The organism is Acetobacter lovaniensis, assembly GCF_014207635.1.
Lineage (GTDB): Bacteria > Pseudomonadota > Alphaproteobacteria > Acetobacterales > Acetobacteraceae > Acetobacter > Acetobacter lovaniensis.
In genome coordinates this window covers 1-114968 of sequence record NZ_JACHIE010000001.1, presented here as the reverse complement: position 1 = coordinate 114968, position 114968 = coordinate 1, and the positions used below count along the sequence as shown (strand labels likewise).

The window sequence follows — 114968 nt, the reverse complement described above, 5'->3', positions numbered from 1 at the left end:
GCCGCGGCGGATTTGATGACGACAATTATATGTCGATGCCTTCTTTCGGTGAGCGCCCCGCTTATGGTGGTGGCGGCGGTGACCGTGGTGGGTTTGCTCCGCGTCGTCCCGCTGGTGGCCCGCAGGTTATCGCTTCCGGCCCGGAAGTGGGTGCATCCGTCAAGTGGTTCAATGGCGAAAAAGGCTTCGGCTTTGTCGAACTCGCTGATGGATCGGGCGATGTGTTCCTGCACGCCAACGCGCTGTCTCAGGCTGGTGTTCAGGGTGTAAACCCCGGCGCTACGCTGGTTGTGCGCATTGGTCAGGGCCCCAAGGGTCGCCAGGTTGCCGAAGTCATCTCTGTTGATGAAAGCACGGCTCAGCCGGAGCGTCCGCGTAGCCCCGCTGGTGGTCGTCCGGGTTTTGGTGCGCGCCCTGCTGCTCGCCCCGCTCCTGACCTGTCTGATGCTGAAGATACGCGTGGTACCGTTAAGTGGTACAACGCTGTTAAAGGCTTTGGCTTCATCACGCCTGAAGGCGGTGGCAAGGACATCTTCATCCACGCATCTGCTCTGGAACGTTCCGGTCTGCCGGGCCTGAATGAAGGTCAGGGTGTGAACGTTAAAGTTGTTCAGGGCCAGAAGGGTCCGGAAGCTGCTGAAGTGACCTCTGCCTGAGGCACTGCTTTTTAGCGGTAAGTAACAAAAAAGCCCCGGTTTATAACCGGGGCTTTTTTTTATAGTCGTTTGTTTCTGCCAAAGTTGCGTAGAACTGTGCGTATGTAATGGCTGGAACGGGGGTTAGTAGTCGCCCTTCCCCTTGTTGCGGATCAGGCGGGCCTTGTCGCGCTGCCAGTCCCGGTCTGCTACGGTCTGGCGCTTGTCCACACTCTTTTTACCGAGGCCCAGACCAAGGGTTACCTTGGCTAGTCCGCGGTCGTTGAAGTGAATATCCAGCGGAACAAGGGTTGCCCCCTGCTTGGCAATGGCGCCCATAAACTTCTGGGCCTGCTTGCGGTGCATAAGCAGCTTGCGGGGGGCGCGCGAATCAAAGCGGGATAGCACTCCGCCCTGATATTCAGGGATGTAGCTGTTAAACAGCCAGAGTTCACCATTACGCTCGCCCGCAAAGGCTTCGCCAATTGTTGCGCGACCCAGGCGCAGGCTTTTTACTTCCGGCCCTTTAAGCACAAGCCCGGCCTCAACCGTTTCCTTGATGGTGTAGTTAAAGCGGGCCTTGCGGTTCTGTGCGACCATGCCGTGGGAGATCATGGTGCTTTTGCTGGATTTTGTGGACATGTTCAGCCCAGCAATCCGACATCAACCAGAGCCTGCCGGACTTTGTGGCGTGATTCATCGCTCAGGGGAGCCAGCGGCAGGCGGCAGGTTTCCCCCGCAAGGCCCAGCAGACTTGCGGCATATTTGGCCGGTGCGGGATTGCTCTCGCAGAACAGGGTGTCATGCAATGGGGTCAGCCGGTCCTGAATAGCAATGGCTTCCTGCGTCTTCCCTGCTTTCCATGCGCTCTGCACGGCGGCACACAGGGCGGGCGCAATGTTGGATGTCACGCTAATGCATCCATCCCCACCGGCTGCCAGAAAAGCGACGGCTGTGCCATCTTCGCCCGAGAGCTGGTTAAAGGGTTTGTCCACGGCCCGGCGCACCTGCAGGGGGCGGAACAGGTTTGCTGTTGCATCCTTTACCCCAACAATATTGCCGTGCTTTGCCAGACGGGCCGTTGTTTCCACGTTGATGTCAATAATGGAGCGGCCGGGAATGTTGTACAAAATCACCGGGATGGAAACAGCATCTGCCACGGCCATAAAGTGCCGGTACAGACCTTCCTGCGTAGGCTTGTTGTAATACGGAGCCACAACAAGGGCGGCGGCTGCCCCGGCCTGCTCTGCATGGCGTGCCAGATCAACCGCTTCGGATGTGCTGTTGGAACCCGCCCCGGCAATAACCGGCACGCGACCATTGGCAACTTTTATGGTGCGTTCGACAACAGCGTGGTGTTCCGTGTGTGACAGGGTTGGACTTTCCCCCGTTGTGCCTACGGCACACAGGCCTGCCGTGCCTTCCTTGATCTGCCAGTCCACCAGTTTTTCAAACGAAACAAAGTCCAGGCTTCCGTCCCGGTTCATGGGGGTGATGAGTGCAGTAATGGAGCCGGAGAAGAATGTATGAGGCATGGAGCGGTCACTTATCCTGTAATGGCATCTGCTGGAGCGGAACGCGGGATGTCCTGCCCTTGGGTGGAAGCCTGGTGCCTGAACGGCGATTGTTGATAGACGCCTAGAATTGTGGCGTTTTTGGAAAAAAATTCAAGTTCCGCCAAGGCTTTGCCTAGGCGGGAATCGCCGGGGTGGCCCTCTACATCCATCAAAAAACGTGTAGCGGCAAACGTTTCGCCCGACATGTAGCTTTCCAGCCGGGTCATGTTGACGCCATTGGTGGCAAAGCCCCCAAGCACCTTATACAGGGCACCGGGGCTGTTTTGCACACTAAAGAGCAGTGTGGTCATGACATGGGGTGTCTGTGGTGTGGGCACCTGCGGTGTGCGCGCGGTAATATAGAACCGTGTCGTATTGTGGGAGGCGTCTTCTACGTTCCGTTGCAGGATTTCTAGCCCATACAGTTCCGCAGCAAGGGCGGAGGCTACGGCGGCCTCTTCAGGTTTTTGCCAGAGTGCGACCAGTTCTGCAGCACCTGCCGTATCAAACTCGGTTACGGGCGTGAGATTATTGTTTTTGAGCAGATTGCGGATCTGGGCCATGGCTACAGGGTGCGTATGCACGCGGCGGATCTGCTCCATGCGGGTGCCGGGCACCACCAGCAGGCAGTGTTCAACACGCTGGAAGTGCTCACCAATAATATGCAGTCCCGCAGCGGGCAGAAGCGAATGAATGTCGGGCACACGACCTGCCAGACTGTTTTCGCATGCCAGCATGGCCTGCTCGGCCTTGCCTGCATGTACTGCGTCTATGGCATCTGCAAAGCTATGGCATGGCAGGGTGGTCCAGCCGGGTCGCGCTGCGCGGCAGGCCATGTCGGAATACGCACCGTGCATGCCCTGAAAGGCTATAACCTTGTCCATCATGGCCTTTAAGCTCCAAGCAGGCGGCGTGCCCGTTCCAGATCCTGTGGTGTATCAACCCCAAAGGGCGCGATTGCAAGACGCGCGCAGCCAATACGCATACCATCTTCCAGTGCCCGGAGCTGTTCCAGACTTTCACGCTGTTCCAGACCAGATGGAGGAAGCTGGACAAAGCGGGCCAGAGCGGCCCGCCGCCATGCGTAAATCCCAACATGGTGCCATAGAGGCCCCGGCCCTGCGGGAATGGGCTGTCGGGAAAAATAGAGGGCGACCGCATGGGGCGTGGCCTGCTTGAAGTGGCATGCAACCTTGACAACAGAAGGGGCTGTTGCCTCTGCTTCCGTGCTAACGGGGGCAACAAGTGTTCCAATATCAAACGCAGGATGATCCAGAACCCCGCACACCGTATGCAGGGCATCTGGTGCCAGTGTGGGCAGGTCCCCTTGCAGGTTGATAATGGTGGAGTACTGCCCCTGCGGGTCCAGCGTCTGCACGGCCTGCCAGACCCGGTCCGAGCCGGATGGCAGGTCGGGATTGGTCAGTATGGCTGTCCCGCCCGCGTTAGTAACAACATCACAGATTTCGGGGTCGGCGGCTGCAACCACAACCGGACCAATTTCGGCCTTGAGTGCGGCATTCAGCACATGCACGATCATGGGCTGCCCGGCAATATCCGCCAGGGGCTTGCCGGGCAGCCTTGTTGAGGCAAGTCTGGCGGGTATGACAACAAGGGGCGGCATGATCAGCTTGCTCCAGAATACAGCGCGGCTTATAGGCGTGGAAAAGCGCCGCGCAGTCTAGAAAAGCTGCAATGCAAACGCAACCAGTGATCAGCAGGGGCAGAAGTGCGGATGGATGGCAGGTTCCTGAACAGGGTGGCGGTTTCGGCGTTGATAAGTGTGGTGGCTATAGGCGGTGCTCTTGTGGCGGCACGCTCCATTGTGCCGGACACGGCCCCTGTGGCCCCGGTTTTTCGTCTGCCGGACCTGCGGGCGGTTTCTATTGAGTCTTACATGCCGCGCGCCAGTCTGGCCCATGGCACTGTGCTGGCGGGGCGTATTTGTGCCCAGTGCCATGGTTTTGCCCTTGGAAGCGAAGGCAATGCTGGCCCGGTTCTGGCAGGTGTTGTGGGGCGGAATATCGCTACCCTTCCCGGTTACGCCTATTCCGCTGCGTTGCGCCAGCATGCAGCGCAGATATGGGACGATCAGAAATTATCTGACTGGCTTATGGCTCCGGCCAGATACGCACCCGGTACACACATGTCTTTTGCAGGTCTGCACGACCCGCAGGACAGGGCGGATGTGATCAGCTATTTGCACACACTGCATACCCCTGCCCCCACCCCAATAACAGGAGCACCCCGATGACCCCGCAGAGAACAGACCAGTTTGTGGATGTGGCAACCATGCTGGCGGATACCGCGCGGAGCGTTGTCCGACCATGGTTCAGGCGCGGTGTAGGGGTGGAGAGCAAAAAGGATGCAAGCCCGGTTACGGTCGCGGACAGGACGGCAGAACGGGTCATGCGGGCTATTCTGGCCGAACGTCTGCCAGACCATGGTGTGTTTGGTGAGGAATTCGGGCAGGACAACGCTCAGGCGGATTACCAGTGGCTGCTGGACCCGGTGGATGGCACGCGGGCGTTTGTAACCGGGCGCCCGCTCTTTGGCACCCTGATTGCCCTTTTTTACAAAGGAGAGCCTGTGCTGGGTATTCTGGACCAGCCGGTTCTGGGCGAGCGCTGGGTTGGGGTAAAGGGGCGCGCAACCGTGTTTACTTCCTCCCTGGGGGGGCAGGCCCATACCCGGCAGAATGTAGCGCTTGGCGAGGCGGAAATGTCGTGCACATCGCCCGAAATGCTGGAACTGGCCCCGCATGACCGCTGGAAAATGCTCAAGCGGCAGGCCCGCCGCATGACATGGGGGGGGGATTGTTATGCCTATGGGCTGCTTGCTCTGGGCCAGATTGACCTGATTACCGAATGCGACATGAACCCCTGGGACTGGGGAGCGCTTGTGCCCATTGTGCAGGGTGCTGGCGGGGTTATGAGCGCATGGGATGGGACCCCCCTGCGGATGGATGGAGATCGCACGGTTCTGGCCGCCGGTTCCCCTGCCCTGCACCGTGAGGCAGTGCGCATTCTGCGGGCGGATTAACAAGATTTATTGGTGGGAATAGTGCCAAATCTGGCGGGCCAGACTATGCACTGCCCCTGTTTTGCGATAGGTCTGCGCTTCGGTACAACAGCGATGGTCAGTCCAATATGAGCACGAGCACGCACCTGTCCCTCTCCAAGGACAAGATCCGTATTCTTCTGCTGGAGGGTATCCACGATAGTGCCGTCGCCCTCCTCAAGGCCTGTGGTTACGAGAATGTCGTACGCCACAAAGGCGCGCTTGAGGGCGATGCGCTCAAAAAAGCGCTGGAAGGCGTGCATATTGTTGGTATCCGCTCGCGTACGCAGCTGACCAAGGAAGTGCTTGAAGGTGCTGATCGCCTGATGGCCATTGGCTGCTTTTGCATTGGCACCAATCAGGTTGATCTTGAAACCACACGCCTGAGCGGGATTCCGGTTTTTAACGCACCGTACAGCAACACGCGCTCCGTGGCCGAACTGGTCATGGGGGAAATTGTTATGCTGATGCGTCGGATTTTTCCTCGCTCGGTTGAGTGCCATAAAGGCGAGTGGACCAAATCTGCCGCCAATAGCTGGGAAGTGCGTGGCAAAACCCTTGGGATTGTGGGTTATGGCTCCATTGGCTCACAGCTTTCCGTTCTGGCGGAAGCCTTTGGCATGCGGGTTGTTTATTACGATGTGATGGATAAACTCGGCCACGGTAACGCTCTGCCGGTTGACACACTGGACGACCTGCTGGCCCAGAGTGATGTGGTGAGCCTGCACGTCCCCCAGTTGCCCACTACGGCGAACCTGATGGGTGCGGAACAGATCAGCAAGATGAAGAAGGGGTCCTTCCTCATCAACAATGCCCGTGGCAATGTTGTTGATCTGGATGCACTGGCCAAGGCGCTGGAAAGCGAGCACCTGCTTGGTGCCGCCATTGACGTGTATCCCAAAGAGCCCAAAGGCCCGGGTGATCTGCTGTCCACCCCGATCATGGGGCTGGATAACGTGATTCTCACCCCTCATATTGGCGGTTCCACGGCGGAAGCTCAGGAACGGATTGGCGTGGAAGTAGCGCGCAAGCTGGTGGAATACTCGGACGTGGGTTCCACGTTCGGTGCGGTTAACTTCCCCGGTGTCCAGCTGCCGCAAAGCCCGCGTGGCACGCGCTTCATGCACGTGCATCATAACATGCCCGGTGTTATGATGAAGCTGAATGAAATCTTCCTGCGCGAAACCTGCAACGTTACCGCCCAGTTCCTCCAGACCGATGGAGAAATCGGTTATGTGGTGATCGAGGCCGATACGGGTGGGGATACGGATCTGGATGATCGTCTGCTCAAGGCCCTGCGTGAACTTGATGGCACGGTCCGTGCCCGCCTGATTTACAAGGGCCGTTAAGCATGGGCTACGGAGCGCGGGAATGATCTATTCCCGCATCCGCAGTTTTGCTTTTTCGGGTATCGAGGCCAGACCCGTATGGGTTGAAGTGCAGATATCCTCTGGTTTACCTGCATTTCTGGTTGTCGGTCTGCCAGACAAGGCGGTGGGTGAAGCGCGCGAGCGCGTTCGGGCCGCCTTGACGGCCATAGGGTTAGCGCTTCCCGCAAAGCGTATTCTTGTTAATCTTGTTCCTGCGGACCTCCCCAAGGAAGGCTCGCATTTTGACCTGCCCATCGCGCTGGCCCTGCTGGCTACCATGGGGGTGATCTCCGCAGAGGAAGTGGGCCGTTATGCGGCTCTTGGCGAACTCTCGCTTGATGGACGGCTTAACCCTGTTTCAGGCGTGCTTTCGGCCTCTCTGGAGGCGGCCTCCATGGGACTGGGGCTTGTGTGTCCCGCATCACAGGGGGAGGAAGCCTTATGTGGTGGTGATATTGCCATTCTCGCGGCTCCTGACCTTCTGGCGTTAATCAACCATTTTGCTGGTCTGCAAATCCTCAGCACACCTGTTTTTTCCCGCTCGGAGCCTCTTTCTACAGATGTTGAGCCTGACCTTGCGGACATCAGGGGGATGGAAACAGGGCGCAGGGCGTTGGAAATTGCGGCCGCCGGGGGGCATTCCCTGCTGCTTTCCGGCCCGCCCGGCGCGGGTAAATCCATGTTGGCGGCCCGGTTGCGTGGGTTGTTGCCGGATCTGTTGCCATCGGAAAGTCTGGCGGTTTCACGTATCTACAGTGCGGCCGGGCTGTTGCCCGATGGCAGGCCCATACGCCGCCCGCCTGTCAGGGACCCGCACCATTCCGCGAGCCTGCCTGCACTCGTGGGTGGTGGCGCGCGCGCCAGACCGGGGGAAATCAGTCTGGCGCATCATGGTGTGCTGTTTTTGGATGAACTGCCCGAGTTTTCGCGCGCAGCACTTGAGGCGTTGCGCCAGCCGCTGGAAACCGGTCAGGTCAGCATTGCGCGCGCAGCCGTGCATATTACCTACCCTGCCCGCTTCCAGCTTATAGCCGCCATGAACCCCTGCCGTTGTGGCTATCTGGGGGATGCAACGCGCGAATGTAGCAAAGCGCCCCGTTGTGGCGCGGACTATCTGGCGCGTCTGTCTGGCCCACTTATGGATCGTATTGATCTGCATGTAGCCATGCAGCCGTATGAACCTCTTGGTTACATGACACAGGCGGGTGGAGAAAATACGGCAACAGTCGCCGTACGCGTGGCTCAGGCCAGAATGCGCCAGACAGAGCGGCAGGGCGTACAAAAAAATGCCGAGGCGGCGCTGAATGTGCTCTCACTTACCGGGAGTGCTCAGGAACTGGCGCAGGCTGTGGCGGAGCGGTACCGTTTTTCCGCGAGGGGGTACACCCGTCTGTTACGGGTTGCCAGAACCATTGCTGATCTGGTGGCTGCGCCGGATGTAGAGCCACAGCATATTGCCGAGGCTGCTACATTCCGTGTCCGTTCTGCGTTGTAAGATTCAGGCTGCGTGGTGCAGGGCGTTAAAAGCCTGATCCAGATCATCAATAAGGTCCTGCGCGTTTTCCAGACCGATCTGAAGCCTGAAAGCGGGAGATTCTGGCTGCTCTGCGCCAAAGTTCCGCGTTATGCCTCCCGTGGTCGGGAGCACCAGACTTTCATACCCCCCCCATGACGCACCAATACCAAACAGACGCATGGCGTTAATCATGCGTTCCATGCTCTGGCAGGTGTATGGAGCGTTTAGAACCACGCCAAACAGGCTACCAGCCCCTGTAAAATCGCGTTTCCAAAAGTTATGGCCCGGGCAGTCTGGCAGCGCGGGGTGCAGGACCTGCGCCACTTCGGGGCGCTGTTTGAGCCATGTGGCAACCTGCAGGGCGGTGCGGGCCTGCTGCGCCATACGAACCCCCATTGTGCGCAGGCCACGCAGGGTAAGCCAGCACTCGTCCGGTCCGGCAACCTGACCAAGCTGGATGGAGGCGTCCCGCAGGATATGCCAGCTTGCCGGATCCGCTACAGTGATGGCTCCGGCAATCACATCGGAGTGGCCGGAAGGGTATTTGGTCAGGGCCTGAATGGAGACATCCACGCCATGTTCAAACGGGGCAAAAATGCCGAACCCCCATGTGTTGTCCAGAAAAAGACGCGCACCATGCTGGTGGGCAACTTCCGCCAGCATGGGAATATCCTGCACTTCAAACGTATGGCTGCCCGGACTCTCGGTAAAAATGATGCGGGTGTTGGACTGGACGTATTCTTCCACTTCGGGCCGGGTAGCACAGGGCGGAAAGTAGGAAATATCCACCCCAAAGCGCCGGAGCATGTTTTCAGCAAAGCGGCGGGTCGGGCCATAAACGCTGTCGGCCAGCAGGCAGTGATCACCTGCCTTTAAAAAAGCCAGTAACGGCGTGGTGCATGCTGCCAGACCGGAGCTGACAATCTGACAGTCCGTACCACCTTCTATGCGTGCAATCAGTTTTTCCAGTTCATGCTGGGTGGGTGAACCCATAGCCCCATAGATGCTGGAGTGATCATAACGCTCCTGCCCTTTGCGGTTCATGCTCTTGAGGGAGGGAAAGAGCACGGTGGAGCCACGCTCCAGCGGCGGATTGACGTATGTCCCCATCTCGGGAGGGGTCGCCCTACCTGTATGGGTCAGGGATGTGCCAAGTTTCTGCCACCCGGCATCTACACTGTTGCGCTCTGTCATGGATTTTGGCCGTTTGTAACTGGCGTGCCGGGTGTGCTGCCCCACTCGGCCCAGGAACCATCATAAAGAGCGTTGGAAGGAAAGCCCGCCAGTTCCAGCGCAACGTTCAGAACCGCGGCGGTCATGCCGGAGCCACAGGTGGTAATGGGGTGCGTTGTGGCAGAAACCCCCGCCTGTAAAAACAGGGCCTGCAGTTGTGCGGCGGGAAGGAAAAAGCCATTTTCGTCCAGCACGGTTTTATAGGGAATGTTACGCGCGCCGGGCATGTGCCCGGACTTTACACCCGCGCGTGGTTCGGGGTCTGTGCCATAAAAACGTGCAGCACTCCGGGCGTCCAGTATGGGGCGGTTTTGCAGCCGAACATGTCCAAGCATATCCCCAAGACCGGCCAGACGGGAATATTCAGTTCTGGGATGATAGACCTGTGGGGCATGCGAAGCGCTCTCCCCCTGTTCCACCGGCAGGTGCTGCTGTCGCCAGGCATTGAGGCCACCCTGGATGATCTGGGTTTTTTCATGCCCGAACAGTCTGGTCATCCACCAGGCCCGGCAGGCAGAGGCCACATTGCCCTGATCGTAAAAAACAACATGGGTCTGAGGCGTAATGCCCATCTGGCCAAACAGATGGGCAAAGCGTGCGGCGGATGGCACGGTATTTGGCAGGGTGCTCTGCGGGTCAGAAAAAACAGAGATGTCAAAATACTGGCTACCCGGAATATGGCAGGCCTTAAATGCAGCCTGCGGGTCAAATGTCTCTCCGGGCAACAGGGTGGTGGCATCCAGAAAACGGATTGTAGTGTCCTTGGCGAGCGCTGGCAGGAAACTGCCGGGAATGAGAGGAGACATGACCAGAGACCTCATGTTTTTTTAACAGGACAATACGATCACATAGTCCTTCCAAACTGGCAAATGAGTTATGATATGTGAAGAGGCTGTACTAAAGCCTCTATCCGAACCGGCTGGAAACTCAGTGCGGAATGCGCCATACCATACAACTGATATGCCATGTTCCTGTCAGTTAGACACAAAAGTAAGGCGTTCGGTGGTTTGTTGCGCGCATGACAGATAGTCACACATTGACGGCTGAACGTATTCTCCGGTTTTTATTGCTGGCAGGCATTGCCTATGGATGCATTGCCGTGCTGGTTCCTTTTTCCTCTGCCCTGCTCTGGGCGGGGGTGCTGACCTACACCACATGGCCTTTTTTCCAGTATTTGCGGCGGAGTATGGGGGCCAATGCGGCCAGCCTGATCATGACGGTCCTGTGTGCTGTGTGTGTGGTGTTTCCACTCGCGCTTCTGGCATCGGCCTGTGTGGCGTCTGGCCCGCGCTGGGCCTTGCAGCTGACAACCCTGTTCGGGCAGGTCAACCAGTTGCCTCCCCTGCCGAGATGGCTGGACAACCTGCCTGTTTTTGGACCGGATATTCATCATCGCTGGGCGTTGTGGAGCCGTAACCTCGGGCTTGCCGCGGCTGAATTGCGCCCCTATGCGGGAAGCATTATCCAGTCTGTTCTTGGTGTGCTCATGCAAATGGCCAATGGAGCATTGCATCTTGTAACGGCTTTGTTCATTTCCTTCTTTTTCTGGATCAGCGGCTCCATTCTGTGGGACACGCTACAGGCTGTTATCCTGCGGATTGCCGGACCCCAGGCCGGGCGGCACCTGTCCATTATTGCCAGTACAGTGCGCGGCACCGTGTATGGCATTCTTGGCACCGCCATTATTCAGGGTATTCTGACCGGGCTCGGGTTGTGGTTCTTTGGCGTGGCCGAGCCGGTTATTCTAGGCGGAATTGCAGCCTTTCTGGCGGTATTCCCCGTTGGTGCGCCTTTGGTGTGGATCCCGGCTGCGGTATGGCTGTTTGTAACCCATCACCAGCTCAAGGGGATTTTGCTTATCATATATGGCGTGGCGTTTATTTCTGGTGCGGATCATCTTATCCGTCCGCTGTTTATCGCACGAGGGTCCAAGCTGCCTTACCTGCTTACCGTGCTGGGGGTCATAGGTGGATTGCTGGCTTTTGGAGGGGTGGGTATTTTTCTCGGCCCGGTCCTGCTTGCTACCGGCTTTACGCTGACCATGGAATTTGCGCAGGGCGGGCCCGCGCGACCACCACTGGATGATACAAGGAATATCGCATCATGAAGAGCCGTCTGGCCCGTTTTGTTGAGCTTGCATCCAAAGGGCGGCGCAGGCATGTGGCTGCCAATGACACACCTGGGGTCCGCATTATCAGCTGGAACCTGCTCCGTCGCACAGGGGCGACAGTGCATGATGTGGCCGCCCTTATAGAGGCCGAACAGCCGGATATTCTGCTCATGCAGGAAGCCACGGTGGAAATAGACGTGCTGCCTGATGTGATTGGTGGCCACTATGCACGCTCCCCCCTGCCGGGGCGTATTCACGGTGTGGCGTGCTGGAGCCGCATGCCTTTTGCGCGGCCGCCACGGGCATGCACCATTCCGTCTGGACCAATAGTTAAACGACACGCCCAGATCATAGATTACCCTCAGTTTTCTCTGGCTAATGTTCATCTTTCACATGGGCAGATGCTTAACCGCAGGCAGTTGCGGCGGATTGCATCCCTGCTTTCTGCGCCATGCGCTATTCTGGGAGATTTTAATCTGGTGGGGCCAACCCTTGTTCCGGGATTTGCCGATGTGGGGCCAAAAGCTCCGACACACCGTATGATTGACCTGCTGCCCATTCGTCTGGACCGTTGTCTGGTGGAGGGCATGGTCTGCTCGGACGCGCAGGTGCTGCCCGTTTTTGCCTCGGATCATCGGCCCATAGCGGTCACACTCCAGCCAGAAATTGGTCGGCGTACACTGGCGAGTGCTTACAGGTAAGGCATGAACAGTCTGGCAAAGGAATCCCGTATGCGGGTTGGGTAGTTCCGTTTGTCCAGATCATAATGTGTTAGTCGCTGGTTGCGGTGCTGGCATATGAATTCATCCATGATTTCCGCCATGGTGACGTCATATGTCTCCATATTGATTTCAAAGTTCAGACGCAGGCTGCGAATATCAAGGTTGGAACTGCCGACAAAAGACCATGCTTTGTCCACAACCATCAGTTTGGAATGGTTAAAGGGGGGATTGGCGTGCCAGACGCGTGCTCCTGTATCCAGCAGAGGGGATATATTGGCGGCACAGGCCCAGTCCAGTGGGCGATGGTTGCTGCGGAGTGGAATAATAATATCTACCTGTACGCCGCGTAAGGCTGCCAGCCCGAGTTCGGACAAAAAGCGGGCTCCCGGTAAAAAATAGGGTGTCATCAGCCGTATGCTTTTGCGCGAAAGCGTAATGGCCTGAAGCATGGTATATTCAATTTTTTCCAGATCGGTGTCCGGGCCCGCTGTAACAATCCGGGCAAGAGAACTCCCTTTACTGGTATGTTCCTGTAAAAAGAGATCCCGGTGCAGCTGTTCCCCGGTTGTAAAATACCAGTCCCATGCGGCAACCTGTGCCAGCTGATGCACAACTGGCCCTTCAATCCGGAAATGCGTGTCAGATACAGGATGCCGGGGCTTGCGCGCGACCAGATTGTTGTCGGCAATGTTGAGCCCTCCCATAAACCCGATGCGACCATCCACAACCAGAATTTTGCGGTGGTTCCGTAAATTAAGGAACGGCATCCGCCAGGGGAGGAGTGAATGCATGAAGCGTGCGCAGGGAACCCCTTCCCTTTTCAGATAACGGTAGATGGGAGATAAAAAATATCCGCTGCCAATACCGTCCACCAGCACACGGACATTGACCCCTCTTTTATGCGCGGCAATCAGCTTGTCTGCGAATAATTGCCCGCTGGCGTCATGCCGGAAAATATACGAACAAAGCAGAATGCTTCTGGTCGCTGTTTCTATGGCGTCCAGCATATGCGGGTAAGCGCCATCGCCATCATGCAGGCAGGTGATGCTGTTATTGCCAACAACGGGGCGGGTTGTCAGCTTGCCCACCATTAATGCCAGAGGTGCAAACTGGCCATCAAGCTCCCTGTTCCATGCGGACAGGTCTGCCCCATCCGGCCTGTGTGCCGTTCGGTCCCCCACCAGCTTTTTGGCTAGTCGGGTCACACGGTTGATCCCGAACATGAGGTAGAGAACTGTTCCCAGAAACGGCATAAGAACACATATGCCAATCCACCCGATGGCGGATGACGTATTCCGTTTTGTAAGCAGAATATGCAAACTCACGCCGGTAACCAGACACAGGCGCACACACGCAACAATCAGGACTGTTGTGGAAAACTGGAGATCAAAAAGCATGGTGGAGAGAAGGCTTACACAACAGGCGGCTGACGTCCACAACATAGCGAATAAGTGTTCTGCACAACAGCTTCCAGTCTCTGCCGCAAAGCGGGCGAGAGGTTACGCATCCTACCACAATGGTCTGGCGGCGGAGGAGGCTGTTTGTCAGAAATTGCGGGGTTCAGGGTGGAACATTCTGCTCCAAAGGGCAAAAACCCGCCGGGGCGAAATTGATATTGTTGCACAAAATGGCGCAACAATCTGTTTTATTGAAGTCAAACAGCGCCAGACATTGCGTGGAGCTGCGGAATGTCTTTCCGCAGCGCAGTCCCGAAGAGTATACAGGGCTGCGGAGTGTCTGCTACAAAGCCACCCGCAGTGGCAGTATGAAAACCTGCGGTTTGACCTGTTTATGCTGGACGCAAAAGGTCAGATGGCATGGCTGGAAGATATTATCCGTCAGATGTAAGGCAGGGACAGATTAAGGACTACCCTGCCCCGAAACGTGGCCCGTTCAAACCAGACGGCATTCAGGTACGGCGGTGGGGCTTGCTGCTGTGTACCGCTGCTGTATGTGCGCTGGGATGGTAGCTCACCAGATGCACCATTTTACCATGCTGGGCAGAGGCCAGTACGACTTTGTGCGGTGCATGGCTTGCTGTTGCCGTATGGTGCACAATATGGCGAACATGCACAACAGGCGGTGGTGCGGTCAGGGAGGCAAAGGTTAATTTACTGGCTTCCAGATCGGAAAGAACACGTTCCGCATGCACAGAAGAACTGGTGGCTATTACGCTCAGACCAATACCGGCCAGAGCAAAAAGCCCGCGTACAAACGGCACTCGCGTCATTAACCTTAGCCCCCTGATCTTATGTCTGCCTGAAACTATACAAAGCAATTACAGGCTGACAACCCATAATTCAGGCGGATGCGTTGCAGGCGATGTTTTTTTCCTGCAGCAGTTTTTGCAGTTCACCGGTCTGGTACATTTCGGTCACAATGTCGCACCCACCAACAAACTCGCCTTTGACGTAAAGCTGGGGAATGGTGGGCCAGTTGGAATAGTCCTTAATGCCCTGACGCAGCGCGGAATCTGCCAGAACATTGGCGGCTTTGAACGGTACGCCAATCTGCTGCAGAATCTGCACTACGCGGGCAGAAAAGCCACACTGTGGGAAATCGGCATCCCCCTTCATGAAAAGCATGACAGGGTTTGAATCAATATCCTGCTGGATGGTCTGTTTGATGGAATCAGTCATCTGTCTGTTATCCTTGCTCGTGTAGAATCCGGGCTCTGGTCAGGGAGCGGAGGTACGGAGAGCCAGCGCATGCAGCTTGCCCCCCATATGTCCTTCAAGCGCATTATAAACGAGTTGATGCTGCCTTACACGCGGAACATCACGAAACGCCTCGCTTACAATTGAACAGGAATAGTGATCCCCATCTCCTGCCAGATCATCAATCTTGATCTGGGCATCGGGGAACGCCTTCAGAATATAAGCTTCAAGTTCTGTGGCGGACATGGCCATGGTGCTGTCTCTCCCCTATTGGTCCATCAGCGCAGGAAAAAAGGTTTCATGCGCGGATTTAAGGCGTGCGGCAGATATGGTGACGCCGCTGGGAAGAATCAATTCATTTCCCCCGGAGCGACCCATCAGGCGTGCAGGCACTCCGGCCTGAGCGGCTTTGGCGCAAAAAGACTTGGCATCGGCAACGCATACAAGGTAGCGGGCCTGATCCTCACCAAACCAGAAGGCTTCTGGCCGGATGCCGGAATCCGGGCTTTCCAGTTCGCAACCCGTGCCTGACGCCATGACCATTTCGGCCGCGGCAACCAGAATACCGCCATCGGCAATGTCATGGCATGCGCTAATCTGGCCTGCCTGAATTTCGGCCCGGACAAAATCCCCGTTCCGCTTTTCTGCTGCCAGATCAACTGCGGGTGGTGCGCCTTCTTCGCGTCCCAGAATCTCGCGCAGCCATATGGACTGGCCAAGTTCACCCTTGGTCGCGCCAATCAGCACCAGATCGCTGTCGGGCTGCATGCCAAGACCCACGGCAGTGGACACATCATCCAGCACACCAAGCCCACCAATGGCGGGAGTTGGCAGAATGGCCTGAGTTGTGCCGTCGGGCATACGGGTTTCGTTATACAGGGAGACGTTACCACTCACGATGGGGAAGTCGAGAACCTTGCACGCCTCTCCCATGCCCTCGAGGGCTGCAATGAACTGGCCCATGATCTCCGGCTTTTCAGGGTTGCCGAAGTTCAGGTTGTCCGTCACCGCCAGAGGGCGCGCACCGGTTGCCGTAATGTTGCGCCATGCTTCAGCCACAGCCTGTGCGCCACCTGTGCGCGGGTCGGCCTGACAGTAGCGTGGCGTGCAATCCGTGGTCAATGCAAGACCGAGCTGCGTATCTTCCACCTTAACAATAGCGGCATCCGCAGCGCCGGGGCGGCGGATGGTCTGGCCCCCTACGGTGCTGTCATACTGGTTCCAGACCCATGCGCGCGACGCCAGATCGGGCGAGGCCACAAGCTGGAGCAGCATGGCATCAAGCGAGAGCGGTGCGTGAACACTGCCCAGCTCTGCGGGTTTCTGCGGGGCGATGGAAGGACGGTCATAAACCGGGGCTTCATCCGCCAGAGGTTCAAGCGGAATGTCAGCCTCAAGCTGGCCTTTGTGCTTGATGACAATATGGCCGGTTTCGGTCAGGTGACCGATAATGGCAAAATCCAGTTCCCATTTTTCAAAAATCTGGCGTGCCAGTTCTGTCCGGTCAGGGCGCAGGACCATGAGCATGCGTTCCTGACTTTCAGAAAGCATCATCTCATATGCGGTCATGTTGGGTTCGCGCTGGGGCACGGCATCGAGGTCAAGCTCGATGCCCACGCCACCTTTACCAGCCATTTCCACGGCGGAAGAGGTCAGGCCCGCTGCACCCATGTCCTGAATGGCAACAATGGCATCTGTTGCCATCAGTTCCAGACAGGCTTCGATCAGCAGTTTTTCAATGAAGGGGTCGCCAACCTGCACGGTCGGGCGCTTGGAAAGCGCGTCTTCATCAAACTCGGCGGAGGACATGGTGGCGCCATGGATCCCGTCCCGTCCTGTGCGTGAACCAACATAGACAACAGGGTTGCCAACACCGGCTGCGGCAGACAGGAAAATACGGTCCTGCCGGGCAATGCCCACAGTCATGGCGTTAACAAGCGGGTTACCGTCATATGCCGGGTGGAAGTTGATTTCCCCCCCGACTGTCGGCACACCCACGCAGTTGCCATAGCCGCCAATCCCGCGCACCACGCCATCCACAATCCGGCGGGTAATGGGGTTTTCAGGGCTGCCAAAACGCAGGGCGTTCAGGTTGGCAATGGGGCGCGCACCCATGGTGAACACGTCACGCAGAATGCCGCCAACGCCTGTAGCTGCACCCTGATAGGGTTCGATAAAGGACGGGTGGTTATGGCTTTCCATCTTGAAGATGGCGGCATACCCCTGCCCGATATCCACAACACCTGCGTTTTCACCCGGTCCATGGATAACCCAGGGGGCCTTGGTGGGCAGGCCACGCAGCCATTTGCGGGAGGATTTGTAGGAGCAGTGCTCCGACCACATGACGGAAAAAACACCCAGTTCCGTCAGGCTGGGCGTGCGGCCCATGATAGACAGAACACGGCCGTATTCCTCGCCCGTCAGGCCGAATTCACGCGCCAGGGATTCATCAACGGTTACAGGCTTATTCACCGGACCAGAGCCTCCACCAGACCTTCAAACAGCGGCAGACCATCCTCGCCCCCCATCAGCGGATCAACCAGATCCTCGGGGTGGGGCATCATGCCACAGATACGTTTGTTTTCGCTCAGAACACCGGCAATGCTGTTCACGCTGCCGTTGGGGTTGCTTGTTCTGTCATCCGCACACACACGGCCCTTGGCATCGGCGTAGCGGAATGCAACGCGGCCTTCGCCTTCAAGCACGGCAAGGGTCTGGGCGTCGGCTGTGTAGTTGCCATCCCCATGTGCCAGCGGCGTGCGGAAGATGTCGCCTTTTTTCCAGCGCCGGGTAAAGGGAGTGCCTTCAACCTCCACGCGCAGATGGCAGTCTTGCGAGAGGAACCGCAGGTCCGCATTCCGCAGGAGTGCGCCGGGGAGCAGGTTGCTCTCGGTCAGGATCTGGAATCCGTTGCACACGCCCAGAATATGCCCGCCTTTGGCGGCAAAGTCGCGCACGGCCCTCATGATGGGGGAATGCGCGGCCATTGCGCCACAACGCAGGTAGTCACCATAGCTGAAGCCACCGGGCAGCACGACCAGATCCACACCGCTCAGATCTGTCTCATGGTGCCAGATCATGCGAGGGGCCTGCCCGGTTACGCGCCGCAGGGCAATGGCCATATCTCGTTCCCGGTTCGTGCCGGGAAATACGACAATCGCTGCTTTCATTTTTTCACGTCACACGGATAAGAGTCATGCAGGGCAGTAAAAACGCTCTCGCCCACTGGTTTGCCCAGAGAGTCGGCATGCGCTTTCAGCCAGGTGAGCACCTTGGCGCGGATGGCGGCAATATCTTCGCTTGCTGGCACACAAAAGCCTGTGGGGGCGGAGGCATCACCCGTATTGTGTGCGTTGATCTGGGCAAGGGTCACGCCATCGGTCAGACCGCTCAGATAGGCATCGCATGCGGTGCGTGTGGCCGAACTGGAGCACATCTTGCCAAGTGCGCCTGCCTTCATGGGGGCCAGCCGCTGGGCATGTGCCAGAGTGGGGGCCGCCAGCACACCGGCAAGGGCGATCAGGGCGAGGCGCTTCATGCCACAACCTCTACCGAGTAGTCCTCGATGACCAGGTTGGCGAGCAGGTTGCGGGCCATTTCGCCCGCTTTTTCATGCGCTTCTTCTGCTTTCACACCATGCAGTTCCAGCTCTATGACCTTGCCAACGCGCACATCCTGCACGCCTTCAAAGCCCAGTGTGTGCAGTGCGTGACCAATGGCCTTTCCCTGCGGGTCCAGAACGCCGTCCTTAAGCATGACGGTTACACGTACTTTCATTCTCAAACTCCCAAAGTACCCGTAGGGGTTACTGAACTGTTTCTGGGCCTTTCATGTCACCCCCGGCGCCGTTTTCCGGCAGGATGCCCATGCGGCGTGCAACTTCCTGATACGCTTCCTTCACGTTGCCCAGATCGCGGCGGAAGCGGTCCTTGTCGAGCTTTTCGTTTGTGTGAAGGTCCCACAGGCGGCAGTTATCAGGCGAAATTTCGTCAGCAAGAACAATACGCATGTCCTCACCTTCCCAGCACCGGCCGAACTCGAGCTTGAAGTCCACGAGCTGGATGCCAATGCCGCTGAACAGGCCGCAGAGGAAGTCGTTCACGCGCATGGACATGCCCGTAATATCTTCCAGATCGTGCGGGCAGGCCCAGCCGAATGCGATAATGTGATCTTCCGATACCAGCGGGTCACCGAGCTCGTCGTTCTTGTAATAGAACTCAACAATCGGGCGTGGCAGGCGCTGGCCTTCGGGGATGTTGAAGCGCTTGGAAATGCTGCCAGCGGCAACATTGCGGATGACCACCTCAAGCGGGATGATCTCCACTTCCTTTACCAGTTGCTCACGCATGTTGATGCGGCGGATAAAGTGGGTGGGGATGCCGATTTCCTGCAAACGCAGCATCAGGTGTTCGCTAATGCGGTTGTTGAGCACACCTTTGCCGGTAATCACACCGCTTTTGGCACCATTGCCAGCCGTGGCATCGTCCTTGAAGTATTGCACAAGGGTCCCCGGTTCCGGACCTTCAAAGAGGATTTTGGCTTTACCTTCATAAAGCTGGCGGCGACGGGCCATAATGATCCTTACCTGTCGAAATGTGTGCGGGCGGTTGGGTGACCGCCCCAAAAAACGGGGGAACCAGACTGGTGGTTCACCCCTTTATTGCTCCCGTGTTCATAGCAGGCTTCCCGCGTGGAGGATACAGCCTGTGCAAACCGGGCTGGCGGTTACTGTTTGGGGCCAGTTTCGCCGAAGATTTTTTCAAACTGGAAGTCCAGTGCCTTCAGGTGCTGGCGGCTGTCCATGGCGGCATCCAGCACGTCGGCGGGAATACGGCCCGAAATTTCGGCATCATCAGCCAGATTTTCGCGGAACGTTTTGCCTTCGGGCGTACCCAGCTTTGTCCATGTTGCCATCGCGTTGCGCTGGACAATACGGTAGGCATCTTCGCGTGACAGGCCTGCTTTTGCCAGTGCCAGCAGAACCTCGCCCGAATGGACCACGCCGCCAAGGCTTTCGATATTCGCAGCCATACGGTCGGGGTACACCACAAGCTTGGAGATCATGCCGGACAGGCGGGCCAGAGCAAAGTCCAGCCCGATGGTGGCATCGGGGCAGATGTTGCGCTCGACCGAGGAGTGGCTGATGTCACGCTCGTGCCACAGAGCCACGTTTTCCAGTGCCGGAATAACCGCTGCACGCACCAGACGGGCAAGGCCGGTCAGGTTTTCGGTCAGCACGGGGTTGCGCTTGTGCGGCATGGCGGAAGAGCCCTTCTGCCCCGGATGGAAGAATTCCTCCGCTTCGCGCACTTCGGAGCGTTGCAGGTGGCGGACTTCCGTTGCAAGCCGCTCAATGCCGCTGGCAATAACGCCAAGAGCGCAGAAAAATGCAGCATGGCGGTCACGCGGGATAACCTGGGTGGAAACCGCTTCGGCCTGCAGGCCAAGGCGTTCGGCCACGTAAGCTTCCACACGCGGGTCAAGATGGGCGTATGTGCCCACAGCGCCGGAAATGGCACAGGTGGCAATTTCGGCCCGTGCGGTTTCAAGGCGGGTTCTGTTCCGGGCGAACTCGGCGTAATGGCCAGCAATCTTGAGGCCGAAAGACGTGGGCTCGGCATGAATGCCGTGGCTGCGGCCAATGGTCAGGGTGTGTTTGTGTTCAAACGCACGTGCCTTGAGGGCGGCCAGAGTTTCGTCCAGATCCTTGAGCAGCAGGTCGGTGGCCTGCACAAGCTGCACGGCAAGGCAGGTGTCCAGCACGTCCGAAGAGGTCATGCCCAGATGGACAAATCGGCTTTCGGGGCCAACCTTTTCTGCCAGCCATGTCAGGAACGCAATGACGTCATGCCGTGTTTCGGCTTCGATCTCGTCAATCCGGGCGAGGTCCGCATCGCAAAAAGCAGCCATGGCGGCGTTGCCTTTTTCGCGGACCACTTTGGCGGCTTCCTTGGGGACCGTCCCGTATTCTGCCATGGCTTCACAGGCCAGAGCTTCGATCTCGAACCAGATTCGATAGCGGTTTTCAGGAGACCAGATTGCGGCCATGACGGGGCGGGTATAACGCGGCACCATAACGCGAATTCCTTAACCAGAACAGTTTAAACGTCAGACAGGTGGCGCCTCTCTAGCGGATTTCGCGCATGTCGTCTGCCCGCAATGCGGAAAACTTTGACATTTTCTGCCGCGTGCCAGAAATACACGCCATTCAATGCATGTTCCGGAATCGGAGTTATTGTGGCCAACCTATTTGATTCTGCCAGTTTTCCGGCAGTTGCCGCCCTCTTGCAGGTTGTGCTGATTGATGTGACCCTGGCCGGGGACAACGCAGTTGTCATTGGTATGGCCGTACGTTCCCTTGGCGGGGCACAGCGGCGCAAGGCCATTTGGGCCGGTGTGGGGCTGGCTGCGGTCATCCGGGTGCTGCTCGCACTTGTGGCGGTCAAGCTACTGAGCATTGTCGGCCTGACACTGGCTGGCGGGCTGCTTCTGCTATGGGTCTGCTGGCGCATGTACCGCGAAATGCAGCACGGCAACGCTGCCGATGAGGGTGCGGGCAACGCACCGGGCAGCCTGCGTTCGGCCATCATTAAAATCCTGATCGCTGATTTATCCATGAGTCTGGATAACGTGCTGGCCGTGGCCGGGGCTGCACGTGAACACCCCGGTATTCTGGTTATGGGGCTGGCCCTGTCTGTTGTGCTTATGGCGCTTGCGGCCTCCCTGATTGCGCGGCTGCTTGAGCGTTATAAGTGGATTTCGTGGGTGGGGTTGCTGGTTGTGCTGGCCGTTGCCGTGGAACTGATAGTCAGTGGCGGCGGAGAGGTCTGGGGCCACCTGTCCTGAGCCTGACGCAGGTGTGTCAGGCAGGCTGCCGCTGCCTGACATAAAGAACTTGCTAAATTGCAAAAAAACCGTTGAATTTCGGGTATGACCCGTTCTTATCCTTCATGGCGGCGGCAGCTTGTTGCCGCAGTATCTCTGGTCGGGTTTTCCCTGACCGCCTGCTCCGGTCCATCTGCCCAGCCGGTGTCTACTCCCGAGGTGAGCGCGGGCGCAGAGGATGCCGTCTTCCCTGCCCGCAGTACCATGCAGACTGGCAACCTGAACGACCGGCTGGAGACATGGCTCCGTCTTGTCGGGCCAGCACATGCAAGTGCTCAGGATTATGCCGATTTTTTACAATCTGGCAGTGGGTGGCCCCGCTGGTCGGTACTGGTCCTGCGTATGCAGCAGGCTTTGGCAAGCGAGACAGATACACAAACGCTGGCCCGCTTGTGCCACACCCAGAAACTGACTTACGCCCCGGCACTGGTGCAGTGCGCTACGCAACTGCCAGATGATAAACCCCTTCAGCAGCAGCTTGTGGCCGAGGCCATAACCGCATGGACCGATGGGAGCGACACACCAGCCGCAGCAACTGCACTGGCGGGCGCATTCGGGGCAAGCCTTACTCCCCAGAGTTCATGGTTACGTTTTGACCGGCAGGAACGTGCAGGGCTGATCAATGCGGCCCAGCAGACCCTGCCCTATCTTTCCGCCAGCAGGCAGCCTCTGGCGCAGGCCCGGCTGGCGTTAAGAAACAATGATGCCGCGGCGCAATCCCAGTTTGATGCCCTGCCCTCTTCTTCGCGCACGGACCCATGGCTTGTGCTGGATCTGGCCCGCTGGCTGCGTAAGCAGCAACGCTATGACGAAGCCGTTGCCCTATGGAAAGCCGGAGCCGTTGAGGCTGAACGAACAACCCGCTCCAAACTGTTCTGGCGTGAGCGGGACGGGCTGGCCCGTGATCTGATCCAGCAGAATCGGGCCGGGGATGCCTTTGCTGTGGCGAACGACACGACTGCTCAGGATGAGAGCCGTCTGGAGGCCGTGTTCCTGAGTGGGTGGATAGCTCTGCGCCTGCAGCATGATGCCGCGACCGCAGAGGATTTTTTTCGCCAGCTTACTGAGTCTTCCTCACTTATTACACGCAGCCGCGGATTTTACTGGCTTGGCCGCGCCCGCGCCGCTGCGGGCAATATGGTTGCGGCGCAGGCGGACTGGACGCGCGCCACAGCCTACCCAGGCACCTATTACGGTCAAATGGCGGCCGCTACTCTGGCAGGGCAGACCAATGCTCTGCTAGAGCCGGGACAGGTGCCTGCACTGATCGTGCAAAATCTCAGGAAGGCGGATAACGCACTCCCCTCTACCTCTGAGGACGCATTGCCAACGGATAACGATCTGCTTCTGGCGGCTCTCAGGCTGGCGTCCATGGGGGATAAAGACCACACGCGCGATTTTTTGAACCTGTTTGAAAAACAGGTCACACAAACCTCGCAGCGTCTGGCGCTTTCATCTCTGGCGTTGCGTCTGGGTGTGCCCGATATTGCGGTGACCATAGCTCGCCATGCCGGGCGCGATGGTGTGTTTATGCTGCGTTCAGGCTGGCCCCTGCCGTACACACCGCCCCAGAGTTCTCTGCCCAAGGATTTTGTCATGGGTCTCATACGGCAGGAAAGCAGCTTTAACCCTGATGCCGTCAGCCCCTCCAATGCCATAGGTCTTATGCAGATCAAGCCATCCACTGCGGCGGATATGGTGCGGGCTGCCGGGGTGGCGCCATCTGCCGCTACGGCTCTGGGGCTGCGGGATGCACAGAATAACATGCAACTGGGCACAGCCTACCTGCTCCACCTGCAGGACCGGTTTGGCCCCATAGTACCCTATATGGCTGCAGCTTATAACGGTGGCCCCACCCGTTTGGCCAAATGGCTGACCACGGCAGGCGATCCCGCCCATAATGGAGGGGAAATGGAGCAGATGGTCGACTGGGTGGAAAACATTCCTTACGCTGAAACACGTAATTACGTGCAACGCGTATGGGAAAACATGATTGTTTACAAAGCGTTGGAAACTCAGGAATGACCCCTGCCCGTCTGATCGCAACGTTTGGAGGCTGTGGCCTGTCCCCCCGTGCGCCCGGCACCGTTGGCTCCTTTGCTGCCCTGCTGGTTGGGCTGCCTTTGCTAAAGCGGCCCCGTACGCTGGCTTGTGCTGCTGTAGCGGCAACCGTCATGGGCTGGTGGGCCACAGCACGTGCGGGCAAAGGGGAAGATCACAGCTGGATTGTGATTGATGAAGTGGCGGGTATGTGGATATCCCTGCTGGCCTGTTTACCCGATAGTGACCAGAGCGAGAAAGCAACCAGAGCCACGCACCAGTTGTTATGGCCCATTGTGGCGTTTGGGCTGTTTCGGGTGTTTGACATTACCAAGCCCGGCCCCATAGGCACGCTGGACAGGCGGCATGATGCCATTGGCGTTATGGGGGATGATGTGCTGGCCGGGTTTGCCAGTGCAGGCTGTGTGCATGCACTACGCAAAGTATGGGCAGCACGGAACTAGAAAGGGTTGAGCATGCGCGAACAGGCAGAAGGATTTACCCCTGCGGTTCTGGCTGAAGCCGGGCGTGTTCTGGCTCTGTTGCGTGCAGCAGAACTGCGGGTTGTTACGGCTGAAAGCTGCACGGGCGGGCTGGTCGCGGGAGCATTAACGCATTTTGCCGGGTCATCGGATGTGACCGAAGGTGGTTTTGTCACCTACTCCAATAGTATGAAGCAGGCCGTGCTGGGTGTACGGGCCAGCACATTAGCTGCCCATGGTGCTGTGAGTGCGCAAACGGTAGAGCAGATGGCTGAGGGCGCGCTGAACGCCTGTTCCAACGCCGCTGTGGCCGTGTCTATTTCCGGTATTGCGGGGCCAGGAGGCGGGAGCGTGGACAAACCGGTGGGGCTGGTCTGGTTTGCCACTGCGCTGCGTGGAGGCCCAACACGCGCGGACCAGCAGATATTCTCCGGAGATCGGGCACAGGTGCGCGAGCAGGCAGTGTTACAGGCCTTAAGGCTTGTTTCTGCCCGTTTGGTTCATCTGTAACGGGTTATTGCCTGTCGGCCGGGTTATAAACAGGGGCTTCCTGTAAATCCGGTGCCATAACCCCTGTGCCTTTGGCTATGGTGCCATCTGGCAATGCCGGAGTGGTTGTCTGTTGGGCAGGCTGAGGGCGCTGTATATGCGCCAGACTTTGGGCATTTAACGTGCCCGCTGTTACGCTCCCGCTACGAGACTGCTTTACGGGGGCTGTGCGTTCTGTTTGCTGTGGCCGTATGTCTGCCGTAGCCTGTGCAACTGGTGCCAGCATTCCACCAAGCAGAAGCAGGTAAAACAGTATGGGCATGCGGTTGTCCCCTGTGTTCAAACTCTGGGTTCTGCATGATGGAGGGTATGGCTCAAGTTGCCGTTTTCTGGCCCGACAGAGCGGCTGGGGTGGCGGTGGTGCCAGCCTGTAGTGCGGGAGGGCCATAAACCTCTTTGGCGCGCTTGATAAAAGCGGAAACCATAAGGCGGGTTGCCTCGGTAAAGACCACACCAATAGCCGCTTGTAGAATCCGCGAATTGAACTCGAAATCGACAAAAAAATCGACCTGACACCCGCTGGCATGGGGTGTGAACTTCCACACATTACGCAGGTAGCGGAACGGCCCGCGCTCGTAACGCACGGTAATGGTGGACGGACGGTCCAGTGTCACACGGGAGGTAAAACTCTCCCTGAACGGGCCGAAGCCTATGGTCAGGTCGGCAACAAGTTCTGTTTCGGTGCGGCTGCGCAGGCGTGCGGCAACACACCAGGGTAAAAAGGCAGGGTAGTGTGTAACGTCTGCGACCAGATCAAAAATCTGGTCGGGGCGATAGGGCAGAACACGCGTCTCTGCGTGTTTAGGCATTACAGAGCCTCCTTCAGGCGCGTGTTGCGTGCTTCGCGCAGTTGCGCAAAATCCGTATCGGCATGGTAGGAAGAGCGCGTAAGGGGACTGGAACTGACTTGCAAAAACCCTTTTACGCGCGCCATGGTGCCGTATTCCTCGAATTCTTCCGGTGTTACAAAACGCGCAACGGCAGCGTGCTTGACCGTGGGCTGCAAATACTGCCCCATGGTAATAAAATCCACATCAGCAATACGCAGATCATCCATGACCTGAGCGAGTTCCATTTTTTCTTCACCCAAACCCAGCATCAGCCCGGATTTGGTGAAAATGGAAGGGTCAAGCTGCTTGACCCGGTCCAGCAGGCGCATGGACTGGTAATACCGCGCACCGGGCCGGATGGTGGGGTAAAGGCGTGGCACGGTTTCCAGATTATGGTTGAACACGTCCGGGCGGGCTTTAACAACCACTTCTAGGGCCTTGTCTTTACGTAAAAAATCCGGTGTCAGGATTTCAATAGTCGTGTCGGGGGATGTCGCGCGTATGGCGGCAATGACACGCGCAAAATGCTGCGCCCCCCCATCGGCCAGATCATCCCGGTCAACAGAAGTAATCACTACATGGCGCAGGCCCAGCTTGGCTACGGCTTCTGCCACGCGTTCTGGCTCGCCGTCATCCAGTGCATGAGGCAAGCCGGTGCTGACATTGCAGAACGCACAGGCGCGGGTGCAGATTTCTCCCATGATCATCATGGTAGCATGGCGTTGTGACCAGCACTCCCCTATGTTGGGGCACGCGGCCTCCTCACACACAGTGACCAGCTTGTTGTCACGCATGAGGGTTCGTGTTTCGTGATAAGTCGGGTTGTTGGGCGCTCTAACGCGTATCCACTCCGGCTTGCGGGCAATGGGGTTGTCCGGCCGATGGGCTTTTTCGGGGTGCCGTAACCGGCTTGTCCCACCTTTCCGATGATCGATCTCGACACGAGTAGACATGACTTCGCCCATTTATACCCAAGAAGTGCAGATAGAACTGGAATGCCCCTGCATACGCGTCAAGGCGCTGGAGAGGCGATAACCGGGAATGGGGCATCAAACCCGCGAGAGTGATGCCCTATCCTTTTGAAAACAAAAGACTAAAAGTGCAAAGCGCCGTCATAGGCCGCAAGAACGGCTTCATGCATGGATTCAGAAATGGTGGGGTGCGGGAAAATGGTTTCAGCCAGTTCCGCTTCCGTCAGTTCCCCTGTGCGGGCAATAACGTAACCCTGAATCATTTCCGTCACTTCCGCGCCAATCATGTGTGCGCCAAGAAGTTCACCGGTCTGGGCATCAAAAACCGTTTTGATCAGGCCATCGGGTTCACCCATGGCAAGGGCTTTACCATTGGCAATAAGCGGGAAGCGGCCAACACGTACCTTGTAACCAGCCTCCAGCGCCTTTGCTTCCGTGTAACCAACGGAGGCAATCTGCGGGCGGCAGTAGGTGCAGCCGGGTATTTTGGTCGGGTCAATGGGGTGGACTTTTCTGCCCGCAATGGCCTCTACACACATCACGGCTTCATGGCTGGCCTTGTGGGCAAGCCATGGCGCACCGGCCAGATCACCAATGGCGTACACGCCGGGCTCGCCCGTGCGGCAAAGCGCATCTGTGACTACATGCGTCCGATCGACCTGGATTTTGGTCCCTTCCAGCCCGATTTTTTCCACATTGCCAACAATGCCAACGGCAGAAATGACCCGTTCGGCGACCAATGTATCGGCCTTGCCATTGACGGTAACGGGAATGCTGACCCCGGTTGCCGTTTTCTGCAACGTGCCGATCTTGGCGCTGGTCAGCACCCGAATGCCCTGTTTTTCAAAGGCTTTGCGAGCAAGCTGGCTTATTTCCACATCTTCTACGGGCAGAATGCGCTCGGCAACTTCCACCAGTGTCACGTCCGCACCCATGTTGCGGTAGAAGGATGCAAACTCGGTGCCAATAGCGCCAGAGCCAATAACCACAAGGCTTTTGGGCATGGTTTCCGGCACAAGGGCTTCCTTGTAGGACCAGATGAATTGACCATCCGGTTCCAGCCCCGGCAGCACCCGTGCGCGCGCGCCCGTTGCCAGAATAACGTGCTGGGCGGTGAGCGTGGTGGGAGCTGCCCCATCCTTGCTGACGAGCACTTTGCGGCGTCCGTTGGCCAGTGTGCCGTCCAGTTTGCCGTGGCCGTCAAAAACCGGAACCTTGGCCTTTTTGAGCAGATGCGCAACCCCTGCGGACAACTGCTTGGAGACAGCCCGGGAGCGGGCAACAATTTTTTTAAAATCAAAGCTTACGCCGTCGGCCTTAAACCCGTAGGCGGGCAGGTCGTGCAGCAGATGATTGATTTCCGATGCCCGAAGCAGCGCCTTGGTGGGGATGCACCCCCAGTTAAGGCAGATGCCACCAAGGTGCTGGGCTTCAACCACCGCAACAGAGAGTTTAAGCTGGGCAGCGCGCAGGGCGGCAACATACCCACCCGGCCCGCCACCAATGACGATCACATCAAAATCTGTCTGGCTCATGATGCCAAATTTCTCCCGCAAAAGGCTGCGTTACAGAACAAGAGCCAGAGGTGCCTGCACAATGCTACGGAAGGCCGAGAGCCATTTGGCTGCCATGGCCCCATCCACTGCACGGTGATCGACCGAGAGTGTTACAGTCATGACTGTCGCCACTTTAATCTCGTCACCACTCACAACAGGCTGCCTTTTGCCAGCGGCAATGGCCAGAATGGCGGCCTGCGGGGGGTTCACAATAGCTGCGAATTCCTTGACGCCGAACATTCCCATATTGGAAATGGAGAACGTACCGCCCTGAAACTCTTCCGGCTTCAGCTTGCCTGCTCTGGCGCGGGAAACCAGAGATTTGGCCTCCTGACTGATCTGTTTGAGGCTTTTGCGGTCAGCAGCCCGCACAATGGGGGTGATCAGCCCATCATCAAGGGAAACGGCCACCGAAATATCTGCATCTTCATGCAAAATCATGGCGTCTTCCGTAAAGGAGGCGTTGACTTCGGGCACCTGCTTGAGGGCAAGAGCCGCCGCCTTGATCAGCATGTCATTAACCGACAGCTTGAATGCATCCTGCCCTTCATCATGGGACAGAGCATTGAGCTGTGAGCGTAATGCCATAAGTGCATCAAGCTCCACATCCATGGAAACATAGAAGTGCGGAATGGTCGCCTTGGATTCACTCAACCGGCGGGCAATCACCTTGCGCATGGTGGTGTGCGGCACCGTACGGCTTGTGCCCGTGGAAAGAGGCGCATTGGCCTGCGGGCTGGGTCTGGGAGCAGCCGCTACTGGCTGCGAGGCGGCAGTTTCCACATCGCGTTTGACAATGCGACCGTTAGGCCCGGTTCCCTTGATGGTGGACAGATCCACCTTTTTTGCAGCCGCAATGCGGCGCGCCAGCGGGGAGGCAACAATGCGACTAGCGGTGTGCGAGGCCTGTGATGCAGCCGCCGGGGCAACAGGTGCACTGGCGGCGGCGTCGGATGGTGCTACAGCACCTGCCTGCGCGGGTGCCGGTGCAGGTGCTGCGCTGGTGGAAGACGGTGCGGCAGAGTCCGGCACAGCCTCCCCTTCTTCCACCATAATGGCGATGGGCGTATTGACCGCAACACCCTCGGTCCCTTCGGGAACAAGGATGCGGCCAAAAATACCATCTTCAATGGCTTCTACTTCCATTGTGGCCTTGTCGGTTTCGATCTCGGCCAGAACATCGCCATTGCTAACCGTATCGCCCTCTTTTTTCAGCCAGCGGGCAATCTTGCCCTCTGTCATGGTGGGAGAGAGGGCGGGCATCAGAATTTCAATTGCCATCTTTCATCACCTCAGATCAGGCTACGCACGGCTTTAACCACGTGCTCAGACTGTGGCAGAGCCAGTTTTTCCAGATTGGCTGCAAACGGCATGGGCACATCTTCACCAGCAACACGCACGGGGGGAGCATCCAGCCAGTCAAAGGCATGCTCTATAACCTGCATGGCAACTTCGGAGCCAATGCCAGCAAAGGGCCAGCCTTCTTCCACCGTTACAAGGCGGCTGGTCTTTTTAACGCTGTTGACAATTGTGGCTGTATCCAGCGGGCGAATGCTCCGCAGGTTGATCACTTCGGCCTCAATCCCCTGCCTGGCAAGTTCAGCCGCTGCATCCAGCGCTGTGCCTACGGCAATGGAAAAAGCAACAATGGTGACATCGGTGCCAGCCCGTTCGATCTTTGCCTTGCCAATGGGTAGAATGAAATCTTCATCAATCGGACAAGGGAACTTCTGCCCGTAAAGAATCTCATTTTCCAGCACGATCACCGGGTTCGGGTCGCGGATAGCAGCGCGCAGCAGCCCCTTGGCATCGGCTGCGGACCACGGGGCAACAACTTTAAGCCCCGGCACATGGCCGTACCAGCTTGCATAACACTGCGAATGCTGGGCACCCACGCGTGCGGCAGCACCGTTAGGGCCACGGAACACAATGGGGCACCCCATCTGCCCGCCGGACATATACAGCGTTTTGGCCGCAGAGTTGATAATGTGGTCAATGGCCTGCATGGCGAAGTTCATGGTCATGAACTCGACAACAGGTTTAAGCCCGGTCAGGGCCGCGCCAACTGCCATGCCGGTAAAACCATGCTCGGTAATGGGCATGTCCAGCACACGCTTGTCACCAAATTCCTGCAACAGGCCCTGCGAGATTTTGTAAGCACCCTGATACTCGGCGACTTCCTCACCGAGCAGGAACACGTCTTCATCGCGGCGCAGTTCTGCCGCCATGGCGTCACGCAGGGCTTCACGCACGGTGATCTCCTGCGTTTCACCCCAGTCCTGCTCCGGTTCGGTCGTGCCCAAGGGCGTGGCGGACGCGGTTGCGGGTGTGGGCGGAGCCGTGCTGGCTGCCGGTGCTGGTGTGGGAGCACTGGTGGTGGGTGCATTGCTCGCGGCACCGGCTTCGGGTACGGCCTCACCATCTTCAACCACAATGGCTATGGGGGAGTTGACGGCAACGCCTTCAACTCCTTCGCCAATCAGCACACGGCCAAGAATACCGTCTTCAATGGCTTCAATTTCCATTGTGGCCTTGTCGGTTTCGATCTCGGCCAGAACGTCGCCAGCGGTAATGGTGTCCCCTTCCTTTTTCAGCCAGCGGGCAATCTTGCCTTCGGTCATGGTGGGGGAAAGGGCGGGCATTAAAATTTGAGTCGCCATAATCTGCTCAGGCCTCCAGCACAACGTCCGTATAAAGTTCAGAAGGATCCGGTTCCGGGCTGGTCTGCGCGAATTCGGCTGCGTCGTTCACGACGGTTTTAATTTCGGCTTCCATGGCTTTGAGTGTGGCGTCCTCAACCCCGGCGTCCAGCAGGATATGCTTGACGTGTTCAATCGGGTCACGCGTCTTGCGCACCTGATCAACTTCCTCACGCGTACGGTATTTGGCCGGGTCGGACATGGAGTGACCACGGTAGCGATAGGTCATCATTTCCAGAATGTAAGGGCCTTTGCCCGCGCGGCAGTGTGCCACGGCCTGAGTGGCGGCGTCATGCACGGCGGCAACATCCATACCGTCCACCTGCATACCGGGAATGCCCCAGGGCTCGCCATTTTTGTACAGATTGTGGGAAGCCGAAGCCCGCTCGATTGCAGTGCCCATGCCGTATTTGTTGTTCTCGATGACAAAAATACAGGGCAGCTTGTGCAGGGCGGCCAGATTGAAGCTTTCGTAAACCTGCCCCTGCCCGGCTGCGCCATCCCCAAAATAGGCGACAGACACTTCATCCGTACCGCGATATTTGTTGGCGAAGGCCAGACCAATGCCAAGGGCTACCTGAGCGCCAACAATGCCATGTCCGCCATAAAAGTTCTTCTCGCGTGAGAACATGTGCATGGAACCGCCCTTGCCATGCGAGTAGCCCGTGGCGCGGCCTGTCAGTTCAGCCATAACGCCCCGTGGGCTCATGCCTGCGACAAGCATCTGCCCATGGTCGCGGTAGGAGGTGATCAGCTTGTCCCCATCCTTCAGGCACATCTGTATGCCGACTACAACCGCTTCCTGTCCGATGTAAAGGTGGCAGAAGCCCCCGATCAGCCCCATGCCGTAAAGCTGCCCGGCTTTCTCTTCAAATCGGCGGATCAGCAGCATGTCATGATAAGCTGTTAAAAACTGTTCTCGGGTCAGCGATGGGCCGTTGCCACCGACTGCGCCGATCAGCTCAGATGTTGTTTCCATGTATGGACCCTCTACGATACATAGGTAAATGCGTCACAAACGTAATGTCTTGGCAGCCAGGGGACTACTGGGCGGTTCGAGCATTTTATCGTGTTTTTTGCATAAAAAATGCTGTCTGATCAGGGCACCTTGCTTATCTGGCGTTATATTCTCCTGACCTGCCACCGCTTTTGTGCCGTAGCCGGATATTGTCGATGCGCATGCCACGGTCAACAGCCTTGCACATGTCATAAAGTGTGAGAGCCGCGACAGACACCGCAGTCAACGCCTCCATTTCCACTCCGGTTGCGTCTTTTGTTGTAACAGAAGCGGTGATCTCGATTTTGTCATCTGTGGCGACAAGATCAAGCGTGACAGATGTCAGGCGCAGCGGGTGGCACAGGGGGATGACATCAGCCGTTTTTTTGGCGGCCATAATCCCCGCAATCCGGGCTGTTGCCAGCACATCCCCCTTGGGCATGGAACCCGAGACGATCAGATCCAGCGTATGGCGCTGCATATGCACTTCCGCCGCCGCAACAGCCCTGCGGAAGGTCTCGTCCTTGTCGGATACATCCACCATCCGGGCATGCCCGGATGAATCCAGATGGGTCAGGGGCTGTTCGCGCACCGTTACTTCAGTCCGAGCAATGCGCGTGCAGCAGCTCCGGGGTCTGGCTGGCGGAGCAGGGTTTCACCCACCAGAAAGCCCGTGACACCAATGGCGGCAAGCTGGGCAATTTCCTCGTGTGTTTTAATGCCGCTTTCGGAGATGATAATCCGGTCAGGCGGCACCAGAGGGGCCAGCAGGCTGGTGGTGTTGATGTCTGTTGTCAGGGTTTTGAGGTTACGGTTGTTAATACCGATCAGAAACGTGTCCAGCGCCAGTGCGCGGTTCAGTTCGTCCTCGTCATGCACTTCCACCAGAACGTCCATGTCCAGACCCTTGGCGTGATCAACCAGTTCCAGAGCCATTTCGTCTGTCAGAATGGACATGATCAGCAAGATGCAGTCAGCACCGATCATCCGGCTTTCGTAAACCTGCCACGGGTCGAGAATAAAGTCCTTGCGCAGGACGGGCAGCGCGCAGGCGGCCCGGGCCGTTGCCAGATCCTCGTTTGCGCCGTGGAAGCATGAACTTTCCGTCAGCACGGAAATGCAGGCCGCTCCCGCCTGTTCGTACGCAAGGGCGATCCGTGCGGGGTCATACTCTTCCTGCAAGATACCGGCAGAGGGAGACGCCTTCTTGATCTCGGCAATCAGGCCCACGGCGCGGTCGGCGGCTTTTTCCTTGAGCGCACGACCGAAGCCCCGTGGTGCTTCCTTGGTTTCCTGCGCTTTGGCCACAACTTCCTTTAAGGGGTGCAGCGTGGAGCGATGTTCCACTTCCAGCCGTGTCCGCGCACAGATGCGGGCCAGAACATCCGGCAGTTCATCTACTTTGCAGTCAGGTGTGACGGCAGCGGAAGCTACAGTGGACGTGGAGGATGTATCGTTCATGATTGTCCTGTCATGTCTCCGGCGTGTGCATCCGAACGGGATGCACGTAAACCATTAAGCACCGCAAGGGCAGTGCCGTTGTCGAGTGAGCATGCGGCGGTTGCCACATTATTCCTGAGGCGGGCCGGGTCAATCCGGCCATTGTGCAGGACAGTCTGTTGACCGGCAACATGCAGCGCAAATGCCGCGTTCAACAAGACAGTATCACGGTATGCCCCGTGTGCGCCACGCAGGAGCGCTTCCAGCGCCTGTGCGTTATGCTGGGCATCGCCCCCTTTAATGGCGGATACGGGGGCGTAAGGCAGCCCCGCCATGTCCGGTTCAATCAGGTGGGACTGAATCTGTCCGTTTTCAAGCGCTACAGCCTGTGTGGGGCCTGCCAGTGTGACTTCGTCTATACCGCCCTGCCCGTCCTGCGGCTGGCCGCAGACCGTCCACACGCATTCCGACCCCAGACGGGCCAGCACTTCCGTAACGGGCTGGAGCCACTGGGTGGAAAAAACCCCCATAAGCTGGCGTTTGACACCAGCAGGATTAACCATGGGACCAACCAGATTGAACAGCGTGGGCAGCGCCAGCACTTTTCTGGCACCCGCCGCATGCCGCATGGCGGGGTGGTGGTGGGGGGCTGCCATAAAGACCACGTGGTGGCGCACAAGCTGTTCGGCAAGAACCTCTGCATTGGAGGACAATGGCACACACAGGGCCGCCAGCACGTCGGACGCTCCGGCAAGAGAGGAAATGGCTCTGTTTCCATGCTTGGCGACGGGTACACCAAGGGCTGCCAGCACAAAGGCTACGGCGGTGGAGACATTCAGCGTGCCGTAATTATCTCCCCCCGTGCCACAGACATCAATCGTGTTGTCGGGGGCGTTGGGGACGGGGTACATTCGTTGCCGCAGGGCGGTTACAGCGCCAAGCAGTTCATCCTGCGTTTCCCCGCGCACGCGCAGTGCCATTAAAAAGGCGGCAATCCGTTCGGGTGGAACGTTGCCATCCATAATACTGCCAAATGCGGCTTCCGCCTGTGCGACACTCAGGTTTTTGCGCTGTGCAAGAGCCTGCAGAATCCCGGAAAAAAAAGCCGGGTCGTCCGTGCTGCCAATCGTAGTGGCGGGCTCAGGCATGGAGCAGGCTCGCAGTCCATGCCCGTGCGTGGGTCAGAAAATTGCGGAGCAGATCGTGCCCGTGTTCCGATGCAATGCTCTCGGGGTGGAACTGTACGCCCGAGATGGGGTGCAGTTTGTGCCGCACGCCCATAACCACGCCATCGGCTGTCCATGCCGTAACTTCCAAGTCATCTGGGATGCTGGAAGGTTCAAGGGTCAGGCTGTGGTAACGGGTCGCATTGAACGGGCTGGGGAGCCCTTCAAAAACATCCGTCCCATTATGGAAAACAGGGCTGATTTTGCCGTGCATGGGGGTTGGAGAGCGCACAACCTGTGCCCCAAATACCTGCCCGATGGACTGGTGACCAAGGCAGACGCCAAAAACGGGCACCTTGCCTGCGGCTGCGGCGATCAGGTCACAGCAGATCCCTGCCTCGTTCGGGGAGCAGGGGCCGGGGGACAGAACAATGGCGTCCGGGGCAAGGGCCATGGCTTCTGCTACGCTGAGCGTATCGTTCCGGCGGACGTCGCACTCCTCACCCAGTTCGCCCAGATAGTGGACCAGGTTGAAGGTAAAGCTGTCATAATTGTCGATCAGTAGGATCATGGCGGAATGATGACCTTTTCGTGCGCACGGGTCAAATGACGTGTCGGAAAGGCGCGGTTTACCCGCGGCCTGTCCGCGCCATTATCAAGGCTTCCTCGGCTGCGCGGAATACGGCGCGGGCTTTGTGCTGGGTTTCCTCATACTCTGATTCCGGCACACTATCCGCCACAACCCCGCAGCCTGCCTGCACGTGCATGGAACCGTCTTTGACAACGGCCATGCGCAGGCCAATGCAGGTGTCCATATCCCCCCCAGCACCAAAATAACCTATGCAACCGGCATAGGTGGCGCGGCGGGTCCGTTCGACCTCGTCAATAATTTCCATGGCGCGGATTTTGGGGGCGCCGGTCAGGGTTCCTGCGGGAAAAGCCGCAACCAAGGCGTCCAGCGCTTCCAGATCAGGCTTGAGTGTGCCCTCCACATTGGAAGAAATATGCATGACGTGGCTGAACCGCTCGATCACGAACTGTTCCGTGACCTTCACGGAGCCGGGGGAGCATACGCGCCCGACATCATTCCGGCCCAGATCAATCAGCATCAGATGCTCGGCGATTTCCTTCTGGTCGGCCAGAAGATCCTGTTCAAGTGCGAGGTCCTCAGCCGCGGTTTTGCCGCGTGGGCGTGTTCCCGCCAAAGGCCGCACGGTCATTTTACCGTCCCTGAGCCGTACAAGAATTTCGGGGGATGACCCGACCAGCGAGAAGTCCCCAAAATCCAGATGGAACAGGAAAGGAGCCGGATTTATGCGCCTGAGCGCACGGTAGAGGGAGAGTGACGGCAGCGCAAAAGCTGTTGAAAAGCGCTGGCTTGGCACAACCTGAAATGCATCGCCCGCAGCAATATAGTCCTGAATACGGGTGATGGCGGCGCAGAAATCCTGATGTGTGAACGTGGACGTGGGTTCGGCAAAGGCTGGCACATTCGCAGGAATGTCTGCCGGGGGAAGTGCCCCGCTCAGGCAGTCTCTGGCGCGTTGGAGCAATGCCTGTGCGCGCTCCCATGCTTCTGGCGCTGTTTCGGTCGCATTGGGGCGGACGGGAGCCGCCAGAATAAGCTCGTCCGTTACCGTATCAAAAACAGCAAAAAGGCCCGGACGCATCAGAATGGATTCTGGCAGGTTCAGGTCGTCTGGTGGTGCGTCTGGCAGGTGTTCCATCTGGCGCACCATGTCGTACCCCAGATACCCGAACAGGCCGCCAATCATGGGAGGAAGTTCGGGCGGGAGGTCCATGCGGGACGCGTGGATAAGGGCACGCAGGCTGGCCAGTGGCGCGGTACCTTCGTCTTCTGGTACGGCTTTTGTGGGCAGGCCATTGTGGCATGTGCTGGTGCTGACCTTGCCGTTATGGCAGGTCCATACCAGATCGGGCCGCAGGGCAATAACGGAGTAGCGCCCGCGGGTTGTGCCGCCTTCCACACTTTCCAGCAGCAGGGTATATTGCCCTGTGCCACCTTCCAGATGTGCCAGCCGCATGTAGGCGGAAACCGGGGTCAGTAGGTCAGCAGGTTCCACAGAGTAAATAATGGAGCCCCTGCCCGCTTCCCATGCCGCAAGACAGTCCTGTTTGCTGGGGGACGCTGCCGTATGCGCCTTCATGCCCGGATTCACTGGACTGGTCCTCCAAATCCGGCGGCGGCCAGAGCTGCCTGAATGGCGGCGTTGTTAATGTGCGGGGGCAGACGCTTGTTAAGGTCCTGCACATAGCTGGCCGCCAGATCATCACCATAGGCTTGGGTCAGGTTATTTTTCAGCTTTTGCAGAACATCAATGGGTGCCGGAGGATTGGGTACAAAAACCTTGGTCACCACAGCGACAAAAAAAGTATCCGCATTTTCAGCCATAACTGCCTGCCCGGCCTTCATGCGGGGGATGTAGCTGGCAACTTCGGGCGGTAGGGCCTTGCCGGGGTTGGCCAGAGAAAACGGAATATCACGGGTAATCTGAATGCCAGAGGCAGTCTGGCCCGCAATGCTTCCCTTCTGGCGGGCTGCCAGAAACAGGGATGTTGCCTGCTGGTCTGCCGTATGGTGGCGGGTATCGGCCTGCCAGGCAGCCAGCACGTCGCCCTTTGCCTGCTCAAACGACCGGGGGGTGGCGGGTGTTATGGAATCAACCTCAACCGCAAACCAGCTATTATCCGGGCCTTCGAGCAGATTAGGCGGATCTCCGGCTTTCTGGGTAAAGATCTGATGCACAATGGCATCACGCAGTTTGCCCGAAGCCGGAATCGGAGCGGGCTGTTTTTCAGCCGTATTGCCCTGCGCGTCCAGTGAGCCGGAAATGGCAGCAGCACCAATCGTATCCGGAATAGCATCCAGCCCTTTACCAGCAATGGCGTCCTGCAACTGCCGGCGGCGTTCGGTCACAACCGAAGGTGCAGCCGCGGTCCGGTACTGCTGCAAAATTTCCTGCCGGGCATCTGCAAAGGAGGTACTGTGCGCGGGCAGGATTTTGGTCACGCGGAAAACAGACCAACCCATTTCGGTTTTCACAGGCCCCGTAACCTGCCCTTGCGGTGCCTGAAACAGAGCCTGCTTGAGCACGTCAGAGGGAATGGTCGTGGGGCGAGCGCCCGGCATTTCCACCGATGCGGCACCTTTGATGGCGCCTTGCGCAGCCTGCCAGCTCCCCTTGAGCTTCCATGCGTTGGCAATGTTCTGGGCGTCAGCTTCGGATGTGGCTGTGATGAGCTGAATATCGCGGGTTTCTGGCACGTTGTAGTGGCTGCTTTGCGCATCATACGCGCGCTTGAGCTGCGTATCATCTACTGTAATCGTATCCGCCACGGTCTGGGGGGACAGGACCACAATGCGTGCATGCCGCAATTCCGGAGTGCCGAACAGCCACAGATGGTTCGCATAATAGCGCTGCAAGGTTGCTGTATCCGGCGCAGGAGGGACCGGCTGGGCAGCAACAGGAATGCTGATCAGGTCCACCAAGCGTGTGGTTGCGCCGTAATCGACCAGAGTCTTGAGCAGGGTGTTGGAGACGCGGCTCCCCTGCGCCAAGGGTTGCAGCAGGGTACGTACGGTCAGGTCATCGCGGATCATGTCCAGCACCTGCTGTTCGCTTAACCCCTGTGCACTCAGGCGCTGGTTGAACACGGCGCGGTCAAACTGGCCAGTAGGCCCTTTGAAGTAAGGGAGGGAAAACACTTCCTCCCTGATAGCGGAATCCGGCACAATGATTTTAAGCTGGCGAGCGGCCTCAAGCAGTTCGGCCTGTGCAATCAGGCGTTGCAAAATCTGGCGCGCAATCTGCCCCTGCATGATGGGAGACAGGGCAGAAGGGTCCTTGACCCCCATCTGCTGGGTGATTGTCGGCATTTCAGAGCGCAGGGCCATGGCCAGGTCACGCGTGGGTATGCGGTGCTGGCCAACCCGGGCCACCACATCCGTCTCTTCGCTCATGAAGCCAATAACGTCGCCAATACCCCAGCCGACAAAGGCCAGAAAAATAACAATGGCAACAACGCGGCCCAGCCACGATTCAACAAGTACTCGGCGCAGGTAGGAAATCATGACCCTATGGATCCACAGCTCATCATAAATGGTTTATGCTGATTGCAGCACATCTTGGGGCGGCACCATAAGCGGAGGTGTGCCGCTTGACCAGACATAACCGTTGTGGGGCAGCAATAAGGTATAATCCCTCTCTTGCGCCTGAGTGTGCGTGTATGGTTTAGCCTGTTGCCAACAGTGCCATGGCAGACGCACATGCAGCGCGTGGCAGCACAGGAACTGGAGGAAGGGTATGAGCAGGCAGATTATTGTCGGCAATTGGAAAATGAATGGTACACGCCAGGACGCACAGGCGCTGGTACAGGCGCTGGTAAGCGACCTGCCCGCGACTGCGCCGGATGTGGTTGTCTGCCCTCCCTTTACGCAGCTGGCGCTTGTGCAGCCTGCGCTGGCTGCCTCTCCTATCGGTCTTGGTGCGCAGGATTGTCATAAGGATGCTGCTGGAGCGCATACGGGCGATATTTCCCCCACCATGCTGGCTGATCTTGGCGTCAGCTATGTGATTCTTGGTCATTCAGAGCGGCGGCAGGAACACGGTGAGCTGGACGAAACCGTGCGTGAAAAAGCCGTGGCAGCTACCAGGGCGGGCCTGACCCCGATTGTCTGCGTTGGCGAGACCGAAGACCAGCGTGAAGGCGGTGAGTACGAAGATGTGCTTGGCTGGCAGATCAAGGGCTCGCTTCCCGATGGTTTTACCGGTATTGTGGCTTACGAACCCATCTGGGCCATTGGAACGGGGCTTGCCGCGACAACCGACCAGATAGCCCAGACCATGTCTTTCCTGCGTGCCGAATTGGTCCGACAGTTTGGTGAGGCTGGAAAAACTATCAAAATCCTGTATGGAGGGTCCGTAAACGCTGGGAATGCTATTTCCGTTCTTTCCATTCCCGAGGTTGCGGGCGCACTGGTTGGTGGCGCGAGCCTTAAGGCGGATGCATTTCTTTCTATTGTCAACGCAGCATCCGCTGCCTGACATTGCTGCTTTGATCTGGAACCCGACATGACGACAGCCCTGCTGATCCTGCATTTCTGTGTCACCATTGCTCTGATTGGCGTTGTGCTGATTCAGCGGAGCGAAGGTGGCGGCCTTGGTATTGGTAACAGTCAGGGTATGGGCGCCTTTATGTCCGGCCGCGGGACAGCCAACCTGCTGACCCGCACAACGGCCGTGCTGGCAGGGCTGTTCATGCTGCTCTCTCTCCTGCTTGCCATGCTCTATAAAGGCGGCGTAACTGGTGCCGGGCACGACATTCTGGCCCAGCCCCCGGCGGAAACCGCCCCCGTGGCAACGACGGCTCCGCCCGCGGTCCAGACAAAAGCGCCCCCTGCGGCTCCCAAGCCCTGAAAAATGCTGACATCCTTCTCTGATATCCGGTTGGTTTACAGAGAAGGTTATGAGTTTTTGTCCCCCGCATGCAGCAATGCATGCGGTGGATTGTGTTTGCTTATCCTTCTCCACCCGCTCCAGTCCGTGTAGGAATTCTGCTCATGACACGCTTTGTCTTTATTACTGGTGGTGTGGTGTCCTCTCTAGGCAAGGGCATTGCTTCAGCCGCTCTCGCAGCGCTTTTGCAGGCGCGTGGCTACAAGGTCCGCCTGCGCAAGCTGGACCCTTACCTGAACGTGGACCCCGGCACCATGAGCCCTTACCAGCATGGTGAGGTGTTCGTAACTGATGACGGAGCGGAAACGGACCTCGACCTCGGCCACTACGAGCGTTTTACAGGCGTTAACGCCACGAAAGAGGACAACGCGACAACCGGGCGCATTTACTCCGACGTGATTGTGCGTGAGCGGCGTGGAGATTACCTGGGGGCCACCGTGCAGGTCATCCCCCATATTACAGATGCCATTAAGGATGTGGTGGTTGCCAACACGGATGATCTGGACTTTGTTCTGGTCGAAATTGGCGGAACCGTAGGGGATATTGAAAGCCTGCCGTTCCTTGAGGCCATTCGCCAGTTACGGAATGATCTGGGCATGGACCAGACCATGGTGGTCCATCTGACACTGCTGCCGTGGATTCCTTCTGCCGGAGAGCTTAAAACAAAGCCGACCCAGCATTCGGTCAAGGAATTGCAGAACGTAGGCATTCAGCCGCAAATCCTGCTCTGCCGCTGTGACCGCCCGATCCCCCCGACCGAGCGCCGCAAGATTGCAAACTTCTGTAACGTTCGCCCCGAAGCGGTTATTGCCGCACGGGATGTGGATACGATTTACGCCTGCCCCCTCTCCTACCATGCGGAAGGGATGGATACGGAAGTTCTGCGCTACTTTGGCCTGCCTTATGCTGAAGAGCCCGATCTCTCCAACTGGCAGAACATTGTGGACGCCCTGCGCCACCCTGCGGGGGAAGTGCGCGTGGCTGTGGTGGGTAAATACACGGCCCTGCTTGATAGCTACAAATCCCTGAACGAAGCCCTGCTGCATGGGGGGATTGCCCACCGTGTTAAAGTGACGCTCGACTGGATTGATTCTGAGCAGTTTGAAAAAAATCCGGCCACGCTGGAAGAAAAACTGAGCGGTGCAGATGCTATTCTGGTGCCCGGTGGTTTTGGTGAGCGTGGCTCTCAGGGTAAAATTGAAGCCATTCGTTATGCGCGTGAAAAAGGCATTCCGTTCCTTGGCATCTGTTTTGGCATGCAGATGGCGGTTATTGAATGCGCCCGCAATCTTGCTGGTTTGAGCGATGCATCCTCCACCGAATTCGGCCGGACAGAAGAGCCGCTGGTCGGCCTGATGACCGAGTGGGCGCGTGGCAATGAACGTTTGCGCCGGAGCGAAGGTGGCGAACTGGGGGGCACCATGCGTCTTGGCGCTTATCCAGCCACTCTGGTGTCCGGCTCCCGGGTTGCGGAAGCCTACGGAACCAACACCATTCGCGAGCGCCATCGCCACCGGTATGAAGTGAATATCCATTACAAGGATCAGCTTGAAAAAGCGGGTCTGCGTTTCTCTGGCCTGTCCCCAGATGGTATTCTGCCAGAAGTGGTCGAATATCCCGATCATCCATGGTTTATTGCCGTGCAGTATCACCCTGAGCTTAAATCCCGCCCCTTTGCGCCTCATCCCCTGTTTGCCGGGTTTGTGGGGGCTGCTGCAGCCAAGGCAAAACAGGCATGATCCCGGCCTCTGGCGTGCCAGTTGAAATTGGTGGGCTGAGTATTGGGAATAATTTGCCTTTTGTGCTGATCGCAGGGCCATGCCAGATTGAATCGGCTGCCCATGCCATGGAGACAGCCGCAGCTCTTAAAGAGATCTGTCAGGCTGCTGGTGTGGGGCTGATTTATAAAAGCTCGTTTGACAAAGCCAACCGTACCAGCCTTTCCAGCACACGAGGGGTTGGGCTGAAGGATGGACTGGCTATTCTGGCCGATATTCGCCAGACATATGCCCTGCCGGTCCTGACAGATGTGCATACGGCAGAGCAATGCGCCCCGGTGGCGGAAGCGGTGGATGTGCTGCAAATTCCCGCTTTTTTGTGCCGGCAGACTGATCTGCTTCTGGCTGCGGGCGAAACCGGTGCGGCAGTCAATATTAAAAAGGGGCAGTTTCTTGCCCCATGGGACATGCAGCATGTTGCCGCCAAGGTTGCTTCAACCGGTAACCAGCGTGTGCTGCTGTGCGAACGCGGGACCAGCTTTGGCTATAATACGCTGGTGAATGATATGCGGGGCCTGCCGATTATGGCCCGGACCGGCTTCCCCGTAGTGTTTGATGCAACACATTCGGTGCAGCAACCGGGTGGTATGGGGAGTGCAAGCGGTGGGCAGCGTGAGTTTGCCCCCATTCTCTCCCGCGCGGCATTGGCCATTGGTGTTGCCGCACTGTTCATAGAAACACATGAAGACCCGGACAAAGCGCCGAGTGATGGGCCAAACATGTTGCCCATCAGCCAGTTACCTGTTTTGCTCAAACAGTTCAGGGCCATAGATAGCCTGATCAAAGGCGGATAACAGCTTCAGAAATGACGCATAAAAAAAGACGCCATGGATCACCATGGCGTCTTTTTTGTGAGTAAGCGAGACCTCTTACACGTCCAGATTGGCGACCTTAAGAGCGTTACCCACAATAAAGTCACGCCGTGGCTCAACCACATCGCCCATCAGGGTTGTAAACACATCTCCGGCCTCTTCCACATCCCCAACACGTACTTGCAAAAGGGTACGCATGGCGGGGTCCAGTGTGGTTTCCCAAAGCTGTGCGTCGTTCATTTCGCCAAGACCTTTAAAGCGGTTAATGGCAAGGCCACGGCGCCCCTGTGCAAGCAGGCGCGTAAACAGGTCAGACGGCCCGTTCAGGCGGTGTTCCGTGGTTTCAAACTTCAGCACAACGCCGGTTGCAAAGTCTTGCTGCAACCGCACCAGTTGGGATGTCAGCCAGCGTGCATCGGCCCCTGCCAGTGTGATGGGGTCTATGCGGTACATTTCGCCAACGCCGCGTACATTGCGTGCGAGTTCCACGCCATCCACGCTGGCAGCGGCTTTCCAGCCCCGCTCGGTAGAGGGAGATGCTGCATCAAGCCGCTGCTGGAGTGCGGGCATGCGCTGCTGGAGCTGTTCAAGGTCAGCACTCAGTGCGCCAGCAAGAGCAACCTGCTCGACAATCCACGGGGGAATACGTGTGGAAATGCGGGCAATAGCCTGACATGTCTGCCGGATAAACGGCAGATCAGCCTCAAGCTCCGTATTGCTGACCGTGCGGCCATCGGCATAGACAAAGCTGGCATTGCTGAGCGCTTTATCCAGCAGATACTGCTCCAGTGCCGCATCATCCTTCAGGTAGGTTTCTTCATTCCCGCGCTTGGCCCGGTATAGGGGAGGCTGGGCAATGTAGAGGTAACCGCGTTCGATCAGTTCAGGCATCTGGCGGAAGAAGAAGGTTAGCAGCAGGGTACGAATATGGGAGCCGTCCACGTCAGCGTCAGTCATGATGACAATGCGATGGTAACGGAGTTTTTCTATGGAAAAACCACCCTGATCAACTTCCCCACGGCCAATGCCTGTGCCCAGAGCGGTAATCAGCGTGCCAATTTCAGCCGAGCCAAGCATGCGGTCAAAACGGGCGCGCTCGACGTTCAGGATTTTACCTTTGAGTGGCAGAATAGCCTGAAAGCGCCTGTCCCTGCCCTGCTTTGCCGTGCCGCCTGCGGAATCCCCTTCCACAATAAACAGTTCAGCTTTGGCGGGGTCGCGGGCCTGACAGTCTGCCAGCTTACCCGGAAGAGACGAAACATCCAGAATGCCTTTGCGGCGTGTGAGTTCGCGTGCCTTGCGCGCGGCCTCACGGGCAGATGCTGCGTCCAGCACCTTGGAAACAACAATCTTGGCTTCCTTGGGGTGGGTTTCAAACCAGTGGGCAATAATATCGGCCGCAGCCGCATGCACTACAGGCTGCACTTCGGAGGAAACAAGCTTGTCTTTGGTCTGGGACGAAAATTTGGGGTCTGGCACTTTAACTGACAGAACGGCCGTCAGACCTTCACGCATGTCTTCGCCCTGAAGGGACTGGGCGTCTTTTTTGGCAATGCTTTCAGCATATTTGCCAACAACGCGGGTCAGGGCCTGGCGGAACCCTGCCAGATGCGCCCCACCATCCCTTTGAGGAATATTGTTGGTGAAGCAGAGCATGGTTTCATGAAAACTGTCATTCCAGCTCAGTGCAAATTCAACCTTGATCCCATTGTCCGGGTTTTCCAGACTGCCGGTAATCGGCGGGGTGATCAGGGATGTGCGTGAACGGTCAAGCCAGTTTACAAAGGCTTCCAGCCCGCCCTCATAATAGAATTTTTCTTCCCGCACAGGGGTAACGCGGGCGTCCCGTAGGACAATTTCCAGACCGGAGTTCAGAAAAGCCAGTTCGCGGAGCCTGCGTTCGAGAATGGTAAAATCGAACTCGATCCGGGGGAAAGTCTGCAAGCTGGGCTTGAAGGTGACCTGTGTGCCGGTTTCTTCAGCCGATGGGCCAACAACTTCAAGCGGCGCATCCCGCTCGCCATCATGGAAGCGGATGCAGTGTTCATGGCCATTGCGCCAGATCCGCACGTCCATCCATTCCGAAAGTGCGTTCACAACGGCTGCACCCACGCCATGCAGCCCGCCAGAAACCTTGTAGGAGTTCTGGTTGAACTTGCCGCCCGCATGTAAGCGGGTCAGTACCACTTCGGCGGCACTGATGCCTTCCTCGTGGTGCATATCGGTTGGAATGCCGCGTCCGTTATCGCGGACAGTCACACTGCCGTCTGCGTTGAGGGTGAGAACACAGCGCGATGCAAATCCGGCCTGCGCCTCGTCCACCGCGTTATCAATGATCTCGAATGCCATGTGGTGCAGGCCAGAACCATCATCAGTATCACCGATGTACATTCCGGGCCGTTTGCGGACAGCATCAAGCCCCTTCAGCACAGAGATAGACGCGGCATCATACTCTTCGGTACCAGCAGATGGCGTAGGCTGAGAGAGGTCTGTCATAAGAATGCTGCACTCCGCAAAAAAAGAATGGAAGCCATTGTGGTCTTATACTCCGCCCACGGCATTGCGACCAGCGCCCGAAGGCCCCTTTTGTCAGCAGATCGACAAAAAAGAGCCCTGCCGGAGTGTTGCGAACTCGGCATGCCCCTGCAATGGCGCAAACGGAGCCCGGTCCGTGCCGGTTATGAGCACAGTACTTTGAAAATCTTGCAGAATCTTTTGCAGGGATAATCGGCGCTGTTCATCCAGATGGACCAGAGGTTCATCCAGCAGCAATAGCGGGGCCGTTCCCCTGTGGTCCCTGACCAGACGGGCATGGGCCAGAATAAGCCCAATGAGCAGAGATTTCTGCTGGCCAGTGCTGGCCAGTGCTGCCGGGAGCTGTTTTTTAAGGTCGGTAAGTGCGAAGTCGCTCTTATGCACCCCTAGGCTGGTGCGTCCTTTTTCCCGGTCCATCATGCGTGCACTGGCCAGTTGCTCCCTGAGCCAGTCTTCCACCTGCAGGGCAGGATTCTGTCCCAGCCTGTCCGCTATGGTGCAGAGCAGCTTGATCTGGACCGCGGGAAATGCCTCCATGTCCTGTCGGGCGTAGAGGTTGATCTGGCGGACAGTCTCGTTCCGTGCGGCTGTGACCGATACGCCATGCCGCGCCATGGCGGCCTCCAGCCCGGATAACCAGACAGGTTCATTGGCGCGGGTTTGTAGCAGGCGGTTTCGCTGGCTCATGGCACGATCATAGGCTGCCAGTTCGCGCGCATGGTGGGGATAAGCCGCCATGACCAGCCGATCCAGAAAACGCCGCCGCCCGGATGCGCTTTCACTGAACAGCCGGTCCATCTGCGGGGTTAGCCAGACAGCGGCCAGCGGGTTTTCCCATGCGTTCTGATTACGAAGGGGTTTGCCGTTGAGCAGAAAAATGCGGCGTGGAGCATCCGTTCCGGGCTGAAGCCCTGTGCCAAGCTCTATGGGGTCGCCGTCAACCAGAATTTGGGAGGCAATGCCCCAGTGAGCACTTCCATTCTGGCCAAACTGGCCAAGGGATGCGCCGCGCAGGCCGCGACCGGGTGTGAGGAGCGAGGCCGCTTCGAGCAGGTTGGTTTTCCCGCTGCCGTTTTCCCCTGTCAGCACAACGATGGGGGCCTGAGGGCAAAGGGTAAGCTGATCGTAGTTCCGAAAGCGGCAGAGGGTCAGTCTGGCCAGTTGCAACCGCGAGGAAGGTTGCCCCACCTTGCTGGTGAACAAGGTGGGTGATGTGTGCAGGTGTGGTGCGGCGCTTGTCACACGCGCATCGGCATCAGAACATACAAAGCGGACGGGCTATCCACATCCCGGACAATGGTGGGGGATGCACTATCCGCGAAGCAGAACTCAACCTCTTTTTCCACCTGATCGGTAATATCGTTGAGGTAGCGGGCCTGAAAGCCGATTTCCAGCGCTTCGGCGTCATAGGAAATCCGGTTGTCGTCCAGTTCTTCCTTGGCCGTCCCCTGCTCTGCGCTGCTGGCGGAAAGGGTAAGCAGGCCAGGTTCGAGCATCAGCTTGACCGGGCGGGAGCGTTCCTGACTAATGGCGGCCACACGTGCCACCGCATCGGAGAAGTCTTTTTTGCCAACGCGCAGAATACGCGTGTTATTGCGCGGAATAACACGTTCGTATTCGGGGAAGGTGCCATCTATCAGTTTGGAGGTCAGGGTGATCGGCCCAACCGTAAACTGAATTCTGGTTTCAGAAAGGGCAACGCCAATGTGTTCTGGCGCTTCATCAATCAGTTTGCGCAGTTCTGCCACGGTTTTACGCGGGATAATCACGCCGGGCATGCCTGCGGCACCTGCGGGCATTTCTGCCTCTACCCGTGCCAGACGGTGGCCGTCTGTGGCAACAGCGCGGAGTAGCGGTTTGCCGTCAATGTCTGCGGCATGCAGGAAAATGCCGTTCAGGTAATAGCGTGTTTCTTCCGTGGAAATGGCAAAGCGCGTGCGGTCGATCAGCGAACGCAGGATCGCTCCATTCAACTGGAACTTGTGCGGGAAGTCCCCAGCCCCCATGGACGGAAAATCGTCAACGCTCAGCACATTCAGGTGGGTGGCATAGCGGCCTGCGCGCAGGTGGAGCTGGCCATCGCTGTCTGTCTGGTCGAGCTCAACTTCAACGCCATCAGGCAGCTTGCGCACGATTTCGTACAGCACGGATGCCGGAGCGGTTGTGGCCCCTTCCCGCGTGATGGTGGCGGGTATGGTTTCAACCACCTCGATTTCCATGTCGGTGGCTTTCAGGCATAGCTGCCCGTTTGTAGCCTGCATGAGCACGTTGGCGAGAATGGGAATGGTGTTACGTTTTTCCGCCACGCTCTGGATATGAGCCAACGCTTTAAGGAGCGTTGCGCGCTCTGCCGAAAACTTCATGTATCCCTCTTTCCTGCACAGCAAGTTCTGCACTCCTGAGCGGAGATGGAACCCGTCTTATCCATTCTAAAACTAACAGGCCGCGTTGATCCGTCAATCTTTTTGAAAGTGCTGGTTCTAGCTCTCCAGCATGCGGCGCATCAGTTCCACATCTTCTGCAAATGCCGCGTCACGCTCCATCAGTTCCGTTACGCGATTAACCGCATGCATGACGGTGGTGTGGTCACGATTACCAAACTTGCGGCCAATTTCAGGCAGCGAACGGCTGGTCAACTGCTTGGCCAGATACATGGCCACCTGACGCGGGCGGGCCACGTTGCGCGCACGGCGGGCGGAGGACATGTCCGTTAGGCGAATATTCCAGTGTTCAGCCACTTTTTTCTGGATTTCCTCAATGGTCACGCGCCGGTCGTGGGCCTTGAGAATATCGTGCAGCACATCCTGTGTGGCTTCGAGCGTAACCGGACGGCCAAACAGGTTGGCATGGGCGATCAGGCGGTTCAGTGCGCCTTCAAGTTCACGCACATTGGATGTGATCTTGTGTGCAAGGAATTCCAGCACCTTTGCCGGAACTACCACACCGGATGCAGCCGCTTTGGCTTCCAGAATGGAAATGCGCAGTTCAAATGTCGTGGCGTGAATATCTGCCACCATGCCGCAGCCCAGACGGGTGCGGAGCCTGTCCTCCAGCCCGGACAGGTCCGAGGGGGACTTGTCGGCTGAAACCACGATCTGCCGCCCTGCATCCACCAGAGCGTTAAATGTATGGAAGAACTCTTCCTGCGTATTGTCCTTGCCGATCAGGAACTGGAGATCATCGATCATCAGGACATCCACAGAGCGAAGCTGCTCCTTGAACTCGATCGTGGACTGGGAGCGAATGGCCGCAATAAAGCGGTACATGAACTTTTCGGCGGACATGTAGGCCACCGAGACATTGCCACTTTTAACCAGTTCCGCACCAATGGCGTGCATGAGGTGTGTTTTACCCAAGCCAACACCACCGTACAGGAAAAGCGGATTAAAGCCGACGCTGGAAGGCTTTTCAGCCACCCTGCGCGCGCAGGCATAGGCAAATTCGTTGGGTTTGCCGACAACGAACGTGTCAAACGTAAACCGGCTGTCCAGCGCGGTCACAAGGTCACTACGCACTTCGGCAATGGGGCGGCTTGCCGGGCTGCTGTCTTCCGTGGGGAGGGGGGCACTTGCTGGGGCAGCGGCAACTTCAGTGACAGGTAGCGGAGCCGGGTCACCGGCGCGTGCAACCTGCAATTCAACCCGCCGAAGGGAGGGAACCTCGTTGTGCCACAGCTCGTTCAGCCGGTCGCCGTACTGACTGCGGACCCAGTCACGCAAAAAGCGGGTGGGCAGAAGGAGCGTAATTTCGTCGCCATCAATCGGCCCGAGGGCAATCTGGGTTAGCCAGGTGCGATATTCAACCTCCCCGACCTCACCTTTCAGGCGGCCACAGATACGCAGCCACGATTCCGCAAGGCCTTTATTGTCTTCCAGTCGGGAAAAGGCGCTTTCGTCATCGTCCACTCCGATTGTCATTTTTGCTCCCGAGCGGTCATTAAAGGCGCATATGCTGCGCAAAAAAATCAACGGCGTCCGTGCTCTAACACAGGCTGCCGATGCTTGTTTATCCAGATGCGTATACCTTGCCTCAGCAGGACCGTGGATACTCTTTTTGGTCTGGCTTGCTCAAGGGTATTCTAACCAAGATAAAGCAGTGTCATGCCTGCGGGCAACGAAAAAGCATTTTCGGGCTGCAAGGCAGGATTATGGCAGGAAATAGCCCTATACAAAAACAAAGCCGAACCATCAGCCTGATGATTCGGCTTTGCTGCAAACAATCGCATGGGCTCCCCCTGCGGGGTGCCCGATCGCCTGATTACGCTGCTGCCAGCGCTTTGATACGGGCAGACAGGCGGGAAATCTTGCGGGCAACCGTGTTGTGGTGTGCAACGCCTTTGCTGGCTGCACGCTGGATTTCCGGCTGTGCAACGCGGAGGGCTTCACGAGCGGCTGCCTGATCCCCGGCTTCAATCGCGGTTTCCACTTTCTTGATGAAAGTACGCATGCGGGATTTGCGGGCCGTGTTACGGGCAGTCCGCTTTGCGGTCTGCCGGATGCGCTTACGCGCCGAAGCGATATTCGCCATGAGTTTCTATTCTGTCCAGCACTAAGAAAAAGTAAGGTGCCAACGCGCCGCAATGGCCCGTCAGCACAAAGAGTAAGCGGTGCTGTAATGCACGCATGCGCTTTCAGTCAAGCATGTTCCGGTCCGAATGCTCGAATTTTACCCGTTTTTCTGATGTTGCGGGCAGAAAAACGTCGTGCGACCGGCTTGTGTCATATGCTGCACACCGGCGCATCCGGGGGTGCCGGGGCACGTGGGGCACGGCTGGTTCTTTTTGCCGTAAACCTGCCATGCGTGCTGGAAGTAGCCGAGCCCGCCCTCTGGTCGCACGTAGTCCTTCAGACTGGACCCGCCTGCGGCAATGGCGTCCTGCAGAACGGCACGGATGGCGCGGACCAGCCCCCCTGCCGCTCTGGGTCTGAGGTCGCAGGCCGGCATGGTTGGCGCAATGCCTGCACGGTAAAGGGCTTCGCATACATAAATATTGCCCAGCCCGGCCACCACATGCTGGTCAAGCAGGAAGGGTTTTATGGCTGTGCGCCGCCCTTTGCCCGCGTCCAGCAAAGTTTGTGAGCTGAACTGGTTGCCCAATGGTTCGGGTCCCATTTTTACAAAAGCGCGGTAGGTGCCTTCCTCGTGGGTGGGAACAAGGTCCAGCATGCCAAAACGACGTGGGTCTATGTATCCGCAGCGTTTGCCGTCATCGGTTACAAAAACCACATGCTCGTGCGGTTGGGGCGTTTTGGGAGAATCGAGTAGCACCCGCCCGGACATGCCCAGATGCAGCACAATCGATTGGCCACAGGACAGGCGGATAAGAATATATTTGCCACGCCGATAAAAGTTCAGGATCGTGGAACCCGTAACCTGCTGCGAAAAATCGGCAGGAATCCGCCATCTCAGGTCGTGGCGACGGATGATGGTCTGTTCAATAACGCGATCTTGCAGGGCTATCTGCATACCGCGCATCACGGTTTCTACTTCGGGGAGTTCCGGCATGGCTAAAAAGCAGGGTATAGAGGAAACCCATGACCGACAACTCTTTTGCGCCCTCCCCCGCTCCTTCTGACGTCACTGTGGAAGAAACGGATTTTGGCTTCCGCTCCGTCAGGAAGGAAGAAAAGAAAAACCTCGTCCGCGGCGTGTTTGACAGCGTGGCCGGACAATATGACGTGATGAACGACATCATGTCGCTGGGTATCCACCGAATATGGAAGCGCATATTCGTAACGGAACTCGGCCCTCAGCCCGGCCTGACACTGCTCGACCTTGCCGGTGGTACGGGCGATATTTCGTTCGGCTGGCTCAAGGCAGGTGGCGGCCCTGTTGTTATGACCGACATCAACCGCAGCATGCTCTCTGTCGGGCGTGACCGGGCTCTGAACCGTGGTCTGGTGTCCGATCTTTCCTTCTGCGTTGTGGATGCCGAAGCTATTCCCGTGCGCGATATGTCTGTAGATCGCGTTTCCATCGCCTTCGGTTTGCGTAACTGCACGGACAAGCTGGCCGTGATCCGCGAGGCGCGCCGCGTGCTCAAGCCCGGTGGACGCTTTTTGTGTCTGGAATTCTCGCGCGTGCAGGTTGCCGCACTGGCTCCTATTTATGATGCGTGGTCTTTCAAGGTGCTGCCTGCCATGGGCGGGATCGTTGCCAAGGACCGAGAAAGCTACCAGTATCTGGCGGAAAGCATACGCATGTTCCCGGATCAGGAAACACTGGCGGACATGTTCCGCGAGGCTGGTCTGTCCCATGTGCGTTATCAGTCCCTGTCTGGCGGGATTGCGGCCATCCATTCCGGCTGGCGTATCTGATCAGGCATGTCTGCGTCCTCCCCTGCCCGTTCGGTTCTGCTGATTGTTGGTGGTAGTATTGCCGCCTTCAAAGCCCCGGAACTGGTGCGCCTGCTACAGGCGGAAGGCATGCAGGTCCGGTGCGTGCTGACCGAAGGGGGGAGCCAGTTTGTAACGCCCCTCACCTTACAGGCCCTGAGCGGGCAGCCGGTGCATACGGACCTGTTCTCCCTGACAGCCGAGCAGGAAATGGGGCATATCGCCCTTTCACGTTCGGCGGATCTGGTGCTTGTCTGCCCGGCATCGGCCAATTTGCTGGCGCGCATGGCCGGTGGTCTGGCGGATGACCTTGCCGGAGCACTGCTCCTTGCAACCGATGCCCCAGTTATGGCCGTGCCTGCCATGAACGTGCGCATGTGGGAGCACCCCGCAACTCAGGCCAATGTTGCCTTGCTGGCCAAACGTGGCGTGCATATCCTGCCGCCAGCCAGTGGGCCTATGGCCTGTGGCGAGTTTGGGCCGGGGCGTATGCCTGAGCCTGTTGAAATCAAAGACGCAGTTCTGGCTTTTTTCCGCCAGCAACAATGTCAGACAGGGCCGCTGGCGGGGTGTAGTATTGTGGTTACGGCGGGGCCAACGCATGAGCCACTGGACCCTGTGCGCTACCTTGCCAACAGGTCGTCCGGCCAGCAGGGTTTTGCCCTTGCCTCGGCTCTGGCTGACATGGGAGCAAGGGTTACTCTGGTGAGTGGCCCTGTATCCCTTCTCCCTCCTGCCGGGGTGACGTATCTGGCGTGCGAAACCGCGCGGGAAATGCAGGCTCTCGTTATGGGGAGCGGGCCGTTTGATGTGGCGGTATGCACTGCCGCGGTGGCCGATTGGCGGCCTGAGCATGAAGCCGGGCAGAAAATAAAAAAGACCGGTGGCTCTGATGCGGCCCCTTCCATAAAGCTTGTGCCCAACCCTGATATTCTGGCCGAACTTTCTGCTCCGGGCGCGGGCAGGCCCCGGCTGGTGGTAGGGTTTGCGGCTGAGACTGAAAATGTCGTCGCGCATGCTACCGCCAAGCGTCAGCGCAAGCAGTGCGACTGGATTGTGGCGAACGACGTAAGCCCCCAGACCGGCAATATGGGTGGGGCGGACAACGAAGTTGTGCTGATAACCGCCAGTAACGTTGAGCACTGGCCCAGAATGAGCAAGGCAGACGTGGCAAAACAGCTTGCCGTGCGGATAACAGACTGGCTTTCTGAATAACGCTGATACAATATCTGGTTTAAATCCAAGGAGTAGTGCATGTCCGTCTCTGAAAAACCGTCTGGTACCGTAGGTATAAAGGTTCGGCGACTTTCTCATGGACTGGACCTCCCCCTGCCAGCATATGCCACACAGGGTGCTGCGGGGATGGACCTTCTGGCAGCTCTTGATGCTCCCATGCTGCTTGAGCCGGGGCAGAGAGGGCTTGTCCCAACCGGGTTGAGCATTGCCCTTCCTGCCGGGTATGAATTGCAGGTGCGCCCCCGCTCCGGGCTGGCCCTTAAACATGGAATTGTCCTGCCAAACGCGCCGGGAACCATTGATGAAGATTATCGCGGCGAGATCGGCGTGATTGTCATGAATGCAGGGCAGGAAGCGTTTGTTGTTGAGCCCGGCATGCGTATTGCGCAGGCTGTCATTGCGCCCGTTATCCGCGCAACCTGGATTGAATGCGACAATCTGGACGAAACCGAACGTGGAGCGGGAGGGTTTGGCAGTACAGGAACGGGAGCGTCATGAACGACCGGCAGCAGGAATTTCCGTTATCTCCTGAGTTATGTTCCTCACTGCCCGCATCCTGCGGGAAAAGGCATGGGGTCTGGCTTGCCGGGTTTCTTGTTTTTTCTGTTATCCTGTTATGCGTTACGTATCTTCCGTCCAATCTTCCCGTGTTGTCTGGTGCTGTGGAGGCCCTGCCGCTAGGGCTTGTGTATCTGCCTGACTACGCGATGCAGACTATAGGCCGTATGCTGCTTGGGCTGGGCTTGTCCCTTGTTTCGGCTCTGTTGTGCGTAGCACTTATCTTCCGGAGCCGCTGGGCCGCCCAATGTCTGCTGCCTTTGCTGGATGTCGGGCAGTCTTTCCCTGTTCTGGCTATTCCGCTGCTTGTTCTGCCTTTTGTGCAAAGCCACATGCCCACACAGGCTGTGGGCGCAGAGGTGGTGGTGGTCATGACCATCTGGTGCAGTCAGTTCTGGGGCATGGTGCAGGTTCTCTGCCAGCGGTTTTATGGCGTTCCGGCTGAACTGGAAGATGTGGTCTGCAGCTTTGCCCTAACGTCGTGGCAGAAATTCTGGCAGTTGGAAGTGCCTTTTGCCATTCCTGCACTCCTGCGTAAAACCATGCTGTCCATGGGGTGGAGCTGGTTTGCCGCATTGTATGCAGAGAGCGTGGTGCTGGATGGCCATAACTGGCTTTTTGCGGGCATTGGTTCTTATGTCCGGCAAGCGGCCTGTGAGCGCAATGTGGGGGCTCTGCTGGCAGCACTTGCCTGTATGTTGGTGATTGTCGGCGTTTTCGACCAGATTATGTTCCGCCCGCTTTCTGTCTGGGCGGTGCGCTTTCAGCCGGGCAAGGTTGGAGAGCTGCACCCTGTGGAACCTTGGTTTCTCAGGCTTTTGCGGCGTACGCATCTGTTCCGTCAGTGTGTTCTGTTCTGTGTCAATGCCGCGCGCAGATTGAGCCGCCTGCCCATAGGTGCGCGTTATGTGCAGGAACACACGGTTGATGGAGATACACATTGGGGCGGCTGGGTTGTGGCCGCTTTAGCCACTGTAGTTGCTCTGTTTGCTGTAGTTCTGGCGTGGCCATCCCTGCATGCTGCTTATGGGTTGCCTGTTCTTTTTACTGTTGTGCTATGTGGCGGTATGACCGGGCTGCGTGTTTTTGTCATGGTGGGGCTGGTTTCCCTGATCTGGATACCCCTTGGTGTCTGGCTTGGGCTTAAATCATCTTATGCCGGACGTATGCAGCGGCTGATCCAGTATTGCACTGTTTTTCCTGCTAACCTGCTGTTTCCATTATGGGCGGCTGGTTTGGTGGCGTGTCCGTTTGTGCCCACGTTCTGGCAATCCCCGCTGATTGTGCTGGGGGCGCAGTGGTATATTGCACTGGGTGTGCTGGCTGGTGCGAGTGCCTACCCGCCTGACCTGCTGGAAGCTGCGCGTAACCTGAATGTTACGGGTAGCCTGTGGTGGCGCAAGGTGCTGTTGCCCGGGATTTTACCGCACTATCTGGCGGGGCTTGTGGCTGCGACCAGCAGCGCATGGAATGCGGCCATTGCCGTGGAGTGGCTCCAGTGGGGGCAGACCACGCTGGATGTACATGGTCTTGGCAGCTTTATGGCCATGGCCGCAGCCCGGGGTGATGTCAGTGCCGTAGCCCTTGGCGCGGTTGCCATGTGCCTGTTTATGATGGTCTTGAACGCTTTTTTATGGCGCCCTTTGTCTGACTATGTTTCCCGCCGTCTGAAACTGAATTGAACGGATTAACCTGCAATGGTCTTTCCCTCTCAACCCGGGCGTACTCCGCCGCAACAGACAGTTCTGGCGGAGCTGCGCAATGTCCGGCAGTTCTATCATAAGGACAGCACTGCGGATGTGCAGGTGCTTGATGACGTGAACCTGACGATCCATGCCGGTGAGATTGTCGGGCTGCTGGGACGTTCCGGGTCGGGCAAATCCACGCTGTTGCGGATTATTGCCGGGCTGCTCCCGCCTACATCGGGCGAGGTATTGTGGAAAGGTGAACCCCTTAAAGGGCCTACACCCGATGTTGCCATTGTTTTTCAGTCCTTTGCCCTTTTCCCGTGGATGACCATTGAAGAAAATGTGGCTCTTGGTCTGGATGCAAAGGGTGTACCTGCCGCTGAGCGTGATCCGCTGGTGGAAAGTGCAATCGACCTGATCGGCCTCGGTGGGTACGAAAATGCATGGCCCAAGGAACTTTCTGGCGGTATGCAGCAGCGCGTGGGGCTTGCCCGGGCACTCGTTGTCAACCCCGCCCTGCTGTTGATGGACGAGCCGTTTTCCGCACTGGATGTTCTGACTGCCGAAAACCTGCGGACCGATCTGGTCGAGCTTTGGTCAGACAACAAACTGCCCGTGCAGAGCATGCTGATTGTGACACACAACATTGAAGAAGCCGTGTTGATGTGTGACCGGATTGTGATTTCCTCTTCCAACCCCGGCCGTATTGCCCATGTGTTGCCTGTCCCCTTCCCTCACCCACGGAACCGGGAGGATGCGGCCTTCCGCCAGTTGGTCGATCATATTTATGCACTGATGACACAGCGTGCGCCGATTATCTCGGAAGCGGATCTGATGCATCGCTCCTCCTCGGCATCTTCCGTGGCGCCGGGGTTCCGGGCTTTGATGCCCGTATCCATTACCATGATGATCGGCATGATGGAGGCTCTGGCCGCGCCTCCCCTGAACGGGAGAGCGGATCTGCCGGTTCTTGCAGAAAAATTACAGCTTGAACTGGATGATCTGTTCCCGCTTGGGGAATCTCTGGAACTGCTGGCCTTGGCCGAACTGGAGGATGGAGACATCCTGCTGACCAACGAGGGCGTTCATTTTGTATTGAGTGATCTGGATGAGCGCAAAGCCATTATGGGCCATGCGCTCAGGCACCATGTGCCTCTGGTTAAAATGATTTGTACCCTGCTGGATGAACGTCCGACGCATAACGTTAAAGCCGAGCGCTTCCGTGACGAGCTGGAAGCCTGCATGTCCCCCGATTATGCGCGGCAGACACTCCAGACCATTATCGGCTGGACCCGTTTTGCAGAACTGTTTGACTATGATGAAGAGAGCGACCGTTTTTTTCTGCCAGATGACAGCCGCGAGTAGTTATTCCCCAGCTTGTAACATCATGGCACCAAGAGCCGCCGGGCCTTGGCGACTTTGGGCGCAATAACAGCCTGACAGTACCCGGCATACGGGTGCTTGGCGTAGTAATCATGATGTTCGGGTTCCGCTGGCCAGAACGTATCCAGTGGTAGCGCTTCGGTTACGGGTTTTGCCCCCCATAAATTGCTATCCGTGATGCTGCTTATGGCGTTCTGGGCAATGTCGCGCTGCTGCGGGGACGTGTAAAAAATTACGGACCGATACTGGCTTCCCACATCGTGCCCCTGCCTGTTCAGGGTTGTGGGGTCATGGAGTGTAAAAAAGCAGTCCAGTATCTGGCGGTAAGTCAGCACGGAATGGTCCCATTCCAACTGTACAACCTCGGCATGCCCCGTTTGCCCGGAGCAGACCTGCTGGTATATGGGGTGTAAAACCGTGCCACCCGCATAACCGGGAACAACTGAGGTTATGCCACGCATCTGGCGATAAACGGCTTCCAGGCACCAGAAGCAACCTCCCCCCAGCACTGCTGTTTCCGCCATGCGTATGATCCCCTTCGGTCAGGTGGCCCCACGAATATGTCGGGTTCGTGGGGCCTGTTTGTTCAGGCTATGCGGGACAGGGCCGCTTTGAGGCGTACACATTCGCCCTGCTGGCTTTCCAGACGATCACGCATTTCCTGCACGATTTCTGGTTTGGCGCGGCTGACAAAGTTTTCGTTCCCGAGTTTTTTTTCGGTCTTGGCGACTTCATCTTCCGCTTTGGACAGTTCTTTTGTCAGACGCTCGCGTTCAACGGCCAGATCAATCAGCCCTTCCAGTGGGATGATGACCGTAGCTTCATCCACAACAGCCTGAGCAGAGCCTTTGGGAATATCCCCGGCAAGCGAGCTTGTCTGTGTTACGCGGGCCATGCGGCAGATGGCTTCCTGCCACCGGCCAATGCGTTCCAGCGTTAGTGGCGCTGCATCCTTGAGAAGAACAGGGGCCGTCTGTGACGGCGGAACGTTCATTTCCGCCCGAACCGTGCGGATTTCCGTAATCAGGCGAATGATCTGCCCGCATTCTGCTACGGCTTCGTCTGCACCGGTGGGGGCAATGGGTTCAGGCCATTGCGCGGCTATCAGGCTGCCTTCCTCACCAAAGCCGAATTCATGCCACAGTGTATCTGTTACAAATGGCACAACAGGCTGCAGCAGACGCAAGATAACGCCCAATACATGGCCTGCAACGGCGCGGATTTCTGCTGCTTCCTGATCATTGGCGGAATTAAAGACCGGCTTGGCAAATTCCAGGAACCAGTCACAGAAGCGGTTCCAGACAAAGCGGTAGCAGGTCAGTGCATATTCATCAAAACGATAGGCATCCAGCGCACGGGTTGCCTCGGCAATGGCGGTTGTGGCTTCGGCCAGAATCCAGCGGCCCAGAGGGGATTGGACCTGTGTGGGGTCAAAGTTGACGGGGGCACGCACGCCATTCATTTCGCAAAAGCGGGCGGCATTCCAGAGCTTGGTAATAAAGGAACGATAGTCTTCCACCCGTTTGCGGCCGAGTTTGACGTCCCGCCCAATGCCGGTTAGTGCGCAAATGGTAAAGCGCATGGCGTCTGCGCCGTAATCCTCGATCAGCTCCAGCGGATCAATGCCGTTGCCCTTGCTTTTGGACATCTTCTGCCCGTGCTCATCGCGCACCAGACCGTGGATGAAGATGTTGCGGAAAGGCACATCGTGCATGAAGTGCTGGCCCATCATCATCATTCTGGCGACCCAGAAGAAAATGATGTCGAAGCCGGTTACCAGAACATCCGTTGGGTAATACCGGTCGAGTTCGGGTGTTTTGTCCGGCCAGCCAAGCGTTGAAAACGGCCATAGCGCAGACGAGAACCACGTATCCAGTACGTCTTCGTCCTGTGTCAGGGGTTCTGCCTTGCCGTAATGCGCCTGAGCCTGTTGCTGCGCGTCTTCACCGTCATGGGCAACAAACACATGGCCGTCCGGCCCATACCATGCGGGGATGCGGTGCCCCCACCACAACTGGCGGGAAATGCACCAGGGCTGGATGTCACGCATCCATGCAAAAAAGGTATTTTCCCACTGTTTGGGAATAAAGCTGGCCCGGCCAGAGGTAATGGCCTCAATGGCAGGCCCCGCTAGTTTGCCAGCATCGCAATACCACTGGGTGGTCAGGCGGGGTTCAATAACAGCCCCCCCGCGTTCCGCATGGGGAACCTGATGGCGATGGGGTTCAATTTTTTCCAGCCAGCCGGTTTCTTCCAGCTTGGCGACAATAATCTTGCGTGCCTCTTCTCGCGTGGTGCCAGCAAGTGAGCGAACAAAGGCGGGGTCGGCCAGACCATCCTGCGCGCTGAGTTCTTCTTCTATCTCGTCCAGCACAATGCGGGCCTGCTCGTCCAGAATGCTGAGCATGGGGAGCTGGTGCCTGCGGCCGACTTCAAAGTCATTAAAGTCATGCGCAGGCGTAATTTTGACCGCACCTGTCCCTTTTTCCGGGTCGGAATGTTCGTCCGCCACAATCGGGATCAGGCGGCCTGTCAGGGGCAGGCGAACAAATTTGCCAATCAGGCCCTTGTAACGTTCATCTTCGGGATGAACAGCTACGGCCGTGTCGCCCAGCATGGTTTCGGGGCGAGTGGTGGCAACAGTAATGGTTGCGTCGCCCTGCCCTTCAACCGGATAGCGGATGTACCATAGGTTGCCCGCGACATCCTTGCTTTCCACCTCCAGATCAGAAATGGCGGAGCGGAATGCGGGGTCCCAGTTGACCAGCCGTCTGTCCCGATAAATCAGACCATCCTTGTAGAGGGAAACAAAGACTTCCTTGACTGCGCGGGAGAGGCCTTCATCCATGGTAAAGCGCTCACGCGGCCAGTCGAGCGATGCACCAAGGCGGCGCAGCTGGCGGGTAATGCCCCCGCCGGATTCTTCCTTCCACTGCCACACGCGCTCAATAAAGGCATCGCGGCCCATATCCTGCCGGGTTGTTTTGCCCTCGGCTGCTAGTGTGCGCTCGACAACCATTTGCGTTGCAATGCCGGCGTGGTCCGTGCCGGGCTGCCAAAGGGTGTCAAACCCCTGCATGCGCTTCCAGCGGATCAGGGTATCCTGCAAGGTCATGGTCAACGCATGGCCCATATGGAGGGTGCCGGTAACGTTGGGTGGCGGGATCATGATGGTAAAAGGTTTTTTGTCGCTTGCTGGCTGGGCAGAGAAAGCCTTCTTGCTTTCCCACAGGTCGTACAGCCGGTTTTCTGTTTGTGCAGGCTCAAAAGTCTTGTTCAGCATATTTATCCAACCACACCACGTAAAAAAGGCGGAAGGCATCTAGCCCCCGCCTTTGCAAAGCAATTAACAGACCACAGGATTCCCCTCCATTGGCCCGCTCCCATAGGGTTACAGGCCGGTGGAGGGGAAGAAAACCTTACAGACCGCGCTGCGTCAGGCGTTCAACTTCCTTGCGTACAGCAGCCTGCACAATGCTTGCCAGATGGGCATCAAGCCATTTTTTGAGGAAAACGCGCACTTCCTGGCGCACGATGTCTTCAACCGTCAGAGACCCTTCATGCGTGACAGCCACTTTTCTCTCCTCATGTTCTCTAAGATATTTTTCCTGCAGGCTTTTCTGCAGCACGGCAAATGAGTTGGCGGTATCGGAAACCGTTTCGTCATTCAAAGGGATGGGCAGTGGACCAGACATGGTATGTTCAGCCTTTTTGTTAAGTTCGATCTGCCTGAGATCCGTTACAGATAATACTTCATCATGATCCACGGCCCGCGGTTGCACAAGGTCGGCCTTGCCGCCTGCCTGAGCTGTATCCGTGGTACGGGTGGGGACAGCGGGAGCTTCTTTTTCCCCCTGCTGCGCAGAGTCCATCATGGATGGAGAGAGGACAAGCACATCGTCGTCCTGTTCATCCTGCGGCTCCGGGGCATGTTCTGCTGTAGCCGAGAGGTGCTCATCATGCAGTACCTGCCGAATGGAAGACAGGGTATCCGCTACGGATTTACCTGTTTCTTCTGATGAGTCCTGAGGCGACACCATACAAACATCCCTGCCACTGCTGGCTTAACATTATCGACCCGGCTGGTTGAGCGCGTAATCGTTCAACCCCCATAACCGATCCTTTACCGCGTTATAGTATGCTTTGTCATCATAAAGGGGAACATTCAGCTTCAGATCAACAGCAGTCAGGCGTCCAATGGCGGCTGCCACGTTGTAAGAGGACAGGACCATGTTGCTCAGGCTCTGCACAAGGGCCACCTGAGCCTGCAACAGACTCTCCTGCTGCTGCAGGACGGAAAGGGTTGTGCTGGTGCCAACCATGGCCTGCCGCTCTACCCCGCCCAGCGCTACGGTACCCGCCTTGATTGCGACCCGATTGCTTGCGATGGACGCCCGGTAAGTGACCAGCTTCTGCCAGTTGGAAACCGCATCCTGCGCCGCTGCGCGGCGCTGGACGTCCACCTCCCGGTGTGCCTCCTGCGCAAGCTGCTTGGCCTGACGGACCGCCGCATACTCCGATCCCCCCTGATAAATGGGGATATTGAAGTTGAGAGCTGCGTATTTACTGTCATTGATCTGGTTGTTCAGGGCCTGATTAACCTGATGCTGATACCCCATTGTTGCAGACACTTTGGGGAGAATGGCAGCCATGGCAACGCCCACGGAATCTTTGTGCGATGCCTCGGTAAAAAGTGCGTGAATAACATCGGGGTTATTCCTGACCGCCAGTGCGGCGGCGGTCTGCTCATTTTTAACGGGCAGGACCAAGGGTTGTGGCGGCACCAGATTAGGGGGCGGTGCCATGCCAATAACCTGCATATAGGTTGCCTGAGCAGTCTGCAATGTGCCCTCAGCCTGCTGGCGTGCGGCCTGTGCGGATGCGTAGGCGGCTTCCGCCTGAGCAACGTCGGTCCGGGTAATTTCCCCTACCCTGTAACGTTCACTGGTTGCGCGTAGCTGCTGCTGCAAAACCCGTTCATTGTTAATGTTCAGTTGCAGGAGCTGTTCGTCTTCAATCACGCCTACATAGGCGCTGACGACCTGCTTGAAGACCTGCTGTTCAACCGAAATCAGATGTGCACGGGCGGCCATGACCTGATTAACGGCCTCATGCGTAGCCGCTGTGGTTTTACCCCCAGTGTAAATTGGCTGATTGATTGCAACACCCGCCGAATATCCCGGTGTATCGTAACGGCGCAGGGACTGGTGTGTGCGGGGGTGCCCGACCCCCTGATAATCATTGATCCCGTTATAGTAAGAAAGGCCGACCTGCCCGGTTACTGTGGGGTGCCAGCCTGCAAGGGCGGTTGGCACACTCTCATCCGTGGCGCGGAGCGAGGCGCGTGCCGCTTGCAGGGTCGGGTTGGTCAGATACGCGGCGGCCAGAGATTCCTGCAGTGTATGCGGGATAAAGGAAGGGGAGCCGCTTCCATCGTATTTTTGCGCCCATGCGGTTGTGCCGCACAGTATGACCGCCAGGCTCAGGCCGGTTTCGCAAATACGCCGCATGAGGCTGCTCCCGCTTGCAGTTACCGCAATAGGTTTGCGGCACTGTTCCTTGCCATGATGCGAGATTAAATTCCATTTTATAGTTTGTGACGGATTGAAAATGAGACGCCCTTCTGTGCCCTTTTTTAAAAGGAGAACGCGTGTTCAGGCACCATACCGGGCAGAAGTGGCGCTTGCGCTTCGAACAGGAATGTCAGCCTGAATGGCTGGGAATATCCGGGCTCCCGGACCGCACTAAAGGCTTCCGGGAGGGATGATCCACTCTGTAGCAAACCTACAATGCGGCCTTTGGCGGAAAGCTGCCGGTCGCAGAAGTCAGGAAGTGTTGCAATGCAGCCATCAAAATAAATCAGGTCATAAGGAGCCGAGTCTGCTGACCCTTCGGTCAAAGCACCTTGCTGCCAGACAACATCCGGAGCCTGAGCCTGACAGAACCTCTGCCCGATCTGTGCCAGTTCGGAATTGGATTCGAGTGCGGTCACATGCAGGCCAAGCCGTGCAAAAAGGGCAGAGGTGTAACCGGTGGAGGCTCCCACAACCAGAACACGCTGCCCGGCTGCTGGTTCTGCCGCTTGCACAAGACGGGCAGTCAGGAGGGGCTGTGACAAAACACGACCCTGCGCCAGAAGCAGGCTGGTATCAGCATAAGCCGCATTGCGCAGGTCGGGGCGAACACAGTCCTCACGTGGGAGGTGGCGCATGATTTCCAGAATACGCGAATCGGTAATCTCGGATGGGCGTAACTGGTCGTCCACCATCAGGTTGCGTGCTTGGGCATACAGGGTTGCATCCATTGACTGTTCTCCTTGAAGCATGGCGGTGGCCGTATGGGCATTCATGCTGCGTACACTCCTGATTGGCCATCTACCCGGTTGACCCGCGCTGACCATGGGCAGGAGTCTGTCTGACATACTGTTTTAAAATTGGCACAACACAACGGCTTGACCAATTTGAAAGAAAAGGACATAACGCTCCCACCATACACCGTTGGTCCGGTGGCAGAATGGTGATGTAGCGGACTGCAAATCCGCGTATGTGGGTTCGATTCCCGCCCGGACCTCCACTCCCCCTTGAAAATGTTAAATGTATGTTCCTGGCGCAAGTTGTTGCGCCAAAGAGCATGCCTGAAATGGCTAAATATCTTGGGGCAGATGTGTGCTCAGGTGTAGCTGGTTAACAGGTGCCTGCCATCCAGCTTATGGCAGCCTGAGTTTTCTGTACCGTGCCATAAGGCGGTTACGCCGGAGGCTGGAGAGCTTTTGCAGCCAGAACACGCCATTAAGCTGGTCAATCTCGTGCTGTAAGCAGACACTACGAAGGCCATCTGCCTCCCTTTCCTGCATATGACCATCCAGGTCTGCGTACCGGATCTTCAGCTTTGTCGGGCGCATAACTGTGGCGGATATGCCCGGCATGGAAATGCTGCCCTCTTCATTCAGGGCGGTATCTTCGGACAGCCAGATGATTTTTGGATTAATATAAGTTTCCGGCTCATCGCAATCTGGCAGGTCAAGAACAACCACGCGCTGGCCAATGCCAATATGTGGACCGGTTATGCCTAACCCCTGAACAGCGCGGAGTGTGTTCAGCAGGTCCGTCACAAGGGTGCGCAATGTGCTGTCAAACGAGGTGACAGGCATGGCAACCGCACGCAAACGCTGATCGGGGAAAAGGACAACAGGCTGTACGGTCATGGCGTATCTTCTGACAGAATAAAGCAGTTTGCTGGCGGTCGTGCGTGACCTGTAACGCGGTAGTATACACGGCATAAACCATAAGAGCACAGCCCGGCGGGATTTTGCGGGTTAATCGCTGCGTTCAAGAACGTGTTGGGGGCTTGCTCAATGGCAGATCTGTTGCCACAGTCCTGTAATGAGGACCAATAAAGTACTTATTCCCGAAATCTGGTCTTGTGCCTCTGGGCAAGGCATCGCCTATGCCCAGCAAGCTGGATTGCCTGAGTGCCAGAAATAATGCAGCCACCTGTCTTTCATCCCGATCATGCCGATAGTCGGCATTCCTTGCCGGAGGCCTTCGCCAGTATCCGTGTGCCGAGGGATGATACCCATTGGATGCGGCGCTTTTTAAGCTACGTGGGGCCGGGGTATATGGTGTCCATCGGATATATGGACCCCGGCAACTGGGCAACGGACCTGCAAGGGGGTGCGCGGTTCGGCTATGTTTTGCTGTCTGTTATCCTGCTATCCAACTGCATGGCCATTTTGTTGCAGGCTCTTTCTGCCCGTCTGGGTATTGCAACCGGTCTGGACCTCGCTCAGGCCTGTCGGCAGCGTTTTCATCCCGTGCTTAATGTGTTGCTCTGGGTTGCCTGCGAACTGGCTATTATTGCGTGCGATCTGGCGGAGGTTATTGGTACCGCGGTTGCATTGCAGTTGCTCTTCCATATTCCCCTGCTTGGCGGTGCGTTCATTTCCAGCCTTGATGCCCTGCTGGTGCTGTTCCTCATGAACCGTGGGTTTCGGTATCTGGAGGCATTCATCATTGGGCTTTTAAGCATTATCGCGCTGTGTTTTGCCGTGCAGCTTATCGCGGCCGCTCCCCCATTGGCGGCAGTGCTGGCAGGCATGAAGCCTTCGCTTTCAATCCTGACCAATAGCGAAATGCTCTATATTGCCATTGGTATTATAGGGGCGACCGTTATGCCCCATAACCTGTACCTACATTCCTCCATAGTACAAAGCCGGGCGTATGAGCGGACGGAACGTGGCCGCAAGGACGCCATACGCTGGGCCACATGGGATAGTTCAATCGCACTTATGCTGGCCCTGTTCATTAACGCCGCCATTCTGATTGTTGCTGCCGCAGCCTTCCATACAACAGGGCATCAGGATGTCGCGGAAATACAGGATGCCTACCACCTGCTCTCCCCTCTTCTGGGGTTGGGGATTGCCTCTACCCTGTTTGCTCTGGCCCTGCTGGCTGCGGGCACAAATTCGACCATTACGGGAACGCTGGCCGGGCAGATTGTGATGGAAGGGTTTTTGCATCTCAGACTGCCACACTGGGCGCGGCGGCTTTTAACCCGTGGGCTGGCAATTGTTCCGGTTATGGTCGGTATTGTGCTGTATGGTAACGCAAGTGTTGGTCAGTTGCTCATGGCCAGTCAGGTTGTGCTGTCCATGCAATTGCCCTTTGCGGTCATTCCTCTGGTTCTGTTTGTTTCAGACCGCAAAATGATGGGCTCTTTTGCCATTTCCCGCCCCTTTGCGGTTCTTTCCTGGTTTGTTGCCGGGGTTATTCTTATTCTGAATTTTAAACTACTTTACGACACACTCGCGCTGTAATATCCGGGGCAAGCCTGCTGGTATTCTGTACTATGGCCACAGGTAGAGGAACTTCACGTAATACGCGTTTGTTTCTGGCGTGTTGCGGCCTTCTATGGAATGTGCGTAACGCGTCGTAAAACTGATTGTCCGGCTGATATTGAACATAACGCCTAGCCCGGGGGCTATTTCCCGGCTGTTGGAGTTGCTCAGGTCTGAATGAATGCTCTGGTCATATGTTCCGCCAACATTCTGCCAGTCAAAGGCAAAGTATGGCTCGATCAGTTTTGTTGCTTTCCAGCTAAAGCGTAAATTGCTGTAAAAAACAACGCCGGGTGAATAGCTATGTTGGCCGGTTTTATGTTTTGTTGAGCCAACAACAGTACCTACATCGCCGTCAAAGCTAAAATGCTTCCATTCATAATCAAAAATAATGCTCGATATATTGGCCCAGTACCCCGTGGCCAAAGTATCCCGCGTGCCCGAAGGTGTTTGCAGGAATGTCTGAAAACCAAGAGTGCTGTGTGTATTGGGTTTAAACCACGCAGCAGGCCCTACGATTGTGCCCCCCAGCCCACCGTAATTTGTGCCGCCTGCCAGAGTATAGTTTTCAGATTGGATGACCTCAAAAGCAAAGCCGACATGCGGGAGCGCGTCAAATGTGCGAAAATGCACGTATTTGGTGAGCCCGGACCATGTGTGGCTTCCTCCATGGGCCGGTACCCGCTGGCCGGTGCTGTTATAGGTGTTGCCCGACGCATTACCATTCCCATACTGGACCAGTACGTTAAATGGCTTGTAATCCACGGGCAGGTCATATTCATGCGGGCCAATGATCCCCAGGGTAATATCCGCTGCATGGGACAGGCCGGGTGTTAATAACGGCATGCTGGCTCCACACAGACTTAAGGTCAGCAGGAGCCGTTTCGGCTTTTTGCCAAACAGCATGAAGGATCTCCATCAAGGAGGCTGCCGTTGTAAAAACAGGCGCAGCGTGTTGGGGTTATTGAATAATCAGTCCTGTTCGCCAACCGTTGCGCTGCATGGCGGCTGGGCTTTTGAAAGAGATATATAAAATAAGAAGATATAATATAGTTGGAAACCGCATGAGTTCACGCGGCTGTGTCCTCAAGCTATAAAAACTGTCTCATTCCCGGAACAGAATGCTCAGAGAACATGTTTTGAGAGATAAGATATGGCAGGGCCTTAAAAGGCTGACCAAAAATCCCTTGCAGCAAAATGGAGCTGCAAGGGAAAAAACTGTGATCTATTTTGCAAGCTTTATGAGTGCTGCATTCACGTCTGCTGCTTTTTCCAGTTGGGGCATATGCCCGGTCTGGGGGAGCAGGGTTACGGGTATGGTATCCGGCAGGTTTTTGGCATCATTGGGTGAGAGAACTTCGTCCGCCTCCCCCCAGATGATCTGGGCTGGCCCAGCAAAACTGGCCAGAACGGACCTGAGGTCCTCTGCCTGCCTGCCATTGGGGAAGCAGGCTTTGGCGATTGTCTGCAAGCCCTGAAGTGCTCCATCCAGACGTTTGAAGCGAATAATGTCTTCAACCATTTTGCGAGAAATCAGGGTTTTGTCATGCACCAGATAATTCAGGACAGGCTCAAGCGTTTTGCGACGATCTGCGGAGATAAACCCTTCAATGAAATCCATATTAATGCTCTGCCCCAAACCCGCAGGAGCAATGAGGGAAAGAGACGCCACCTTTTGCGGGCAGGTTTTGGCAAGCTCCAGTGCAATGGCCCCTCCGAGTGAGTGAGCAACAACATGAACGCTCGTGATACCCAGCTTATCCAGCAAAGCCGCAGTTGTTGCCGCAAAGCCTGCGGGTGTTCCATCCCCCACATTTTTGGATGACCCTCCGTGGCCGGGCAGGTCAAAAGCAACCGTCCGCCGGTCGGTGGAAAGAGCATTCTGGTTGAGCATCCAGTTGCTCAGGTCCCCACCAAAACCATGGATGAACAGGACAGGAGTAGCATCGCCCTGCCCGGCTTCCTGCACACGGAGTGTCAGATCCCCAACGCTGACCATAATGGGTTCTGCGTGATCGGCCGGCGTGTCGGCCGCGTTATCGGATGAAAAATCAGCCTGAAACTTTGCAATGAATGCATCAATATCCGCATCGCTTACGGCAGGTTCGGCCAGAACACCCAAAAGAGCACCTACGGGCAGGGTTTCTCCCTCCGTTGCAATCTGGCGGCGCAGCGTGCCAGAAGCCGGGCTTTCGTAACCATTGGTGATTTTGGTGGTTTCTATGTCTGCAATTTCCTGCCCGGCTTCCACCTGCGCGCCGGAGGGAATGTTCCAGCTTGTAATTTTTCCCTCAGTCATGGCCAGACCAAACTTGGGCATTGTGATTGGGGTGATAAGGTCTGTCATTGCTCAGGCATCCTGCTTTGCTTTTTTGTAGGCCATGACGGAACGAACCGCCGATTCAATGCGGGCCGCATCCGGGAGGTAGAGTTTTTCCAGCACGGTCGCGAAGGGGACTGGCGTGTGCGGGGGAACAACCTGACGTATGGGGGCCCTGAGCGCGTCAAACGCCTGTTCCGCCACCAGTGCGGCCACATCGGTTGCCATGTTGCAGCGCGGGCTTGATTCATCGACAATGACCAGCCGCCCCGTATCTTCCACACATTCCAGTATGGTGGCGCTATCCAGCGGAGATGTGGTGCGGGGGTCTATAACCGTGCAGCTTATGCCGTCTTTTCCCAGCCTGTCGGCGGCTTCGTTGGCAAAATTGACCATACGGCCAAAGGCAACAATGGTTACATCGTCGCCTTCCCGCGTCAGGTTGGCTTCCCCGAACGGGATGGAATAGGGCTCATCGGGCACTTCCTCTTCGTCATCATACATGACCTTGTTTTCAAGGAAGATAACGGGGTCATCATCCCTTATGGCCTCGATCAGCAACCCTTTTGCTTCGTAAGGGGATGAGGGAACAACAACCTTAAGCCCCGGAATATGGGTAAAAAGCGGGTAAAGCGCCTGACTGTGCTGTGCCGCCGCATTAAAGCCCGCGCCGTACATGGCCCGGATAACCAGTGGCGTGCGGGCCTTGCCACCAAACATGTAGCGGAATTTGGCGGCCTGATTCATGATCTGGTCGAGGCAACTGCCAACAAAGTCCACAAACATCAGTTCCGCCACCGGGCGCAGGCCGGTGGCGGCCGCCCCAACGGCCGCCCCGATATAGGATGCCTCGGAAATGGGGGTATCAAACACCCGTTCGGCACCAAATTCGGTATAAAGCCCTTTGGTAACCCCCAGCACGCCGCCCCATGCATCTACCACGCCAGCAGAACCACCCTGCCCGCCTGCAATATCTTCCCCCATGAGAATAACGCGTGGGTCACGCTGCATTTCCTGACGCAAGGCTTCGTTAATGGCCTGACGGAAGCTTTTTTTGGACATGAGAATACTCCGTATTGCGCGTGGCTCAGTAAGAAACGTAAACGTCTGCCTGAAGGTCGGCAGGTTCAGGCAATGGGGCGTTTTTGGCGGCTTTTACGGCAGCCTCGATTTCGTCCTTTACGTTGCTATCAATGTCATCCAGTGCGGACAGGTCGAGCAGGCTTGTCTCTGTGACGTGTTTGCGGAAGTTCTGTAAGCAGTCATGTTCGCTTCTTTCTCTGGCTACTTCGCCATTGGCGCGGTAGGTCATGGCGTCACCTTCAAAATGGCCATACCAGCGGGCCAGATGAACATGCAGCATAACCGGGCCGTGGCCTGCGCGCGCGTGGGCTATGGCCTGCCCGGCGGCCTCATGCACGGCAAAAAAATCCGTGCCGTCGCAGTCAAAATACGGCATGCCAAAGCCTGCCGCGCGCGCCTTCTGTGTGCCTGCGCAGGCGTAGGATGCTCCTGTTGCTTCGCCATAGCCGTTATCTTCGCAGACAAAAACGGCGGGGAGCTGCCAGACCATGGCCAGATTCAGGCTTTCCAGCGTCGTGCCCTCGTTGGAAGCGCCATCGCCGTAAAATGCTACGGCAACGCCACCATCCTTGAGCACCTTGTGCGAAAGGGCAGCGCCGCAGATCAGCGGTGGTCCTCCGCCAACAATGCCATTCGCACCGAGCATGCCCAGAGACAGGTCCGCAATATGCATGGAGCCGCCTTTGCCGTGGCAGACCCCGGTTTTGCGCCCATAAATTTCGGCCATCATGCCTTCTACGCCAACACCTTTGGCAATGCAGTGGCCGTGGCCGCGGTGCGTGCTGGCGATTGTATCCGTGTCGCTCAGATGAGCGCAGACACCCACAGCGGATGCCTCCTCACCACAGTACAGGTGAACAAATCCCGGAATTTCTCCGGTAGCGAACTCTACATGAAGACGTTCTTCAAAATCGCGGATGGTCCGCATGGAACGGTAGGAACGCAGAAGAATATCGTGTGCAATCTGCATGTCTGCCCCCGGGCGATACTGCCGTGTGGGTTGGAAGATATAACGGAATTATTCCGCCCCACTCCGCATGAAAAAACAGAGCGAGGCGGGTATGCACTCAGTTACGGGGAGATATGCCAAAGGGTGAAGCCAGAGGATAATTCGGCTCACGTGTATTTGAGATGGCAGAAGCTGAAGTGTCGCATATCCGAAACGTAATACTCGCCAGATACATTTTTGTGGACGGACAGGCGCATATGAACTCACTCACTTTGTCCTCTGGCGTGTGGTCCGGGCTATCCCCGCTGCTCCGCAACTCATGGCGCCGTTGCGCCGAACAATACGCCATTCCCACAGATACCACGCTGGGTACGGATATTCTGTGCTCGGCCGAACTGCGGCAGGCACGCGAGCGCATGGGCGTGACCATGAAAATAGCCGACCCGGAACTGGACCGGCTGCATGGGATTGTCTCTACGCTGGATTATAATGTTCTGCTGGCCGACCCGGCGGGGATTGTCGTCGCCCGTCGTGGCGCTCCTCCGTTTGAAAAAGGATGCCGCCGCTGGCATCTGTGGCCCGGCGCCAACTGGGCGGAAGCCGTAGCCGGAACCAATGGAATAGGCACCTGTCTGGTCGAGGGGCAGCCAGTGACCGTGCACCGGGACCAGCACTGGTGCACAAATTTGCGATACCTGACCTGCTCTGCCGTGCCGTTTTACGGGCCTGATGGCCATGTTGCCGGAGCACTGGATGCCAGTTCCATCCGTTCGGACCCTTCTGGCCGTGTGGCGCTGATGATGGAGGCCGTGCTGGTTGATGCTGCGCGCAGGCTGGAGCGACGGAGTTTTTTGGAAGCTTTCCGTAACAGGACGGTCTTACTGCTGGGTGAAGGAAATGGCATATCCCTCCCCATGATCGCTCTGGACGATAAACGTATTGTAGTTGGTGCGACCTACGCCGCACGCACCATGTTGGGAATAGCCAACCCGGAGGTGACCAGTGTCTGTTTTGATCTGGGAGCCAGAGCCGCCGGTGTGCCGGATTTTCAGGAGGCGGAACGGACGGTCATAGAGGGGGCTCTGGCCATGGTGCAGGGCAAGATTGCACCGGCAGCCCGCCTGCTTGGTGTAAGCCGCTCCACCTTGTACCGAAAGCTGAAAAACCTGCCGCCTGCTCCGTCTTCCATAACCGGGTAGTTATGGGCTGTTCTGCAAAAAGGGCAGGACATTCTGGCAGATGATCAGTTCCTCATGGGTTGGCTCAACACGCACGCGGATTGCACTGTCGGGACAACTGATGATGCTCGCATGGTCCGCATTGGCCTTATGGTCCAGCTTGAGACCCAGCCAGCCCAGTGCCAGACAGACCTCCTGACGCAAAAGGGCGTCGTGTTCGCCTATGCCCGCAGTAAAGACCAGACCATCCAGCCCCCCCATAATGGCGGCAAGAGCCCCTGTTTCTTCCACAATCCGGTAGGCGGACAAGGCAAGGGCCTGCTGGATATGTTCCCGTAATATGGGGTCCTGCTCCGTGTCCATATGCTCGCGCAGAACGCGCATGTCAGACGATACACCAGAAACCCCAAGCAGCCCGGACTGATGGTACAGTGTGTTGACCATAGTGTCCCAGTCCGCTTTTTCTTCCCGCATCATGTAGAGCAGTGCGCCGGGGTCTATCATTCCGCAGCGGCTCCCCATCATTAACCCGTCCAGAGCGGAAAAGCCCATTGTGGTTTCAACACTTTTGCCCCCCTTTAATGCACACAGGCTGGCACCACTGCCCAGATGGGCCAGAACAGTGCGGCCCTTTGCCAGTGCGGGGTCGATCTGGAGCAGGCGCTGGGTTAGAAAATCGTAGGAAAGACCATGGAAGCCATACCGGCAGATGCCTTTTTCTTCATACCGGCGTGGGAGCGGTAAAAGCCGGGCGATTTCTGGCATGGTGCGGTGGAAAGCCGTATCAAAACAGGCAATCTGGAGCAGGTTGGGCCGGTAAGCCATGATGGCATGGACCGGGGCAAGGGTTTGCGGTTGGTGAAGCGGCGCAAAGGGTGTCAGGGCTTCCAGTTGGCGCAGGATTTCTGGCGTAACCTGTACGGGAGCTAGAAAATCTGGCCCTCCATGAACAATCCTGTGGCCAACCCCTACAATGTTGTGCTGACCCTGCTCATGGTCGGCCAGCCAGTCCAGAAGATGCTCCAGCGGTTTTTTCTGGCTGAGTGGGTAAGTCGCGTGGTCAATAAGCTGATCGTTCTGGTCGGACGCAAAAAAATGAAATGTTTCAACATCATACTCAATCCGTCCTTTGATCAGCTTTTGTATGAGGGGGTTCTGGCCGACCTGAAAAACCGTGAACTTGAGGCTGGATGACCCGGCATTGAAAACAAGAACAACGTCTGACATGGGTGGTTTTCCGCGGAACTGGGCGACTTAAAAAGCGGCATTCTGTTGCGCCAGATGTCTGGCGTACAGCGCACCAATGGCAGCGGACGCCAGACGGGCCTGCACGCTATCTGCCCGGCTTGTCAGCACAATGGGAACCTTGGCGCCTAGTGCTATGCCAGCAGAGTCCGCCTGCGCCATGAAGATCAGGTTTTTGGCCAGCATATTCCCTGCCTCCAGGTCTGGAGTGACCAGAATCTGCGCCTGTCCGGCTACGGGGGAGGACAGGTTTTTTATTCTGGCTGCTTCGGGGTCTATGGCGTTGTCCATGCCTAGAGGACCATCAAGTACCCCCCCTGTTATCTGGCCGCGTTCGGCCATTTTGCACAGGCTGGCAGCATCCACTGTGCTAGGGATTTTGGGGTTGATGACTTCCACAGCGGAGAGAATGGCCACTTTGGGCACTCCCAGCCCAAGCCCCGTATGCAGGTCTATGGCGTTCTGAACGATATCGCGCTTGGTTGAAAGATCGGGTGAAATATTAATGGCGGCATCGGTCACAAACAGCAGTTTTTCATAACCCGGAACAGCAAGTAGAAAAACATGGCTGATCCTGCGGCCAGTGCATAACCCATTGGTGGGGGATACCACGGCATGCATGAGGGCATCTGTATGCAGGCTGCCTTTCATCAATCCCTGCACATGGCCTGCCCGGGCCAGTTCTACAGCTTTTTGGGCGGCGGCTTCCGGTGTTGGTGCAGGTATGAGCTGGTAGGGGCTCAGGTCTATCTGGTTTTTGCGTGCGATGGCCTGAATACGCGGAGCATCCCCGATCAGAACAGGGTGGATGATACCTTTTTGTGCGGCATCCAGTGGTCCTGCCAGAGCGTGATCCTCGCACGGCCAGACAAGCCCGTAAGGAACCGGATCAGGTGCAAGGGCGCGGTTTATAAGGTCTGTAAAAAGCTGGTGGGATGTTGGCTGGCGTGATGGAGGCATGGACCCCGTAAAAAGGGGTGAAGTGTGTCTCATATCAGGTATGGCCCGCTCTGTGTGTTCCACCAGTTCTGCAACATGGCAGAAAGACGCGCCATTCGGCCGCGATCAGCCTAATGAATAGGCGAATTGGGTATTCTGGCAGATACAAGATTGGGTGATGGGGCCTGCACTGTTGTCACATTGGGCGGAGATGCACTGTCCACCACAATAACGGCCATTCCAGCAAGGGAAGATGGTGTTCTGTCTGGCCGCAGAAGAGCACGAAAACGCTTGTCGGTTGCTGCTTTGCGCTCATACTCCAAGTCCAGCAGACCGTTCTTGTCGATGTAGATATTCAGTGCGGCTGGGATGCGAATACACCCGGCTGAAGCCATATGCCCCAGCTTGCGTTCCAGAAAAACGGGGTCGGTTGCGTGCATTTCCAGACGGATCGGACCTTGTTCACGGCTGGGGAGCCACCCTTTTTCCGCAACCTGCCAGCCAAAATCCCAGACACGCATGCCTTTGGTGCCATTCCCCATGATCCCATTTTCATTTTTGGTGCCCTGCGCCCGGTAGCCTAGTCTTTCTGCCGTATTCGTAAAAATACCAACGGGCGTAATGTAGTGATGTTTACGGCCGATTGTGCCTGTGGATATGCGTGTGCAGCCAATAATGGTCCATTCTGGCGTATCTGGGCGGGCCACAATAACGCAGGCACGCTGCACGGCGGGGTTGCGGTCTGCAACCACCACGGCTTGCGGTATCTGAATAGCGTAACCAGACTGGATAATCTGCTGACGCGCCAGAGCTCGCCATGTGTCTTTTTGGGTAATGGTTGGGGTAAATGCGCCGGGCACATCTTTTTGGAAAAGACTCCGGAGCCGGTCTATTTCCGCTTGTATCTGCTTTTCATCCAGCTCAACGACTGGTGCTGGTGCTGGTGCTGGTGCTGGTGCTGGTGCTGGTGCTGGTGCTGGTGCTGGTGCTGGTGCTGGTGCTGGTGCTGCGTTAACCGGCACGGACGTCTTGAGCTGTGGTGTAACAGACGCTGTCTGTACGGGGGTGGGCTGCACGGCCTTGGCCTGTGGAACTGGTGCGGGAGTCTTTTTTGCCGGGGGAATATGCAGGGGTGCTGCTATGTCTCCATTAGGAAAAAAAACATGCGGAGAGGACTCTCCTACAGCTTTGGAGAGTTCTTCAGCAAAATCCGCGCTGGCGGAATACGGTGCTGCCTGAAGAGTTTGAGCAGCAAATAGGCAGCCAAACATAATCGGAAAGATTAAATGTCTCGCCGCGTACACCGGGTTCTGTTCTCCTGTTCTTTTTAAGTGCTGGTAACTATGGCACTTCTTTCTGGCAAGCGAAATATCCAAGATGACGAGTTTATTCTCATCATAGTGCATGCAAGGGCTGCGCCTGGGTTGAGTCTTGACTTTGAAAATCAGGGCAACCTGCATATGCCGGATGAAAGAACTGGCGGTTTGCTCAGGGTTGCAACATGATTACTCTTGAATATCCGCGTGCTCGACCCGGCAGGAATGGGGCGTGTGCCTTCTCATTGTCAGGCCGAAAGATAACATGAATGAGCAGAACTTGTGTCGGGTTGTGTCCTAAACACAACAGGACGGGTCAGTCGCGGAGTTGTGCTTTACGGATTTTGTTGACAGTAATTATTAATTGCATATACCTCCCCTATTCACATGATGTGGTGGGGTAAACTTATGAGCCACATGACCTTGCTGGCACGTCTTGTTAGAGCAGCCATGCTGCATCGCCAGCCTCAGGCCGTCAGAAGTGACCGGGGGCAGATCTCTGGTCAACTGGAGCCTTGTTATTTCTGGCGGAGTGGTGGTCTGGCTGGCAGGCACACTCTACCTCATGGCGAAGCGTAACTCATGGGGCCTGGCAGACAGGGTACGGGTTTGACGGTGTGTATGCAGCACGGGGGATGCTGATGTCCGCCCTGCTTCTGTTTGGAGCTGAAGGGTGCACTCTGCTGTGTGGAGTGTTGTGTTACCTTTCATCCCGGCATCAGTGCATTTTTACGTGCAGGCCCAACCCTCGGTTTTGCCAGTGTTCTGCCACAGGGCTGGGTGTGCTGGCTGTCTGCCTGCTTGGGAGCGTGGAAAGTACGCAGACCGCCTGTTTTATGGTCGTGCTTCTTCTCATGATCGTTTGTAGTTTTTTCCCCCTGCTTGTGGTCGTGCTTCAGTCTGGAAAAAAAGGTCATGACTGATCGGCCACTGACCAACCGGCAATGGCCTGCCAAGCTGGTGGCCGCCATTGTGCCCGGAATCATGTTCTCCTTTGGCTGCATGGCTGTAGTGGGGTTGCTGTGTCACACCACGGGAGAAACACGGACGGCTTCCTCCCAGTTTTTAATGTGGCTGGCAGTGCTGGTGTGGCTTGGCGTTATGGGAAGCTGTTTCCTGTTTCGTTCTGGCCTGCGTGCTTGGATCGTGCTGGGTGGAGCGGCCACATTTGTCTGGGCCCTGTTTGAAATACTGGCGAAAGTTATGACAGCATGAAAATTCGCCCCGACATTGTGCAGGTTTATCGGGAAGTTCATAGCTGGGTCGGCATTCTCTGTAGTCTGTTCCTGTTCGTCGCGTTTTATGCGGGCTCCATAAGCATGTTTGAACAGCCTTTACAGGTCTGGCTGACACCGGTTCCCTCTTTGCCAAAACCTGTAGAACTGGCAGACACGCCGCAGCTTTTGCAAAAAGCTTTTTCCCAATACCCGGATGCAAGCACACATTATATTATAGTGGTTAACCCGGATAACGCACGCCCTGCCCGCCTTATGTGGCCGCAGGACCCAACGCACAGGGGCCATGGTCCACAGGATTATGTGCTTGGTGCACTCTCTCCCAATGGAGATCTGCGCACCCTTGTTAGCCGCCCATCCGGGATCCCTTTTTTTATTGACCAGTTGCATGAACAGATCGGGCTGCCTTTGCCACATGCTGCGGCGCGTTACACCATGGGGTGTGTGGCGGCAGGTTATTTTCTGGCGTTGGTTTCTGGCGTTATTGCATTTTTACCGGCTTTGAAAAAAATGCTGTTTGCTCTCCGGCTCGGCACTGCCACGCGCAAGGTCTGGCTGGATCTGCATAATCTTGTGGGATTTTTTTCCCTGCCATTTCATTTTATTATGGCGATAACCGCAGTTGTCTTCGCTTTTCATGGGCCCATTTCTGCTCTGCAGGGAAAATTGTTCCAGCAGGGGCAAAGGACGGAACATGGCTTGACGCAACAGCATGACCCTGCAGAGAGCAGAAGTAAAAATAATGCCCCCCACAATGTTGTCAGTCTGGAGGGGCTGATGCCACCACAGGCTGTTCTGGGGGAGTTACAGAGGCAGGCTCCCGGTTTTGTCGTGGATACGCTGGAATATACAACGCAGTTCAACAAGGGAAAAAGCCGGACAATGCTCAGAGTCACCGGGCATGACGAGCGTTATCCCACGCTTGGGGTCTCTAATGGTTTTGCTGCGGTGGACCCGGCAAGCGGTAAGGTTTTATCGGCAGATTATCTGCCGGGGCATCAATCTGCCGGATTTGCGGCATTAACCGCGTTTATTGCACTGCATTTTGGCAGTTATGGCGGACTTCCCGTGCGATGGGGGTATTATTGCCTTGGGTTGGGGGGGGCATTTTTATTTTACACTGGTTGCCGGTTATGGATTATCGCGCGGCAAAAGCGGGAGCAGCATGCGGGAAAATCCAGTAAGCAGACAAGAGCCACATGGCTGCTCAGTTGCCTGACAACCGGGTGTCTTACAGGATGCATAACGGGCATTGCCATTTTATTTATATGCGCACCGTTTTTACCCTTGGGTGGAACTTATGCGCAGGCATCTTTTCTTTATTATGCGGTTTTTTTGTTCTGTATGGGGCTGGCTTTTATTCTGAGCGAAAGTCAGCGTGAACCATTGCTGCTTCGTGTGGCTGGTTGTGCCAATATTGCCATAGCGCCTGTTATGCTGGCCGCTATGGCTGGAGGACGCGCCACCATACCTTCCCTTGGGGTAGGTATGGTGGCGCTGGTGCTGGGAAGTTTTTTGTTGCATGCGGCCAGAGGATCCACATGCAGGCTGTCTGCCTAATGCACATGATGTTTCTCCCATTGTTTCACAAAAAAACAGTAGGAGAAACAAAAGTGGGCCAGACTCAGTAAATAATAACGGACCGGATGGATTTGCCATCATGCATCAGATCAAATGCATGGTTGATATCTTCCAGCCCCATTGTGTGGGTTACAAAAGGTTTAAGGTCGATCTTGCCTTCCATGGCATCTTCCACCATGCCGGGTAGCTGGGTCCGGCCTTTAACACCGCCAAAGGCTGAGCCTTTCCATGTGCGCCCGGTTACAAGCTGGAATGGACGGGTGGAAATTTCCTGCCCTGCGCCTGCAACACCAATGACAACCGATTGTCCCCAGCCACGATGGGCACATTCAAGGGCTGCACGCATGACATTGACATTGCCAATACATTCAAAGGTATGGTCCACACCCCATCGGGTTATATCCAGAATGACCTGCTGGATGGGTTTGTCATAATCCAATGGGTTCAGGCAGTCTGTTGCCCCCATGGATGTGGCGAGTTCAAACTTGTTCGGATTGGTATCTATGGCAAAAATTCTGCCAGCTTTTGCCTGTCGTGCACCCTGAATGACAGCAAGCCCAATGCCACCCAGCCCAAAAACGGCAACGCTGTCACCTGGCTGTACTTTGGCGGTGTTATGCACAGCGCCAATGCCGGTTGTGACACCGCACCCGAGCAGGCAAACATGCTCATGATCTGCATGGGGGTTGATCTTGGCAAGGGAGACCTCAGCCACAACCGTATATTCACTAAAGGTGGAGCAGCCCATATAATGGTACAAAGGCTGACCATTGTACGAAAAACGACTGGTGCCATCGGGCATAACCCCTTTACCCTGTGTTTCGCGCACGGCAATGCACAGGTTGGTTTTACCCGAGGTACAGAACTCGCATTTGCCACATTCAGCCGTATAAAGCGGAATAACGTGGTCTCCGGGAACGACCGAGGTTACACCTTCGCCGACCTCCACAACCACGCCTGCCCCTTCATGTCCCAGAACACAGGGGAACAGCCCTTCCGGGTCGTTGCCCGAGAGGGTGAACGCATCCGTATGGCAGACCCCTGTGTGCGTGATACGGACCAGCACCTCCCCTTTTTTGGGGGGGGCGACATCAATTTCCACAATTTTAAGGGGCTCGCCAGGAGCAAAAGCAACAGCTGCACGAGATTTCATGATTGTTCCTTGATGGTTATTTCAGATAGGTGCGTACGAGGGACAGAATGGTATCGATGCTTTGCTTTTTTCCTGCGTCGAGGTCTTGGCCAGAACCAAATTCCTCCTGCACATACATCCCCATAACTTCGGACATGAGGCCATTAACCGCTCCGCGTATTGCCGCGAGCTGCTGAAGCACTGGAGCGCAATCCGAACCGGCTTCCAAAGCGCGTTCCAGTGCATCACATTGCCCACGTATTCGCCGCAGACGGGTCAGTGCTTTTTTCTTATCTTCTGGAGTATGGGGCATTCTGCATGATGATCCTGTTACTATAGGGGAGTATAGTATGTTGCGATGGGGTTGGCTACAGTTTTATGCGTAGCCGCCATGGCTGTGCCAAGGAAACCTACATACCTCATGGCACTCCACCCGCCACTAGGAAGAGGGGATTAACGCCGGGATGCGGCCCTGTGCCCCATGTGGGCTGTGGAGTAGTTAACTCCTTTCTCCCAGAAGACTGTCATCTCCAGATGGAAGGGAGCATGCCCGGCCCTGTCGCTCTGTAAAGAATTATGGCTGCAAAGTTCGGGCCAACTCCGCTAGCGCTCCGATCTGTCGGGTCAGGAACGCACGAGTTGGGTCGTCTGTCAGGCTCAGTGTTTGTGGGTCAAGTTTGCTTGTGGCAAGCCCGATCATGATTTCGGGTTTGTTCAGAACAAAGGCGTCCAGAAAGACAAGACTCTGGCGTAAATGATACTGTGCCCGTGCCCCCCCGATCTGCCCGGGAGATGCGGTTTGGATCGCAACGGGTTTTTTGGCAAAAGGCTGCGGCGTTACGCGTGAGAGCCAGTCTATGGCGTTTTTGAGCACACCGGGGACGGAATAATTATATTCAGGCGTAACAATGATCACGCCATTTGCAGCCTGAATCTGTTCTGCCATGGTCAGCACTGCGGACGGAAACTCCTTGTCTTGCACGTCCTGACTGTAGTGAGGGAAATCGGCAATGCTACCCAGCGCGGAAATGGATACGCCTTCTGGTGCAAGTTGGGGCAGAGTACGGGCTATTGCCGCGTTAAGGGAAGCACTACGCAGGCTCCCCAGAAGCGTTACAAAATGCAGGTTTGCGGAGGGCGTCATGCTATTTGTCCTTTTTTGCAAAGCATCGGAATGGCTTTTGGCCGAGGGAAAGGCGGCCTAGCTGGGGATTCCGCCAAAATGGCCATTATTGAAGTCTTCAATGGCCTGCCGGATTTCTGCACGGGTATTCATGACAAAAGGACCATACCCTTCGATGGGTTCGTTAAGGGGGGCTCCGGTCAGCACAAGCAGGCTGCTTTGCACATGAGCATGAAGACTCACCTCTGTCCCCTTGTGTTCCAATAGAACGAGTTGCGCACTGCCAAGTTCCTGTACGTCATGAATACTTAACTGCCCTTCAAGGCAGACAACAGCCGCGTTATGCCCTTCCGGAAGGGATAGGGTGACCGATGCGCCCTGTGCCAGGTGCACATCCCATACATTCAGCGGAGAAAACACCCGGGCTGGCCCTTGGGTCTGTCCATATTCGCCCGCAATAACGCGCAGGGATCCCGCTCCATAAGGCAGGCCCACTGTGGGAATATCCCTGGCCAGTAGCGTCTGGTACGCTGGGGGGGCCTGCTTGTCTCTGGCGGGGAGGTTAACCCAGAGCTGGACCATTCTGAATGCACCCCCAGAGGCGGCATAGGCCGGGGAGTGGAATTCCTGATGCACAATGCCGCTGCCTGCGGTCATCCATTGTACATCTCCGGGGCCGATGGTGCCGCCTCCGCCAGAGGAATCGCGGTGTTCGACCTCCCCATCATAAACGATTGTCACAGTCTCGAAGCCCCGATGCGGGTGCTCCCCTACCCCGCGGCGCTCTTCGGTTGGCTGGAACTGGTGCGGACCAGCATAATCAAGCAGCAGGAACGGGCTGAGGTGTTGACCCAGCGTGGCGTAGGAAAAAAGGGAACGGACGGGAAAGCCATTTCCCACCCAATGCCTACGGTCATTGCCGTAACGTCCCAGAACCTTTTTATGCATGGTTTTTCTCCAGATATTGGAACAGGAACCACTCCCATGCTCCATGTTGCTTATCTTCAACATAGAAGTCGTGTAGTGTCCTACAAAGAGTTACGGATGAAACATTGCGTTGCATAAGTAGGACGATGTGAGACCTTAACGACTACTATTATTTTGTGCAGGTTGTGGATTACAGGGGGTTCTCTTCTGCCGCTCGGGCGATTGGTGTGCAAAAATCGCTCTTAAGCCGCCGGATTGCTGCGCTGGAAACGTTTTTGAATACCAGATTGCTGCAACGCTCTTCCCGTCATTTTTCCCTCACCCAAACAGGGCTCCGGTTTTACGAGCACTGCAAAGCCATGCTGGCCGAAGCGGAACTGGCGGAGCAGTCCATTGCCCAGTTACAGGCGGAACCCTGTGGTTCAATACGGATGAGTTGCCCTGTGGCTTTACTCAATTTTCAGTTCGGGGCTATTTTGTCCCGGTTTCTGGTGCGTTATCCTTCCGTTACCTTGCAACTGGAGAGCACAAACCGGCGGGTTGATGTTCTGCAGGAAGGGTACGACCTTGCGATGCGCGTGCGTTTTCCCCCCATTGCCCCTTCTGATCTTGTTATGCGGGTTCTGGATACCAGTACGCAGTGTCTGGTCTGTACGGCGGATGTATTGACGGCGCATCTGGATACTCCTGCTGATCTGGCCTCTTTTCCCAGCATGGATTTTCATACCAACCCGGCGGAACACTTCTGGTGTTTGGAAAATGAGCAGGGGCAGTCTGCTACGGTTTTTCACACACCACGGTTGATAACGGATGATCTGGCCGTGCTGCGGGAGGCGGCTCTGGCAGGTGTTGGTATTGTGCAGTTACCAACGATTATGGTGTGGAAAGATATTCAGGCCGGACGGCTCGTGCAGGCTCTGCCGCAATGGACGCCACGTGCCGGTCTCGTTCACGCTGTTATTCCATCCCGTAAAGGCATTATGCCAGCGGTGCGGGTCTTACTGGACTTTATGGTCGAGGAATGCCGCCAGCAACGGCAAATGGCGACATCTACCTTTCTGGCACAGAACCCGTGAGCGTTTTTGGCTTCACGGGCTGGCAGTTTTATTTTTTTTGTGGGGAAATAATAAATTATTTGTTGCGATAATAAATTCCGGTGTTATCGCACTGATAAATGGTCTGGGCAGATGTAAAAAATCCAGTAGAAGGCTGTGTTCCAGTAATGACGCAATGGTGTTCCAGAACAAACTGGTCCCACTGCTTCGAACGGTAATTGTTCAGGACCTTAGAGCCACCCCACATGATCCCACCAACAATGAGGAAAGCTGAAAACCACAAAATAAATTCTTTTGTGCTCTTAATCATGTTTCATATCCTTGCAGGATGTATCTGGTTTCAGGCACTTAATTTTGACCTTCGCCCATACGAAACAGAGCGACAAACGCTATCTAATTACTTTTTACCTGTGTTGCAAATAGCGTACCAACGCTCCACGCTACGGTAATGACTGCCCCAGTTATTACGTTTATTTATAATTCAACGCGCAGTGATGTTGAAAGTTTTTCACGATCGCTTATGCCGCGCACGGTTTGGCCTTTAATGGCGGAAATCAGGGCTGTTTTATCGGGTGTCCATGGCAGGGTCATATGACAACAGGGCTGCCCACACAAACAAATGTGCGGACAGCCCTGTTATCATCATTTCAGGAGCGCATATTTCGCACAGCCCGGATTTAGGCTGCGGCGAGCAACTGGGCGTCTGATGCAGAGCCAAAGAACTCGTAATGAATCTGAGCGGGAGCAACCCCCTGTGCTTTAAGGGCCAGAATGGTATCCAGCATGAACTGCTCAGGCCCGCAGACCCAGTAATGCGTATCCGGCTGAACCTGCGTTGCCAGCCATGCGGCTGTCATGCGGCCGGAGTGCAATGCCAGTCCGGGCAGAGGGGACGCGTCTGCCGGTGCGCCAGCGCTGTAAAAAATATCAGCCTTGATAACACCTTCAGCCACCAGTTTTTGCACATAGGGGGCAAAAGCCTGCGTGTCGGGGGCATGTGCCCCATGCACAAAGTGAATCGGACCATGGGGAAGTTTTTCAACTGCGCCCAAAGCGGAAATAAAGGGTGTCAGACCAACGCCAGCGCTGATGAGCACGTTCTTTGTGTTCGGCTCAGGCGTCAAGACAAAATCACCCGCAGGGGCAGAAACCTGCAATACGTCCCCTTCCCTGACCGTGTCATGAAACCAGGAGGAAACCACGCCACCATCAGCCTTGCGGATGCTCAGGCGGTAATGGTCGGATGCGGGTGCGGATGAAATGCTGTAGTTGCGGCGCTGGGACCCATGACCGGGAATATCGAGCTTAAAGCTCAGATACTGGCCGGGTTTGTGCTGCATAACGGGCTTATTGTCACTTGGCACTAGCTCAAACGAGCGGATTGTGCTGCTTTCCACCACAATCCTGCGCACCGTAAAGCTGCGCCATCCGGTCCAGCCTCCGGGGGTGTCTGCGTGTTCCTGATAGATCTGCTTTTCCCGGCCGATCAGAACATCGGCCAGAAACCAGTATGCCTTGCCCCATGCATCCATAATTTCAGGCGTTGCGGCATCGCCCAGTACGTGAGCAATGGCGCCAAGTAGGGCTTCACCCACAAAGGGGTAGTGCTCTGGCAGAATGTTAAGACCAACATGTTTTTCGGCAATACGTTCAACCATGGCGCCAAGTGCGCCCAGATTGTTGATATTGCGGGCGTAGGCCAGCACGGCAAGAGCGAGGGCCTTGGGCTGCTCTCCGTCCTTCTGGTGTGACATGTTGAACAGATCACGAATTTCCGGATTGGACAAAAGCCTCCGGTACATTTCGTGCGTGATATCTAACCCATGGGCTTCAAGGGCGGGAACGCAGGCGGAAACAATTGACCGGGTTTTGTCATCAAGCATTGTGCTCATGGAACGCATCCAAAAGATGTAAAATACAGATACCTTTACTAGAGCTGATTACATAAGGTGTCAATGGCATACATCTTATGTTTGATGAATATGCGCAGCCAAAACCATGAGTGCTATGAATAAAAAGAACCAAGGCATGCAAAACTTGCATATCGGGTGAGTAATCCGTTACAAGGGACAAAATTCAATAAAAAAGAATGCAATATGGCAAATTTGACAGCGCTTTTGACCGACGCCGCAATCTTTGTGTTTTTCCCTTGGGCTCTGTGGCGGCTCATGCAAAAAGCGCTGCCAATAGCCGTGTTGCCCATTCTTGTGGGTATTGCCCTTGCCGTATGGCATGTGCCCGTGCAGCAAATGGGTATTCCCTCCGTTTACGGGAACACAATTGGCTGGGTTGCCGTGCTGGTGCTGGCTTTTACCGCCGGGCTGGAAATGTGGCAGCATCCCGGTGGGGAGCCTTCGGGGCAGGACTTTGCACAGCCCACAATCGGTCGGCTGTTTGGTGGGGCTGCCGTAGCACTGGGTATTCCCTTTTGTGTCGGCACGTTTCTGGCTTACACGGTTTTTCTGCATCTTCATGGCTGGCAGGCACCAGACGCAACGCCTTGGGTGGCTGCGGCATCTATTGGCCTGTGCATGGCAGTTAGCGCCCTGCCGGTTCTGATCGGTGTTGTGCGGGAGCTTGAGACCGCACAAAAACCTTTGGGGCAGTTAGCGCTCAAGCTGGCCGTTGTGGATGACGCGGCATTATGGATCGGACTGGCGGCCCTGCAATTTGCCGCCCGTGGTTCTGCCGCCCTGCACGGCTGGACGGGGCTGGAAGCGCTGGCTGTTCTTTTGCTGGTGGGGCTGGCTGCTGGAGGGTACTGGGCTTCTCACCATTTCCGTCATCCATCATTGGCGGTTATCTGGCTGGCTGTGCCGGTTTATCTGGCGGCCGGGTCCTGGGCGAGCATGCAGCTTGGCCTGCATGAGTTGATTGGTGCCTATTTTGCCGGTGCGATCATGCCACCGAGCTGGGTGCGCCGCCTGCCGGTGGAAGCTGTGGGAACTTTTGCCCTGATCTGGTTTGCCCCGATGTTTTTCGGCCATAGCGGGCTGCATATTAACGGGGATGCCTTAACATGGCCTTCTGTTGTGGTATCTTTGTCGCTGGTTGTCATTTCCATGGTGACCAAAATTGCAGCCGTTTATATTTACCCACCCGCAGCCAGCCTTAAACCAAGGCAGGCGCTTGGTGTTGGTGCCCTGCTCCAGTGCAAGGGGCTGATGGAAATTGTGGCAGCAACCATTTTACATGGTCAGGGTATGCTGTCAGACTTCGGGTTTGCATCCCTTATGGTTCTGGCCGTTATTTCCACCACACTCACAGGTCCATTATTCAGGCTGTTTGCTCCTCGTCAGTCCGGATCTGCGTGACAGGCGGGGCCAACAGCGCCCCTCACAGCATTGTCATACCGCTAGGTCTTGGCAAAAAGTCCGACTTGTCCAAGACCTGAACAGGTTTAAAAGCCATGCACAGGCACAATCGATACGGCGAAGGAGCTGGAACCCTGATGCCCAGCACTCCCACAACAGAACAGGATAGCGCGCCGCGTTTGCTGGTATGGCTCGCCGTCGCTCTTTTTCTTTCCTACCTTGCTGTTGCGATGTCCATGCCAACGACCTCGGTTTATGTGGCCATGTCGTTGCATATGGGTAACGCCCTTGCCGGGCTGGCAGTTGGTGTTGCGTTTGTATCCACCATTCTGACCCGCGGCTTCGCAGGCCGGCTTGCAGACCATAAAGGTGGCAAACGCTGCATGCTGTTGGGTCTGGCCTTTTATGCCGCAAGTGGCGTTCTGGCCCTTATGGTTGCATGGCTGGCAACGCCCTGGGCGGCATTTGCCATGCTGATGATAGCGCGCCTGATGCTGGGGCTGGGTGAAAGCCTGACAGTTGTTGGCCTGCTGGCATGGGGGATCGGACTGATGGGGCACCAGCGTTCGGGGCGGGTGCTATCCATTGTGGGAATGGGGATGTACGGCTCTCTGGCAGCCGGTAGCCCTGTGGGTCTGGCCCTGTACGATCAGGGAGGATATCCACTGGTCGCGCTTGCCTGCATGGTTGTGCCATTGCTTGGGTTCGCCATGGCGGCACCCGTTGTGGCCGTGCCACCTCATGGGGGAGAGCGACAGCCCGTCAGCCGGATTATCAACAGAATTTCCGATCTTGGTCTGGTGGTCTTTTTTCAAGGAATCGGGTTTGCGGCCATTGGCGCCTTTATGCCGCTTATGTTTTTGCACAGGCATTGGCCACATGCGGCTATGGGGCTGACTTTTTTTGGCGCAGCGTTTGTGCTGGTCAGGGTGCTGTGCAGTCATCTGCCAGATAAGCTGGGGGGCGCGCGTGTCGCGTTTGTGTCCATGATGGCGGAAACCTGTGGGCAGATTCTGCTGTGGCAGGCATCTGGTCCCACTGTGGCGCTGGCTGGTGCTTTTTTGACCGGCTGCGGCTGTTCCATGATTTTTCCCTCCATGGGGGTGGAGGTTGTCAGGCGGGTATCTCCGCAGATGCGAGGAACAGCCATGGGTGGATTTGCGGCTTTTCAGGACCTTGCCTATGGGGCCACTGGTCCTCTGACCGGGCTTCTGGCCGAATGGGCTGGAGACAGTGCCATTTTCATGGTTGGCAGTCTGGCGGGGTTTGGTGGGCTTCTGCTGTCTGCCCGTCTGGCATGGCATGAACGCGCCGCAGCGACGGCGGACTAGAAACAACAGGAGGGATAGGCCTATGAAACCCGGAGTTATAGTCGCCGCACTTCTTTTTGGCTGCCCTGCTCTTGGCTATGCGCAGACTGTGCCTGTGGCGTTGACCCATATACGGATTATAGAGGGCACAGGTGCTCCACCTGTTGAGAATGGAACCGTTCTCATGCAGGACGGTGTAATTGTTGCAGCCGGTCGGGATATACCTCTTCCCCCCAATACCCGTATTCTGGATCGCTCGGGGATGAGCGTTTTACCTGGCCTTATTTCTGATCACAGTCATATCGGCCAGTTGCAGGGTGTGCAGACTGGGCCGCAGTTTTATACAGCAGACACGATTACAGCCGAACTGGCGCAGTACAGGCGTTATGGGGTTACGACCGTTACAGCGCTGGGGAACAATGTTCCGCGTGTGTTCGACCCCATGCGCAAGGACGCCCATATGGGGCTGCTGCCAGCAGACCTGTTTGGAGTTGATCAGGGGATTGGCGTGCCTAAGGGAGCACCGCCGGTTCATGTCGCTCCAGATCAGCTCTTCAGGCCCAGCACGGAGGAAGAGGCCCGGCAGGATGTGGACACCATGGCGGCGGAAGGCACAGACCTGATTAAAATATGGGTGGACGATTTCGACCACTCTCTTCCCGTTAAAATGGACCCAGCCATTATCAAGGCGGTCGTGGATGAAGCGCACCAAAAACACCTGCGTGTAGCCGCTCATATTCATGATCTGGACGATGCGGAACATGTGGTGGCAGCCGGGGTTGATATTCTGGCTCATGGTGTGCGGGACAGGTTTGTGCCTCCATCTTTTGTGGCCATGCTCAAGGAGCGGGGGATTTGGTACATCCCCACACTGGAACTGGATGAAGCCACAATAGTATGGGCCGACCAGCCTGCATGGGTGAAAACCCCGTTTGTTGAGGCTGGACTGTCTGCCCCCTTGCAGCAGCAGATCAATAATCCCGTCTGGCAGCAGGAAAACAGAACAGGCAGCAAAGCCGATTTTGCCCGTCGCTCCCTTGCGACCAATCTGCAGAACCTGAAAATATTGTGGACCGCAGGCGTTAAAATCGGATTTGGCACGGATAGTGGAGCAACACCCCTGCGGGTTGCCGGGGTTGCGGAGCATCGGGAACTGGCTCTGATGGTGCAAGCCGGTCTGCCTCCCCTGCAGGCGTTGCATATTGCAACGGAGGCAGCCGCGGCATTACTCGACCTGCATGACCGTGGTGTTATTGGTGCAGGTAAACGAGCGGACCTTCTGGTTGTTGCAGGCAACCCTGCCAATACGATTTCTGATACCGACCGGGTGGTGGAAACATGGGAAAATGGCTCTGCTGTAACCGGTCCCATACCACTCACAACCCGGTAGGGGCTGTTGGATAACACATTACGCCAGGAAGCGGGCAGATTAGGCATGCCGGAATGGAGGGAGGCAGGAATGAATAGATTGGGTTCTTTTTTGCTTGTGACTGGTTTATGGGTAAGCCAGTTGCCAGCGGCACCTGTGCAGGCACAGACCATAACAGATAACAACGACCCCGCTTTTGGCCGTAACGGGCACGTCCAGATTATTGCCAGCATACCCACACCGGACCCTTCTGGCATTGCTGTGGTAAATGGACGTCTGTTTCTGACTTTCCCCAAGCATGATGGTGATCATACAGGCCCGGTGCTGGCTGAGTGGAAGGATGGACATCTGCTTCCATTTCCTTCAGCCGCATTTTCGGCTGGATCAGGCGGGGCTCCGCAGGCTCGACTGATTTCGCCTCATGGGATGACAACAGATACCAAGGGAAACCTGTGGGTTATTGATGACGGCAAGATCAAAGGGCAGCCCATTCCTGCAGGTGGCGCCAAGGTGGTTGGGATCAATCCCATAACAGGGCAGATTATTGCCAGTGTGCCTCTGACCAATGCGTTGCTGCCCCAAAGCCATATGAATGACCTGCGCATAGACCTGACACATGGTGCAAAAGGTACGGCATTCATTACAGATAGCTCGTTTGATGGGCACCCGGCTCTGGTTGTGCTGGACCTTGCCACGGGTAGGCAGCGCCGCGTGCTGGAAAATACGGTCTCTATTCTGCCTGATCCGGGGTATCAGACTGTGCTGGATGGGCGCGTGCTGCATTATGACCCGGCCCACCCGACCTTTCCCGCAGGTGGAGCGGATGGTATTACCCTGTCTGCCGGGTCCGAACGTGTTTATTACGCCCCTCTGGCCAGCCGACGCTTATATAGCCTGCCGACAGATAAACTGGCTGACTTTTCCCTCAGTTCCGCCCAGTTGGCGGCTCTGGTTGTAGATGAAGGGGAAAAAGGGGCTGCGGACGGATTGGCGACCGACCCATGGAACCGGATTTACACCACAGCAGCCGACCATGATGCCGTGTTTCGCCGTAACCCGGATGGCACGTTTGAACTGCTGGCTTCGGACCCACGGTTTGTCTGGCCAGATGGCATTTTTGCAGATCATCAGGCCGTTTACGTGGTGCTGGGGCAATGGAACCGCCTGCCTCGTTTGCATAATGGGCAGGACTTGCGCAAACCACCCTTTCTGGTGGCCAGAATCCCCATTACGGCCCCTTGAAAAATGGCGCGTGCAGAGGCTGTATCAGATTTCTTCCGGGGATAGGGGAAGAATGCACATATTGTCAGGCCGGGCGGGAGAGATGAGCGTAAGCCCGGCCTGCTGAGCCGTTCTGAGCGCCATAGCCGTAGGAGCGGAAAGCGAGACGAGTGCGCGCATGCCTGCGGCTATGGCTTTGCTTGCCATTTCGTAGGAACAACGGCTGGTAAGCAAACAAAACCCGTCTGCAAAACTCAGGGGGTTTTTAAGGCCGTGGCCAATAAGCTTATCAAGCGCATTATGGCGACCTACATCTTCCCTGATTGCTGCGATGGCGCCATCAGGAGTACACCATGCGGCTGCATGGAGCATGCCTATACCGGCATTGAGTGTCTGGTGGTCCCGAAGGTGCTGTAATGCGCGGCGTATGGCCGACAGGTCCGGAGTGTAAGCCTCAACCGTGTTCTGGTTGCGGGTGACAATGCTGTTCATGTCTGACCCACAGATGCCACAGCCGGTACGCCCCGCGATTGGTCGCCTGCTGCGAGCCAGAACCGTGCGAAGTGCATCAGCGCTTATGCGCATGTCCACCTTTAACCCACCGGGTACAGAAGAGATGGCGATGTGCCTGATTTCAGAAACGTCTTTAACAAGACCTTCAGTTATTGAAAATCCAATAGCAAAGTCATCAATATTATGTGGGGTTATCATCATGACGGCATAGTCTATGCCGTTATAGACCAGAGAGAGCGGCACTTCTTCTGCCAGATTCAAAGTCTCATTGACGGTTTGGGGGGCGCTGTCCTGTGCATTCCCCCAGATCATTCTTTTGGCATGGCAGGATTCTGAAATGGCAAAAGCTGTTTGTTCATGTGCCACGTGAGCCGCTCCCGGCCTGAGCCTGCCCAAGTGTGCGGACTTCATGCAGGTCTTCGGGTGTATTGATATTCACGAACGGATCAAACGGATAGAGGTGAGAAAAGTCCATTGCCCGAGCGTTCAGCGCATTTGCCAGTGTGCAAACCCGCGTTGTCTGCTTTCTGTTCTGTTCTGTTACGCTGGCCAATTGTGCCGTTAATAGTGCACGGGCCTGGCTAACGGGCCATAATGCGACCAGAGAATGACGCTGTTCCGCATAGACAGCATAAGATGGTGCAGGCAGCAAAGTACCAACCAGATCATGCGGGATAAAAGGTGTATCAACAGGCACACTCAGCAACGCATCAAACCCTGCGGCTTCGGCCCATTCCAGACCACTTAACAGCCCGGCCAGGGGGCCAACGTCAAAATATGTGTCCGCCAGAACCGGGTAATTCCATGCGTCAAACCTTTGCGCGTTGCCATTGGCACTTATGGCAATGCTGGCGCATTGCCGCTCAAGGCGGGTCGTAACCCACTCGATGCAGGGTTTATGGTCGATCTCCATAAAAGCCTTGTCAGCATAATGCATGCGCCTGCCCTGCCCGCCTGCCAGCACTAATCCTGCTATTTTTAACATGTGCGGCATGATAAGCTGTGTCTCTACCCGTTTGTGCTGGTTATTGTGCGTGTGTCCGCTTAAAAATCAACGACTCTTTTCAATACAGTATGGACTGGCCTGCTCGTGACATCCCCTTATCGCAAACAACGGGTTTTTGGCATTATCGGGCGGAGTGGTTCGGGTAAAACGCATCTTATCAGCCGCCTTGTTCCTCTTTTTTGTCAACAGGGGTTAAGTGTTTCCACAATTAAACATACCCATCATGGCGTGGATATGGATACACCGGGGAAAGATACATTCCAGCATAGAGAAAGTGGTGCGGTGGAGGTCATGCTTGCAACACCGACACGCTGGTTTTTGCAGCATCAAAGCCCGACCCCTCCCAAATTGAATGACCTGCTCAAGATCATGAAACCCGTTGACGTTGTTCTGGTAGAGGGGTTCCATGTTGAGGTTCCGGCCAGTCTGGAAGTCTGGCGTTCCACAACAGGCAAAGAGCCGCTCTTTGTATCTACCTCCCATATTCAGGCTGTTGCGACAGATAGTGTTCCTTTACTAAACCCGGAAGCAGAAAAAGTTTTTTTCTCTTTGAACGAGACCCCATCTATTTTTGACTATATTCAAAAAAATCTGTTTTTATGGGAAATAACATAAAAATTGAATGTATGTGCTTTGTTATATGCTGCAAAACCGTGTTGCGGAACACCAGTCCCCAATTGTTATGGTTTGTCCGGGTGGGATCAGCAGGAGGCCATCAGCTCGGGAAAAACAGAGAACGTCAGACGCACCTTTTGAAGGTACAAGAGAAAACACCGTTTCCATGCCACTCTGGGCACAAGTGACCGGCACAAAGCCAGTCGCATCTGACAGAGAAGGATGGGAAAAGCTGCTCCTTCCATGCAGAACGGGGAAGCTCATCAGGGCTTGTCTGTGCTCCATAAATGAGCGGAGGAACGGCAGAACAAAAACCTGAGCGCATATCGCCGTAGCTCCCGGATTGCCGGGCAGGCAAAAGACAGGCACGGACCCTAACTGCATGAGAGTAAAAGGCTTGCCTGGGCGAATTTTAACACGCCGAAACAGACAGCTTGCGCCAAGCTGTTCCATAACAGGCAGGACGTTATCTGTCTGACCAACAGAAATGCCCCCCGTTGTCAGCAGAATATCCGATTGTTCCGCCAGTTCGGATATGACAGCCAGCAAGTCCTCCCGGCTATCGGAGCATACAACACGGCTTGTAACATGCGCCCCCTGACGCGTGAGCATTGCATGGAGCAAAGGTGTGTTAATTTCTGCCCGGCTGTCTGGGGCTGACTGGGCGAATTCGGCACCACTTGCAATCACACCAACCCGACAAGGCTTATAAACCGGAACCTGCGTGATGTTCTGGCTGACAAGGAGCGCAATATGTCGCCAGTCAAGTTTCTGGCTGGCGGTAAGGAGGGGAGAGCCCGCGGCAAACTCCTCTCCGGTCTGACGGATGTTTTTGCCTACGGCTATGTCGGACGGGGCAAGGTGCAGCAACCCGTTGCGCACTTCCACCCGTTCGCGTGCAATGACGCAGTCTGCACCTGCTGGCAGGCGAGCGCCGGTTAGAATTGTAGCGGCTGTGCCCCTATGATGGGGGGCGGGCTGATCCCCGGCTACAACGTAATCCCGTAAGGGAATGGTACTGGTTGCCAGCCCGGTATCGGCAATATCCGCACAGCAGAAAGCATAGCCATCCATGGCGGAAATATCGGCTTCTGGCCGTGGAGCGAGTGCTTGCAACGCTGTGGCCAGAATGCGTCCATCAGCTTGATGGACGGGGACGTGCTCAATGTCAGGGGCTGGTAACGTCGTGACCAGAGCTGATAAAATACGCAGTGCATGTTCGTAATCCACCATGGCCGGGGCCGGTGTACGGTCTTTAGCAGCCGATGGTTGGAGTGAATGCACGCGACAGTCCGTAACGTTGTTATGCGGGGAAGGAGAACGGGTTTATACCGATGCGCATGAAGCCTTCAGCCTCCATGGCGCTGTCCAGCAGCAGGCTGCCCAGATCATCGGCCACGGCTTCCAGTTCCGGGTCATAATCCAGACGGAGTGTTTTGATGTAGTTCCTGCAATCTCCACAGGTTTCGATCTGGATAGCGGATTTGGCATCATCCAATGTCCAGTGATCCATTTGCCCGCTGGCATCACACGCTACACAAACAGCTCGAACCCGGTGCCAGCGTACTTCGCACAGGCTGCATTGCAGGTAGCGTAACCCCTCGCGCGCGCCTCCCATGACAAGACTGGCAACTGGTGGCGCATGGCAGCACGGACAATACGTGGCATGCGCCAGAGATTGTGTAATCCCCTCCCCTTGCTTGAGCGTAACCGCCTGAGCCCAGCAGGTAGAAAGGGCTGCCCACAGCACAACGGCGACACCTGCATCAACCTGTGCATAATCAGCCTGCAAAAGATGAGCGGCAGCCTTGGTAAGCCCTGTTCTGTCGGCCGACAGAGAGCCAAGTGCCTGAGCCACTTTTTGTGGGAGCATAGGTGCAAGCTGTGTTGTCAGTGTTGTATAGGCGGCCTGCCAGCACTGCATGTTGCCAAGGCTATGTTCGAGTTGCGCTGTGTCAGCAACACCCTGTTTGAGCAGGCTGTGAATGGCCTCCACATCAGCCTGCTCAAGTGGTGTTTGCGCAAGAATATCCTGCTGGACCTGCACCAGATGCGTTAGAAAACGAAAATATTCTCCGTTTTCCCCCTGCAAAAGGATCTGCGCCTTCAAACGTTCAATCCGGCGCGCATAAAGCTTGTCCAGCATGGGGTAAATGGCTGGATCAATCGCTACGACCCCGGGTGTGCGTTTATCCGGAGCAACAATATCTGAGCTGTCCAGCATCAGCCATGCCTTTTGGATGGCAGAGGCTTGGTCGGCGCGATTTCTTCCTCGTACCAACGGTCATGATGCTGCCGGGCCCAGGCGCGGGAGACATAACCGCTGATCATGCCGCCAATGGAACCGCGCACCCAGATACCCATGTAAATATGCCCGATAACCAGCAGGATAAGTGCCAGCCCGGCGACGGAATGCGCCAGAAGAGCAAGGCGGAGGACAGGAACGGGAAATAGCGCTGCAAAATAAGCCCGCCAGATCATCAACCCGCTGACAAACAGCAGGCTGATCAGGGACATAATACCCCAGAACAGAATTTTTTGCCCTGCGTTGTATTTGCCAATCTGGAGTTTTTGTCCATGTTTGTTCAGCAGCACTTCCATAATATGCTTGAACCACGTCAGGTCCGTGCGCACAAAAAGATTGTGGTGCACAAAGCGGACAAACATGCACATGAGTAGCGTGAAAACTGCAATACCCAGAAAAGGATGGAGCACACGGGCAAGCTGCGGCGGGCCAAGCACATAACCCAGCCAGTTCAGGCTCGGGAAGAACCAGGACAGCCCCGAAAGGGCGACCAGCATAAAACATGACACCATGCTCCAGTGGAACAGGCGGTCAATAAGCTTGGTGCGTAAGACCAGATTACTATTGTCCATTATGCATCCCTCCCGTTGTCGTTCGGGCCCTGCCCTGCATCTTCCAGTTCTTTTTCTGGCTCCGCTGGAGGTGTTTCGTCAGTCGTGTTGGCACCAACGCCCATGTAGTGGGCAAAGGCCCCGGCCAGAGTAGCAATAAACCCAAGTGCGCCTACGGGTTTAAGCCATTCTTTCCATCCCCGGACAACGGGGCTGATATGCGGGTCATCCGGCAGGCGATGGTACAGGCTGGGCTGGTCGGCATGGGTGAGAACATACATGACATGCGTACCACCCACACCAGCAGGGTCATAAAGCCCTGCCCCATTGTGGCCGCGCCCTTTGAGTTCTTCAACCCGGGTTGCGGCAAGGTCTTTCATCTCGGCTTTGGAACCGAAGGAAATTGCACCAGTTGGACATGTTTTAACGCAGGCAGGCTCCTGCCCAACCGCAACCCGGTCTGCACAGAGAGTGCATTTATAGGCCCGGTTGTCTTTCTTGCTGATACGCGGAATGTCAAACGGACAGCCTGCAACGCAGTAGCCGCAACCAATGCATTGTTCGGATTGAAAATCCACAATGCCGTTTGCAAACTGCAAAATGGCCCCCGGGCTCGGACAGGCCTTCAGGCAGCCCGGCTCGGCGCAGTGCATGCAGCCTTCCTTGCGTAACAGCCATTCCAGTTTGCCCGCCTCGTCTTCACGCTCATCAAAACGGATAACGGTCCATGTTTCCGGCGTCAGATCGGCAGGGTTGTCGTATACCCCCACGTTATGTCCGACCTCATCGCGCAGGTCGTTCCATTCTGAACAGGCGACCTGACACCCCTTGCACCCGGTGCAGAGGGAGACGTCAATCAGTTTAGCCACTTCCTGTTCGTGACTGCGGGCCTGTGGCAGCGGCGTCAGTCCGTTGGTGGCGGAGCGGCGGATAATGTCTTGTGACTGCATACCCATCAGCGCACCTCAGACTTTCTCAACATTAACAAGAAATGCTTTAAATTCAGGCGTCTGGGAATTAGCATCCCCAATAGCCGGAGTAAGCGTATTGGCCAGATACCCTTTGCGGGTCGCCCCCTTGAAGCCCCAGTGACAAGGCACGCCGACCTGATCAAGGTCTTTGCCCATAACACTCAGGCGCTTGAGCCTTTTTGTAACCACGGCTTTGGCCTCGATATAGCCCCGGTGGGAGGAAACACGCACCATATCGCCTGCAACAATGCCAAGCTTGCCTGCCAGTTTGTCCCCGATTTCCACAAACTGTTCGGGCTGCATGATAGCGTTCAGCCTGGAATGTTTTGTCCAGTGCCGGAACAGTTCCGTAATGGAGTACGTCGTGGCTACATAGGGGTACTGGGCCGGGTCGCCCATACGGGGTTTTTCATCCGCATAAAAACGTGCAGCCGGGTTCCGGAGCGTGGTTTTGCCAAGCGCAGAGGAGAGAACCGGGGTTTCGGTTGGCTCGTAATGTTCCGGGAATGGCCCGTCAGCCAGCTTGTTTCCACCGGCAAACAGCAGGCCAACGCCTTCGCTATGCATGATAAACGGACCAACGCCGCTATTGGGTGGAGAAGTGAGCGGGTAGTCAGGCACATCGCTTCCGCCCCAGCGTTGCCCGTCCCAGGCAATAATCTGCCGCTTGGGGTCCCATGGATGCCCCTGAACATCAAGCGAAGCACGATTGTACAGAATGCGGCGGTTGGCAGGCCATGCCCACGCCCAGCCGGGGGTGGTGCCCAGACCGGTATCTGTATTGTCGCGCCGGGCCATCTGGTTACCGGCTTGCGTCCATGAACCGGCAAAAATCCAGCAATAACTGGCTGTAGTACCGTCATCTTTCATAACCGAGAAATCAGGCAACAACTCACCCTTGCGCACAACAATCCGACCTTTGTCGTCTGTTATGTCGGCCAATGCATAACCATTGGCTTCCTTGGCGACCTCCTCGGGCATTGGGTCTTCGGGGTCCTGATAATTCCACTGCATATTCAGGACAGGTTCGGGGCAGGCCCCCCCTTCTTTTGCGTACAGTGCCCGGAGCTTGGTAAAAATGGTACCGATGATGTGACCATCATTCCATGCATCACCCGGCGGTCTGGCACCTTCATAGTGCCATTGCAGCCAGCGTGCGGAATTGACGATAGACCCGTTTTCCTCTGCAAAGCACGACGCGGGCAGTCTGAAGACTTCTGTCTGGATATCTTCAGGCTTTACATCATTGAAGACCCCTTCGTTCTGCCAGAAGTTGGCCGTTTCCGTATCCAGCGGGTCCATAGTGACCAGGAAGCGGAGTTTGGAGAACGCATCGCGCATACGGTTTTTATCAGGCATTGCGGCGAGAGGGTTGAAGCCCTGCGCAATGTACCCGTTCACCTTGCCTTGATACATCATTTCAAAATAGGCCAGCATATCGTAGCTGCGGTCCCATTTCGGCAGCCAGTCATAGCCCCAGTTGTTTGTGGGCGTTGCGTGATCCCCCCATAGGGTTTTCATCAGGCTGACAAAGAATTTGGGTGTGTTGTGCCAGTAGTTGGTCTGCCCCGGCTCATCCGCATGGGGTGTCACGGCTTGCAGGTAGCTATCCAGCGTCTGCTGGCTTTCCTTGGGCAGGTTCATATAGCCAGGCAGGCGGACAGACAGAAGACCGAGGTCCGTGAACCCTTGGATGTTGGAATGTCCACGCAGGGCGTTCAGGCCACCACCAGGCATGCCGACATTGCCGAGTAGCAGCTGAATCATGGCAGCGGTACGAATGATCTGTGTACCATTGGTATGGTGTGTCCATCCCAGAGCGAACAGGATGGTTGATGTCAGATCGGGCGCGCTGGTTGCCGCGAGGGTTTCGCAGACATGCAGAAAGTCTTTTTCAGGTGTGCCGGTAATCTGCGCCACGACTTCAGGCGTATAACGTGCGGCATGCTGGCGTAGCAGATTGATGACACAACGCGGGTTCTGCAACGTGGGGTCAGTTACAGCATACCCTTGCGCATCGCGTTCATATGCCCATGAAGATTTGTCATAGCTCCGCTTTTCAGCATCATACCCGCTGAAAAGACCTTCATGGAAACTGAAATCTTCACGCACGACAAACGGTGCATTGGTGTAGGCTTTAACGTAGTCATGCTGGATCTGGTCATGCGTCAGGAGATAGTTGATGACTCCCAGCAAAAATGCGCCATCAGAGCCTGCACGGATGGGGGCATAAAAATCTGCCACAGCGGCACTACGGTTGAACCGGGGGTCCACAACCATAACTTTGGCGCCATTACGGATTTTGGCTTCCATGACCCATTTGAAACCAACCGGATGGGCTTCAGCCGGGTTGCCGCCCATAATCAGCACAACGTTGGCGTTTTTAATGTCCACCCAGTTGTTGGTCATGGCGCCGCGCCCAAGTGTCGAGCCTAGAGCGGAAACGGTAGGCCCGTGGCAGAGTCGGGCCTGACAGTCCAGACCCAGCATGCCCAGTGAGCGTGCGAACTTGAAGTCCAGCAGTCCCGTTTCATTGCTGGCGGCGGAAGAGGCCAGCATACCGGTGGTGAGCCAGCGGTTAACAGTCTCACCTTTTTCGTTTTTTGCTACGAAATTTTTGTCGCGATCATCTTTGAGCAGGCGGGCAATGCGATCCGTGGCCTCGTCCCAGCTGATCCGGGTCCATTCCTTGCTGCCCGGTGCGCGATAGGAAGGATAATGCAGGCGGCCTTCGCTGTGAATGAAGTCAACCAGCCCCGCCCCTTTTGGGCACAGCGAACCGCGGCTTACGGGATGGTCAGGGTCACCTTCAATGTGGAAGATGTTGGGTTTGGCGTTCTTGGCGCCATCTCCCAGAGAATACATAAGCAGGCCACAGCCAACCGAACAGTATGTGCAGTTGTTCCGTGTTTCCTTTGCGCGCAGCAGCTTGTACTGCCGCGTTTCCTGCGCAAGAGCCTGCGGTGGGGCGAAACCAAGGGCAATGGCGCTGGCTCCCCCCACGCACGTTCCTGCACTTTTTAAAAACTCTCTGCGCCCCAGAGCCATCTGAATCATCCCGGTATTTGTAAACAAACAGTAATTCTCAACCTGTATATATACTCTCACAAATTAAAGCATTGATCAGGATCACATTGACGTGCGATGCCGACAGGAATTTGTGTTTTTATGCGCAAAATCAAGGAAGTGTTGCATAAATGCATACATTCACTGTGCCAGCCACGACCAGAATGGGCTCAATGCAGCAGTTATCTATATTTAATTGAATATAGATATATACAGACTTATCTTTAAATTATACTTTATTCATCTGGTGTCACACCAATCTCAGAATCTATTCCTGACATCCCTGTGCAGATAGATAAGTTGGAAAATCAAGTTTCAGCTTACGTGATGACAGATGAAATTATGAATGAATTACGTAAAAATGGTGTGGCACAGAATTCTGCGCCACACCATGATATAAAAAGTATTACCCGGAAGAGAAGAAGATCTTATCCAGTATTTGAGATCAGGTATTATGCATCGCTTTTTAAAAATTCCTGATAATACTCATCTGCCATTTTGCGCAAAGAACGCCCGATGGCTGCGTACTGGTATTCGTTCAGATTCGCCAATGATGCACGGGCTGCGGGTTTCTGCACTCCAAAGCCTTCACCAGGCAAAAGTACGATACCGGTTTCATCCGCTATACGGAACAGCATTTCGCCAGTGCTGGCACGCTTGAGCATCCATTTGGCGAATTTCTTGCCGTACAGTTCACGGGCCACGGTTTCCAGATCGATAAGCGTATAATAATCAACCGCGTTGGCATCTTCTTTTGGTTCAACACCGAGTTCGCGATAAAGCGTTGCCTCTCTACGGTGAATAACCGCCTTGAGAGAGGCTTTGTAATGACTGGTTTCATCCATCAGGGCAAAGAGGGCAAAAAGCACCATCTGCACCTGCTGGGGGGTGGAAAGGCCAGCCGTATGATTTAAAGCCACTGCACGGCTGTCAGCCACAAGGCGGTCAATGAATTTGAGTGTACTGGCATCCGTTGTCAGGCTTGAATAACGCTGCCCAAGATCTTTACGGACGCTCACCGGAAGAGCACGAAGCAGACCGTCAATGGCATTATCTTTATGGACGCCAATGACCCCCAGACGCCAGCCGGTGGCCCCAAAATATTTGGAGAAGGAATAAACCAGAATGGTGTTGGCCGGACACACCGCGTAAAGGGAGCGGAAGTTATCTGCAAAGGTGCCATACACATCATCAGTCAGAATCATCAGGTCAGGACGATCGTTTTTGACGATGGATGCAATCAGTTCCAGCGAAGCATCATCCATTTTGACTGATGGCGGATTGCTGGGGTTGACGCAGAAGAAAATTTTAACAGCCGGGTCCTTCAGCTTTTCCAGTTCGGAAGCAGGGTACTGCCAGTTCATGCTCGGGTCGGCATGAATGGAAACAACTTCCAGCCCGTATTCTTTCAGTTGTGGAATTTCAATGTAAGGTGAGAAAACGGGCAGGCCTATCGCAACCTTGTCTCCTTTTTTCACCAAACCATTCTGCTTGAGTGTGTTAAAGATATAAGCCATGGCGGCGGTGCCGCCTTCGGTCGCAAAAAAGTCCGTGCTTTCAACCGACAGGGCACTTCCTACCATTTCACGCAGCACGTAATGTCCTGCAATCTGCTCACTCATGGTCAGCATGCGCGGTGGGGTCGGATAATTGCACCCCAGTATTCCTTCCACCATTTCATGCAGGAAGGCAGATGCGGATAGCCCCATCTGATCGCGCACATAGCTCAGTGCCCGCCCGAGAAAGAAAATGCCACTTTTGTCGCGGTTGTCGGACAGAAAACGTTCAAATCGTTCTTCAATGCCTTCCACACGCGCCTGGCCACCTACGCCTGCCGTCATATAGGAAAATGACAGCTCGGATTCCGAAACGGCAAACTGACCAAGATGGAAAAAAGCCGAGCGAGGAAGTGTGGCCAAAAAGTTGGGATTACCCCGACCGGCATTAAGCATGGCGCGGTCTGTGTGGCTGGACGCTAGCCGAATGAGTTCGTCTTTCAGCTCAAAGGGACTAAGGTCTTTGAACTTGGCGTAATCAATAGCCATCGTGTTCTCGCTTTCATAAAGTGCAAAACAGGATCAGGAAAAAGCAACAACCAAAGGCCCAAGAAGGGTCAGCAGCACGTTTGCCACGGCATAGGTGATGGCAAAGGGGGTTGTTGGAACGGAATTGCCAGCTTTGTTAAGGACTTCGCCAAAAGCTGGATTGGCACTGCGTGAGCCAGCCAGAGCCCCTGCAAAGATGGCCGTATTGTCGTAACGAAGCACGTAGCGACCGAACAGCATGGTCAGGACAAGCGGCACAAGCGTTACAACAACGCCGAGCATAAACAGTGTCATGCCGTGTTCGATAATGGTTGCCACAGCCTGCTGGCCTGTTTGTAATCCTGTAACTGCAACAAAACCGGAAAGACCAAGGTCCACCAGTAAGGCAGAAGACGCCAGAGGCATATTGCCCTTTGTACTGTGCCTGCTTTGGTACCAGCCAAACAGGAGCCCGGAGAGCAAAGCGCCCCCGCCACTGCCCAGAGTCAGGGGAACCGATCCCATGCGCACCACAACCAGTCCCACCAACAGGCCCAGAACCAGGCCACAGCCGTGGAAAACAAGATCGGTTTTAACGCTGCTGGTCAAAATTGGTCCCAACTGGGACGCAACACGCTGCACGTCCTGACTGGTGCCATAAAGCGAGATGATGTCACCTGACATTGCGCGCAGATCAGCATTCAGGGGGACGGGCTTTCCATTCCGGTTGACGCCCATAAGGTAAACGCCATGCCGTGCGGATGCAGCCAGCAACTGGACAGATTCTGACACTGTTTTGCCAAAAAATTCTTTGTTGGTCAGGGCAATGTTGCGACGCACCATGGTCACATCCATGCTGTCTGCGTTGCGTATTTCTTTACCCAGAGCCTGCCCGGCAGCAATTACGTCCGCTCTATGGCCAAAGAGTAAAACCGTATCTCCAGCAACGGTTTGTGTATCTGGTGCAAAGCCAAGAATGCTGCCATTGCGGCGTATCTGCTCCACGGTAACCGCTGGAGTTTCTATCTGGCTAACCGTTTGCCCACTTTGTGTAACGGTAAAAACGCGTCCGACAAGCTCTGGCAGGGCGGGCTGTTCACCCTCAGCATAAATATGAACACCGCCCATTTGCGCGGCTTCGGCCTTCAGGGCATCTTCACGAATACTGCGTTTTGTTAGCCACGGCAGAACATTGACGCAAAGAATAATGGGGCCAAGAGAGCCAAAAATATAAGTTACCGCGTAACCAACCGCGACATTCCCCTGCATCTGCTGGACCTGGGCCAGTGGAAGCCCTATTTTTTCCAAGGCGGAACCGGCTGTTCCAATAATGGCGGATTGCGTTAGGCCACCAGCGGCAATGCCTGCTGCCAGACCTTTATCCAGATGGAAGATACGGGCCACGGCGACAACAGTCAGCAAGCCACTTACGGCCAGAACAACAGCCATAAGGACTTCGCGCATGGATTGACGCCCCAGAGAGCGAAAAAACTGCGGGCCACTTTGAAAACCAACGGCATAAATAAAGAGTGCAAACAGCACTGCCTTAATGCCGGAATCAATGTGAAGACCAATCTGACTGATTGCTACAGCGGCAAGCAGAGACCCGGCTACCCCACCAAGCTGGAAAGAACCAAAGCGGATTTTTCCAATAGCATACCCAATGGCGATGGCCAGAAACAGGGCAATTTCCGGGCATGAATTGAGTAGCGTTTTAACAAAATTTGTTATTTCCATGCAGTAGGAACTTTGCTTCTCCGGTTTTCAAAGCTTACATTTCTGTTGTGACTGCCGGACTGTCAAGTGACTCTTTCAGTGTTTATAAATAATAAACCATACAATGGTTTCAATATCGGATTGTTACGGTTTCCATACAAAGTATAATATGAATGTCTTATCATGAATTATTTATACACTGTATGGAGTTTTTTATCTGTCAATGTTATAGGCCATGAATCATGTGATCTGTATTGAGCGCGGAAAAGAAAGACGAAGATGCTAAGTATAAAAAAAATAAAATATCCAAATTTTCTCGCCGCAACTGGTATCATGATGACATTTTATACGGGAACTGCGCGTGCAGCAGATGATCAGTGGTACACAGGTTCTCTAGTCTCGCCATCAGGGGCACAGTCTCGTGCTGGCCTTCTTGGTGTTGAACCCTATTATAGCTACACACAGCCTGTCGGTTATTTTGCATCGGATGGCAGCAGTCATCCACAACATCCACGGCAGCAGATGTTCAGTAACTCTACCATGTGGAAATACGGAATTACTGATCACATCAGTATTCAGGCGCATACGGTAGTGAATTACGGTTGGGAGCGCGGGCACGGCCATTCATCAGGTCCCAAATTCGGGGATTTCCCTGTGGATATGATCTGGAGGTTTTTAGACCCAAATCCTAAGAAATATATTCCGGCTCTTAACCTTTTCGCAGGTGTATATTTTCCCACAGGAGATTATAATAAATTACAGAACAAACAGGACAGTAATGGCACTGGCGCGTATGTTTTTCGTATGGCCATTACTGAGCAGTCGACTTACGTTGTGAACGGAAACCACGCATTGCGTTTGCGCACATGGGGATGGTTCCGTCATGCGCTTGCCTCCACTCATCTGCAAGATGTGACCAGTTATGGTACGGGTAATGGCTTCCACGGTCGCGGCAGTCCCGGAATGAGCGGGCAGGCTGGTTTTTCTTTGGAATATGGATTGAACCATTCATGGGTGCTGGTCATGGATTTGGCGCGAGACTGGGCAAATGGCTCCCACATATGGGGCACTGACACAACGGGTAAACATGTTGACCGCATTGCCTCCAGCAGTGGTGACTGGCAGATTGCCCCTGCCGTGGAATATAATTGGAGCCCTCGCTTTGGTGTAATTTTTGGCTCTGCAATCTATTATGCAGGCCATAATACAGGCGTAAAAATCTCGCCGCAGTTTGCCGTTAATATGATTTACTAAAAAGTATGATCATTGCGTGATTGATAAACAAGGCATTGCATTTGCAATAATGCAATGCCTTGTTTACTTGCCGGGCAGCAAACGCATTACGACAGAGTAAATTCGTTCAGCAGTCCTTTAAGCCTGCGGGCCTGTTGTGCCATGCCGGAACTTGCCGCAGAGGTTTCCTCTACCATCGCGGCATTCTGGCGTGTGCCCTGATCAATGGAGGAAACGGCATTATTGACTTCCTGCAACGCCGTAGCCTGCTCAGATGCTGCTTCCGCTATGGCCTTCAGATGATCGCCAATATCCGCAACACTTGAGATAATGGTGCTAATGGCATGTCCAGCTTCTTCCATAATTGAAACACCAGACAAAACCTGCTCACGGGACGTTTCTACAAGTTCCTTGACCTCCTTGGAAGCATTCCCGGCGCGATTGGCAAGATCACGAATTTCTTGCGCCAGAACCCGGAACCCGCTCCCTGCCTCACCGGCCCGTGCTGCTTCCACGCCTGTATTGAGTGCGAGCAGGTTGGTCTGAATGGCAATGTTGGACATGACATTGGTAATTTTGCTGATAGCCTCGGAGGACTTCTCAATCTCAGACATCGCGGCCGTTGCGCGATTGATCATAACTCCGAACTGTTCAGTAATGTTCTGGCAGTTGCTCACAAAAGCGTTGGCTTCAGTCACCCGTGCGGCTGTGGAAGTAACCGTTGCTGTAATCTGCTCAACTGCAGAGGCCGTTTTTTCAACCGATACAGCCTGCTGTTCCGTCCTGTGTGCCAGATCCTGCGCAGCACTATTGATCTCACCAGCCGTAATGTCGATTGTTTCTGTTGTGTCATTGACAATCCCGAGTGTATCACGCAGGGATTCAATGGCACCATTCAGATTATCACGCATCGGGATGTAAGCTGAAGGCAGCTCCTTATCCATTTTCTGGGACAGGTTGCGTTCGGCAACTTCACTTAGGATGATGCCAAAGCTGTCCGCAACAAAAGCCTGCTCTTTCTGGATCAGGTCATCACGTGATTTCTGGCGCGCTTTCTCTGCCTCATCCTGATAAACGGAGATCGTTAAATCCATCTCAAGCATGACTGCCGAACATAGGCTTGCCAGAGCCCCGCCTATTTCTTCTATGGAAATGGCTGTTTTTTTTGTAAAGAGACCCGGTTTGGACGCTAAAGTCGAGATAACGCTCCGGATCAGATGGTTCATAACAATGGCATAACCACCAATATACCAGCGCGGTTCCAGGCCAATCCGAGCATGCACATTGCCGATAGTGTATACTTTTTCAGCATGTTTTTGGTCAAAATTGGCAGAAGAAATATTTTTCCAATGCTGCTGCTGGGCATGCTTTGCGCGCGCGATTTGCGCTTCAGATGAAAAAAATGAGCTTGTTTCAGGAGTTTTTCGAATCTGTTCGTAAAAAACCTCTAGTGCAACAGGAAGTTCACGATCAATAATATCTTTGATCAGACGAATGGAGGCGCACTCCTCGTCTGTTAATTTCATGAATTTACGGCGGTATTCCAGATCTGCGAAGTCATGCGCACGCATTTCTGAATGTTTTATTTCTTTTGAGATGCTATTCATTTCTCTTCTCCTGCTTATATTTTCCTGAGGTTTTCTGGCTGGAAATGCCCTCCCGGCCAGTAGATGTTCTCAATAATTTCGGTAAATGATTCTTGTTTTTGTTAGACCATGGGTGCGTAAGAAGGTCTTGTCTGCATCCAATGTAAAAGATCACCTGGCGGCATGGGGCGTGCAAAGAGGTATCCCTGCATGACATCGCAGCCCATGGCGCGCAGTCGCGTTTCCTGAAACATATCTTCCACGCCTTCTGTTACAACATGGACACCAAGTCTTTTGCCAATATTGATCGCGGCTTCAGTAACGATAAGTGAACTGACGTCTTTTTCGAAATTAATGATAAAACTGCGGTCAATCTTGATTTCTGTCAGCGGTAGGTGCGAAATGCGCGACAGGGAAGAAAAACCCGTGCCAAAATCATCAAGAGACAGACCGACACCAACCTCGCGCAGTGCGGTGAGTGTTGTCATGGTCTCAATGTTCTGCTGCATCATGCCGCCTTCCGTTATTTCTATCGTCAAGCGGTTGGCGGCAAGGTTGTAACGGGAGAGCAGGCTGACAATCTGTTCCGTCAGGCTGGGATTGCTGAAATGTGCAGCGGACAGGTTTACACTCACAGTAGGAACATGCAGCCCAATTGCATCCCATTTGACTATCTGAACACACGCTTCGTTCAGCGACCATAATCCAATGGCTTCAATCTGGGCGGTTTCTTCTGCAATGGGAATAAAGCGTGAGGGAGGAATGGTGCCCAATGTTGGGTGATGCCAGCGCGAAAGCGCTTCGACCCCGTATAGCATATTGTTTTTAATGCTGATCTGGGGCTGGTAAAATAGCTCCAGTTCAGAATCCTGAATAGCCTTGCGCAAAGCCGAACCGATGATAACACGCGCCCGGACATCATCATTCGCAATACTTCCAAGTAAGCGGAAGCTTTTACGGGCTGTTTTTTTGGCTTCAAGCATGGCCATTTCAGCCCGGTTCAGAATATGCTCGATTTCAAGGCCGTCATCCGGGTACAGACTTATGCCGATACTTAGCGAGATGATAATTTCCTGATTGTTGATAACAACTGGCTCACGCATTGCCGCGGTCAGACTATCCGCGAACGTGTTTGCAATATCGTGGTCGCCATTGGGGATAATAACGACAAAATCATCACCACCCAGTCGGCCAGTTATAAAATTGCTCCGGCATTGCGCGATAAGACGCTGGGCCATGGTCTGTAAAAGAGCATCCCCCTGATCGTACCCCATAAGGTTGTTGATGTCCTGAAACAGGTCGACATCGAGCACAAGCAATGCAAATGGAGCGCAGGCTGCCTGAAGAGTCATCTCCTTCAGGATCGTGGTGACCGCATTACGGTTCAGCAGACCTGTCAGCGGGTCATAACGATCCAGCCGACTCAGTTGCTGGCGGGTTTTACCCCGCTCGATAATGGCGGCGCAGGATGGCACACAGCCTGCAACAATTTTTTGGGGCCAGTTGGTTATTTTATCCCGGTTACGCGAGTAAAGGGCAAAAATACCAATGAGCTCCCCTGCCCCGTTGCAGATAGCTGAAGCCCAGCAATCCAGGAATTCGCTTTCATACCCACTGCCGGATTTGTCGTTCCAGACAATGGCGCGCGCTTCTTCCGGGGCCAGAGTGAGTGCTGTTATATCCGCATCAGTCAGCACAATGCGCATAAGCATTGCAATTTTTCTGCGTGACAACCCTTCCCCGGAAAGAATCTCAAGATTTTGTTCAGAATTTACCTGTAAAAGAACAGCTACACTATTAGGAACAAGTTGCTCAGCTTCCGAGCAGAGCATGTCCGCTATATCCTGCTCCGGGGCTTCCCCCGAGAGTTCATGGAAAACACGGTTCTGGAGGTCCAGTATTTTTCTACGATGGCTTTCCTCAGTCACACCTTTAAGAAAAGCCATATAATAGCGTTGCTTATCCGGTCCGATTATCGCTGTGGAAATCGACATTTCAGCGGCAACATAATCACCATTGGTGCGGCTGAAAACAACCTCTCGGGATGTGCCAACGATATGATTAATGCCGGTATTTCTGTTGTGGTTAATATACCCGTCATGCTGGGCGCGGTGTTCTAGAGGCACCAGGCAATTCACATTCTTGCCAATTACGTCTGCCGCAGAGCAGCCCCAGAGATGTTCAGCGGCAGTATTGAAAAATACAATGTGATTAAGCTGGTTAATAATAACAACGCCATCGGCCGCCTGCTCAAGCATATCAAAATATAACGTTGTATCATGAGAAAGGGCAGAAGATTCGGAAGTGAGCATTGTTGAGCCTTGGATGCGTAAAAACTATGCAGGGGTAATGGACGAGAACGTTATTGTGATAAGAGTATAGCGACTGACCTCTATTGCGATTACAAATCCGCAAGTAGAGTCCCTGCGGGGAATATCCTGAAGCGTAGTCATTCGAGAAACGACAGCCTCAAAACTTCCTGCTACGTGCATGAATAACAGTTCCATGCCGTCATGCCGAAGTCTTTGCGACTGTGGCATAAAGCTGGAATATCAAACAGATCACCCAATTTTCATTTATCGACTCTACTACAAAAGAATAATTTTAAGACAATATCAAGTTCGTTTAGGCTTTGTTAACAGAATTTCACGCGATTGAGAATTTTGTGTGTCTGATTGAATGCATGCCTATGACCAAGCTATGCTTGGCATTGACCTAAATCAATGCCTCGCAATACTTATTCCACGCACAGATAAATAAACCCAACCTATTCACGATATCGTAGATTTGAACTGTGATTTGAGTGAATCTGGCATAAATTGTATAAAATCTTAAGCCCATGGGGATGGTCGCCAAGAAGTTATAGTGTGTGCGACACTGAGAAATGTAAGTAAGCGACTCATACGGTGGCGTGAGTTAAGCCGCGACTTTCATGCAAATGCGTAAAATACCTTGAATCAAAATTAAGGTACAAAACACAACCGCTTTATCATTTAGGAGAAAATATGGCTGGGGGACCTGGACCGGTTCTAACTTTTTCCCAAACCAATCTTTAATCATTAAAATCAATGACTTATAGGCATTCCACGTTAGCCTCTAGGGATACAAAAGTGGAGTAACTTCCCACCGTGTGAGTATGTTTTTATATAAACATCATCTGCTGTGCAATAGGAAAAACAAAGTTTTTTGCCCCTGCCCCATCTAGGTTTTTGTGGATTCGTGATTAGGAAAATTTATCAAATCGGTTCATTAAAATTTTTTTCATGAATGATTGTGCAACATAGAATAAAAATATTTCTCATTATTAATGAAATAGTACGATAAAAATAATAATCTTTTTCAGATGAATCTTAACGTCCATGCTTTTATGTATGAGCACCATATGACGAAGATTGCTGAAAATGGGGAAAGTGATATTTTTCCGGAGCTACCAGTTCGACACTTCACGACCTTCTAACTCGTTGTGTCTCGACAATGCATAAGCATGAGTTGCCATCGGATGACCAACCAATGAAACCAGAAATCCTATTAAATGGCAGTTGAGTGAATTCCCGTCATTCAGACGATTCCAGGTTCTTGTCTGGCTGACGTTCCCTTTCTGAGGGATGTCATACACTTCCTGACTAGCATGGTGGCTTGCTTCTTCATGTGCTCAGGAGGTTCAATCCCCATACCCTGAAGACGTTCCAGCAAAGCCAGAACAGCAGAGGCATCCTCTGCACTGACAGCAGGTTTTCCATTGGAAGCCACCAGGGCTTTCCCTGCATTCCTGTCCTGTCTGATTTTTTCCAGAATAGCCAGTGTCAGCCACTCTCCGGCTTTCATGCCCTGCTTCTGGCTCTGTGTAATGACAGCTTGCCGGACATCAGCAGAAATCCCCCTGATGCCCCATGTTTTCGTAGTGTCTTCCATATGTTTCCTTCCCTGTTGAACAGACCTGTCCAACCAGTATGACAGGAACACAGGCAAGAAAGACTGGACGTTGCAAGGAATGGCTCAACAGCCGGTTTAACAAAGGATGCCCTGAAATCCGGACAACAAAAAAGCCAGACTTGTGAGAATCTGGCTTCCATAACACAGATGGGGAACTACTCCATCCAAACTACTGTTTTTGTGTAAGTTTATCATGCATAATTTTGGGTATTTTGTCAAGTAAAAATACATTTTTATTTATAATATGGTTTGTATATAACTACAGTTTATATTTTACTTGCATAAATTAATGTTTCATGCTTTAATAATGGAAAAAGCCAGATGCGACAAACATCTGACTTTAACAAATGCGATGGAGAAGAGGCCACCGAGAGCAAAACAAGCACTGTTTTTATGAATTGATTATGTAGTATTTAAATGAATTAGTCAAGTAAAAAATGTAGTTCTCGTGATTTTTTCTTCATCCTGATTAAAGGAGAAAAATTTTATGGGATTAGCATTTAAAAAACCTGAAGTAGCACTCGACAGATATCCATACGATTGGAGGATGAAAAGGTTCATGCCTTACAATGCCAATCTGTTTTTCATCATGGGTCAGAAATTAAAACAGCCTGATGCAAAAGGCAGAACATGGTGGGATAAACCTTACCATATCTCGGAATACGAAACCGTTTTTGACATGGCCCAGGACATTGAAGATTCCTATATCTCCATGAACTGGTTTTACAAATGCAGTCGCAGGGGTGAGTTTGTCGCGGTTTTTGACCATATCTGCATCGACCTTGATTGCTACAAATATGAAACCAACCCCACCATTCAATATCATGACCTTGGGGAGAATTATGAAATCCTGCTCAAGTTCTGCGATGACAACAACATTCCTCGCCCCTCCAATATCCTCAGTTCTGGAAGAGGTATTTATCTGCATTATACGTTTGAATGTCCTGTTCCAGCACGATGCAAGGGACGCTTTCAGGCTACTCACAGAGAACTGTTAAGAAAATTCATCCCATGGGGAGCAGACCAGGCAACCTATGATTTTTCACGTGTCTTTCGTCTTCCTGGGAGTGTGAACTCCCATCATCCAAGGCGTCATCGATGCGAGTTCCTTGATTACAGAGGTCAGTTCTATGACTTCTCGACCCTGTGCGACATGGTTCTTCCAAAGAAATACGAAGATTACAAAAAACAGAAGATAGCCAGACAGGAGAGACGTGAAAAAGCCAGGGTTGAATATCTGGCTCGCAGGAAAACCAATGCGCTTGTTCCTGACGAACGTGGAACCCAGGGTTTCAAGGGGTGGGCCTCATGGGCCAAGAAAGGACTGTATGACCTGAAAACGCTTGGCTTCCTGCGCTACAGGGGACCAGTTCGAAAAGGGGAATGTGATATTTTCTGCCATGAAGCGGGCATCCTGCTGGCTCAGATATCCAATCCTGACAATCTCCCCTCCAATCTGGAACAATGGGCTGAAGGCGTGATTGATGAGGGATATATTGCCAAACATATGCACAACGCCATGCAGACCCTCTACAAGAAAGCCGGTCAGGACTACTCAGCCAAAAAGCGACACAAGGGCTATACGACTGGCACAAAGACCATCATTCAGAAATTAGGCATTACCCGCGAGGAAATGAAACATCTGAGTGTCTTCATTGACCATGAGGAAAGATTGCTCAGAAAACGCACAAAACGCCAGACTGAAGGACGTAAGGAAAGACCAACAAGTCAGGGACAGACCAGAGAAGCATGGCTTACGGAGAATAATCTGTCAGTTTCCAAACCATGGGAAGCCCTGAACATTTCCAGAGCGACTTATTACAGAATGAAAAAATCAGGGACTTTGTAAGGTTCCGGTTTTGTTTTTGACGTGAGACAGGTGGGGACGGATAACTATGGATTATGAAATCCACCCAACATTCTTTTTTTCTTTTGGTTCTTTTCTTTTTCCATATCACTTTTCAGATGAATCAGACGCATTTTTTCTGTTTCTTGTGATTCACTCTGTCAGGTTCGTTCCATATCCCCCGTAAATCTCCATAATTGACCCGTGGAGACGATTTTCACCCGACAGGGGAAGATTATACCCTTCGTTCCTGTTGCGTGTCTCTGTGTGGCTTATTTCGCGTTTTATCTGCTTCACCAGATTCATCTGGAAAACCTGTTTCTGGTTTCAAAGGTCACTACAGATTTTTTTGTTTTGTAGTGAACTTCCGGTTTCCTCCATAAATGAACCGTAGAAGCATGGTTTGCCCGTGAAGGGTATAATCTTCCCTGAAAGTCTGTTTTGGCTTTCAACGTGGCTTATTTCTCGTTGAAACAGCATGTTTGATGCTTTCCCATCCGGGTTATTCCAGTAAACCTGTTTCCGAATGATATCCGGGGTATTTCGTCTGTGTCTGATTTTTTCAACACATAGTCGCACAGGTTTCCTGTTGAACCTTGCTGTGTTTTTTGTCTTATCAGTCAACAGAAAATCCTGTTGACCATTTCATGCAAAACACACGACTAAAACAACAAACAAACCTGTTGATTATTCCCATTAATATTATAAGTATTTTATATATTTATTTATATAAATACATATAAATATTGCAATAACTATAAATATAGTTTATAAATAACGTATATTTAAGGAGTTATTGAATGGAGTAATATTATGATAAATTACAGCACTGTTTTTGCCCTGCTCTCTGAAGGCATCAGAATCCCGGATAATCGTTCCTGTCCCTTGGCTGGACGTTACCTGCGTTGTTTCTCTGATGAACGAAAGGTGGGGCGGTCAACCGTTTTTTATATTCGTGATTTTGTCATGGTGAACGCGCCAAGAACATCCATTGCTGATAAAGTGGAAGAGGTGGGATGTGACATTCTGGGTTTATTTCCAAACTTCATAGACGTTCCTGCCAACGTCAAAGACAAGGCTGATTATAAACGTCAGGTCCTGGAACAACTGGTTGAGCCATATCTTCAGCCCTTCACCACCAAAAAACGTATGGATTTTGGTTTTGACAGGATGCTGATGCCTGCTCTTGGACAATTAAGGAACTGTTTCTCTCAGGTTCAGAAAACCATCCTGAAAGACATATGGGAAGGACTGAAACCCGCAGAGATTTCCATGCTGTGGTGGAACAATGATTTTTCCCGTCTCATGACCAGTCTGGACACTGACAAGGCGTTGAAAGCCCTGTTGAGACAGATAGAAAGACCCGGAAAACTGGCTCAGTGTCCTATCTCACAAAAGAAGAAAATTCCTGCAAAAGCGTATCTGGTGTTGAATATTGAAACGACAGGCCGAGAAGAACAGGACCAGGTGCTTCAGATTACGATAACAGACCATAAGGGGAATCTGCTGTTCAATCGTTTCTGCCAGCCTTCTGTGTCCATTCAGAAGCAGGCCAGCGACCACCATCACATAACGAAGGATATTTTCACACGTGCAACACTTATGGGAAACCAGAGTGTCACAACATGGCAGGACATTTACCCTGAAGTGGTCAAACATCTGTCTGGCAGGACTGTCTATGCGTTTAATGTAACTTTTGACGCTCAGATGGTTCTGAACACCTGCAAAGCCTTTAATCTTGATACAGGCTGGATGAAGACCTGCCATTGGGTGGATATGAAGCTTTACATGAACTCAGCCACTCGTATTGGCAGAAATTTATCGAGTGAATTAGTTGAAAAATTCAGAGAAAGAATTGATGAGCCAGAGAATATTATTCCCTTTCCGGCTCATCGCTGGCAAAAATTTGCACAGCAAAACGCCATGCGTGTTTAAACCTCTTAATTTTCCAGAATATCCAAAGCCGGAAGGTTGTTTACAATCTTCATGGTTTCGAGGCTGATGGTGATAATCCGCAAAAACAGTTCCAGTGGGTAACGTGGGTTGTGCATTGTCTCGATAGCCCAGTCATTGGCATCATTCACAATGCCACTGGCTTTGTCTGGCTTGACGCATTGACGTTCAACCACCCAATCCAATGCGGGTTTTCCATTCACTACGTAATCATAGGCTTCAAGGGGAATGCCTGTCACTGTAATGCGTTCATTATAGTGCAGGGTGGTTTTATCCTTCCCCTTACCATATTTCATCTGTGTCACCCGATACTCTTCAGGTGTCAGGTTTTTGTTCCCTGTGTCGATTTCCACATCCTGATAAATGGTCTGTGTGTCGAAATTGACATGCATCTCACCAAGTTTTCTACCAGCATCAGAGAATGCCTTGAAAGCTTCATATGTCTTTACGCGGGGAATACGTGGCAATTCCTTTCTGAGGGTATCAGCATAGCGTTCCCGATATTCTGGAGAATGCAGAAGGCCATAGACGTAATAGAACAGGTCTTCCTTGCTGATAATTTGCCCCGGATAAGCATCCTGAAAGTGCTTTAACCCATCATCAGTGATAGCATTCTGTTTATTTATTCCAGATTTTAACGCACCAGGAAATAGATCGTCGTTATCTGGTTTCTCATTGTTCTCGTTATATAAGAAAAGAGGGAAACATTGAGAATTTCGCCCATCAGCAACACATAGATCGGGAACGTGATTTACCATCAATGGAGAAAAATCATTCAGTCCTCCAGTTCCTCTAAAACAGATAACACGATTTTCTGTGCTTGCTTCGGGAAACATACGAACTACCTGCGATACTACTTCATTAAGACGTTTGTTAAAATAGAGCCATTGATGTGTGAATGGTCTATAAGTAGCTTTCACCATAGAGATTGAAGAATATGAAAGTTCCTGATTTCGTGCGATGTCTTGCCTCAGAGCGCGAGTCCAACTAATTTTGGTAGGATCAGAGATAACAAAAGACGCAACGATTTTATCTTTTTCCTTTTTACTCTCATTCGGAAATGATTGGTTGAAGCGTGTAAGTTCAGAATTATAAATATCAATCATATATTTAATATTAATTTCTAATTTTTTCTTCGAGTAATTCCAGCACCAAGAATCTCTATTTGTGACAACACCCAAAGAAAAATTGAGAAATAGAGTGCTTTCATTTTTCTTTTTAAGACCCATGGGAATGAAGCTCTCAAAACTATCGTCTCTTTGTTTTAACCAATCGCCATGCTTATCGGGACTGATATTTCTCCACAACTCTGCTCTGGTTATGCCACCGAGAGAGCCCAATTGTTCAATACGTTCTAATTTATCTTTACGATTTAGATTGTCCCCAATGTCATGAAATAAAATTTGTCTTGAACTCTTTGCTTTAAAATTTTTTACTAAAATACAAATGGAGGTGGGCACCATAATGTTGAAAACATTTCCGCCCTCTTGTTTTGCCAGAATACCTGATTTTCCACGAATCCCTCCCCTTAGGTGAAGGATAAAAATTGACGAAAATTCTTCAGCTAAACACTTGCGGAGCCCATCAGCAGAGTTGGACTCAAGAAATCCAGCATTTGTAACAAAACCAATTATTCCACAGTTTCCTATACGATCTGATGCCCACCGAATTGCCCTGATATAGCTATCATATAGTCCTTTAGATAGAGTCGCTTTCGACCGCTTAGAATAGGTGTCAGCGATGCGTTTATCCAAAGTAGGATAGGAAACATTCTGATTGTTGTCATTTCCGCTTTTCTGTCCTACGGAATAAGGAGGGTTCCCCATAATAACCCGGATATCGAGCTTTTTCTGTTTCCTGATACGCTTGTTGTTATCTTCCAGCGTGGAACCAATCAGATCATGGGGTTCACTGAGCCGGAACGTATCTGTCAGACATATCCCTTCAAAGGGTTCATATTTGCCATCCATCAAATCTGCAAAAGTCGCTTCAATATTGATGGAAGCGATATAATAAGCCAGCAGAACAATTTCATTCGCATGAAGTTCATGTTTATATTTATGAAGCAACTGCTCCTTTGTAATCAGCCCACTTTGCAACAGTCGGGTAATAAACGTGCCCGTGCCAGTAAAGGGGTCCATGATATGCACCCCCTCACTTCCCAAGGTCTGACCAAACTCATTTTCCAGAACGTCATTGATGGAACGGATAATAAAATCCACAACTTCCAGAGGTGTGTAAACAATACCCAAACGATCTTTCAGGCGTGGAAAAGCCTGCTGGAAAAATCCATCATACAGTTCCTTGATAACCTTCTGGCGACCATAGGCCGTATCAATCCCTGAAGCTCTTTCCCTGACACTGGTGTAAAAGGATTCAAGCCTGTCTGTTTCCTTGTGCAGACTATGTTTGTCCAGCGCATCCAGAACAGACTGCATGGCTTTGGACATGGGGTTATCAGACACAAAACTATGCCCTGAAAACAGAGCCTCAAACACAGGCCGGGTAATCAGGTGTTGTGCCAGCATCTCGATGATTTCATCCTGTGTGATGCTGTCATTCAGTTCAGAGCGTAAATCAGTAGCGAACTGGTCAAAGGCTTCACGAGCCTGAACATTCTCTGGGTTATCCAGAATGGTGGTAATGCGGGTTATATGGGTCTGAGCTATCTTGGCAATATCACCAGCCCAATCCTCCCAATGATGTCTGTTCCCCACCTTCTTGACGATTTTGGCGTAAATGGCTCGCTCAATCTCCCCCACCTCAAACTGAAGCGTGTCCTGCCGGTCATCAGTTTGCGGAGTAGATTTTTTCCCAAGATTATAAGAGGAATGAGCCTGTTGTGCTGTTCCTGTAGTCAGGGCTTTGGTTTTGGGAGCAATTTTCTTGGTGACAGCAATCACTTCCATGCGTGATGTATCAGGCTTGGCTTGCAGGTCCATTTTGTTGACCATGCTGTCAAAGCGGTCATCATGGGACCGTAAAGCCTGAAGAACCTGCCACACGACCTGATAAGTTGAATTGTTATCCAGTGCTTTGTCTGGCTCAATACCAGCAGGAATAACCACTGGAAGAACCACATAGCCCCGTTTCTTACCAGGTGCGACACGCATTACACGTCCTACCGACTGCACCACATCCACCTGAGATGGGGTGGTTGCCGTCCTCCCCGCACGGCATCGCAATGTGCCAGAATGGTCGTTGGAAGAAACGACTGCGCGAAAGGACGGCAGATGAAGGA

Annotated in this window: 103 protein-coding genes, 1 tRNA gene and 1 pseudogene (1 of these 105 running past the window's edge); 38 read left to right on the top strand and 67 right to left on the bottom strand. The window is 54.8% G+C overall.

Translation table 11 applies throughout. The features are described from left to right. On the top strand, positions 1–656 hold the 3' portion of the coding sequence (locus HNR55_RS17165) for a cold-shock protein (RefSeq protein WP_166109894.1). It extends 40 nt beyond the left edge of the window; only the last 656 of its 696 coding nucleotides appear in the window; its start codon lies beyond the left edge, outside the window; it ends in the stop codon at positions 654–656. Positions 657–779: 123 nt separating this feature from the next. Here HNR55_RS17165 and smpB read toward each other — a convergent pair whose 3' ends face one another. From smpB to HNR55_RS00495, 4 genes are read right to left on the bottom strand one after another with little or no spacing between them, the layout of a single operon-like run. Continuing rightward, positions 780–1277, bottom strand: a complete 498-nt coding sequence (gene smpB / locus HNR55_RS00510) for an SsrA-binding protein SmpB (protein WP_166109892.1) — start codon at positions 1275–1277, stop codon at positions 780–782. Between the two features lie 2 nt (positions 1278–1279). Continuing rightward, the gene (dapA, locus tag HNR55_RS00505; protein WP_166109889.1) at positions 1280–2170 is read right to left on the bottom strand and encodes a 4-hydroxy-tetrahydrodipicolinate synthase; all 891 of its coding nucleotides are present in this window, start codon (positions 2168–2170) and stop codon (positions 1280–1282) included. Between the two features lie 11 nt (positions 2171–2181). Next, on the bottom strand, positions 2182–3078 hold the full coding sequence (locus HNR55_RS00500; RefSeq protein ID WP_166109886.1) for a prephenate dehydratase: 897 nt from the start codon (positions 3076–3078) through the stop codon (positions 2182–2184). Between the two features lie 5 nt (positions 3079–3083). Next, the gene (locus HNR55_RS00495; protein ID WP_184382539.1) at positions 3084–3818 is read right to left on the bottom strand and encodes a 3-deoxy-manno-octulosonate cytidylyltransferase; all 735 of its coding nucleotides are present in this window, start codon (positions 3816–3818) and stop codon (positions 3084–3086) included. Between the two features lie 108 nt (positions 3819–3926). On the opposite strand from HNR55_RS00495, the gene HNR55_RS00490 reads away from it, so the two are divergent. The 4 genes from HNR55_RS00490 (at position 3927) to HNR55_RS00475 (ending at position 8116) form a co-directional block, all read left to right on the top strand. Continuing rightward, a complete protein-coding gene (locus tag HNR55_RS00490; protein WP_166109880.1) occupies positions 3927–4445 on the top strand; it encodes a c-type cytochrome in 519 nt (172 codons plus the stop codon). After that, positions 4442–5233 carry an inositol monophosphatase family protein gene (locus tag HNR55_RS00485; RefSeq protein ID WP_166109877.1) on the top strand — a complete coding sequence of 264 codons (792 nt, stop codon included), beginning with the start codon at positions 4442–4444 and terminating at the stop codon, positions 5231–5233. Before HNR55_RS00490 ends, HNR55_RS00485 begins: the two co-directional genes overlap by 4 nt. A 107-nt stretch (positions 5234–5340) precedes the next feature. Beyond that, complete coding sequence (gene serA, locus HNR55_RS00480) at positions 5341–6600, top strand: phosphoglycerate dehydrogenase (RefSeq protein ID WP_166109874.1); 1260 nt, start codon at positions 5341–5343, stop codon at positions 6598–6600. Between the two features lie 22 nt (positions 6601–6622). Continuing rightward, positions 6623–8116: a YifB family Mg chelatase-like AAA ATPase gene (locus tag HNR55_RS00475; RefSeq protein WP_166109871.1), complete on the top strand. Its 1494-nt coding sequence runs from the start codon at positions 6623–6625 to the stop codon at positions 8114–8116. A 3-nt stretch (positions 8117–8119) separates the two neighbouring features. Here the strand turns inward: HNR55_RS00475 and metC are convergent, their stop codons facing one another. Beyond that, a complete protein-coding gene (gene metC / locus HNR55_RS00470; protein ID WP_166109868.1) occupies positions 8120–9331 on the bottom strand; it encodes a cystathionine beta-lyase in 1212 nt (403 codons plus the stop codon). Continuing rightward, complete coding sequence (locus tag HNR55_RS00465; RefSeq protein ID WP_166109865.1) at positions 9328–10176, bottom strand: sulfurtransferase; 849 nt, start codon at positions 10174–10176, stop codon at positions 9328–9330. Before HNR55_RS00465 ends, metC begins: the two co-directional genes overlap by 4 nt. Before the next feature lie 212 nt (positions 10177–10388). On the opposite strand from HNR55_RS00465, the gene HNR55_RS00460 reads away from it, so the two are divergent. Both HNR55_RS00460 and HNR55_RS00455 read left to right on the top strand, forming a co-directional pair. After that, on the top strand, positions 10389–11477 hold the full coding sequence (locus HNR55_RS00460) for an AI-2E family transporter (RefSeq protein ID WP_166109862.1): 1089 nt from the start codon (positions 10389–10391) through the stop codon (positions 11475–11477). Beyond that, positions 11474–12181, top strand: a complete 708-nt coding sequence (locus tag HNR55_RS00455; protein ID WP_166109859.1) for an endonuclease/exonuclease/phosphatase family protein — start codon at positions 11474–11476, stop codon at positions 12179–12181. The genes HNR55_RS00460 and HNR55_RS00455 overlap by 4 nt, the downstream gene beginning before the upstream one ends. On the opposite strand, the gene cls is transcribed toward HNR55_RS00455, so the two are convergent. Continuing rightward, complete coding sequence (cls, locus tag HNR55_RS00450) at positions 12172–13599, bottom strand: cardiolipin synthase (RefSeq protein WP_166109856.1); 1428 nt, start codon at positions 13597–13599, stop codon at positions 12172–12174. The two genes, HNR55_RS00455 and cls, sit on opposite strands and share 10 nt — an antisense overlap. On the opposite strand from cls, the gene HNR55_RS00445 reads away from it, so the two are divergent. Continuing rightward, on the top strand, positions 13598–14050 hold the full coding sequence (locus tag HNR55_RS00445) for a YraN family protein (RefSeq protein WP_166109853.1): 453 nt from the start codon (positions 13598–13600) through the stop codon (positions 14048–14050). The genes cls and HNR55_RS00445 overlap by 2 nt on opposite strands. A gap of 61 nt (positions 14051–14111) precedes the next feature. Here HNR55_RS00445 and HNR55_RS00440 read toward each other — a convergent pair whose 3' ends face one another. The 9 genes from HNR55_RS00440 to purB all read right to left on the bottom strand — a co-directional run bounded on the left by HNR55_RS00440 (position 14112) and on the right by purB (position 20934). Next, positions 14112–14432, bottom strand: coding sequence for a hypothetical protein (locus tag HNR55_RS00440; protein WP_166109850.1), 321 nt, complete (start codon positions 14430–14432; stop codon positions 14112–14114). A gap of 70 nt (positions 14433–14502) precedes the next feature. Continuing rightward, positions 14503–14841, bottom strand: a complete 339-nt coding sequence (gene grxD / locus HNR55_RS00435) for a Grx4 family monothiol glutaredoxin (protein ID WP_086645961.1) — start codon at positions 14839–14841, stop codon at positions 14503–14505. A 39-nt stretch (positions 14842–14880) separates the two neighbouring features. Further along, complete coding sequence (locus tag HNR55_RS00430) at positions 14881–15111, bottom strand: BolA/IbaG family iron-sulfur metabolism protein (RefSeq protein ID WP_025825210.1); 231 nt, start codon at positions 15109–15111, stop codon at positions 14881–14883. A 15-nt stretch (positions 15112–15126) separates the two neighbouring features. Further along, positions 15127–17331 (bottom strand): phosphoribosylformylglycinamidine synthase subunit PurL, encoded by a 2205-nt coding sequence (gene purL / locus HNR55_RS00425; RefSeq protein ID WP_166109848.1) that lies wholly within the window; start codon positions 17329–17331, stop codon positions 15127–15129. Then, positions 17328–18029, bottom strand: coding sequence for a phosphoribosylformylglycinamidine synthase subunit PurQ (purQ, locus tag HNR55_RS00420; protein ID WP_166109845.1), 702 nt, complete (start codon positions 18027–18029; stop codon positions 17328–17330). The genes purL and purQ overlap by 4 nt, the downstream gene beginning before the upstream one ends. Next, entirely contained in the window at positions 18026–18397 is a 372-nt protein-coding gene (locus HNR55_RS00415) for a Rap1a/Tai family immunity protein (protein ID WP_166109842.1), read from the bottom strand. Before HNR55_RS00415 ends, purQ begins: the two co-directional genes overlap by 4 nt. Then, positions 18394–18636 (bottom strand): phosphoribosylformylglycinamidine synthase subunit PurS, encoded by a 243-nt coding sequence (gene purS, locus HNR55_RS00410; protein WP_086645965.1) that lies wholly within the window; start codon positions 18634–18636, stop codon positions 18394–18396. The genes HNR55_RS00415 and purS overlap by 4 nt, the downstream gene beginning before the upstream one ends. A 28-nt stretch (positions 18637–18664) precedes the next feature. Then, entirely contained in the window at positions 18665–19432 is a 768-nt protein-coding gene (gene purC, locus HNR55_RS00405) for a phosphoribosylaminoimidazolesuccinocarboxamide synthase (RefSeq protein WP_086645966.1), read from the bottom strand. A gap of 152 nt (positions 19433–19584) precedes the next feature. Next, a complete protein-coding gene (gene purB, locus HNR55_RS00400; RefSeq protein ID WP_086645967.1) occupies positions 19585–20934 on the bottom strand; it encodes an adenylosuccinate lyase in 1350 nt (449 codons plus the stop codon). Positions 20935–21096: 162 nt separating this feature from the next. On the opposite strand from purB, the gene HNR55_RS00395 reads away from it, so the two are divergent. The 4 genes from HNR55_RS00395 (at position 21097) to HNR55_RS00380 (ending at position 24776) form a co-directional block, all read left to right on the top strand. Continuing rightward, on the top strand, positions 21097–21705 hold the full coding sequence (locus HNR55_RS00395) for a YjbE family putative metal transport protein (protein WP_253545022.1): 609 nt from the start codon (positions 21097–21099) through the stop codon (positions 21703–21705). 84 nt (positions 21706–21789) lie between these two features. After that, positions 21790–23769, top strand: a complete 1980-nt coding sequence (locus tag HNR55_RS00390; RefSeq protein ID WP_166109836.1) for a lytic transglycosylase domain-containing protein — start codon at positions 21790–21792, stop codon at positions 23767–23769. After that, a complete protein-coding gene (locus HNR55_RS00385) occupies positions 23766–24248 on the top strand; it encodes a phosphatidylglycerophosphatase A family protein (RefSeq protein ID WP_166109835.1) in 483 nt (160 codons plus the stop codon). Before HNR55_RS00390 ends, HNR55_RS00385 begins: the two co-directional genes overlap by 4 nt. Positions 24249–24260: 12 nt before the next feature. Beyond that, positions 24261–24776 (top strand): CinA family protein, encoded by a 516-nt coding sequence (locus tag HNR55_RS00380; RefSeq protein WP_166109833.1) that lies wholly within the window; start codon positions 24261–24263, stop codon positions 24774–24776. 4 nt (positions 24777–24780) lie between these two features. Here HNR55_RS00380 and HNR55_RS00375 read toward each other — a convergent pair whose 3' ends face one another. The 13 genes from HNR55_RS00375 to HNR55_RS00315 form a co-directional block, all read right to left on the bottom strand. Continuing rightward, positions 24781–25077 carry a hypothetical protein gene (locus HNR55_RS00375; RefSeq protein ID WP_166109830.1) on the bottom strand — a complete coding sequence of 99 codons (297 nt, stop codon included), beginning with the start codon at positions 25075–25077 and terminating at the stop codon, positions 24781–24783. 52 nt (positions 25078–25129) lie between these two features. Further along, a complete protein-coding gene (locus tag HNR55_RS00370; RefSeq protein WP_166109828.1) occupies positions 25130–25624 on the bottom strand; it encodes a type II toxin-antitoxin system RatA family toxin in 495 nt (164 codons plus the stop codon). Next, on the bottom strand, positions 25624–26598 hold the full coding sequence (gene lipA / locus HNR55_RS00365; RefSeq protein ID WP_166109826.1) for a lipoyl synthase: 975 nt from the start codon (positions 26596–26598) through the stop codon (positions 25624–25626). The genes HNR55_RS00370 and lipA overlap by 1 nt, the downstream gene beginning before the upstream one ends. Before the next feature lie 140 nt (positions 26599–26738). After that, on the bottom strand, positions 26739–28151 hold the full coding sequence (gene lpdA / locus HNR55_RS00360) for a dihydrolipoyl dehydrogenase (protein ID WP_165924901.1): 1413 nt from the start codon (positions 28149–28151) through the stop codon (positions 26739–26741). 30 nt (positions 28152–28181) lie between these two features. Further along, positions 28182–29453, bottom strand: coding sequence for a pyruvate dehydrogenase complex dihydrolipoamide acetyltransferase (locus tag HNR55_RS00355; RefSeq protein ID WP_166109823.1), 1272 nt, complete (start codon positions 29451–29453; stop codon positions 28182–28184). Positions 29454–29464: 11 nt separating this feature from the next. Then, on the bottom strand, positions 29465–30832 hold the full coding sequence (locus tag HNR55_RS00350; protein ID WP_166109821.1) for a pyruvate dehydrogenase complex E1 component subunit beta: 1368 nt from the start codon (positions 30830–30832) through the stop codon (positions 29465–29467). A 7-nt stretch (positions 30833–30839) separates the two neighbouring features. Next, positions 30840–31850, bottom strand: a complete 1011-nt coding sequence (gene pdhA, locus HNR55_RS00345) for a pyruvate dehydrogenase (acetyl-transferring) E1 component subunit alpha (RefSeq protein WP_166109819.1) — start codon at positions 31848–31850, stop codon at positions 30840–30842. A 133-nt stretch (positions 31851–31983) separates the two neighbouring features. Then, positions 31984–32460, bottom strand: coding sequence for a cyclic pyranopterin monophosphate synthase MoaC (gene moaC, locus HNR55_RS00340; RefSeq protein WP_166109817.1), 477 nt, complete (start codon positions 32458–32460; stop codon positions 31984–31986). 2 nt (positions 32461–32462) lie between these two features. Beyond that, positions 32463–33329, bottom strand: coding sequence for an indole-3-glycerol phosphate synthase TrpC (gene trpC, locus HNR55_RS00335; RefSeq protein WP_166109814.1), 867 nt, complete (start codon positions 33327–33329; stop codon positions 32463–32465). Then, positions 33326–34456, bottom strand: a complete 1131-nt coding sequence (trpD, locus tag HNR55_RS00330) for an anthranilate phosphoribosyltransferase (protein WP_166109811.1) — start codon at positions 34454–34456, stop codon at positions 33326–33328. The genes trpC and trpD overlap by 4 nt, the downstream gene beginning before the upstream one ends. After that, positions 34449–35045, bottom strand: a complete 597-nt coding sequence (locus HNR55_RS00325; RefSeq protein ID WP_166109808.1) for an anthranilate synthase component II — start codon at positions 35043–35045, stop codon at positions 34449–34451. The genes trpD and HNR55_RS00325 overlap by 8 nt, the downstream gene beginning before the upstream one ends. A 58-nt stretch (positions 35046–35103) precedes the next feature. Further along, complete coding sequence (gene trpE / locus HNR55_RS00320; RefSeq protein WP_166109806.1) at positions 35104–36642, bottom strand: anthranilate synthase component I; 1539 nt, start codon at positions 36640–36642, stop codon at positions 35104–35106. A gap of 8 nt (positions 36643–36650) precedes the next feature. Then, complete coding sequence (locus HNR55_RS00315) at positions 36651–38567, bottom strand: peptidylprolyl isomerase (protein ID WP_166109803.1); 1917 nt, start codon at positions 38565–38567, stop codon at positions 36651–36653. A gap of 232 nt (positions 38568–38799) precedes the next feature. On the opposite strand from HNR55_RS00315, the gene tpiA reads away from it, so the two are divergent. The 4 genes from tpiA to kdsA all read left to right on the top strand — a co-directional run bounded on the left by tpiA (position 38800) and on the right by kdsA (position 42523). Then, positions 38800–39540: a triose-phosphate isomerase gene (gene tpiA, locus HNR55_RS00310; protein ID WP_166109800.1), complete on the top strand. Its 741-nt coding sequence runs from the start codon at positions 38800–38802 to the stop codon at positions 39538–39540. A gap of 27 nt (positions 39541–39567) precedes the next feature. Beyond that, on the top strand, positions 39568–39912 hold the full coding sequence (secG, locus tag HNR55_RS00305) for a preprotein translocase subunit SecG (protein ID WP_166109797.1): 345 nt from the start codon (positions 39568–39570) through the stop codon (positions 39910–39912). Positions 39913–40055: 143 nt separating this feature from the next. After that, positions 40056–41690 (top strand): CTP synthase, encoded by a 1635-nt coding sequence (locus HNR55_RS00300; protein ID WP_166109794.1) that lies wholly within the window; start codon positions 40056–40058, stop codon positions 41688–41690. Then, positions 41687–42523, top strand: a complete 837-nt coding sequence (kdsA, locus tag HNR55_RS00295) for a 3-deoxy-8-phosphooctulonate synthase (protein ID WP_166109791.1) — start codon at positions 41687–41689, stop codon at positions 42521–42523. Before HNR55_RS00300 ends, kdsA begins: the two co-directional genes overlap by 4 nt. A 75-nt stretch (positions 42524–42598) precedes the next feature. Here the strand turns inward: kdsA and gyrB are convergent, their stop codons facing one another. The 6 genes from gyrB to mutM all read right to left on the bottom strand — a co-directional run bounded on the left by gyrB (position 42599) and on the right by mutM (position 50581). Continuing rightward, a complete protein-coding gene (gene gyrB / locus HNR55_RS00290) occupies positions 42599–45037 on the bottom strand; it encodes a DNA topoisomerase (ATP-hydrolyzing) subunit B (protein ID WP_166109788.1) in 2439 nt (812 codons plus the stop codon). Between the two features lie 93 nt (positions 45038–45130). After that, complete coding sequence (recF, locus tag HNR55_RS00285; RefSeq protein ID WP_253545059.1) at positions 45131–46264, bottom strand: DNA replication/repair protein RecF; 1134 nt, start codon at positions 46262–46264, stop codon at positions 45131–45133. A 50-nt stretch (positions 46265–46314) separates the two neighbouring features. Then, a complete protein-coding gene (gene dnaN, locus HNR55_RS00280; RefSeq protein WP_166109785.1) occupies positions 46315–47439 on the bottom strand; it encodes a DNA polymerase III subunit beta in 1125 nt (374 codons plus the stop codon). Positions 47440–47556: 117 nt separating this feature from the next. Beyond that, the gene (dnaA, locus tag HNR55_RS00275; protein ID WP_166109782.1) at positions 47557–48993 is read right to left on the bottom strand and encodes a chromosomal replication initiator protein DnaA; all 1437 of its coding nucleotides are present in this window, start codon (positions 48991–48993) and stop codon (positions 47557–47559) included. Between the two features lie 340 nt (positions 48994–49333). Next, complete coding sequence (gene rpsT / locus HNR55_RS00270) at positions 49334–49603, bottom strand: 30S ribosomal protein S20 (RefSeq protein WP_166109779.1); 270 nt, start codon at positions 49601–49603, stop codon at positions 49334–49336. A 138-nt stretch (positions 49604–49741) separates the two neighbouring features. Beyond that, positions 49742–50581 (bottom strand): bifunctional DNA-formamidopyrimidine glycosylase/DNA-(apurinic or apyrimidinic site) lyase, encoded by an 840-nt coding sequence (mutM, locus tag HNR55_RS00265; RefSeq protein WP_166109776.1) that lies wholly within the window; start codon positions 50579–50581, stop codon positions 49742–49744. 29 nt (positions 50582–50610) lie between these two features. Between mutM and HNR55_RS00260 the strand changes: the two genes are divergently transcribed. From HNR55_RS00260 to HNR55_RS00240, 5 genes are read left to right on the top strand one after another with little or no spacing between them, the layout of a single operon-like run. Further along, positions 50611–51393: a class I SAM-dependent methyltransferase gene (locus HNR55_RS00260; RefSeq protein WP_025825263.1), complete on the top strand. Its 783-nt coding sequence runs from the start codon at positions 50611–50613 to the stop codon at positions 51391–51393. 6 nt (positions 51394–51399) lie between these two features. Then, positions 51400–52626, top strand: a complete 1227-nt coding sequence (coaBC, locus tag HNR55_RS00255; RefSeq protein ID WP_166109773.1) for a bifunctional phosphopantothenoylcysteine decarboxylase/phosphopantothenate--cysteine ligase CoaBC — start codon at positions 51400–51402, stop codon at positions 52624–52626. Positions 52627–52665: 39 nt separating this feature from the next. Continuing rightward, positions 52666–53145 carry a dUTP diphosphatase gene (gene dut, locus HNR55_RS00250; protein ID WP_166109770.1) on the top strand — a complete coding sequence of 160 codons (480 nt, stop codon included), beginning with the start codon at positions 52666–52668 and terminating at the stop codon, positions 53143–53145. Continuing rightward, positions 53142–54887 carry an ABC transporter permease subunit gene (locus tag HNR55_RS00245; RefSeq protein WP_166109767.1) on the top strand — a complete coding sequence of 582 codons (1746 nt, stop codon included), beginning with the start codon at positions 53142–53144 and terminating at the stop codon, positions 54885–54887. The genes dut and HNR55_RS00245 overlap by 4 nt, the downstream gene beginning before the upstream one ends. Positions 54888–54902: 15 nt before the next feature. After that, positions 54903–56258: an ABC transporter ATP-binding protein gene (locus HNR55_RS00240; RefSeq protein ID WP_166109764.1), complete on the top strand. Its 1356-nt coding sequence runs from the start codon at positions 54903–54905 to the stop codon at positions 56256–56258. A 20-nt stretch (positions 56259–56278) separates the two neighbouring features. Here the strand turns inward: HNR55_RS00240 and msrA are convergent, their stop codons facing one another. The 5 genes from msrA to HNR55_RS00215 form a co-directional block, all read right to left on the bottom strand. Beyond that, positions 56279–56800 carry a peptide-methionine (S)-S-oxide reductase MsrA gene (msrA, locus tag HNR55_RS00235; RefSeq protein ID WP_166109760.1) on the bottom strand — a complete coding sequence of 174 codons (522 nt, stop codon included), beginning with the start codon at positions 56798–56800 and terminating at the stop codon, positions 56279–56281. 62 nt (positions 56801–56862) lie between these two features. Then, the gene (locus HNR55_RS00230) at positions 56863–59559 is read right to left on the bottom strand and encodes a valine--tRNA ligase (RefSeq protein WP_166109758.1); all 2697 of its coding nucleotides are present in this window, start codon (positions 59557–59559) and stop codon (positions 56863–56865) included. Between the two features lie 136 nt (positions 59560–59695). Further along, complete coding sequence (locus HNR55_RS00225; RefSeq protein WP_166109755.1) at positions 59696–60316, bottom strand: DUF2497 domain-containing protein; 621 nt, start codon at positions 60314–60316, stop codon at positions 59696–59698. A gap of 30 nt (positions 60317–60346) precedes the next feature. Beyond that, on the bottom strand, positions 60347–61786 hold the full coding sequence (locus tag HNR55_RS00220) for a TolC family outer membrane protein (RefSeq protein ID WP_086645998.1): 1440 nt from the start codon (positions 61784–61786) through the stop codon (positions 60347–60349). A 125-nt stretch (positions 61787–61911) separates the two neighbouring features. Next, entirely contained in the window at positions 61912–62625 is a 714-nt protein-coding gene (locus tag HNR55_RS00215; RefSeq protein WP_242005369.1) for a protein-L-isoaspartate O-methyltransferase family protein, read from the bottom strand. A gap of 150 nt (positions 62626–62775) precedes the next feature. Here HNR55_RS00215 and HNR55_RS00210 point away from each other — a divergent pair. Next, a tRNA-Cys gene (locus tag HNR55_RS00210) sits at positions 62776–62849 on the top strand. Between the two features lie 133 nt (positions 62850–62982). Here the strand turns inward: HNR55_RS00210 and HNR55_RS00205 are convergent. Further along, a complete protein-coding gene (locus tag HNR55_RS00205; protein ID WP_166109752.1) occupies positions 62983–63480 on the bottom strand; it encodes a peptide deformylase in 498 nt (165 codons plus the stop codon). Positions 63481–63759: 279 nt separating this feature from the next. Here HNR55_RS00205 and HNR55_RS00200 point away from each other — a divergent pair, with 279 nt between their 5' ends. Next, positions 63760–65091, top strand: a complete 1332-nt coding sequence (locus HNR55_RS00200; RefSeq protein WP_166109749.1) for an Nramp family divalent metal transporter — start codon at positions 63760–63762, stop codon at positions 65089–65091. A 30-nt stretch (positions 65092–65121) separates the two neighbouring features. Here HNR55_RS00200 and HNR55_RS00195 read toward each other — a convergent pair whose 3' ends face one another. The 4 genes from HNR55_RS00195 to HNR55_RS00180 all read right to left on the bottom strand — a co-directional run bounded on the left by HNR55_RS00195 (position 65122) and on the right by HNR55_RS00180 (position 69485). Continuing rightward, positions 65122–65958, bottom strand: coding sequence for a transporter (locus HNR55_RS00195; RefSeq protein WP_242005397.1), 837 nt, complete (start codon positions 65956–65958; stop codon positions 65122–65124). A 379-nt stretch (positions 65959–66337) separates the two neighbouring features. Beyond that, positions 66338–67459, bottom strand: a complete 1122-nt coding sequence (locus tag HNR55_RS00190; RefSeq protein WP_166109743.1) for an acetoin dehydrogenase dihydrolipoyllysine-residue acetyltransferase subunit — start codon at positions 67457–67459, stop codon at positions 66338–66340. A gap of 3 nt (positions 67460–67462) precedes the next feature. Beyond that, positions 67463–68494: an alpha-ketoacid dehydrogenase subunit beta gene (locus HNR55_RS00185; RefSeq protein ID WP_166109740.1), complete on the bottom strand. Its 1032-nt coding sequence runs from the start codon at positions 68492–68494 to the stop codon at positions 67463–67465. A gap of 25 nt (positions 68495–68519) precedes the next feature. Next, on the bottom strand, positions 68520–69485 hold the full coding sequence (locus tag HNR55_RS00180) for a thiamine pyrophosphate-dependent dehydrogenase E1 component subunit alpha (RefSeq protein WP_166109737.1): 966 nt from the start codon (positions 69483–69485) through the stop codon (positions 68520–68522). Between the two features lie 236 nt (positions 69486–69721). Here HNR55_RS00180 and HNR55_RS00175 point away from each other — a divergent pair, with 236 nt between their 5' ends. Then, on the top strand, positions 69722–70663 hold the full coding sequence (locus tag HNR55_RS00175; RefSeq protein WP_166109734.1) for a helix-turn-helix domain-containing protein: 942 nt from the start codon (positions 69722–69724) through the stop codon (positions 70661–70663). On the opposite strand, the gene HNR55_RS00170 is transcribed toward HNR55_RS00175, so the two are convergent. The 3 genes from HNR55_RS00170 to HNR55_RS00160 form a co-directional block, all read right to left on the bottom strand. After that, entirely contained in the window at positions 70664–71869 is a 1206-nt protein-coding gene (locus tag HNR55_RS00170) for an acetate/propionate family kinase (protein ID WP_166109731.1), read from the bottom strand. A 27-nt stretch (positions 71870–71896) separates the two neighbouring features. Then, the gene (locus HNR55_RS00165; protein WP_198911903.1) at positions 71897–72880 is read right to left on the bottom strand and encodes a bifunctional enoyl-CoA hydratase/phosphate acetyltransferase; all 984 of its coding nucleotides are present in this window, start codon (positions 72878–72880) and stop codon (positions 71897–71899) included. A gap of 77 nt (positions 72881–72957) precedes the next feature. Continuing rightward, positions 72958–74097 carry a L,D-transpeptidase gene (locus HNR55_RS00160; RefSeq protein ID WP_184382488.1) on the bottom strand — a complete coding sequence of 380 codons (1140 nt, stop codon included), beginning with the start codon at positions 74095–74097 and terminating at the stop codon, positions 72958–72960. Between the two features lie 72 nt (positions 74098–74169). On the opposite strand from HNR55_RS00160, the gene HNR55_RS00155 reads away from it, so the two are divergent. The 4 genes from HNR55_RS00155 to HNR55_RS00145 all read left to right on the top strand — a co-directional run bounded on the left by HNR55_RS00155 (position 74170) and on the right by HNR55_RS00145 (position 76937). Continuing rightward, positions 74170–74331, top strand: a complete 162-nt coding sequence (locus tag HNR55_RS00155; RefSeq protein WP_166109728.1) for a hypothetical protein — start codon at positions 74170–74172, stop codon at positions 74329–74331. A gap of 292 nt (positions 74332–74623) precedes the next feature. Further along, positions 74624–74755, top strand: coding sequence for a hypothetical protein (locus HNR55_RS16840; protein WP_260400814.1), 132 nt, complete (start codon positions 74624–74626; stop codon positions 74753–74755). Between the two features lie 302 nt (positions 74756–75057). Continuing rightward, entirely contained in the window at positions 75058–75357 is a 300-nt protein-coding gene (locus tag HNR55_RS00150) for a hypothetical protein (RefSeq protein ID WP_166109726.1), read from the top strand. Beyond that, positions 75354–76937, top strand: coding sequence for a PepSY-associated TM helix domain-containing protein (locus HNR55_RS00145; RefSeq protein WP_166109724.1), 1584 nt, complete (start codon positions 75354–75356; stop codon positions 76935–76937). Before HNR55_RS00150 ends, HNR55_RS00145 begins: the two co-directional genes overlap by 4 nt. A gap of 64 nt (positions 76938–77001) precedes the next feature. Here the strand turns inward: HNR55_RS00145 and HNR55_RS00140 are convergent, their stop codons facing one another. The 4 genes from HNR55_RS00140 to HNR55_RS00125 all read right to left on the bottom strand — a co-directional run bounded on the left by HNR55_RS00140 (position 77002) and on the right by HNR55_RS00125 (position 80161). Then, positions 77002–78111, bottom strand: a complete 1110-nt coding sequence (locus HNR55_RS00140; protein ID WP_166109722.1) for an S-(hydroxymethyl)glutathione dehydrogenase/class III alcohol dehydrogenase — start codon at positions 78109–78111, stop codon at positions 77002–77004. Between the two features lie 16 nt (positions 78112–78127). Continuing rightward, positions 78128–78403, bottom strand: coding sequence for a metal-sensing transcriptional repressor (locus HNR55_RS00135; RefSeq protein ID WP_166109720.1), 276 nt, complete (start codon positions 78401–78403; stop codon positions 78128–78130). Positions 78404–78664: 261 nt separating this feature from the next. Then, positions 78665–79234, bottom strand: coding sequence for an NADPH-dependent FMN reductase (locus HNR55_RS00130; RefSeq protein WP_166109718.1), 570 nt, complete (start codon positions 79232–79234; stop codon positions 78665–78667). 57 nt (positions 79235–79291) lie between these two features. Further along, positions 79292–80161, bottom strand: coding sequence for a pirin family protein (locus HNR55_RS00125; protein ID WP_166109716.1), 870 nt, complete (start codon positions 80159–80161; stop codon positions 79292–79294). 146 nt (positions 80162–80307) lie between these two features. Here HNR55_RS00125 and HNR55_RS16835 point away from each other — a divergent pair. Both HNR55_RS16835 and HNR55_RS00120 read left to right on the top strand, forming a co-directional pair. After that, positions 80308–80460, top strand: a pseudogene (locus HNR55_RS16835) (LysR family transcriptional regulator); the annotation flags it as partial. 39 nt (positions 80461–80499) lie between these two features. After that, on the top strand, positions 80500–81216 hold the full coding sequence (locus HNR55_RS00120; protein ID WP_260400843.1) for a LysR substrate-binding domain-containing protein: 717 nt from the start codon (positions 80500–80502) through the stop codon (positions 81214–81216). A 55-nt stretch (positions 81217–81271) separates the two neighbouring features. Here HNR55_RS00120 and HNR55_RS00115 read toward each other — a convergent pair whose 3' ends face one another. Together HNR55_RS00115 and hmpA are read right to left on the bottom strand one after the other, a co-directional pair. Continuing rightward, positions 81272–81505 carry a hypothetical protein gene (locus tag HNR55_RS00115; protein WP_166109714.1) on the bottom strand — a complete coding sequence of 78 codons (234 nt, stop codon included), beginning with the start codon at positions 81503–81505 and terminating at the stop codon, positions 81272–81274. Positions 81506–81872: 367 nt separating this feature from the next. Continuing rightward, positions 81873–83087 (bottom strand): NO-inducible flavohemoprotein, encoded by a 1215-nt coding sequence (gene hmpA, locus HNR55_RS00110; protein WP_166109712.1) that lies wholly within the window; start codon positions 83085–83087, stop codon positions 81873–81875. A 204-nt stretch (positions 83088–83291) separates the two neighbouring features. Between hmpA and HNR55_RS00105 the strand changes: the two genes are divergently transcribed. The 4 genes from HNR55_RS00105 to HNR55_RS00090 all read left to right on the top strand — a co-directional run bounded on the left by HNR55_RS00105 (position 83292) and on the right by HNR55_RS00090 (position 88430). Further along, positions 83292–84509, top strand: coding sequence for a cation:proton antiporter (locus HNR55_RS00105; RefSeq protein ID WP_166109710.1), 1218 nt, complete (start codon positions 83292–83294; stop codon positions 84507–84509). A 137-nt stretch (positions 84510–84646) separates the two neighbouring features. Further along, on the top strand, positions 84647–85840 hold the full coding sequence (locus tag HNR55_RS00100) for an arabinose transporter (RefSeq protein WP_166109707.1): 1194 nt from the start codon (positions 84647–84649) through the stop codon (positions 85838–85840). A gap of 22 nt (positions 85841–85862) precedes the next feature. Next, positions 85863–87209: an amidohydrolase family protein gene (locus HNR55_RS00095; RefSeq protein ID WP_166109704.1), complete on the top strand. Its 1347-nt coding sequence runs from the start codon at positions 85863–85865 to the stop codon at positions 87207–87209. 69 nt (positions 87210–87278) lie between these two features. Continuing rightward, positions 87279–88430, top strand: coding sequence for an SMP-30/gluconolactonase/LRE family protein (locus HNR55_RS00090; RefSeq protein WP_166109701.1), 1152 nt, complete (start codon positions 87279–87281; stop codon positions 88428–88430). 24 nt (positions 88431–88454) lie between these two features. Here the strand turns inward: HNR55_RS00090 and fdhD are convergent, their stop codons facing one another. After that, a complete protein-coding gene (gene fdhD / locus HNR55_RS00085; RefSeq protein WP_242005395.1) occupies positions 88455–89234 on the bottom strand; it encodes a formate dehydrogenase accessory sulfurtransferase FdhD in 780 nt (259 codons plus the stop codon). A gap of 43 nt (positions 89235–89277) precedes the next feature. Next, positions 89278–89916 carry a molybdenum cofactor guanylyltransferase gene (gene mobA, locus HNR55_RS00080; protein WP_166109695.1) on the bottom strand — a complete coding sequence of 213 codons (639 nt, stop codon included), beginning with the start codon at positions 89914–89916 and terminating at the stop codon, positions 89278–89280. Positions 89917–90012: 96 nt separating this feature from the next. Here mobA and mobB point away from each other — a divergent pair, with 96 nt between their 5' ends. Continuing rightward, entirely contained in the window at positions 90013–90543 is a 531-nt protein-coding gene (gene mobB, locus HNR55_RS00075) for a molybdopterin-guanine dinucleotide biosynthesis protein B (protein WP_166109692.1), read from the top strand. A gap of 21 nt (positions 90544–90564) precedes the next feature. Here mobB and HNR55_RS00070 read toward each other — a convergent pair whose 3' ends face one another. The 7 genes from HNR55_RS00070 to aspT all read right to left on the bottom strand — a co-directional run bounded on the left by HNR55_RS00070 (position 90565) and on the right by aspT (position 101197). Next, positions 90565–91827 (bottom strand): molybdopterin molybdotransferase MoeA, encoded by a 1263-nt coding sequence (locus HNR55_RS00070; RefSeq protein WP_253545041.1) that lies wholly within the window; start codon positions 91825–91827, stop codon positions 90565–90567. A gap of 19 nt (positions 91828–91846) precedes the next feature. Next, positions 91847–92767, bottom strand: a complete 921-nt coding sequence (fdhE, locus tag HNR55_RS00065) for a formate dehydrogenase accessory protein FdhE (RefSeq protein ID WP_166109689.1) — start codon at positions 92765–92767, stop codon at positions 91847–91849. Beyond that, on the bottom strand, positions 92767–93420 hold the full coding sequence (locus HNR55_RS00060; RefSeq protein ID WP_166109686.1) for a formate dehydrogenase subunit gamma: 654 nt from the start codon (positions 93418–93420) through the stop codon (positions 92767–92769). The genes fdhE and HNR55_RS00060 overlap by 1 nt, the downstream gene beginning before the upstream one ends. Continuing rightward, positions 93420–94355, bottom strand: coding sequence for a formate dehydrogenase subunit beta (gene fdxH, locus HNR55_RS00055; protein WP_166109683.1), 936 nt, complete (start codon positions 94353–94355; stop codon positions 93420–93422). Before fdxH ends, HNR55_RS00060 begins: the two co-directional genes overlap by 1 nt. 9 nt (positions 94356–94364) lie before the next feature. Continuing rightward, positions 94365–97418 (bottom strand): formate dehydrogenase-N subunit alpha, encoded by a 3054-nt coding sequence (gene fdnG / locus HNR55_RS00050; RefSeq protein ID WP_166109680.1) that lies wholly within the window; start codon positions 97416–97418, stop codon positions 94365–94367. Between the two features lie 470 nt (positions 97419–97888). Further along, a complete protein-coding gene (locus HNR55_RS00045) occupies positions 97889–99481 on the bottom strand; it encodes a bifunctional aspartate transaminase/aspartate 4-decarboxylase (RefSeq protein WP_166109677.1) in 1593 nt (530 codons plus the stop codon). Positions 99482–99514: 33 nt separating this feature from the next. After that, entirely contained in the window at positions 99515–101197 is a 1683-nt protein-coding gene (aspT, locus tag HNR55_RS00040; RefSeq protein ID WP_166109674.1) for an aspartate-alanine antiporter, read from the bottom strand. A 312-nt stretch (positions 101198–101509) separates the two neighbouring features. Between aspT and HNR55_RS00035 the strand changes: the two genes are divergently transcribed. Continuing rightward, positions 101510–102430, top strand: coding sequence for a transporter (locus HNR55_RS00035; protein ID WP_166111180.1), 921 nt, complete (start codon positions 101510–101512; stop codon positions 102428–102430). A gap of 86 nt (positions 102431–102516) precedes the next feature. Here the strand turns inward: HNR55_RS00035 and HNR55_RS00030 are convergent, their stop codons facing one another. The 3 genes from HNR55_RS00030 to HNR55_RS00020 form a co-directional block, all read right to left on the bottom strand. After that, positions 102517–103980, bottom strand: a complete 1464-nt coding sequence (locus tag HNR55_RS00030; RefSeq protein ID WP_260400842.1) for a globin-coupled sensor protein — start codon at positions 103978–103980, stop codon at positions 102517–102519. Positions 103981–104117: 137 nt separating this feature from the next. Further along, positions 104118–106307: an EAL domain-containing protein gene (locus HNR55_RS00025; RefSeq protein ID WP_166109668.1), complete on the bottom strand. Its 2190-nt coding sequence runs from the start codon at positions 106305–106307 to the stop codon at positions 104118–104120. Positions 106308–107553: 1246 nt separating this feature from the next. Continuing rightward, the gene (locus tag HNR55_RS00020) at positions 107554–107907 is read right to left on the bottom strand and encodes a hypothetical protein (protein ID WP_166109663.1); all 354 of its coding nucleotides are present in this window, start codon (positions 107905–107907) and stop codon (positions 107554–107556) included. A gap of 508 nt (positions 107908–108415) precedes the next feature. On the opposite strand from HNR55_RS00020, the gene HNR55_RS00015 reads away from it, so the two are divergent. Further along, positions 108416–109777: a hypothetical protein gene (locus tag HNR55_RS00015; protein WP_166109660.1), complete on the top strand. Its 1362-nt coding sequence runs from the start codon at positions 108416–108418 to the stop codon at positions 109775–109777. 810 nt (positions 109778–110587) lie between these two features. Beyond that, positions 110588–111709 carry a 3'-5' exonuclease gene (locus HNR55_RS00010; RefSeq protein WP_166109658.1) on the top strand — a complete coding sequence of 374 codons (1122 nt, stop codon included), beginning with the start codon at positions 110588–110590 and terminating at the stop codon, positions 111707–111709. 5 nt (positions 111710–111714) lie between these two features. Here HNR55_RS00010 and HNR55_RS00005 read toward each other — a convergent pair whose 3' ends face one another. Then, on the bottom strand, positions 111715–114840 hold the full coding sequence (locus HNR55_RS00005; protein WP_198911901.1) for a type ISP restriction/modification enzyme: 3126 nt from the start codon (positions 114838–114840) through the stop codon (positions 111715–111717). Positions 114841–114968 lie beyond the last annotated feature (128 nt).

Bases quoted from the DNA above. Each gene is read 5' to 3' on its own strand.
- purC (WP_086645966.1), bottom strand. From the start codon at position 19,432: ATGGCCCGTCGCCGCCAGCTTTATGAAGGTAAAGCCAAAATCCTCTTT.
- lpdA (WP_165924901.1), bottom strand. From the start codon at position 28,151: ATGAGCCAGACAGATTTTGATGTGATCGTCATTGGTGGCGGGCCGGGT.
- coaBC (WP_166109773.1), top strand. From the start codon at position 51,400: ATGTCTGCGTCCTCCCCTGCCCGTTCGGTTCTGCTGATTGTTGGTGGT.
- HNR55_RS00045 (WP_166109677.1), bottom strand. From the start codon at position 99,481: ATGGCTATTGATTACGCCAAGTTCAAAGACCTTAGTCCCTTTGAGCTG.
- HNR55_RS00170 (WP_166109731.1), bottom strand. From the start codon at position 71,869: ATGTCAGACGTTGTTCTTGTTTTCAATGCCGGGTCATCCAGCCTCAAG.
- HNR55_RS00185 (WP_166109740.1), bottom strand. From the start codon at position 68,494: ATGTCCAAAAAAAGCTTCCGTCAGGCCATTAACGAAGCCTTGCGTCAG.
- HNR55_RS00375 (WP_166109830.1), bottom strand. From the start codon at position 25,077: ATGCCCATACTGTTTTACCTGCTTCTGCTTGGTGGAATGCTGGCACCA.
- HNR55_RS00155 (WP_166109728.1), top strand. From the start codon at position 74,170: ATGGCACTTCTTTCTGGCAAGCGAAATATCCAAGATGACGAGTTTATT.
- HNR55_RS00225 (WP_166109755.1), bottom strand. From the start codon at position 60,316: ATGGTGTCGCCTCAGGACTCATCAGAAGAAACAGGTAAATCCGTAGCG.
- HNR55_RS00020 (WP_166109663.1), bottom strand. From the start codon at position 107,907: ATGGAAGACACTACGAAAACATGGGGCATCAGGGGGATTTCTGCTGAT.
- HNR55_RS00220 (WP_086645998.1), bottom strand. From the start codon at position 61,786: ATGCGGCGTATTTGCGAAACCGGCCTGAGCCTGGCGGTCATACTGTGC.
- aspT (WP_166109674.1), bottom strand. From the start codon at position 101,197: ATGGAAATAACAAATTTTGTTAAAACGCTACTCAATTCATGCCCGGAA.
- HNR55_RS00100 (WP_166109707.1), top strand. From the start codon at position 84,647: ATGCCCAGCACTCCCACAACAGAACAGGATAGCGCGCCGCGTTTGCTG.
- dnaA (WP_166109782.1), bottom strand. From the start codon at position 48,993: ATGACAATCGGAGTGGACGATGACGAAAGCGCCTTTTCCCGACTGGAA.
- msrA (WP_166109760.1), bottom strand. From the start codon at position 56,800: ATGGCGGAAACAGCAGTGCTGGGGGGAGGTTGCTTCTGGTGCCTGGAA.
- fdnG (WP_166109680.1), bottom strand. From the start codon at position 97,418: ATGGCTCTGGGGCGCAGAGAGTTTTTAAAAAGTGCAGGAACGTGCGTG.
- HNR55_RS00010 (WP_166109658.1), top strand. From the start codon at position 110,588: ATGATAAATTACAGCACTGTTTTTGCCCTGCTCTCTGAAGGCATCAGA.
- mutM (WP_166109776.1), bottom strand. From the start codon at position 50,581: ATGCCGGAACTCCCCGAAGTAGAAACCGTGATGCGCGGTATGCAGATA.
- HNR55_RS00325 (WP_166109808.1), bottom strand. From the start codon at position 35,045: ATGATCCTACTGATCGACAATTATGACAGCTTTACCTTCAACCTGGTC.
- HNR55_RS00455 (WP_166109859.1), top strand. From the start codon at position 11,474: ATGAAGAGCCGTCTGGCCCGTTTTGTTGAGCTTGCATCCAAAGGGCGG.
- HNR55_RS00485 (WP_166109877.1), top strand. From the start codon at position 4,442: ATGACCCCGCAGAGAACAGACCAGTTTGTGGATGTGGCAACCATGCTG.
- HNR55_RS00230 (WP_166109758.1), bottom strand. From the start codon at position 59,559: ATGCTGAACAAGACTTTTGAGCCTGCACAAACAGAAAACCGGCTGTAC.
- HNR55_RS00380 (WP_166109833.1), top strand. From the start codon at position 24,261: ATGCGCGAACAGGCAGAAGGATTTACCCCTGCGGTTCTGGCTGAAGCC.
- kdsA (WP_166109791.1), top strand. From the start codon at position 41,687: ATGATCCCGGCCTCTGGCGTGCCAGTTGAAATTGGTGGGCTGAGTATT.
- fdhE (WP_166109689.1), bottom strand. From the start codon at position 92,767: ATGCTGGACAGCTCAGATATTGTTGCTCCGGATAAACGCACACCCGGG.
- HNR55_RS00490 (WP_166109880.1), top strand. From the start codon at position 3,927: ATGGATGGCAGGTTCCTGAACAGGGTGGCGGTTTCGGCGTTGATAAGT.
- HNR55_RS00445 (WP_166109853.1), top strand. From the start codon at position 13,598: ATGGTGGAGAGAAGGCTTACACAACAGGCGGCTGACGTCCACAACATA.
- mobA (WP_166109695.1), bottom strand. From the start codon at position 89,916: ATGCCGCACATGTTAAAAATAGCAGGATTAGTGCTGGCAGGCGGGCAG.
- HNR55_RS00440 (WP_166109850.1), bottom strand. From the start codon at position 14,432: ATGACGCGAGTGCCGTTTGTACGCGGGCTTTTTGCTCTGGCCGGTATT.
- grxD (WP_086645961.1), bottom strand. From the start codon at position 14,841: ATGACTGATTCCATCAAACAGACCATCCAGCAGGATATTGATTCAAAC.
- HNR55_RS00165 (WP_198911903.1), bottom strand. From the start codon at position 72,880: ATGAGACACACTTCACCCCTTTTTACGGGGTCCATGCCTCCATCACGC.
- HNR55_RS00205 (WP_166109752.1), bottom strand. From the start codon at position 63,480: ATGACCGTACAGCCTGTTGTCCTTTTCCCCGATCAGCGTTTGCGTGCG.
- metC (WP_166109868.1), bottom strand. From the start codon at position 9,331: ATGACAGAGCGCAACAGTGTAGATGCCGGGTGGCAGAAACTTGGCACA.
- purB (WP_086645967.1), bottom strand. From the start codon at position 20,934: ATGGTGCCGCGTTATACCCGCCCCGTCATGGCCGCAATCTGGTCTCCT.
- HNR55_RS00370 (WP_166109828.1), bottom strand. From the start codon at position 25,624: ATGCCTAAACACGCAGAGACGCGTGTTCTGCCCTATCGCCCCGACCAG.
- smpB (WP_166109892.1), bottom strand. From the start codon at position 1,277: ATGTCCACAAAATCCAGCAAAAGCACCATGATCTCCCACGGCATGGTC.
- HNR55_RS00025 (WP_166109668.1), bottom strand. From the start codon at position 106,307: ATGCTCACTTCCGAATCTTCTGCCCTTTCTCATGATACAACGTTATAT.
- HNR55_RS00175 (WP_166109734.1), top strand. From the start codon at position 69,722: ATGAACTCACTCACTTTGTCCTCTGGCGTGTGGTCCGGGCTATCCCCG.
- fdxH (WP_166109683.1), bottom strand. From the start codon at position 94,355: ATGGGTATGCAGTCACAAGACATTATCCGCCGCTCCGCCACCAACGGA.
- HNR55_RS00030 (WP_260400842.1), bottom strand. From the start codon at position 103,980: ATGCGTGCGCATGACTTCGCAGATCTGGAATACCGCCGTAAATTCATG.
- HNR55_RS00315 (WP_166109803.1), bottom strand. From the start codon at position 38,567: ATGATTTCCTACCTGCGCCGAGTACTTGTTGAATCGTGGCTGGGCCGC.
- HNR55_RS00015 (WP_166109660.1), top strand. From the start codon at position 108,416: ATGGGATTAGCATTTAAAAAACCTGAAGTAGCACTCGACAGATATCCA.
- serA (WP_166109874.1), top strand. From the start codon at position 5,341: ATGAGCACGAGCACGCACCTGTCCCTCTCCAAGGACAAGATCCGTATT.
- HNR55_RS00500 (WP_166109886.1), bottom strand. From the start codon at position 3,078: ATGATGGACAAGGTTATAGCCTTTCAGGGCATGCACGGTGCGTATTCC.
- HNR55_RS00460 (WP_166109862.1), top strand. From the start codon at position 10,389: ATGACAGATAGTCACACATTGACGGCTGAACGTATTCTCCGGTTTTTA.
- HNR55_RS00350 (WP_166109821.1), bottom strand. From the start codon at position 30,832: ATGGCGACTCAAATTTTAATGCCCGCCCTTTCCCCCACCATGACCGAA.
- trpD (WP_166109811.1), bottom strand. From the start codon at position 34,456: ATGCCTGAGCCCGCCACTACGATTGGCAGCACGGACGACCCGGCTTTT.
- dnaN (WP_166109785.1), bottom strand. From the start codon at position 47,439: ATGAAGTTTTCGGCAGAGCGCGCAACGCTCCTTAAAGCGTTGGCTCAT.
- HNR55_RS00300 (WP_166109794.1), top strand. From the start codon at position 40,056: ATGACACGCTTTGTCTTTATTACTGGTGGTGTGGTGTCCTCTCTAGGC.
- HNR55_RS00135 (WP_166109720.1), bottom strand. From the start codon at position 78,403: ATGCCCCATACTCCAGAAGATAAGAAAAAAGCACTGACCCGTCTGCGG.
- HNR55_RS00095 (WP_166109704.1), top strand. From the start codon at position 85,863: ATGAAACCCGGAGTTATAGTCGCCGCACTTCTTTTTGGCTGCCCTGCT.
- trpE (WP_166109806.1), bottom strand. From the start codon at position 36,642: ATGAAGGCGCATACGGCAGCGTCCCCCAGCAAACAGGACTGTCTTGCG.
- HNR55_RS00180 (WP_166109737.1), bottom strand. From the start codon at position 69,485: ATGCAGATTGCACACGATATTCTTCTGCGTTCCTACCGTTCCATGCGG.
- HNR55_RS00145 (WP_166109724.1), top strand. From the start codon at position 75,354: ATGAAAATTCGCCCCGACATTGTGCAGGTTTATCGGGAAGTTCATAGC.
- HNR55_RS00215 (WP_242005369.1), bottom strand. From the start codon at position 62,625: ATGAATGCCCATACGGCCACCGCCATGCTTCAAGGAGAACAGTCAATG.
- HNR55_RS00260 (WP_025825263.1), top strand. From the start codon at position 50,611: ATGACCGACAACTCTTTTGCGCCCTCCCCCGCTCCTTCTGACGTCACT.
- HNR55_RS00200 (WP_166109749.1), top strand. From the start codon at position 63,760: ATGCAGCCACCTGTCTTTCATCCCGATCATGCCGATAGTCGGCATTCC.
- HNR55_RS00150 (WP_166109726.1), top strand. From the start codon at position 75,058: ATGACTGATCGGCCACTGACCAACCGGCAATGGCCTGCCAAGCTGGTG.
- HNR55_RS00475 (WP_166109871.1), top strand. From the start codon at position 6,623: ATGATCTATTCCCGCATCCGCAGTTTTGCTTTTTCGGGTATCGAGGCC.
- purQ (WP_166109845.1), bottom strand. From the start codon at position 18,029: ATGAAAGCAGCGATTGTCGTATTTCCCGGCACGAACCGGGAACGAGAT.
- HNR55_RS00190 (WP_166109743.1), bottom strand. From the start codon at position 67,459: ATGACAGACCTTATCACCCCAATCACAATGCCCAAGTTTGGTCTGGCC.
- HNR55_RS00240 (WP_166109764.1), top strand. From the start codon at position 54,903: ATGGTCTTTCCCTCTCAACCCGGGCGTACTCCGCCGCAACAGACAGTT.
- HNR55_RS00465 (WP_166109865.1), bottom strand. From the start codon at position 10,176: ATGTCTCCTCTCATTCCCGGCAGTTTCCTGCCAGCGCTCGCCAAGGAC.
- dapA (WP_166109889.1), bottom strand. From the start codon at position 2,170: ATGCCTCATACATTCTTCTCCGGCTCCATTACTGCACTCATCACCCCC.
- HNR55_RS00415 (WP_166109842.1), bottom strand. From the start codon at position 18,397: ATGAAGCGCCTCGCCCTGATCGCCCTTGCCGGTGTGCTGGCGGCCCCC.
- pdhA (WP_166109819.1), bottom strand. From the start codon at position 31,850: ATGGAAACAACATCTGAGCTGATCGGCGCAGTCGGTGGCAACGGCCCA.
- HNR55_RS00125 (WP_166109716.1), bottom strand. From the start codon at position 80,161: ATGCATAAAAAGGTTCTGGGACGTTACGGCAATGACCGTAGGCATTGG.
- secG (WP_166109797.1), top strand. From the start codon at position 39,568: ATGACGACAGCCCTGCTGATCCTGCATTTCTGTGTCACCATTGCTCTG.
- HNR55_RS00140 (WP_166109722.1), bottom strand. From the start codon at position 78,111: ATGAAATCTCGTGCAGCTGTTGCTTTTGCTCCTGGCGAGCCCCTTAAA.
- HNR55_RS00430 (WP_025825210.1), bottom strand. From the start codon at position 15,111: ATGGCCATGTCCGCCACAGAACTTGAAGCTTATATTCTGAAGGCGTTC.
- HNR55_RS00090 (WP_166109701.1), top strand. From the start codon at position 87,279: ATGAATAGATTGGGTTCTTTTTTGCTTGTGACTGGTTTATGGGTAAGC.
- gyrB (WP_166109788.1), bottom strand. From the start codon at position 45,037: ATGACAGACCTCTCTCAGCCTACGCCATCTGCTGGTACCGAAGAGTAT.
- HNR55_RS00005 (WP_198911901.1), bottom strand. From the start codon at position 114,840: ATGCGTGTCGCACCTGGTAAGAAACGGGGCTATGTGGTTCTTCCAGTG.
- lipA (WP_166109826.1), bottom strand. From the start codon at position 26,598: ATGTCTACTCGTGTCGAGATCGATCATCGGAAAGGTGGGACAAGCCGG.
- HNR55_RS00035 (WP_166111180.1), top strand. From the start codon at position 101,510: ATGATGACATTTTATACGGGAACTGCGCGTGCAGCAGATGATCAGTGG.
- fdhD (WP_242005395.1), bottom strand. From the start codon at position 89,234: ATGATCTGGGGGAATGCACAGGACAGCGCCCCCCAAACCGTCAATGAG.
- hmpA (WP_166109712.1), bottom strand. From the start codon at position 83,087: ATGAGCACAATGCTTGATGACAAAACCCGGTCAATTGTTTCCGCCTGC.
- HNR55_RS00385 (WP_166109835.1), top strand. From the start codon at position 23,766: ATGACCCCTGCCCGTCTGATCGCAACGTTTGGAGGCTGTGGCCTGTCC.
- HNR55_RS00115 (WP_166109714.1), bottom strand. From the start codon at position 81,505: ATGATTAAGAGCACAAAAGAATTTATTTTGTGGTTTTCAGCTTTCCTC.
- HNR55_RS00105 (WP_166109710.1), top strand. From the start codon at position 83,292: ATGGCAAATTTGACAGCGCTTTTGACCGACGCCGCAATCTTTGTGTTT.
- HNR55_RS00195 (WP_242005397.1), bottom strand. From the start codon at position 65,958: ATGCCGTTATTAACACCCGGCCTGTCCCATGCAGCGGATATTACCCTG.
- HNR55_RS00060 (WP_166109686.1), bottom strand. From the start codon at position 93,420: ATGGACAATAGTAATCTGGTCTTACGCACCAAGCTTATTGACCGCCTG.
- rpsT (WP_166109779.1), bottom strand. From the start codon at position 49,603: ATGGCGAATATCGCTTCGGCGCGTAAGCGCATCCGGCAGACCGCAAAG.
- trpC (WP_166109814.1), bottom strand. From the start codon at position 33,329: ATGAACGATACATCCTCCACGTCCACTGTAGCTTCCGCTGCCGTCACA.
- HNR55_RS00355 (WP_166109823.1), bottom strand. From the start codon at position 29,453: ATGGCAATTGAAATTCTGATGCCCGCCCTCTCTCCCACCATGACAGAG.
- tpiA (WP_166109800.1), top strand. From the start codon at position 38,800: ATGAGCAGGCAGATTATTGTCGGCAATTGGAAAATGAATGGTACACGC.
- HNR55_RS00130 (WP_166109718.1), bottom strand. From the start codon at position 79,234: ATGACGCCCTCCGCAAACCTGCATTTTGTAACGCTTCTGGGGAGCCTG.
- dut (WP_166109770.1), top strand. From the start codon at position 52,666: ATGTCCGTCTCTGAAAAACCGTCTGGTACCGTAGGTATAAAGGTTCGG.
- HNR55_RS00160 (WP_184382488.1), bottom strand. From the start codon at position 74,097: ATGTTTGGCTGCCTATTTGCTGCTCAAACTCTTCAGGCAGCACCGTAT.
- HNR55_RS00390 (WP_166109836.1), top strand. From the start codon at position 21,790: ATGACCCGTTCTTATCCTTCATGGCGGCGGCAGCTTGTTGCCGCAGTA.
- HNR55_RS00120 (WP_260400843.1), top strand. From the start codon at position 80,500: ATGCTGGCCGAAGCGGAACTGGCGGAGCAGTCCATTGCCCAGTTACAG.
- HNR55_RS00245 (WP_166109767.1), top strand. From the start codon at position 53,142: ATGAACGACCGGCAGCAGGAATTTCCGTTATCTCCTGAGTTATGTTCC.
- purS (WP_086645965.1), bottom strand. From the start codon at position 18,636: ATGAAAGTACGTGTAACCGTCATGCTTAAGGACGGCGTTCTGGACCCG.
- cls (WP_166109856.1), bottom strand. From the start codon at position 13,599: ATGCTTTTTGATCTCCAGTTTTCCACAACAGTCCTGATTGTTGCGTGT.